Below are 112,476 nucleotides of genomic sequence, written 5' to 3' on the forward strand. Positions count from 1 at the left end.
CGCCGCACCGACGAGATCTGGGCCAGGTTCTCCGGGCCGCCCCGGTACATCTGGCCCGACGGGCCGAACACAAAGAACATGCTTTTCTCCTGTGTGCAGAACCGCCGGACGGTTGGGGTTGGAACTGCTTTGCCCATGTTATCGGCAGTTGTGGGGCGCACGTGCAGTCCACGTTGTGTCTGCATGTTGCGGGCAGCCCCTACACTGCCCCTTCTTTTGACACCACCTGCCATCCGGAGCCCCTGCATGATCGACCGCGCCGCCATTGCCGCTGCCCGCCGCCAACTGGCCACCCAGCCCGACTTTTTGCGCACCACGCCGCTGATGCGCCTGTCCGGCAAGTCCTTGGGCGTGGACTGTGCCGAGGTCTGGCTCAAGCTGGAGCATCTGCAGGTGGGCGGCAGCTTCAAGGCGCGCGGCATGCTGTATCGCCTGCTGGCCAACCCCGTACCTGAGAGCGGCGTGATCATCGCCTCGGGCGGAAACGCTGGCATTGCGGTGGCGGCGGCCGCCCAGGCCCTGGGCGTGCGCTGCGAGGTCTTTGTGCCCGAGGTCTCTCCCGAGGCCAAGCGCGCCCGCCTGCGCGCCCTGGGGGCGGAGGTGGTCGTCACCGGCGCCGCGTATTCCGAAGCCTTTGAAGCCTGCGTGGCCCGCCAGAAGACCACTGGGGCCTTGCAGGCCCATGCCTACGACCAGCCTGAAGTGGTGGCGGGCGCGGGCACCCTGGCGCTGGAGATGGAAGAACAGGGCGGCCGCCTGCCCGACACGGTGCTGGTCAGCGTGGGCGGTGGTGGCCTCATCGGCGGTGTGGCCGCATGGGTGGAAAGCCGCGCCCATGTGGTGGCGCTGGAGCCCGAACGCGCGCCCACCCTGCACGCCGCGCGGGCTGCGGGCCAGCCGGTGGATGTGGAGGTGGGCGGCGTGGCTGCTGATTCGCTTGGCGCCCGCCGCATCGGGGCGATCAGCTGGGAGGTGAGCCAGCGCCATGTGCACGACGCGCTGCTGCTGCCGGATGACGCCATCCGCGCTGCCCAGCTGTGGCTGTGGAAGGAGCTGAAACTGGCCGTGGAACCCGCCGCCGCGCTGGGCTTGGCAGCTTTGCAAACCGGCGCCTACAAGCCCCAGCCGCAAGAGACAGTGGCCCTGATTCTCTGCGGCGCCAACTTTGACCCCGCCAGCTTGGCCTGAGCCTGTGCCGACCACCCCCTTAAAATCCTGCAATGCTTGACATTCTTCTCCTCCGCAAAGACCTCGACACCGCCATCGCGCGGCTGGAAACCCGCAAAAAGCCCCAGGCCTTCCTGGACGTCTCCGCTTTCCAGGCCCTGGAGTCCGAGCGCAAGACGCTGCAGACCCGCACCGAAGAGCTGCAGGCCCAGCGCAACCAGCTGTCCAAGCAGGTCGGCATGCTGATGAGCCGGGGTGACAAGGACGGCGCCGAAGCCGTCAAGGCCCAGGTGGCCGCAGGCAAGGTGGAACTGGAGCAATCTGCCACCCGCCTGGAGCAGATCCAATCCGAGCTGCTGGCCATGCTGGTGGCCGTGCCCAACCTGCCGCACGAATCCGTGCCCGTGGGCAGCGACGAAACCGGCAATGTGGAAGTGCGCCGCTGGGGCACCCCTCCCAGTTTCGGCTTCGAGGTGAAAGACCATGTGGACTTGGGCACCCCGCTGGGCCTGGATTTCGATATGGGCGCCAAGCTCTCGGGCTCGCGTTTCACCGTGATGAAGGGCCCCATCGCCCGACTGCACCGTGCACTCGCTCAGTTCATGCTGGATGTTCAGACCCAGGAACACGGCTACACCGAGTGCTATGTGCCTTACGCCGTGAACGCCGATTCGCTCAAGGGCACCGGCCAGTTGCCCAAGTTTGAAGGCGACCTGTTTGCTGCCAAGAAGGGCGGCCAGGACGGCGAGCCCGTGCCTGATAACACCGCGCTGTACCTCATCCCCACCAGCGAAGTGCCCCTGACCAACTTTGTGCGCGACGTGGTCACGCCAGAGACCGACCTGCCCATCAAGCTCACGGCCCACACACCGTGCTTCCGCTCCGAAGCCGGGAGCGGCGGGCGTGACATTCGTGGCTTGATCCGCCAGCACCAGTTCGACAAGGTCGAAATGGTGCAGATCGTGCACCCCGACAAGAGCTACGAGGCGCTGGAAGAAATGACCCGCCACGCCGAAGCCGTGCTGCAGAAGCTGGGCCTGCCTTACCGGGTGATGAGCCTGTGCACGGGCGACATGGGCTTTGGCGCCGCCAAAACCTACGACCTGGAAGTGTGGCTGCCCGCGCAGAACACCTACCGCGAAATCAGCTCGGTGAGCAACTGCGAAGCCTTCCAGGCGCGCCGCCTGCAAGCCCGCTTCAAGAACGCCCAAGGCAAGAACGAGCTGCTGCACACCCTGAACGGCTCCGGCCTGGCCGTGGGCCGCACGCTGGTGGCGGTGCTGGAAAACTACCAGCAGGCCGATGGCAGCGTGACGGTGCCCGAGGTGCTGCGCCCCTACCTGGGCGGCCAGACTGTGCTTCAGGCCTGAGGCCGCGTGAGAGAACCCGGCAGGTCCGTTCGGGCTTGCCTGATTCATCGACTCCTGCAGCGGGCCCTTGTGGCCCGTTGTGTTTTTCACTTCCCGTTCATGCAGGCGTGGCGCGTATGGGTGCCACGTGAAAGACCCTGGGTAAAGCCTTGTGCGGGTGCTCAGGCCGCCAGGGCGGGCGGAGCTGAAAAATCCACCTGCGCCTGGGCCAGGCGCAACATGGCTGCCACCAGCGCCCGCGTATCGCCCCGCCGCCATTGGTATGCGTAGTGCAGCGGGGCCAGTGGCGTGCGTCCGCCCACCGCATGCAGGCCCAGGGTGCGGACCCAGCCAGTAGGCAAGAACCCAACCCCCACACCGGCGCGCAGCATCCCGGCCACGGCTCCCCAGCTGTTGCACAGGATGCGCTCGTGCACCGTGACGCGGTGCGCCAGCAGCCAGTCGTCGAGCAGCCGCGTAGTCCCCGCCCCGGCTGGCAGGGTGACCAGTGCATGGCGCTGCAACAGGGCCCCGGCGCCCATCCGGCCTGCACCGGGCAGGCCCGGTGCGGCAGCCCAGGCGAAGTGGGCAGCGCCTACCGGCTGCGACAGCAGGCTGCTGCGGGATGAGCGCCCGGCGATCACGGCGAAGTCCAGTTCGCCATCGTCCAGGCGGCGTTCCAGCACACTGCCTACGTCCACCACAGGTTCCAGAACGAGGCGGGGGTGCGCGTGCCGGGCCGCTGCCACCAGCGCGGGCAGCCAGGTGAGCGCCGAGAGATCGCCCACACCAAAACGGCAGCGGCCGGTGAGCGCCGCGCGTGCATCCGCCGCCTGGCTCAGTGCCGTCATGGCCTGGAGCACGTCAAGTGCTGCGGGCAGCAGGCGTTCTCCGGCTTCGGTGAGCACGGCGCGGTGGCCGCTGCGGTCAAACAGTGGCTGGCCCAGCACCGACTCCAGCTCGGCGATGCGCTTGGACAGCGACGACACCGATACATGCACACGTTCTGCCGCGGTGCTGAAGTTGGCGCAGGTGGCGGCCCACCAAAAGGCTTCGAGCTGCTTGATGGAAGGGGTGGACATGGGTTGTGAGCGAAAAAGCGAACAACTTCATTCTAGATATTTCGCTTTTATGCGCATTCCATGCTGCCTAGAGTGGCGGCTTGCATGAACCCGTTCTGAACCTGTTCTGACCGTTTTTACCGGCGCCCCCACCATGATTGCTGCCCCTGATTCCTTGTCCCCCGTGGCATCGCCCGCACTGGGTGCTGTGCCGCGCTCCCCGGCCGTGCTGCGCCGCATGCTGTCGCTGCACGACTTTGAGGACGCCGCGCGTCGGCGCCTGCCCCGGCCTATCTTTGGCTACATTGCGGGCGCAGCCGAGGACAATGCCTCGCTGCGCGACAACCGCGAGGTGTTTGGCGAATACGCCTTCACAACGCGTGTGCTGCGCGACGTCTCGCTGCGCTCCCAGTCTGTGGGGCTGTTCGGCGAGCGCTACAGCAGCCCCTTCGGTATTGCGCCCATGGGCATCAATGCTTTGTCCACCTACCGGGGCGACCTGGTGCTGGCGCGTGCGGCGCAGCGTGCAGGCATCGTGTCGGTCATGAGTGGCACCTCGCTGATCCCGCTGGAGGAGGTGGCGCGCCAGAGCCCGGGCACCTGGTTCCAGGCCTACCTGCCCGGAGACCAGGCGCGCATCGATGCGCTCATCGACCGCGTGGAGCGCGCGGGTTTCCGCACGCTGGTGGTCACGGTGGACATTCCCATCTCGGCCAACCGCGAGAACAACATCCGCACGGGCTTTTCGACACCGCTCAGGCCCGGCCTGCGCCTGGCCTGGGATGGCCTGGTGCGGCCGCGCTGGGTGGCGGGCACCTTCTTGCGCACGCTGCTGTGCCATGGCATGCCGCACTTCGAGAACTCGTTTGCCACGCGGGGTGCTCCCATCGTGTCGTCCTCGGTGCTGCGCGATTTCTCGGCACGCGACCACCTCAGCTGGAACCATCTGGAGGCCATCCGGCGCCGCTGGAAGGGCACGCTGGTCGTCAAGGGGGTGCTCAGCGTGGAAGATGCGCTGCAGGCCCGGAACCTGGGGGCGGACGGTGTGGTGCTGTCCAACCACGGAGGTCGCCAGCTCGATGGTGCCGTGTCCGCCCTGCGGGTGCTGGAGTCCGTGGTGACGGCTGTGGGACCGGCCTTCCCGGTGCTCATTGATGGAGGTTTCCGGCGTGGCTCTGATGTGCTCAAAGCCATTGCGCTGGGCGCACGCATGGTGCTGGTGGGGCGCCCTTTCAACTACGCGGCCGCTGTGGCCGGAGAGGCCGGGGTGTTGCACGCCATCGGGCTGCTGCGCGACGAGGTAGACCGCAACCTCGCCATGCTGGGCGCCAGGGCATGCACGGACCTGGGGCCCGGGCACATCGTTCGCCGACGCGGCTGAGGCCGGCGGAACATGCCGGAGCACCCGGTCTGGACGCTGGAAAAACCTTGCTATAATCGCAGCTTCGACTCACAGGAGAGGTGGCAGAGTGGTCGAATGTACCTGACTCGAAATCAGGCGTAGTGGCAACACTACCGTGGGTTCGAATCCCACCCTCTCCGCCAGTATTCAAAGGGTTTGCTGCTATGAAGATAGAAGCAAACCCTTTCTGGTTTCTGGGCCCTCGTGCGCTCCCTCTCTTTCCCTCCCTACATCTTCCTGGCTGCTCGTTGTCAGCCAGCCCGAACCTGGTTGCGGCCCTGTGCCTTGGCTTCGTAAAGGGCCGTATCGGCGCGGGCGACCAAGGCATCGACCGTGGGGTCACCCGCCTGTACCGTGGTCACTCCGATGCTGACGGTGCAGTGCGGCAGGTCTGCGGTGCCGGGTGTTGCATCCAAGCCTGCGCGCATGCGTTCTGCCACGGCCTGGGCGGCGGCGCTGTCGGTTTCTGGCAGCAGCACCATGAATTCCTCGCCTCCATAGCGCCCGAGCCGGTCGGCCGACCGCAGGTGCGACTGGACAAGCTGCACAAAGCGTTTGAGGACCTGGTCACCTGCAAGGTGTCCGTGTGCGTCGTTGACGCGCTTGAAGTGGTCGATGTCCAGGATCAGCAGTGAAAAAGTGCTGCCGTAGCGGCTCCAGCGGGTCAGTTCTTCTGCACAGGCCGCCAGCACGGACCGGCGGGTGTGTGCCCCGGTCAGGGAGTCGTGGGTGGCGAGGTATTCAAACTCCGCGCGCACGCGTTCACCGGCCATCAGCAGGACCCCGATGCTGACCAGCAGCACCGAGAAGCTGAAGGCGGCAATGTAGAGGGTCTGGACGAAGGACTGTGTGAAGCGATGGGTGTCCGCCTGGTCCAGCCACAGCGTTGATATGGCGCGGCAGACCAGCACCGCTGCCTGCCCCCACAGCACCATGGCTGTGAAGCGGGGGGCAAAACCCCGGTTGCCATGGCGGCCGAGCAGGCGTGCATGTTTGGCCACGATGGCTGCCAGGGTGCCGCTGAAGACCAGGACCCGGATGCGGTAGTCCGGGTACACAAACATGAAAAAAGTGATGGCCAACAAGGCCCCCATGATCACCGTGGCCCAGTGGCGCCATGAGGAAGGCCGGCTGTACAACCGCTCCGAGCCCAGCAGGAACAGCGTGACCCCTGTCAGCAGCAGGGCATTGCCTACCAACGCCACCAGCGGCGCGGGCAGCACGCCGTCCAGGCCGTAGAAAAGGGTGGAACTGGCGCACAGCAGCGGCGCTGTTCCCCACAGCCGCATCCCACGGATCGAAGGGGGATAGCTGCGCCGCAGACCCAGCAGGACCAGTCCCATCACGATGCCTATCATGCCGGCCATGATGGTCAGGGAGCGAAGGTCAAGGCTGAGCATGAAGTGGTGGAGGCGTAGTGGACGTGGCCCGACTGTGGCGGGTGGATGGAGGCACCGGACCCAGGGGATTAAGGTTTTTTGCACCGGTTTGGTGCAATTCTAGAGGGCGCCTGGGGCAGGACTATGTCGGGCTCGATATACCGTCCAGCCGTTTTGGTGGATCGTGTGCGAATGGGGGAATCTGGACGAACCGGGGGCGGGTTGCGTCTGGCGTGTTGAGGGCAGCGGCCCGCGAAGCCAGAATAGGGGGCTGCGCGGCTTGCGCACCATGCCCAGAAAGATCCCTGCATGTCCCTACAGTTGCCCGCGACCCATCCCATTCGCCTGACCCAGTACAGCCACGGCGCCGGCTGCGGCTGCAAGATCAGCCCCAAGGTGCTGGACGTGATCCTGGCGGGCAGCGGGGCGCAGAACCTGGACCCTCGGCTATGGGTGGGCAACACCTCGCGCGACGATGCTGCTGTGTATGCCCTCGACGATGAGCGTGGGGTGGTGTCCACCACCGACTTCTTTATGCCCATCGTGGACGACCCCTTCGACTTTGGCCGCATCGCCGCCACCAATGCCATCAGCGACATCTACGCCATGGGGGCCGACCCGCTGATGGCGATTGCCATCCTGGGCTGGCCCGTGAATGTCCTGCCCCCCAAGGTCGCGCGCGAGGTGGTGCGCGGCGGGCGGGCGGTGTGCGATGCAGCGGGTATTCCGCTGGCGGGCGGGCATTCCATCGATGCGCCGGAGCCCATCTTTGGCCTGGCTGTGACTGGAGTGGTGGAGAAGCGCCACCTCAAGCGCAACGACACCGCCACGGCGGGCTGCCGCCTGTACCTGACCAAGCCGCTGGGCATTGGCATCCTGACCACGGCCGAGAAGAAAGCACGGCTGCGCCCGCAGGACGTGGGTGTTGCGCGTGACCTGATGTGCATGCTCAACAAACCCGGCAGCCGGTTTGGCCGACTGGCGGGGGTGAAGGCGATGACCGACGTGACGGGTTTTGGTCTGCTGGGGCACCTGGTGGAGATGGCCGAAGGTAGTGGCCTGAGCGCCGAGATCGACTATGCGGCCGTGCCCCGCCTGGCAGGCGTGGCGCATTACATGGACCAGGGCTGTGTGCCCGGCGGGACGCTGCGCAATTTCGACAGCTATGGCGCCAAGATCGTGCCACTCACCGAAGAGCAGAAACACCTGTTGTGCGACCCACAGACCAGCGGCGGGTTGCTGGTGGCGGTGAGCCCCGACGGCGAGGACGAGTTCCTGGCGGTGGCAAGCGGACTGGGCCTGGCACTGGCGCCCATTGGCCAGATGACGGAGCGGTGCGCCCTGGCCGTGGTGTTGCGCTGATGCTGACCACTCTGTCGGACTACCGGCACCTGTTACTGAGCGGTGTGCCCATGATGGACGTGCGTGCGCCGGTGGAGTTTGCGCAGGGCGCGTTCCCCAGCGTGGTCAATCTTCCGCTGATGGACGATGGCGAACGCCAGCAAGTGGGCACCTGCTACAAGCACAAGGGGCAGGAGGCGGCGATCGCGCTGGGGCACCAGCTGGTGTCCGGGGCCACCAAGCAAGCCCGCATTACGGCCTGGGCACAGTTCGCGCAGGACCATCCGGGTGGCGTGCTGTACTGCTTTCGGGGCGGCCTGCGGTCGCAGATCGCCCAGCAGTGGCTCCAAAGTGAAACGGGCATCGACTACCCCCGCGTGCAAGGTGGCTACAAGGCCCTGCGCGGTTTTCTCATCGACACCCTGGAGTCGGCCTCGGCGCAGTGCGGTTTTGTGCTGCTGGGCGGCCTCACCGGCACGGGCAAGACCGAGGTGATCGCGCAACTTGCCCATGGCCTGGACCTGGAGGGGTTTGCCAACCACCGGGGCTCCAGCTTTGGCCACCGCGTGAGCAGCCAGCCCTCGCAGATTGACTTTGAGAACCGGCTGGCCGTGGATGTTCTCCAGAAGCGCGACCGGGGTTATGGGGCGTTTGTGGTTGAAGACGAAGGGCGGCATGTGGGCAGCTGCTCCGTGCCGCTGGCGTTGCGGCAGCGGCTGGAGCAGGCGCCCATCGTGTGCCTGGATGATGGCTTTGATGCCCGGGTCGAACGCATCCTGCAGGACTACGTGGTGCAGCAACGCGCTGATTTTGTGGCGGCCCATGGCGAGGCAGTGGGTGCCGATCTGTTTGCAGCCCGCTTGCTCGAAAGCCTGGACAAACTCGCCAAGCGCCTGGGCGGCGACCGGCACCGGGCACTGCGCGTGACCATGCTGGCGGCGCTGGCGCGACAAAGGGAGCACGCAGACCCCACACTCCACCGGGGCTGGATCGCCCCTTTGGTGCGCGACTACTACGACCCGATGTATGTCTACCAGCAGCGCCAGCGGGCGGGCCGCATTGTGTTCCAGGGGGACCGGCAGGCGGTGCTGGACTATCTGCGTGCGTCTGTCCGCACGGCAGGTGCTGCGGACAGCAAAGGGGCTTAGTCGGCGCCGTTGCCCTCGCTGTCCTCTGTCGCACCTTCACCTCGGGGTAGCACCAGCCGGAACTCCGCGCCACGCCCCGTGTCACTGTCCACCTCCAGGCTGCCACCGTGGCGCTGCACCACGGTAGACACCAGCGCCAGGCCCAGGCCAACACCTTGCACGGCAGGGTGACTGCGGTCGTGCAGCCTTTGGTAGGGCGTGAACAGCTTGTGCTGGAGTTCCGAGGCGATGCCGGGGCCCTGGTCACGCACCGACACCACCCAGTGCGGGCCACGTTCTGCGATGGCGCACTGCACCACACCGCCTTGCGGGCTGAACTTGATGGCGTTGTTGATCACGTTGGCCAGTGCACGGCGCAGCAGTGCGCGGTCACCCTCGCACGGGGCGGTTTCGGGGGCGGAAGTGACGCGCACATCCACCTGTTTGTCGCGGGCCAGGGCCCAGAGGTCGTCGGTGGTTTCTGCCAGCAGGGCGACCAGGTCCAGCGGCGCCACGTGGTACTCCTGTGCCTGTGCGCTGGCCAGCTGCACGAAGTTTTCCGCCATGCCCAGGGACGCCTGCGCGTAGCGCTCGATGCGCAGCAGCAGTTCATCGTCCGCCATGCGGCTGGGGTAGGCGCGCTGCATCTCCAGCAGCGTGAGGATGGACGCATTGGGCGCGCGGATGTCGTGCGAGATGAAGTGCATCGCCTGGTCGCGCTGTTGCAAGGCACGGCGCATCTCGGTCAGGTCCACCAGCGTCAGCAGCCATCCCGCATTGGCCAGGTCGGTGAAGGGCTTGCATTGCACCAGCAGGCTGCGGCCTTGAGCATCAATGCCTTCACTGTGCTCGGGCATGGATCGGTGGTGCAGATGCTCCAGGGTGATGAGCGGCTGGCGGCTGCCCGCTTGCACCAGGTCGGCCAGCAACGCTACCACCGACTGGCCTTGCAGCGGGGCCTCTGCGCTGCCGCCCAGGTGCTCGCGGGCAGCCCGGTTGGCCAGCAGGATCCGGCCCTGCGGGTCGCAGACCAGGCTGGGCGAAGGCAGTTGCTGCAGGCTTTCGCTCACGAAGTGGTGCAGGTCACGCAGCTGGCGTGAGGCGCGCTCGACCGCGTTGATGCGCCGTTCCAGAAAATCGGCCGAGTCTCCGGGCCGTTTGCGCAGCCGCATCGACAGGCCCTGCTGCTGCAGGTTCTCCATCTCCAGCCGCAGAAAGTGTGCTGCAGCGCTCAGTCGCCGCCAGCTCCACAGCGGGTAGGCCAGCACCAGCCCCAGCAGGGCCGCCGCCGGGGCAAACTGCAGGCCCGCCCACCAGGGCAGGCACACGCTCAGCACCAGGGTGCCCAGTGCCAGCGCCGCGCTGGTCAGCAGTGCGGCCAAGGGGCCGATCAGCAGCAGGGCCAACAGGGCGGCCGCCACCGGCACCAGGTTGAACAAGGTATTGAGCGTGCGCGAGGCGGGCACGATCTGCTCGCCCGACAGGCGCGCATCCAGCACGTGGGCCACCACCTCCACCCCCGGCATCAAGCGCGACTGCTGGCTTACCGGGGTGGCAAACATATCGCCCAGGCCCGATGCGGCGGCGCCCACCAGCACGTACTTGCCCCGGAAAGCCTCGGCTGGCACCGCGCCGCGCAGCACGTCGATGTAGGAGTAGGTGGTGAAGCTGGAGGGGCCACCCGCGTAGGCGATCAGCGTGTGTTCGGTGCGCTCCCAGGGGCTGGCATCGGCGGCTGGGGCCGCGGTGTTGGGGCAGGGGTTGCCGCCGGGTTGCCGGGCCTGCGCCACACATTGCAGGGCCATGCTGAAGTGGTGCCAGGGTGCGGCGGCCGGGCCTTCGTACAGGTACAGGCTCCGCACCACCCCGTCCCCGTCGGGCGCCACATGCACATGCCCAAGGTTGGCGGCGGCCTGGGCAAATGCGGGCCAGGGCAGGTCGGTGGCGTTGCCGGTGGTGCCGTAGCCGCGCCGCAGCACGGGCAGCACCACCCGCCCGCTGCGGCGGATGGCGTCGGTGAGCAGCAGGTCGTCTTCTGGGTAGTCCAGGTCGGCCTCGTTGAACAGCACGTCCATTCCGATCACATGCGGCTTTTGCGCCGAGATGCGCGCGATCAGTTCAGCATGTAGGGCGCGGCGCCAAGGCCAGCGGCCAATGGCGGCAATGCTGGGGTCGTCGATGGCCACGAGCACGATGTCTGGGTGTGGGGCGCGGGAGACCAGGCGCAGCCCGGCGTCCTGCACCAGATGGTTGACCCGGCCCAGGCTGTCGGGCGTGCTGAGCCAGGTCACCAGACCCAGCAGTACCGTGGCCAGCACCGACCATTCCAGGCGGCGCCTGCGGCGGCGGCTGTGGGCAATGCTTAGCATGGGGCGGCGTCAGTACCCGGGCGGGGTGCTACGACGGGGGCTAAGCCCTCCATGCCCGCCGGTGAGCAGGGCCCGAAGCGGAGGGTGGGCGCGCTCAAGGGCGCCCCACCGGCGCTCCGCTGGAGGTGGACACCGGCAGCCCGGCGCCGGTGCGGATGCCCGTGCCCACGCGGATCTTGCGGGGGGGCGAGAACTCGCTTTCCAGGCCGCTGGGGTCCAGTATCTGGATGCGCACCAGGTACTCGCCAGCGGGCAGGTTGCTGCCGGTCCAGGTGGGGGTGTCCAGCACGGTGTCCTGGACGGGTTGTGCAAAAACCGCATCGGAGGCGGCGGCCAGCTGCAGCCGGAAGCGCTGGCCCGGTTGGGCAGGCCAGTGCAGGCGCACCGTGGGTTCGCCGTCGTCGGCTTGCAGGGCCTGCAGCGACAGCGTGGCCGGGCGCTCGGCCACGGTGAAGGGCTGCGGAGGCGCGAACGGGCCCTGGTCGGCCAGGCCGCCCGGCAATTGCTGAATGCTGGCCATGCGCCAGAAGTAGTTGCCCACGGGCAGGGCGCCAAGGAGCAGGCGGCATTCGTCCAGGCGCTGTTCGTCGCGCAGGGGCGCGGTGAACTTCGCATCGGCTGCCACCTGCACGCGGTACCAGCGCACACCGGGCACCTCGGTGCAGCGCAGTTCGGCCGAGCCGCTGGGCACCACGGCGCCGGGGGCGGGAGACTGGTGCAGTGGTGCTACGGGCCGGGTCTTGATGGTGAAGGGCTGCACGGCGGGCTGGCCTGAAATCCCGGCCTCGTCCACGGCCCGCACGGCCAGGTAGTAATGGCCATCCTCCAGCGCCTTCCACCGCAGATGCCCGTCGGCAAAACTGCCATGGCGCAGCACCTGGGTGAGTCCTCCGTCTTGTGCCACCTGGGCCAGGTAGCGTGTGGCGCCCGGGGCAGTGGGCAGGTCGATGGCGAGCAGTCCGGCATCACTCAGCACGGCGGGCACGCCCGAGGTGTCGGGTGGGGGCAGCAGGGGGCGGGCTGCACCCACGGTGCCATCGGTGGCCACGGCCAGGCCTTGGCCCAGCGCCAGCAGGGCTGTGGGGGCGGTCAGCGACGCGCCAGGGTGGCTGTCGGTGTCGCGCCGGGACTGCACGGCTACCGAGCCATTGAGCACCGAGGCGGTGGTCTGGCCCGAGTCCGCCATGGCCACACTGAAGTGGGTGCCGCGCACGCTGGTCACTGCCAGCGGGGTGCGGATTTCGAACCGGCGCAGGGGCTCGGTGCTGGGGGGCACGGTCGATTCGACGCCACCCTTGTGCATCTCCAGCACCGACTGCACGCTGCCAGCGCGGCCGCGCCGGCGCAGTTGCCGAAGCTGCAGCTCGGACTGCGCCTGCACCCGGACCACGGTGCCATCAGCCAGCTTGACGGCCACAAAGGACTCGGGGCCGACCTGCAGCGCCGTGCCTTCCTCCAGCCTGCCACCGGGGCTGACAGGGGCTGGCACATCGCCAGCCCGCGCCTGCGCCGTGACGGCGCCCTGCACGAACTGCACCGTGGCCGACTCGCTGGGCTGCAGCCGCACAGGGATCCAGATCACCGAGCCCGGCTGCAGGCGCCGGGGGTCGGCCACCTTGTTGCGGGTCTGCAGTTGCTGCCACTGCCGGGGCGCGGCCAGGTAGTCACGGGCCAGCCCTTCCAGGGTGTCGCCCTCCTTGACGGTGTGGGCAATTTCATCCCCTTGGGGGAGGGCCGGGCTGGCTTGCGCCACCCGGCCTGCAAGGCCCGCGAGGGCCACCAGGGCCAGCGCAGCGGCAGTGCAGGGGGTCCAGCGGATGTGGGGGATGGCGGGGGTCAACTCATGTCTCCTTCGTGCGGTCCGGCACGGGCGGCGCCGCTTGTGGCGGAGCCTGTCCGGGGTCTTGTGCGCCTTCGTCAGTCCTTGCGGGGGGCCTCGACGGCTTCAAAGCGGTAGCCCACGCCGTACACCGCCGAGACGATGAATCCATTGGCCGGGCGCAGGTCCAGCAGGGTCCGCAGGCGCGAGATGTGGGTGTCCAGCGAACGCGACATGACATCGGCCACCTGGCCCCAGACGATTTCCTTGAGGTGGTCGCGCGACAGCAGTCGGCCCATGTTCTGGAAAAGGAACAGCGCGAGGTCGTATTCGCGGTTCTTGAGTTCCACGGGCACGCCGTCCATTTCGATGGCCCGGGTCTCGGGCAGAAAGCGGTAGCGGCCAAATTCCAGCACGCTGGCTGCGTTGTCGGGGTAGGCGCGGCGCAGCAGCGCGGCCACACGGGCATTGAGTTCGCCGATGCGCACAGGCTTGACCATGAAGTCATCGGCACCGCTGGCCAGGCCTTCGACGATGTCGCGTTCTTCCTGCCGGTTGGTCACGAACAGGATGGGCAACTGCGCGGCCACGTTCTTGCGCACCCAGCGCACCACCTCGGGCCCCGTGGTGTCGGGCAGGTGCCAGTCCACGATCAGCAGGTCAAAGGTCTCGCGGCGCAGCGTGCGCAGCAAGTCGGCACCGGTCAAATGGGTGTGGCAGACATGGCCCATCGCCTCCGTGGCCTGCTTGATCAGATCCAGCTGAAGCGCATCGTCGTCCAGAGCGGCTATGCGCATGGTTTCCCCCGTCGAAATGGAAGCCGGGAATTATTCGCGATATCCCGCTGCAGGCCTAGCGGCTTGCAGCAGGTGAGCAGGTGATTTGACATTTGTTAACCCTCTGTGGTTCGGGGCAGACGCATGGGCGGGACTATCGCTGCGATGCTGCCTGGGAGGCCGCCAGTGGTGCGATCTCGCGCACCAGCCGCATGCCGACCAGCGGATAGCGGGTCTGCGGCGTGTTCCAGTTGCGAAAGCCGCAGCGTGCATAGAACGACCAGGTGTGCCACGAGCCACCCCGGCGCACGCGCACGCCACCGTCTGCCGGGCCTTGCGGGCTGTCCGGTGGCGAATTGGCGTAGTAATGGTCGTCGTGCCAGTCTGCCACCCATTCCCATGCGTTGCCCAGCATATCGTGCAGGCCAAATTGATTGGGGGCATAGCTGCCCACGGGGGCCGTGAAGGGATGGCCGTCGCTGCCCGCCAGTGCATGCTGGCGCCAGCGGGGCCACAGGGGGGCGGCTTCCTGGTCGAAGGTGTTGGCCACCCGCACCAGGCCCTCGGGGTTGTCGCCATGGGGGTAGAGGGTGCGGGTGCCAGCGCGGCAGGCGTATTCCCACTCTGCCTCGGTGGGCAGGCGGTAGGCGTGTCCCTCTGTGCGGCTCAGCCAGCGGGCCAGGGCCTGGGCGTCGTTCCAGGTGATGTTGACGACGGGGTGGTCGGGGCCCTGCGCAAACCCGGGATTGCGCCACGAGTAACGGGGGGATCGCCCCTCGAACGCGTCGCCGCGCTGGGTGGTGGCCGGGTCGTACTGGGGGTTGTAGCCATAGCCGCCCGTGCCATCGGCCTCGGACTCAGGCTGGTAGCCCGAGGCTTCGACAAACCGCTGGAACTGCCCCACCGTGACCTCATGCTGGCCCAGGTAGAACGTCTGGCGGATATGCACTTCGTGGGCGGGCGCTTCGTCGATCAGGTCGGTGAAGCGCTTGTTCTCCAGCTGTGGGTACGTCTGGGCCAGCATCTCCACGGGTGGCAACCCCCCCATCCAGAAACGGCCCGCAGGCACCTGCACAAACACCATGCCCAGGCTGTTGATCCAGGTGGGAGTTGCCGGGGGCTCCTGGCGAGGCGCGTGCTGGCACCCCGCCAGCAGCGCGGCCAGGGCCAGCAGGGCCCCGCCGATGCCCGTGGGGCGCGTTGGTGCAAGGCAGGCAGGGGGCATCAAGGTTTGTCGGGCAGTTCGCTCACACACTCAAAAACCAGGCGCGATCCATCGTTGCGCAGCAGCTTGGCGTGCAACGCCAGGCGCTGGCATTCGCGGTTGGCGGCTGCATAGGCCTGGGAGGTGTCCGGCCCGTACACCGGCACGCTGAAGGTGCGGTCACGTCCCGAGGCCATGGGGCCCGAGGGGTGGTGGGGCTGGGTGGCATTGCAGCCAGCCAGCACGGCCAGTGCAGAGACCGAGGCAAACAGCAGTTTCATGGGGTTCTCCAGATCAGTCCAAGCACCCAGTTTAAGGGCCCCTTTGGCGGCGGTGCCAGTGCCCGGCGCCTGACCCAACGCGGACCCCTGTGTTTTCCGCGTATCCCCGCTGTGCACGGGGCAGGGGACGCACTACAGTGGGCGGGCAGGGCTGCATCGTTGTGGGCGCCAGTCAAAAAAGGGGGCGGGATGGCAGGCACGCAAGCACCGGTCACACAAGACGCCTGGCGCGCCTGGGCGCTGCGGCTGCTGTGGGCGCTGGGTTTGCTCGCCTTGCTGCAGGCACTGCCGGTCTGGGCGCCACTGCAGCGGCTGGAGTACGACCTGCTGGCCAGCCTCACGGCCCCGGTGCGGCCCGACGTGGGGGTGCTGGTGGTGGGGCTCGACGAGCCCAGCCTGGCCGCGCTGAACATGAGCCCGCCCCTGCCGCGCCGCCTGCATGCCCAGCTGATAGACGCCGTATCGGCCGCAGGCGCCGCCGCGCTGGGCATCGACATGCTGTTTGCCGCACCCCAGTCGCCCGAGGACGACGCGGCCCTGGCCAAGGCACTGCAGGGGCGTTTGCCCGTGGTGCTGGCCACAGCCGAGGTGGTGGTGCCCAGCTCGCAGGTGGCGCAATACCGGCAGACGGTGCCCTCCGTCTTCCCCACCGCCCGCCAGGGCAGTGTGGCCATGGAGCCAGACGGCGATGGTGTGCTGCGCCGCGCCCCGGTGCACGACACTGCGCTGTGGCGCGTGCTGGCCCAGGCCGCAGGGCGTGTGGTCACCCCGCCGCCCGAGGGCGCGCTGCTGCGCTACTACGCCCCCGAGCTGCCCCTGCCCTACGCCCACTACACCCAGGCGCTGGAGCCCGCGCGCATGCTGGCTCCGGGCGCCCTGCAAGGCCGGGTGCTGCTGCTGGGGCAGAACACGCCGGTGGATGGCGTGGACCAGTTTGCCACCCCTTTGCAGGTGCTGGGGGCGGGCACCCAGTCGGGCGTGCTGGTGCATGCCACGGCGCTGATCAACGGCTTGGCGAGCGACTGGATCCGGCCCGCGCACCCCCTGGGGCCGTTCTTGCAGGCCGCGCTGGCGGTGGGCGCGGTGGCAGCGTTCACGCGCCGCTGGCGGGGCGCGCGCGCCGCGTGGCTCAGCGCGGTGCTGGCGCTGCTGGCCGTGGCGGGCGGATGGTGGGCGCTGGTGGCGGGCCTGTGGTGGAGCGCACTGCCCACGCTGGCAGGCCTGGCGCTACATTTCAACGTGGGCGCGGCCGACAGCTACTGGCGCGAACACCGCCGCCGCGAGCAGCTGCGCGCAGACTTTGCACGCTATGTGCCGCCCGCCGTGGTCGATGCGCTGGTGGCCGAAGGCGCTGCCCCGGCCCTGCAGGGCGAGCGCCGGGTGCTGACCCTGCTGTTCTCCGACCTGGCCGGTTTCACGGCCGCCAGCGAGCGCCTGCCGCCCGAGGCCGTGGCCCAGGCACTCAACGCCTATTTCTCGCGCATGACCCATACCGTGCACCAGCATGGCGGCACGCTCGACAAATTCATTGGCGATGCCGTCATGGCCTTCTGGAATGCGCCCATGCCCGAGCCCGCCCACGCAGCGCGTGCGCTGGCGTGCGCCCAGGCCATGCAGTCCGAGATGGTGGCCCTGCGCGCGCAGTGGGCAGGCACACCGTTTGCGCAGGTGCAGCTGCGCATCGGCCTGCACACGGGCGAGGCCGCGGTGGGCCACTTGGGATCGCACGAGCGCTTCACCTACACCGCCGTGGGCGATGCGGTGAACACTGCCGCGCGGCTCGAAGGGGCCAACAAGGCCTTTGGCACCGGCATCCTGCTCTCCGGCGCCACGCGCGCGGCCCTGCCCGCCGGGGCCCCGGAGCACGCGCACTTGCTCTGGCTCGATACCGTGGTGCTGGCTGGGCGCAGCGCGGGGCTGGACGTGTACACGCCCTGCGACGACACCACGCTGGTGGCCACCAGCCAGGCACTGCACCGCTACCTGCAGGCTGCCAATTGGGCGGCAGCCCTGGCCTGCTGCGCCGAATGGCAGACCCGCGCACAGCACCATGCGCCGCAGTGGGCGCTGCACGCCGATCAGCTCCAAGCCCGGGTGTTGGCCGGGGCCCGCACTGCAGCGCAGGCCCCGGCCGAGCCGCCGTCCTTTGGCGCCCGTGCCCTCGACAAATAGACCCGACCCCCGATGAAAGGCCACCCCATGCCATCCCATCGCCGCTTCCTCTTCTGGTGGACCCCTTTGGGCCTGGCGCTTGGCGCGGCAGGCAGCACCAGCGCCTGGGCGCAGTGCGCGGGCGCCCCGTTGGATTCCGGTGCGTCTGCCGCACAGATCGTGGCGCTGGCGGGCCAGGGCCAGACCCGCGCGCTCGGGGCGGAGCCCTGGTCGCCCGCCGCGCTGGCACAGCAGCTGGGGGCCGGGGCCGACATGCGCACGCTGGCGCTGTCGTCCGCCGCCCTGTTGCTGGCCGACCGCACGCAGATCCGCATGTCGGCCAACGCCCAGGTGCGGCTGTGCGAATCGCAGCCCCAGCGCACCCTGCTGGAGCTGGCCGCCGGGCGCCTGTGGGCCCGTACCAAGAAGACCCCGGCCACCCTCCAGCTGCAAACCCCCGCCGCCCTGGCCGTGGTGCGTGGCACCGACTGGGATGTGGAGGTGGACGCGGCCGGGCGCACCACGCTCACCGTGCTCTCGGGGCTGGTGGAGCTGTCCAACGCCCAGGGCAGCGTGCAACTGGGCCCGGCCGAGCAGGGCTTTGTGGAGCCGGGGCGGGCGCCTGTGAAGCGTGTTCTGGTCAACCCCCGCGAGCGTGTGCAGTGGGTGGCGGCCTATCCTACGGATACCGCGCGCTGGGCCGAATTCCAGCGCTCCGACATCGCACCCGCGCTGGCCGACGTGCGCGCAGCGCTGCAGGCGGGCCAATGGAGCGCCGCGCAGGCCCGGCTGCAGCAGATGGTGGCAGGGGGCGACACCAGCGCCGTGGTGGCCCTGGTGCTGGCCGACCTCGACCTGCGGGACGGCCAGATGGACGCGGCCCAGGCCCGCCTGGCCGCCGCCTGGCCGCGCACGCCAGACCCCCGCATCGCCGCACGCCGCGCTGAGTTGCTGATGGCGCTGGACCGCAACGCCGAAGCCCGTGCCTGGCTGGACACCACCCGCGCCGCCGCACCCACGGCACCCGAGCTGCTGCTGGCCGATGCCGACTGGCACCGCCTGGAGGGCCGGGGCGACGCCGCCCTGGCCCTGTACCGCCAGGCGGCCAACGCTGCGCCCGCAGGCACGGCGCAGCAGGCGGCCGCGTTGTGGGGCCTGGGCCGGGCGCTGCAGGAGCGGGGCGACCTGCCTGCCGCCCGCGCCACCCTGGCGCGCGCCGTGGCGCTGGCGCCCGACCACCCCACCTACCGGGCCGAGCTGGCCACGGCCGACACCGAGGCGCTGCGGCTGGCCGAGGCGCGCACCGGGTTGGATGCCGCGCTGGCGCTGGCGGGCGACGACTACAACAGCCTGGCCGGTGCGGGCCTGCTGGCGTTGCAGCAGGGCGATGCCGAGGGCGCGCGCACGCAGCTGCTCAAGGCGCTGGTGATCGAGCCCCGCTACGCACGCGCCCAGGTGTGGCTGGCCGTGGCCGAATACCGGCTGGGCGAGCTGGCGGCCGCCTTCGACTCGCTGGACCGCGCCCGCCTGGCCGACCCCAACGACCCGCTGCCCTGGCAGATCGAAGCCATCCTGCGCAACGACAGCGGCCAGCCCGAGGCCGCGATGGCCGCCGCCCGTCAGGCGCTGCTGCGGCTGCCCTACCTCAAGTCGCTCAACCCGCTGGTGTCCGACAGCCAGGGCTCGGCCAACCTGGGCAAGGCGCTGGGCGACTTCGGGCTGGAGCACTGGGCGCGCGCCTATGCGCAGCAGTCGTACTACCCGCTCTGGGCAGGCAGCCATTTCTTCATGGCCAACCGGTACGAGAGCGACTACAGCCGCAATTCCGAGCTGTACCAGGGCTACCTGGCCGACCCGCTGGCGCTGGGCGTGGGCGAGCGCCAGGTGCCCTTGCTGCCCACCGAGGGCCGTGAAACGGTGTGGTCTGCGAGTGCGGAGCGCAACCCCGTGCATTCGGCCCTGGTGGGCGCGGTGACCTTGCGCGGGCTGGATGCCAGCGCGGTGCCCATGGCCTGGCTGGCCCGCGCCAATGGGCTGCGCATGTGGCCCCGGGGCGGCTCAGGGTCGTACTGGATGACTGCGCCCATGGCCACGCTGGGCTGGGGCGCGCGGCCTACGGACCAGCTGGGCCTGTTTGTGGTGCACGACCAGGGCTGGGACCGCGTGGGCTACCCGGGCGGGCTGGACCTGGGGCCCGCGCGTTTTGATGGCGTGGCGCGCACCCACGCCGCGCGCACCGATGCCGGTGGTGCCTGGCGCTGGTCGGCCGACGCGCAGACCTGGCTCAAGGTGCACCATGTACGCAGCACCAACACCCGCGTGCTTGACTTCGACGCCTGGGGCCCGCAGAACTCGCGGGTGCAGGAGGGTATGGATGGCGTGATGCTGCGGCATGTGGTTCAGCTGCCGGGGCAGCGGCTCAGTGCCGGGTGGGAAAACTCTCGCGCCCAGGCCCGCTCGGGGCTGTACGACCCGGGCGTGCCCTGGGAGGCGTCGGACGGCACCACCACCGCACGTTTTGACATGCCCTGGATCACCTCCGAATGGCAGCATGGCGCCTGGGCGTGGGAGGTGGGGGCCGCCTGGCCGCGCCTGCGCGCCCGCTACGTGAGCCGTTATTTCAGCCAGATCACCAACGAAGATTTCTTTGCGCCCGACATCACCGAGGGCGGCCACACCCGGCGCCTCCAGCCCCGGGCGGGGTTGTCCTATCGCATCGGGCCGGGTCGGGCGCTGCACGCGGCCTACATCGAAAGCATGCACGCGCCTGCGACTCACACCCTGGCGCCCGTGGCCGTGGGCGCCATCGCCATCGATCACCAGTACCAGCGCCTGGGCAGCCTGGCGCGCAAACGTGCGGTGCAGCTCGATTGGGAGATCGACGCGCGCACCTTTGCCTGGGCGGTGCTCAGCAGCCAGTCCATCGCCAACCCGGTTTTTGCCGATGGCCGATTGCTCGTACCCAACCTGGGCAGTTCGGTGTCAGACCGGGCGGGCGTGCTGGCCCCCGTGGGTGCATCCGGCCAGGTGGTGATCGATGCCTACAACGGCACGCCTTATTTCAGCCAGGGCCGCCTGCACCAGGCGGGCGCCGCGCTGAACCGGGTGCTCACCCCGCACTGGAGCGTGCTCGGCAGCTACACCTGGGCCCAGTCGCGAAACACCGGCGTGCAACACGCGGGCAACCTGCTGCCGGGTGTGCCGCAGCACACGGGGGTGCTGGCCAATGTCTGGCGGCACGGGGCGCGCGACCTGACGCTGGCCTCGCTGGTCTACCGGGGTTCGCGGTTTGCTGACGAGGCCAACACCCAGCCCCAGGGCGCGGGCTGGAGCTTCAACCTTGTGCTGTTCCGCGAATCGGCGGACCGCCGCTGGGCGTGGACGGGCACGCTGCAGGCACCGCTGCACGGCACGGTGCGCCCCACGCTGTGGACCAGCCTGCGTTACCGCATGGATTGAGCGCAGTTTCAAGGGCTTTTTAGGCCTTCTCCGCGCAACTGTATAGCGTTTTAAGCTATCAAATAAATAGCATTCGCGTGTGTCGAATGCTCAGGCTGCAGCCTCTGCATGTGCGGCCAGCGCAGCCAGTGCAGCAGCCACATCGGCCTCTGCCACACCATCCACAGGCGCCAGCTGCCCAGCCAGTGCGGCCAGCCCTTCGCGCTGCAGACGGGCGATGGCCTGGCCTGCGTCCTTGGGCGCGTCGAAACCCGTGCTTTGCAGCAGCAGGCGGCCATCGGCGTCCACCAGCTTGAAGTAGAACTTGCCGTCGGCCTCGCGGTACTGCTTGAACGAGGGCAGGGCGGCCTTGGCGGCCTTCGCTGGCTTGGCGGCCGTGCTCGCCTGCGCCAGGCTGCGCAGGCCCACGGCCGAACGCAGTTCGCGGATGAACGGGGTGGCCAACGCGCGGGCGCGCTCGGCACCGGCCAGCAGCGTGGTTTCGATGCGGGCGGGGTTGTTCATCAGGTCTTCGTACTTGGCGCGCATGGGCGCAATCACCTGGTCCACGCGCTCGAACAGCACCTGCTTGGCATCGCCCCAGGCAATGCCGTCGGCGTAGGCCTTGCGCAGTGCTTCTGTTTCGTCGGCCGTGGCAAAGGCCTGGTAGATCTGGAACAGCGCCGAGCCCTCGACCTCCTTGGCCTCGCCGGGGGCGCGCGAGTCGGTGAGGATGGATCCGATCAGCTTCTTGAGCTGCTCGCGCGAGCTGAACAGCGGGATGGTGTTGTCGTAGCTCTTGCTCATCTTGCGGCCGTCCAGGCCAGGCAGCGTGGCCACGTGGTCGTCGATGGCGGCTTCGGGCAGCACAAAGTGCTCGCCATACAGGTGGTTGAAGCTGGCCGCCATGTCGCGCGCCATCTCGATGTGCTGGATCTGGTCGCGGCCCACGGGCACCTTGTGCGCCTTGAACATCAGGATGTCGGCGCCCATGAGCACGGGGTACATGAACAGGCCCGCCGTCACGCCGTCGTCCTGCTCGCGCCCTGCTGCCGTGTTCTTGTCCACGCTGGCCTTGTAGGCGTGCGCGCGGTTGAGCACGCCCTTGCCCGTCACGCAGGTCAGCAGCCAGGTCAGTTCGGGGATCTCGGGGATGTCGGACTGGCGGTAGAAGGTGACCTTCTCGGGGTCCAGGCCCGCTGCCAGCCAGCTGGCCGCGATCTCCAGCGTGGAGCGCTGGATGCGCACCGGGTCTTCGCACTTGATGAGCGCGTGGTAGTCGGCCAGGAAGTAGAAGCTCTGCACGTTGGGCGACAGGCTGGCCGCCACCGAGGGGCGGATCGAGCCGACAAAGTTGCCCAGGTGGGGCGTGCCCGTGGTGGTGATGCCGGTGAGAAAACGCGTGGTGCTCATGGGAACAAAATCAGCTGGAAAAAAGAAGAAAAAAGGAAGTTCAGCGCAGCAGGGCCGTCAGTGGTGTGAGCAGCAGGTTGATGGTGCTGTAGCCCAGCGCCATCAGCGGGCGCAGCCACAGGGCCCCCACCACGCCTGCAATCACCAGGCCCATCACGATGAAAAAGCCCCAGGGCTCGATGCGCGAGACCATGTGGGCCTGCTTCCAGGGCAGCAGGCCCACCAGGATGCGCCCGCCATCGAGCGGCGGCAGTGGAAACAGGTTGAAGGCCCACATCACCAGATTGACCATCACACCCGCACGGGCCATTTCGATGAAAAAGCGCTCCTCCACGCCAGAGCCCACCAGCGCCACCAGCAGCACGGCCCAGCCAATGGCCTGGATGAAGTTGGACGCGGGCCCCGCCAGCGCCACCCAGACCATGTGCTGCTTGGGCTTGCGCAGGTTGCCGAAGTTGACCGGCACCGGCTTGGCATAGCCGAACAGGAACGCCCCGGAGGTGGCGAAATACAGCAGCAGCGGCATCAGGATGGTGCCCACCGGGTCGATGTGCTTGATGGGGTTGAGCGTGATGCGCCCCATCATGTACGCGGTGTTGTCGCCAAAGTGGCGCGCCGCGTAGCCATGGGCCGCCTCGTGCACGGTGATGGCAAACAGCACCGGCAGGGCGTAGATCAGAACGGTTTGGATGAGATTGGAGGTGTCCACCCGGGGGATTGTCTCAGACCGCCTGCCGCCCGGCGGTCCCGCAGGCGGCGGGTTGGGCGATTGTGGGTTATACGTACACCGCAAACAGGCCCGGCTGGGCGATCATTGGCAGCTGCGGGCGCCCGCTGGTGGCACACCCTCAAAATCACTACAACAGTTCTGGAGAGACGACGCACATGTTCAACCATCTGAAGATCGGAACGCGCCTGACGCTGGCGTTTGGCGGCATTTGCCTCTTAGTGCTGTTGCTGATGGCCATGGTGCTGGCAGGCGTTGGCGGGGCCGAGCAGGCCCTGCAGGGCGGCGCGGTGGGGGCGCAGCAGGTACAGGCGGCGCAGGCCCATCTGGGCAGCGTGCGCTCATGGGCCATCGGGTGCAGCGTGCTGGTGTTCGTGCTGGCGCTGCTGGCGGTGTTCAGCCTGCGGGCGGGCATCGTGGCGCCGCTGAACCAGGCCATCCTGATTGCCGAAACCGTGGCTTCGGGCGACCTGAGCCAGGAGTTCAGCTCCGAGCTGCAGGGCGATTTTGGCCGCCTGCTGGGCGCGCTGGGCACCATGGAAGACACGCTGACCGACCTGGTGTCGCGCATCAAGCAGGATGCCGACGCGATCAGTGCCTCGGCCACCGACATCGACCACGGCAACACTGACCTCTCGCGCCGTGCCGAAGACCAGGTGTCGTCCCTCACCCAGACGGCCGCCAGCATGGAGCAGCTCACGGCCACGGTGCGCCAGAACGCCGAGCGCGCCCATTCGGCCAGCGGCCTGGCCGTCAAGGCCTCGGCCATTGCCGAGCAGGGGGGCGCCGTGGTGGGCGAGGTGGTGCAGACCATGCAGGCCATCAGTGGCAGCTCGCGCAAAATCGTGGACATCATCCAGGTCATCGAAGGCATCGCCTTCCAGACCAACATCCTGGCGCTGAACGCGGCGGTGGAAGCTGCCCGCGCCGGTGAGCAGGGCCGTGGTTTTGCCGTGGTGGCCAGCGAGGTGCGCAACCTGGCCCAGCGCAGCGCCGTGGCCGCGCGCGAAATCAAGGCGCTGATCAGCGCGTCGGTCGAGCAGGTGGAAAGCGGCGCGGGCCAGGTGGGCCAGGCCGGCAAGACCATGGAAGAGATCGTTGGCGCCGTGGGCCAGGTGAGCGCCTTGCTGGGCGAGATCTCCATCGCCCTGCGCGAGCAGAGCGAGGCCATCAGCCATGTGAACCAGGCCGTGTCGCACATGGACGGCACCACCCAGGACACGGCAGCGCTGGTGCAAAGCGCCGTGGCTACCGCCTCTTCATTGACTGCTCAGGCGCGTGATCTGGAGCAGGCCGTAGGCGCGTTCAAGCTCTGATCCCCAACATGCGCGCCGGGACTGCCTGGGCGCGCATCCTGGGCTACAACCCCAGCGCCTGCAGACTGCCACGCCCTTCGCGCACCACCTCGGGGTCGCCACCGGCGCCCATGGGGGTTAGGTCCACCACCGTGGTGGGCTCCAGCGGGCAGGCACCTGCGTCCACGATGGCGTCCAGCAGCTTTTCGTAGCGCTCGCGGATCTCCTGCGGATCGTTCAGCGGCTCCGTCTCGCCCGCCGGGATCAGCGTGGTGGCCAGCAGCGGCGCGCCGTGCAGCTCCAGCAGCAGCTGCAGTCCCTTGCGGTCGGGCACGCGCAGGCCAATGGTCTTGCGCGAGGGATGGCTCACGCGGCGCGGCACTTCCTTGGTGGCTTCGAGGATGAAGGTGTAAGGGCCGGGCGTGCCCAGCTTGAGCAGGCGGTACTGCCGGTTGTCCACCCGCGCATAGTTGGCCAGCTCCGACAGGTCGCGGCAGAGCAGTGTGAGGTGGTGTTTCTCGTCCACCTGGCGTATGCGGCGCAGGCGGTCCACCGCGTCCTTGTCGTCCAGGTGGCAGACCAGCGCATAGCTGGAGTCGGTGGGCACGGCCAGGATGCCGCCCTTTTGCAGCAGCATCGCCCCTTGCTTGAGCAGGCGCGGCTGGGGGTTGTCGGGGTGGACTTCGAAATACTGGGCCATGGGCGTTATGGGGGCGCTATTGGGGCGTTTTTGCGGGCTGCTTTGGGGCGCCGGGGTCAGGCGGCTGGGTGCTGGATGCGGTCCGCCAGCAGCTCCCACACGGGCGTGAGCTGGCCCGGCAGCAGGGGCAGTGTGCCCAGGTCGGTGTGGGATTCGTCGGGGCTGTGGAAGTCGCTGCCGCGCGAAGCGGCCAGGCCAAACTCCTGGGCCATGGCGGCGTAGGTCACGTATTCGGCGGCGCTGTGGCTGCCGGTCACCACCTCCACGCCGCGCCCGCCATGCTGCTTGAACTCGGAGAACAGTGCGTACTCCTCGTTGGCTGTGAACTTGTAGCGCGCCGGGTGGGCAATCACGGCCATGCCGCCGGCCCCGGTGATCCAGCGCACGGCATCGCCCAGGCTGGCCCAGCGGTGGGGCACATAGCCGGGTTTGCCTTCGATGAGGTACCTGCGGAAGACTTCGGAAGTGTCCTTGCACACGCCGGTTTCGACCAGAAACCGGGCAAAGTGGGTGCGCGAGATCAGGTCGGGGTTGCCCACAAAACGCAGCGCGCCTTCATACGCGCCCGGGATGCCTGCCCGGGCCAGTTGCTCGGCCATCTCCTGCGCGCGCTCGCTGCGCCCGCCGCGCGTGGCGGCCAGGCCCCGGGCCAGCTGGGCATCGTCGGGGTCGAAGCCCAGGCCCACGATGTGCACGGTGGTGTTGGCAAAGGTGACCGAGATTTCGGTGCCGGTGAGGTAGGCCATGCCCTGGGCGCGGGCGGCGGCGGCTGCGCGGTGCTGGCCGCCGATTTCGTCATGGTCCGTCAACGCCCACAGCTCGACCCCATTGGCCTGGGCCCGCGCGGCCAGGTCTTCGGGTGTCAGGGTTCCGTCGGAGACGACGGAGTGGCAGTGCAGGTCGGCGTTGAGTATGGGGGTCACCAAGTCATTTTAGGGCTTGTACTGATAACGCGGCTGGCCGAACCCAGCAACACTGCAGCGGGGCCGGTGCTGGCGGCAGCGCGGCAATGGATGGCGTGTTCTGAGGAGCAAGCATGAAATTCAATGACCTGCGGGTGGCCCACAAGATGTGGAGCGTGATCCTCGGTTTGCTGGCCCTGATGCTGGTGACCGCCATCGGGACCCAGTGGTACGGGCGGCAGGTCACTGCCGCCACCGAAGATTCGGTGAGCAAGTACGAGGCCGCCATCACCAACGCCGTGAGCTGGCGCGGGCTGGCCGAGGTGGCCGTCACCATGTCGATGGCCAGCTTTGTGACCACCGACCAGGCGCTCAAGGCCGACTTTGACACCCGGGTGGCCGCCCTCACGGCGCGCATCACCCCGGTGCAGGAAAAGATCAACAAGGCGGCGGTGTCCGCCGACGACAAGGCTGCGCTGACCGCCGTGGCGGCCACACGGGCCGATGTGCGGGGCCAGGCTGACAAACTCAAGGAGCTGACCGACGCAGGCGATGCCGCCGCCAAGCAGGCCTACCTGGCCGACGTATACCGCCCCAAAGTCTTGGCCTACCTGGAGTCGATCGATAAATTTGTGGCTGTGCAGGAGCGCCAGCGTGAGTCAGCGGTGCAGGCCGCCAGTGCCACGCGTGGCAGCCTGGTGCTGATCGGGTCGGCCGCTGCCGTTGCCGTGGTGGCGCTGGGCATGCTGCTGGCGGCCTTGCTGGTGCGCTCCATCACCCGCCCGCTGGACCGGGCCGTGGCGCTGGCCGAAGCCATTTCGGGCGGTGATCTCACGCAAAACATCCATGATGACCGCAAGGACGAGCTGGGCGTGCTCACGCGGGCCTTGTCGGGCATGGCCACACGGCTGCGCACAGTGGTGAGCGAGGTGCGCCACGGGGTGGACTCGGTGTCCTCTGCGTCGGTGGAGATCGCCAACGGCAACCACGACCTGTCGGCCCGCACCGAGCAGACCGCTTCGAACCTGGAAGAAACCGCCGCCAGCATGGAACAGCTCACAGCCACCGTGAGCCAATCCGCCGACACGGCCCGCCAGGCCAACCAGCTCGCAGGCACCGCAGCCCAGGCAGCGGCCCGGGGCGGCGAAGTGGTGGGCCAGGTGGTCACCAGCATGCAGCAGATCACCGACAGCAGCAAAAAGATCAGCGACATCATCGGCACCATCGACGGCATCGCGTTCCAGACCAACATCCTGGCGCTCAATGCAGCCGTGGAAGCCGCCCGAGCCGGTGAACAAGGCCGGGGCTTTGCGGTGGTGGCCAGCGAAGTGCGCAACCTGGCCCAGCGCAGTGCAGAAGCGGCCAAAGAAATCAAGACCCTGATCAGCGCCAGCGTGCAGAACGTGGAATCGGGCTCGGCCCAGGTGGCCCAGGCCGGTCAAAGCATGGAAGAAATTGTGTCCAGCGTGCAGCGCGTGAGCGACCTGATCGGAGAGATCACGGCATCGTCCACCGAACAGCGCGACGGCATCGCCCAGGTCAACCAGGCCGTGACGCACCTGGACCAGATGACCCAGCAGAACGCAGCGCTGGTGGAGGAATCGACAGCGGCAGCGGCCTCGATGCGCGACCAGGCACAGAGGCTGGCGGAAGTGGTGTCGGTGTTCAACGTGGGCGCGGTGGCGGCGCGGGCTCCGGCAGCGGCACCCCGGGCAGCACCAGCGCCTGCGCCCCGCCCTGCGGTGGCCAAGGCTGCGACCAGCGCTCCGCGCGTGGCGTCGGCTGCATCCAAGGCATCTGCGCCAGCGCCTGCGCGCCTGCCTGCTGCCAAGGCGCCCGCTCCCAAGGCAGCACCAGCCGCTTCCGCTTCGTCCGCCCCTGCATCCGCTCCCCGGGCTGCCGCAGGCGGCAACGACGATGAATGGGAGAGCTTCTGACCCGGCCTGCCCGGTAGGTCGTGGGAACTCCTGAATTGATAGCTACCCAGGCAATCTGGTAGCGCGGAAGCAGCCCATTTTTTTTCAAACCCGTGGTGCCAAGACGGGCCCGCCAGACTGGCGCTGCCTGGCGGGAGCCCCGGCGTGGTGTTCGCCGCTTTTTCGTTCGCGCATCTCTGGCGCTTTCTGGATGCGGGTATTTCCCGGTGGGATGCGGGCCCGGCAGCGTGCCGGGCTGGCGTAGGCTATGGCCTGTCGTTGATGTAATCGAATGTTTCCTGCATGCCATGCGCAGAACATGAGAAAGGCATCACCGGTCCACGAGGAAACACCAACCATGCAACTTGACAATATCCGCGTCTCCCGCAAGCTCTGGGGCGCCTTCCTGGGTCTGATGATCGGCATGCTGCTGCTGTCGAGCTTTGCCCAGAACCGGGGCAACAATTCGATGGCGGCCGCGATGGACGGCATCCTCGAGATCGAGGAGCGCATCTCCTCGGCCGTGCGCTGGCGGGGCGCCACCGAAACCGCCGTCACCATGGTCATGGGTGGCGCCGTGACCACCGATGCCGTGCTCGCCGAGCAGTACGGCGCCAAGGTCAAGGAGATCATTGGCAACATCAACAAGGTGCAGGAAAAGATCGTCGCGTCTGCCACCGCGCCGGAGGAAAAAGCGGCGCTCGACAAGGTGCTGGAGGCCCGCAAGGCCGTGCTGGCCGCCACCGCCAAGACCTGGGAGCTGAAAGGCGCGGGCGATGCCGTGGCCACGCAGCGTTATGCCGACGACGAGTTCGCCCCCCTGGTCACCAAGTACCTCAAGTCCCAGGACGACTTTGTGGCCGCGTTGGAAAAGCGCCGCGACGCCATCCGCGCCGATGCCACGAGTCGCCGCATTGAGAACGCCATCTCGGGGATCATCCTTTCCATGGTGCTGCTGGCCGTGGGCATTTTCCTGGCCTGGCGCCTGGTGCATTCCATCACCGTGCCGCTGGACCAGGCCGTCGAAACCATCGACGCGATTGCCGCTGGGGATCTGACCAAGGAATTGCAGTCCACCCGCAAGGACGAGTTTGGCCACATGCTGCGCTCGCTGTCGGGCATGGCCACACGGCTGCGCACAGTGGTGAGCGAGGTGCGCCACGGGGTGGACTCGGTGTCCTCGGCGTCGGTGGAGATCGCCAACGGCAACCACGACCTGTCGGCGCGCACCGAGCAGACCGCGTCGAACCTGGAAGAAACTGCCGCCAGCATGGAACAGCTCACAGCCACCGTGAGCCAATCCGCCGACACGGCCCGCCAGGCCAACCAACTCGCAGGCACCGCAGCCCAGGCAGCGGCCCGGGGCGGTGAAGTGGTGGGCCAAGTGGTCACCAGCATGCAGCAGATCACCGACAGCAGCAAAAAGATCAGCGACATCATCGGCACCATCGACGGCATCGCGTTCCAGACCAACATCCTGGCGCTCAATGCAGCCGTGGAAGCCGCCCGAGCAGGCGAACAAGGCCGGGGCTTTGCCGTGGTGGCCAGCGAAGTGCGCAACCTGGCCCAGCGCAGCGCAGAAGCAGCCAAAGAAATCAAGACCCTGATCAGCGCCAGCGTGCAGAACGTGGAATCGGGCTCGGCCCAGGTGGCCCAGGCCGGTCAAAGCATGGAAGAAATTGTGTCCAGCGTGCAGCGCGTGAGCGACCTGATCGGAGAGATCACGGCATCGTCCACCGAACAGCGCGACGGCATCGCCCAGGTCAACCAGGCCGTGACGCACCTGGACCAGATGACCCAGCAGAACGCAGCGCTGGTGGAGGAATCGACAGCGGCAGCGGCCTCGATGCGCGACCAGGCACAGCGGCTGGCGGAAGTGGTGTCGGTGTTCAACGTGGGCGCGGTGGCGGCGCGGGCTCCGGCAGCGGCACCCCGGGCAGCACCAGCGCCTGCGCCCCGCCCTGCGGTGGCCAAGGCTGCGACCAGCGCTCCGCGCGTGGCGTCAGCTGCATCCAAGGCATCTGCGCCGGCGCCTGCGCGCCTGCCTGCTGCCAAGGCACCGGCCCCTGCGCCCGCCAGCAAGGCTGCGGCGCAGGGAGGTGATGACGATTGGGAAAGTTTCTGAAGAGAAGGCTGGCAGCGCTTGGCGGGTCAGCGCTGGAGGCGGCTCTTTTACAGACCCGCCGCGCAGCGGGCTAGAGCTGCGCACCCTCCACCAGAAACTGCACCTTGCGCTCGCCCTTCCATTCGTTCACATCGAGGCGGAAGGCCAGCAGCACGCGCGCAGGCAGCTGCTCGGTGTGGCCGAACCAGATCGCGTCCACGGGGCTGCCCTGGTGCATGAGCTTGAGCGACAGGTGGTTTTTGGCCTCGCCCACCAGCCGCTGGCTCAGCACCTGCACTTCTTCGCTGAAGGTGGGGGGCGCAAAGCCCTGGCCCCAGACCTCGCGGTGCAGGGTGTCCACCATGTCGGCGCGGCAGTATTCGGGGGCCAGCGGGCCATCGGTCTCGATGCGGCGGGTGAGGGTGGAGGCGTCCAGCCACTCTTGTGCCACCTGGGCCAGGGCGCGCTCAAACACCTCGAACGCTTCTTCGGCCACCGTGCAGCCTGCCGCCATGGCATGGCCGCCAAATTTCAGCAAGACGCCGGGGTGGCGCTTGGCCACCAGGTCCAGCGCGTCGCGCAGGTGAAAACCGGGGATGGAGCGGCCCGAGCCTTTGAGTTCATGCTCCTTGCCCGGCGCACTGCTGGCCGCAAACACAAAGGTGGGGCGGTGCAGCTTGTCCTTGATGCGGCTGGCCACGATGCCGACCACGCCTTCGTGGAAGTCGGGGTCGAACACGCTGATCGCGGGGGGCGGTTCTTCGTCTTCCTGGAACAGGCTCTCGGCCATCAGCATGGCCTGGTCGCGCATGCCGCCTTCGATCTCGCGGCGCTCGCGGTTGATGCCGTCCAGCATGGCGGCCAGCTCGGCGGCGCGGCCCGCGTCGTCCGTCAGCAAGCATTCGATGCCCAGCGTCATGTCGGCCAGTCGGCCAGCGGCGTTGATGCGCGGGCCCAGGGCAAAGCCAAAGTCGAACGTGGTGGCAGCGGGCGCCTTGCGGCCTGCGGCGGTGAACAGGGCTGCAACGCCGGTCGGCATCTGGCCCGCGCGGATGCGCTTCAAGCCCTGCGCGACCAGGCGACGGTTGTTGGCATCGAGCCGGACCACGTCGGCCACGGTGCCCAGCGCCACCAGGGTGAGCAGCGGGTCGAGCTTGGGCTGCAAGGGCTTGTGCGCCCCCACGCTCCCCACTGCGTGTGGTTCGCTGCCCCCCAAGGGGGCGCTCGCGCCTTGGGGCGGCCCGGCGGCGCTCGGCACATCGAATACACCGCGCGCGCGCAGCTCGGCCCGCAGCGCCAGCAGTACGTAGAACATCACGCCCACACCGGCGATGGACTTGCTCTCGAAGGTGCAGCCAGGCTGGTTGGGGTTGACGATGGCATCGGCCGCCGGCAGCGCGGGGCCGGGCAGGTGGTGGTCGGTGACGACGACCTGCAGGCCCAGCGCCTTGGCTTCTGCCACGCCTTCCACGCTGGCGATGCCGTTGTCCACGGTGATGAGCACATCGGCCCCGCGCTCGGCCACGCGGCGGGCGATGGGGGGCGTGAGGCCGTAGCCGTCCGTCACCCGGTCGGGCACCAGGTAGTCCACGTTGTGCGCGCCCAGCAGGCGCAGGCCACGCACGCCCACGGCGCAGGCGGTGGCGCCGTCGCAGTCGTAGTCGGCGACGATGATCAGGCGCTTGTTCTGCGCCATGGCATCGGCCAGCAGGCGGGCGGCGTCGTCGATGCCTTTCAAGCCCGACGGGGGCAGCAGGCGGCCCAGGCCGTCGTCCAGCTCCTCATGGGCGCGCACGCCGCGTGCTGCGTACAGGCGCGCCAGCAGCGGGTGCACACCGGCCTGCTCCAGCGCCCAGGCGGCGCGGGGGGGAATGTCTCTTGCTACTATTTTCATAGCTTTGGGAGTAGGTCAGCCGCGCGCAGAGGCCTGAAAAAGCTTTGGAAACGCTGGGCCAGCGAGCGGGGTGCGCTGTGGAAGGCCATTGCATTGCGATCGCCACACAGCGTGAGCGCTACGGGGGCGCCTGCCTCGGCCCGGCGCAGCAGGTTGGCCACGGGGCCCGCGTCCAGCGCCGCCCAGGCCTGGGCCCAGGCGCGCCAGTCTTCGCGCAGGGCGGCATCGCGCAGCGGGGTGGGCATGGTGGGGGCGGCAGAAGGGCCGGGCACCGGCTGGGGCAGCGTGCCCGCGCCATGTACCCAGAAGGAGTTGACCACCGGCAGCCCCCGCGCCGCGCGCTCGTCGTTGAAGGCGTGGGTGTAGAGCAGCATCTGCATCTCGCTGTGCAGGCGGTGCAGGGTGCGGGCCTGTTTGGCATCGGGCATCCAGGCGCGCACGTCGCGCAGCAGCACACGCTCCAGCGAGGCGGTGGCCAGGTTGGCAAACAGCGGGCCACTGGCCAGCCAGCGCGTGGGCTGCTCGTAGTGCAGGATGATGCCGTCTTCGGCAAACCAGGGCGAGACGATGGCGAGCAGCGCCCGCGATGCGGCTTCATCCAGGCCCAGCTGCTCCGGGTCGCGCAGGGTGACGTGGTCGGTGCTGACCTGCCATTGGCAAGGGGTGACAAAGGCCCAGGCGTCGCTGCTGGCAGGCAAGCCTTGCTGGTGGCGGTGCCAGGCGGCCCAGGGGATGTGGCCGTCCTCGGCAGGCAGCCCCAGGGCGCGGGCCAGGGCGCGTTCGTGCGGGGGGGAGAAGCTGGTTTCCTCGGCGCTGTCGCTCTGCGCAGCGTGGGGGCTGAGCCGGGCCAGAAGCCGGTCCAGGTGGGGCAGGGCGAGGCCCTGTTGGACTTGCTGGCATCCCTCGGCGGTACTGCCCGCGCTGGGGATGAGCAAAAAGGTGGTGTCTGACATGGGGCGTATTGTCCGGGATGCCACAATCTGCCCCGGCCCGGGCCCGGCATTCCGCTGGAGCGCAAGGCCTTCTTTCCTCACCCATGAAAATCCCCTACGAACTGGCCCTGGGCTGGCGCTACACGCGCGCAGGCCGCGCCACGCGGCGCAATGGCTTTATCTCGTTCATCTCGGGCGTGTCCATGCTGGGCATTGCGCTGGGGGTGGCGGCGCTGATCATCGTGCTCAGCGTGATGAACGGCTTTCAGAAGGAAGTGCGCGACCGCATGCTCAGCGTGGTCTCGCACATCGAAATTTTTGCGCCCCAGGGCGCTGCGCTGCCCGACCCGGCGCGTACGCTGGCCGAGGCCAAACAAAACCCCAACGTGATCGGCGCCGCGCCCTTTGTGGCCGCGCAGGCCCTGCTGGCGCGGGGCGAGGACATGAAGGGTGCGCTGGTGCGCGGCATCGACCCCGCGCTCGAAGGCGCGGTGACCGACCTGGCCGCCACCAACGAAAAAACGCTCAACCTGCTGGTGCCCGGCGAGTTCCGCGTGGTGCTGGGGGGTGAACTGGCCCGTGCCCTGGGCGTGCGCGCGGGCGACGTGGTCACGGTGATCGCGCCCGCAGGCCAGGTCACCCCGGCGGGCGTGGTGCCACGCCTCAAGCAGATGACGGTGGCGGGCACGTTTGACTCGGGCCACTACGAATACGACTCGGCCCTGGTGCTGCTGCACCATGAGGACGCGCAGCGCATTTTCCGCCTGGAGGGCCCCACGGGTGTGCGCCTCAAGCTCAAGGACCTGCACCAGGCCCGTGAGGTGGCACAGCAGCTGGCGGGGAGCCTGAGCGGCATGCTGCTGATCCGTGACTGGACGCAGCAGAACCGCACCTGGTTTGCCGCCGTGCAGCTCGAAAAACGCATGATGTTCATCATCCTCACGCTCATCGTGGCGGTGGCGGCGTTCAATCTGGTCAGCACGCTGGTGATGACGGTGACCGACAAGCGCGCCGACATCGCCATCCTGCGCACGCTGGGCGCGAGCCCGAAAAGCATCATGGGCATCTTTGTGGTGCAGGGCGCCATGGTGGGCGTGATCGGCACGGCCGTGGGCCTGCTGCTGGGCCTGGGGATCGCGTTCAACATCGACGTGATCGTGCCCGCCATCGAAAAAGCGCTGAACGCCAGCTTCTTGCCCAAGGACATCTACCTCATCAGCAAGATGCCCAGCGAGCCACAAAGCAGCGACATCGTGCCTATCGGCTTGATCTCGCTCGTACTGGCCTTCGTGGCCACGCTCTACCCCAGCTGGCGCGCCAGCCGTGTGAACCCTGCCGAAGCTCTCCGCTATGAATGAGAAACACCCACCTGAGACGCTTCGCGTCTTCCCCCCGCTCTCGCATTGCTGCGCAACGCGGGCAGGGGGACGCAGCCAGCGCGGCGGGGCGGCCCTTGCGCGGCTGCCCTCGCCTGAGCTGCGCCAGTTGCATGCCATGGATAACTGAGATGAACGCTGAAAAAAACACTGTCGTGCTGGAAGCCCGGGGCCTGACCAAGCGTTTTACCGAGGGCCGGCTGGACGTGACCGTGCTGCAGGGCGTGGACCTGCAGGTGCACGCGGGCGAAACCCTGGCCATCGTCGGTGCCTCGGGCTCGGGCAAGAGCACCTTGCTGCACCTGCTGGGCGGGCTGGATGCGCCCACGGCCGGGTCGGTGCGGCTTAAGGGGGCGGCGCTGTCGGCGCTGTCGCCCCAGGCGCAGGGCCAGTTGCGCAACCAGCACCTGGGTTTTATCTACCAGTTTCACCACCTGCTGCCCGAGTTCAGCGCGCTGGACAACGTGGCCATGCCGCTGCGCATCCGCCGCATGCCTGCTGAGCAGGCCCACCAGGCGGCCGAGCAGGTGCTGGCGGCCGTGGGCCTGAAGGCGCGCGTGCACCACCGCCCGGCCGAGCTGTCAGGCGGCGAGCGCCAGCGTGTGGCGATTGCGCGCGCGCTGGTCACGCAGCCGGCCTGCGTGCTGGCTGACGAACCCACCGGCAACCTGGATCGGGGCACGGCCGATGGCGTGTTCGAGCTGATGCTTCAGCTTGCGCGCGACCACGGTACGGCTTTTGTGATGGTGACGCACGATGAATCCCTGGCCGCGCGTTGCGGCCGTGTGGTGCGGATTGCCGAAGGAAAGCTGCAGGCACCACGCGCCTGATCGCCCCTCATCCCCCGCCGGATGGGGGCGCCGTTTCACATCTGTTCAGATCCCGAGGATCTTCTTGGCCTCGGCCAGGGCCTTCATCGAGTCGTCGTGTTTGCCCGCCTTGTGGTGGGCTTCGCCGTCGGCGCGCAGTTGTTTGACCTTGGCGGCGTTGTCGGCCGACAGGCCGGGGTTGGTGGCCAGCTTGGCGTCGATGGCCTTCATCTCGTTGGGGCAGTTGTGGGCCAGCGCCATGCCTGCGGCGGTGGCCAGCAGGGCCGCCAGGGCCGTGGTGCGGATCAGGGAACGCATGGGGTCTCCTTTTGTGGTGCAGAGCCGGGCTTGTGGTGCGGGCAGGGGCGGGGCCCGGTGCCCGCCGTCCGTCATCCTTTTCTTGTGTGCTCGCGGGTGTCGGGCCGCGAGCCTGGCTACATCACCCGCCCGTACCACCACACCGACAGCGCAGCAGCCAGCAGGGCCAGCACAGCGCCCGCCAGTGCGAGCAGGGCGGAAACTTCGGTTTCGCGCTTTTCCACCGTCAGGCGCGTGCTGAGGGTCTGGTAGACCTTCTTGAGGTCGGCCGCCGTGGCGGCATGGAAGTATTCGGCGTTGGTGCGCGCGGCCACGGCCTTCAGGGTTTCTTCGTCCAGCCGCACGCGCATGGACCAGCCCTCAAAGCCAATGGTTTCGCCCTGCACCGTGCCCACGCCCACGGTGTACACGCGCACGCCTCGGTCGGCTGCCCATTTGGCGGCTTCGAGTGGGTCCACGCCTGTGGTGCGCTGGCCGTCGGTGAGCATGATGATGGCGGCCGAGTTGTAGGAGCCCGGCGCCACCGGGGTGAAGGGCTTGGCCGGGTCCTGCTTGCTGATTTCGTCAATGGGCTTGGGGCGCATGGCCTGGCGGCCCCCCAGTGCGGCGATGTCGATGCCCGCATCGGGAAAGATGGTGGCCAGCGACAGCATGATGCCGTTGCCCGTGGCTGTGCCGCGCTGCAGCTGGAAGCTGTCGATAGCCTTGACCAAGTCTTCGCGGCTTTGCGTGGGCAGCTGCGCCAGCTGGGCGCTGCCCGCAAAGGCCACGATGCCCACGCGCACATGGCGGGGCAGTTCGGCAATGAAGGCCTTGGCGGCGTTCTGGGCGGCGGTGATGCGGTCGGGCTCCACATCGGCGGCGCGCATGCTGCCCGACACGTCCATGGCCAGCATGATGGTCTGGTCCTGCGAGGGCAGGGTGATCACGGCGAGGGGGCGCGCTGCGGCCAGCAGCAGGGCGATGAGGGCCAGCAGGAAGAGGGCGGGCGGGATGTGGCGGCGCAGGCGCTGGCCGGGGCCCAGGGCTTCGCGCACCAGCGCCAGGCTGGAGTAGGCGAGCGCAGTCTTCTTGCGGCGGTGCAGCAGCCACCAGTACAGCAGCACCAGGAGGGGCGCAACCAGCAGCAGCCAGAGCAGGGAGGGCCAGAGAAAAACCATGGTGCGGGTCCTCAGGTGGCGTAGTGGGGTTGGGGCGGGGTGGTGCCCGCAGTGGCGCGGGGCGCCCGCACGCGGCGCTGGCGCAGGTCCATGAAGCGCAGCAGCGCATCCACCAGGTCGTCGTCGGTGCACAGCTCCAGCGTGTCGGCCCCGGCATGCGCCAGGCCGTCGCGTAGTGTCGCCTCGCGCTCGGCCGCCAGGCGGGCGAAGCGGCGGCGGAAGGCAGCGTCGTGGGTGTCTACCTGCAGCTGCTCGCCGCTTTCGGCATCGCGCAGCGTGATGAGGCCCAGGTCGGGGAGCTCCAACTCCAGCGGGTCGAGCAGGCGCACGGCCACCACGTCATGGCGCTGCGCAAGCTGGGCCAGGGGCTTTTCCCAGCCAGGGGCGCTGATGAAGTCGGACACCACGAACACGGTGGCGCGGCGGCGCAGGTTGGCCATGGCAGACTGCAGCAGCCGGTGCAGCTCGGTCGCCGCGTCGCCGCCTGGGGGCTGTGGCGCCAGCAGACGGTGCACCAGGTGCAGCACATGGGCACGGCTGCTGCGGGGTGGCAGTACGGCATCCACCGCATGGTCGGCCTGGTGGCTGGCGCCGCCGTAGAGCATGGCGCCCACGCGGTTGCCGTGGCGCGTGAGCAGGCGCGAGAGCACGGCCACAAAGCCGGTGAGGATGTCGCGCTTGGCGCGCCCCTCGGGGCCGAAGCTGATGGAGGGGCTCAGGTCCAGCAGGAACCAGGCGGTCATCTCGCGGTCTTCGGTAAATACGCGCACGTGGGGCTGGTTCAGGCGCGCGGTCACGTTCCAGTCGATGTGGCGCACGTCGTCGTGCGGCTGGTATTCGCGCAGGTCAGCCAGGTCCAGTCCGCTGCCGCGCATGAGGGTGCGGTAGTCGCCCTGCAGCAGGCCGTCGAGCCGGCGGATGACCTTCCACTCCAGCTCGCGCAGCAGCCGGTCTGCCTGCCCGGGCAGGGTCGGCAGCGTGTGGACCGTGGCAGAAGGGTTGTCAGGCGACTTTGTGCTCATGGTGGAGCTCAGGCCACTTTTTGCTCGTGGTGCAAAGGCCGCGCGGGGGCAGGAATCTTGGCCATGATGCGCCCGATGAGTGCGTCGGCATCCAGCCCTTCGGACAGGGCCTCGTACGACAGGGCCACCCGATGGCGCAGCACGTCGGCGGCCAGGTCGGTCATGTCCTCAGGCAGCACATAGTTGCGCCCGCGCAGCATGGCCAGGGCCTGGGCACCCTCGGCCAGGGCAATGGTGGCGCGAGGGCTGGCGCCGCAGGCAATGAAGCCGCCCAGGTCCTTGAGGCCATGGCGTGCCGGCGCGCGCGTGGCGGCCACCAGCTTCACCGCGTACTGCAGCAGGGACGGGTCCACATACACCGTGCGGCATTCGGCCTGCAGCGCCGCCAGCTGGGCGGTGGTGGCCACGGGCAGCACCTGCACGGGCAGGTCCAGCGCGCGCTGCGCAATGACGAATTCTTCTTCCTCGGTCGGGTAGTCGATGAGCACCTTCATCATGAAGCGGTCCACCTGCGCCTCGGGCAGTGCGTAGGTGCCCTCGGTTTCGATGGGGTTCTGCGTGGCCATCACCAAAAAGGGCTCGGGCACCTTGTGGGTCTCGCCCGCAATAGTGACCTGGCGTTCCTGCATCACCTCCAGCAGCGCGCTCTGCACCTTGGCGGGTGCGCGGTTGATCTCGTCTGCCAGCAGCAGGTGGGTGAACACGGGGCCCAGGGTGGTGCTGAATTCGCCCGTTCTCTGGTTGTACAAACGCGTGCCTACCAGGTCGGCGGGTACCAGATCGGGGGTGAACTGGATGCGCTTGAAGCTTCCCTGGATAGTGCTGGCCAGTGTTTTCACCGTGAGTGTCTTGGCCAGGCCCGGCACGCCTTCGACCAGCAGGTGGCCCTGGGCGAGCATGGCGACCATGACGCGCTCCAGAAAGCGGTCCTGGCCCACCACCACGCGTTTGACTTCGTAGAGCACCTGCTCCATCAGGGTGGCGGTGGCGGCGTTGTTCATGGCAGAGGGCGAAGGATGGGTTTCCATGGTGCTCCTTGTCTTGTGGAGTGGCGGGGTCAGAAGGGGGGCATGCCAACGGCCGAGGCCGCGTTCTCTATGGGAACCGCAAACCCGATGCCGATGAAGGTGCGCGCGGGCGTGGGGTTGAGGATGGCGGTGACGATGCCCACCACTTCGCCATCCAGCGTGACCAGCGGACCGCCCGAGTTGCCCGGGTTGGCCGCTGCGTCGAACTGGATCAGGTTGCTGAGCTGGCGCTTGCCCTCGGGCGAGGTGAATTCGCGCTGCAGGCCCGACACCACCCCCGCCGACACGGAGGGGCCGATGCCAAAGGGGAAGCCCACGGCCACCACGTGGTCGCCCGGGCGCAGGTTCTGGGTGGATCGCAGGGTGGCGGCCTCCAAGTCATCGGGCACCTTGTGCGCCTGCAGCACGGCCAGATCGTTCTCTGGCTGCGCGCCGGTGATGCTGGCGGTGGTTTCCAGCCCGTCGTGGAAGGTGATGCCGATGCGGTCGGCGCCCGCCACCACATGCAGGTTGGTCAGGATGACGCCCTTGTCCACGATGACCACGCCCGTGCCGATGCCGCGCTCGACCTCCTCCTTGCCGTTCTTGCTGCGGCTGTAGCCCACTACGCGCACGATGGAGGGGGCGATGCTCTCCACCGCACGTGCGGCGGCCGAGGGCGGGGTGGTGGTCTCCAGCGTGCGCAGCACGGCAGCGTCGATGTCGTCCTGGGTGATCTTGCGGGGGGTGCCGCGGCTGTTGTGCCAGGCGCTGGCTACCAGCAAGGCAGCCAGCAGCACCACGATGGTCCACAGGGCCCACAGCTGGCGCCGGACGGCCGGAGTGTGTGGGGCGGTGGTCGGGGTGGCACCCTGCGGCGAGGGCGGCGCATCGGCCGAGCGCAGGGCAGCGGTTTCAGGCGCTGCGGGTGCGTCCACCGGGTCGGGGGCACGGCTGCGGGCGGGGCGAGAGCTGCTATAGAGGGCGGGCCGGGGCATCCTGTCACCTTTGCTCTGGGAGCCTGCGGGGTGGTCTCGGGACGTCCCCGGAAACGCGTTCGCAGGTTCAATCGCGCCGAGGGCTGGCGCATGCAAATGACGGTAGCACGGTTTGACCGCAAATGCACACGCAGGGCTACCGACCCCGGTGTTGGGCTGGTTCCATCGGGCATCATCGGCACATGACCGCCTGGATTGACACCCACTGCCACCTGGATGCGCCCGAGTTCGATGCCGACCGCAACGCGGTGCGCCGCGAGGCGATGGTGCAGGGGGTGGGCCATTGCGTGATCCCGGCGGTAGAGCGCAGCAACTGGGACACAGTCCGCCTGCTGGCGCACCAGCATGGGGACAGCTACGCGCTGGGGATCCACCCGCTTTACACCGGGCGGGCGGGTGACGGGGATGTGGCGCTTCTGGAACAGGTGCTCGCGCAGCACCACGCCGACCCGCGCCTGGTGGCGATCGGCGAGATCGGTCTGGATTATTTCGTGCCGGGGCTGGACCCTGTGCGGCAGGAGCGGTTTTACCGGGCCCAGCTGCAGCTGGCCCGCCGGTTTGACCTGCCGGTGATCCTGCATGTGCGCCGGTCGGCTGACAAGCTGCTCAAGGGCCTGCGGGACCTGCCGGTGCGCGGCGGCATTGCGCATGCCTTCAACGGCAGCCTGCAGCAGGCCCAGGCCTTCATCGGCCTGGGCTTCAAGCTCGGGTTTGGTGGCGCCGTGACTTACGACCGCGCCCTGCAGCTGCGCCGCCTGGCGGCCGAGCTGCCCGAGGATGCGCTGGTTCTGGAAACCGATGCGCCTGACATTCCGCCCCACTGGCTTTACACGACGGCCGCGCAGCGGGCCGAGGGCCGACCCCAGGGGCGCAATGCCCCGGCTGAGCTGCCGCGCATTGCCGAGGTGCTGGCTGAGCTGCGTGGGCTACCGCTGGCGGCGCTGGCCCGGGCCACCACCGCCAATGCCTGCGCAGCATTGCCCCGGCTGGCGCCCTTGCTGGCGTTGCGGGGCGCGAAGGGCGTTGATGCTGTCCAGAACGAAATTGAGGAGTAATTTGGGAGCTTTGGGCCGTGTGGTGAACGGTTTACAGCTATCTTTTTTTGCTGCCGCCCAAAAGCGCCTGCACGGTTTCGGTCCAGAATCGGTCCATGTCCGACCTCCGTACCCTCGGCTTCGCGCCTGTTCCTGCTCCCGTTCGGTGGCAAGGCTTGCCGCCGGTGGCGTCCGCAGAGACTGTGGTGCTGGTGCTGGGCAGTTTTCCGGGCGCGGCCTCTTTGCGGGCGCGGCAGTACTATGCCCACCCCCAAAACCACTTCTGGAAGATCCTGCAAGCGCTCTGGCCACAACATCCTTTGCCTGCTGCCGGGCCGGAACACTACACACAGCGCTGTGACTGGCTGCTGGCACGGGGGCTGGGGCTCTGGGACGTCTATGCCAGCTGCGAGCGCGAAGGCAGCCTGGACACCAGCATCCGCAATCCCCAGGTCAATGACTTTGCCCGCTTGCTCGGGCGCTGCCCACGGCTCGCGGCCGTGGCCCACAACGGGGCCGAGAGCTTTCGCCACGCCCCTGCAGTGCTGGCCAGTCTGGGGTCGCGGCACAGGCTGCAACTGCAGGCCGCGCGGCTGCCATCGACCAGCCCGGCCAATGCGTCCTGGAGTTTTGACCGTAAATTGGCGGCCTGGGCGGAACTGCTATCGGCCCACCACCTGCTTTGAACGTTTTGAATGACCCGCAAAAAAGAAAAACTGCAAGAGTTGCCCGAAGTCAGCGTGTCGGACGACGGCGAGGTGCGACACCTGCACCTGGGTACGCCCTGGATCCAGGGTTCCATGCGCGTTGCCGACCCGTTTGTGCTGGAGCTGGAGTACGTGCAGCGCATGATGGCCTGGCTGCTGTTTGCCGACCTGGCGCAGGTCTCCAAGGGCCATGCCATGCAGCTGGGCCTGGGGGCGGGCGCGATCACCAAGTTCTGCCACAAGAAGCTGCGCATCTGCAGCACGGCGATCGAGCTGAACCCCCAGGTGCTGGCGGTGTGCCGCCAGTGGTTCAAGCTGCCGCCCGATGGCCCCAAGCTGCGCGTGGTGCTGGCCGATGCGGCGCAGGAGATCCGCAATCCCATGTGGCTGGGCACGGTCGATGCGCTGGCCGTGGACCTGTATGACCATGAGGCCGCCGCGCCAGTTCTGGACAGCCCGGATTTTTATGCCGACTGCCGGGCGTTGCTGACCGAGACGGGCTGCATGACGGTCAACCTGTTCGGCCGGGCGTCGAGTTTTGACCGCAGCCTCCAAAGCATGGCCCAGGCGTTTGGCAACGAGGCGCTCTGGGCCTTCAAGCCCACGCGCGAGGGTAATACGGTGGTGCTGGCACAGCGCACTCCTTCCCGCCCCAAACGCACGGAGCTGGCTGAACGGGCCGAGGCGATCCAGGCGCGCTGGGGTCTGCCCACCACCAAATGGCTGCGGGCGTTCAAGCCGGTGGCTCCCTGAAAGGTTTGTGACATGACTGCTTCTGTGAACATCCCGGGCCGCCTCAAAGCCGCTACATACATGGGGCCGGTAGACTGGCGCCGCATGGTGCAGTGGCTCAGCGATGACCACGTCATTTCGCCCGAGGAGGCGCAGCGCACCATTGCCCGCTGCTCGCAGGCCGAAAGCTCCCAGCACGCGCTGGTGCGGCTGGCCAGTGTGGCCATGGAGCGCGCGAGCGACGGCAAACCGCTCGATATCGAGGCATTGTCCGAGTACCTGGCCACGCGTGCCGGGTTGGCCTATCTGCGCATTGACCCTCTCAAGGTCGATGTGGGCCGCGTGGCCGACAGCATGAGCGCCACCTACGCCGAGCGCCACAAGGTGCTGCCGGTGCAGGTGACGGCCAAGGAAGTGGTGGTGGCCACGGCCGAGCCCTTCATCGACGACTGGGTGGCCGAGGTGGAGCGCCAGTCACGCCGCACGGTGCGCCGGGTGGTGGCCAATCCGCAGGACATCCATCGATTCACTGCCGAGTTTTTTGCGCTCGCCAAATCTGTTCGTGCTGCGCAGAAGGCGGGGGGGAACTCGGGGGGCAGCAGCTTCGAGCAGCTGGTGGAGCTGGGTAAAAGCAATAAGCAGCTTGATGCCAACGACCAGGGCGTGGTCAAGGTGGTGGACTGGCTCTGGCAGTATGCTTTTGACCAGCGCGCGAGCGACATTCACCTGGAGCCGCGCCGCGAGCAGGGCGTGATCCGCTTCCGCATCGACGGGGTGCTGCACCCGGTGTACCAGATGCCCATGGGGGTGCACAACGCCATGGTGTCGCGCATCAAGCTGCTGGGCCGCATCGACGTGGTGGAAAAACGCCGCCCGCAGGACGGCCGCATCAAGACGCGCAACCAGCGGGGGGACGAGGTGGAAATGCGCTTGTCCACGCTGCCGACCGCATTTGGCGAAAAAATGGTCATGCGCATTTTTGACCCGGACAACGCGGTCAAGGACCTGGATGCGTTGGGTTTTGCGCAGCACGATGCGCAGCGCTGGGAGGCTCTGGTCAAGCGCCCGCACGGCATCATCCTCGTGACTGGGCCCACGGGCTCGGGCAAGACCACCACGCTGTACTCCACGCTCAAGCGTGTGGCCACCGAAGAGGTCAACGTGAGCACGGTAGAAGATCCGATCGAAATGATCGAGCCCAGCTTCAACCAGACCCAGGTGCAGCCGCAGCTCGACTTCAACTTCGCAGAAGGCTTGCGCGCGCTGATGCGCCAGGACCCGGACATCATCATGGTGGGCGAAATCCGGGATCTGGAGACTGCCGAAATGGCCATTCAGGCCGCGCTGACGGGCCACCTGGTGTTTTCGACGCTCCACACCAACGATGCTCCCAGCGCCATCACCCGCATGATGGAGCTGGGTGTGCCCCCCTACTTGCTCAATGCCACCCTGCTGGGCGTGCTGGCCCAGCGATTGGTGCGCACGCTGTGCAAACAGTGCAAGCAGCCCGACGAGACAGCCTCGCGCGAGGCTTTGGCCGAGGTCGTCAAGCCCTGGAAGATCAATGGCGCCTACCAGCCCTACAAACCCGTGGGATGCGTGGACTGCCGCATGGGGGGCTTTCGTGGTCGCATGGGGCTCTATGAATTGCTCACGGTGAGCGAGGCACTCAAGGACAGGATTACCCAGGCCCCATCCATCGACACCCTGCGCCGCCAGGCCGTGCAGGACGGCATGCGCCCCCTGCGCCTGGCGGGGGCGCTGCGTGTGGCAGAGGGCTTGACCACCATGGATGAGGTGATTGCGGCCACACCGCCCCTGGAGTAGTTGGCGCTGCGCCACCTGGCGTTCTCTTGGGCGTTGCATTGGCATTGCACGGGTTGTCCACAAGGCGTTTCTTGCGCTGAAGGGGGACTGAGGCGTTACCGGATGTAGGTGGAATCCACATTCGCGCGGGCCCTGCTTGCACTCACAATCGCGCAGTCAAGATTTCCGCCTAGGAGACAATTCGTGAAAATCAAGAGTCAAAAAGACTTTTTTTCCGGCCTCATGTTCATGGGGGTCGGGGTGGCGTTTGCGTGGGGTGCAACCACGTACAACGTTGGTAACGGCGCCCGCATGGGCCCGGGCTACTTCCCTCTGTTGCTGGGTATTTTGCTGGCCCTGATCGGGGCAGCCATTACCTTCAAAGCCAGCACCGTGGAAACACAGGACGGCGACAAGATCGGCAAGTGGGCCTGGAAGCCGCTGTTCTTCATCCTGGCGGCGAACTTCGCTTTCGGCGTCCTGCTCGGCGGCCTGCCCAGCCTGGGCATTCCGGCGATGGGTCTTATCGTGGGCATCTACGCACTGACCTTCATCTCCAGCCTGGCTGGCAATGAGTTCAACGCTAAAGCAGTGTTCGTGCTGGCCACTGTGCTTGCCATCGGCAGCTATGTGGCATTCGTCTGGGCGCTCAAGCTGCAGTTCCCTGTGTGGCCAAGTTTCATCACGGGTTGAGCAGGAGCACCGACCATGGATTTGATTAACAACCTCTCGCTGGGTTTTGGCGTGGCCTTCACGTTCCAGAACCTGATCTACTGCTTTATCGGCTGCCTGTTGGGCACCCTGATCGGCGTGCTGCCCGGCATCGGCCCTGTGGCCACCATCGCCATGCTGCTGCCCGCCACCTACGCACTGCCCCCCGTGGCGGCGCTGATCATGCTGGCCGGTATCTACTACGGTGCGCAATACGGCGGCTCCACCACCGCCATCCTGGTGAACCTGCCAGGTGAATCGTCGTCGGTGGTGACCGTGATCGACGGCTACCAGATGGCCCGAAAAGGCCGAGCGGGCCCGGCGCTGGCGGCAGCCGGCCTCGGTTCGTTCTTCGCTGGTTGCGTGGGCACGCTGATCCTGGCTGCCTTTGCGCCTCCGCTGACCGAAGTGGCCTTCAAGTTCGGCCCTGCCGAGTACTTCTCGTTGATGGTGTTGGGCCTGATTGGTGCGGTGGTACTGGCTTCGGGTTCTCTGCTCAAGGCGGTGGGCATGATCGTGCTGGGCCTGCTGATGGGTCTGGTGGGCACCGACGTGAACTCGGGTGTGGCCCGCTTCAGCTTCGACATTCCTGAACTGACCGACGGCATTGGCTTTGTGACCATCGCCATGGGCGTGTTCGGCTACGGAGAAATCATCGCCAACCTCTCGCGTCCCGATGACGAACGCGAAGTGTTCACTGCCAAGGTCGAGGGCCTGTTCCCGACCAAGGAAGACTTCAAGCGCATGATTCCTGCCGTGCTGCGTGGAACGGCCCTGGGCGCTGCCCTCGGTATCCTGCCGGGTGGCGGGGCTCTGTTGGCTGCCTTTGCTGCCTACACGCTCGAAAAGAAGACCAAGCTCAAACCCGGCGAAGTCCCTTTCGGCCAAGGCAACATCCGTGGCGTTGCATCGCCTGAGTCTGCCAACAATGCCGGTTCGCAGACCTCGTTCATCCCGCTGCTGACACTGGGTATCCCTCCCAACGCCGTGATGGCGCTGATGGTGGGTGCCATGACCATCCACAACATCCAGCCTGGTCCCCAGGTGATGACCAGCAACCCCGAACTGTTCTGGGGCCTGATCGCTTCGATGTGGATCGGCAATGCCATGCTGATCATCCTGAACCTGCCGCTGATCGGCATCTGGATCAAGCTGCTCACGGTGCCGTACCGCTGGCTGTTCCCTTCGATCGTGTTGTTCTGCGCCGTGGGTGTGTACTCCACCAACAACAACACCTTCGACATCTGGATGGTGGGTATTTTTGGCCTGATCGGCTACATCTTCCACAAGCTGGGAACCGAACCCGCGCCTTTGCTGCTCGGCTTCATCCTGGGCCCGATGATGGAAGAAAACCTGCGCCGCGCGCTGCTGCTCTCGCGTGGTGACTGGAGCGTGTTCGTAACGCGTCCGCTGTCTGCCGGTTTGCTGGCGGCCGCAGCCTTGCTGCTCGTCATCGTGCTGCTGCCTGCCGTGAAGAACAAGCGCGAAGAAGCTTTCGTGGAAGATTGACAGCCCCCGGGCTTCCCGCTTTCCCCGACTGAACAACGGCACCCTCGGGTGCCGTTGTTTTTTTGGGCAGAGGCATCCGCTGCTTGCGGCTTCTGCCGGTACACAATCGTGGGCAGAGGTCCGCATGTCCACTCCATTCCATCCCGCGCAGCATCCCCACCGGGCCATGCTGCACAACGAAATCCACGCCCGCCCTCCGGAGGCGATGAACGCTCCCCTGGCCATCGCACACATCGTGATGCTGGCCGATGCTGCCGGGCGTGAGGCGAGCCGGGCCCATGTGGCTGCGCTTTTGCGCGATCACCACATGGCGCTGCCCGATGCCCACACCACCCACCTGCGGATGGATCTGGGCGCCTTTCGCATGCGCTGGGAACTGCACACCGAGTTTGTCACCTGGACCTTCATGGTGCCAGCCCCGGTGGAGGCTTTCGGCGAACGCGAGCCCGCCAGTGCCATCGACGCCGTGCCCCGCGACTGGCTGGCCGCCTTGCCAGGCCAGTGCCTGTGCAGCCTGAACCTGTGGGTGCTGCCCACGCACACCTTTGGCTCGGGGTCTCTGGTCAAGCATGTGCTGCACGAGGACACGCTGGTGGCATCCACCGTGGCCGATGGCCATGGTGAGGTCTACACCGACTTTGCGATCCATGCAGATGGCTTCTCGCGCATGGTGCTGCTGGCGGGTGGCATGACCCCACGGCGCCTGGGGCGCCTTGTGCAGCGCCTGCTGGAGATCGAAACCTACCGCATGGCTGCGCTGCTGGGGCTGCCTGCGGCCCGTGAAGCGGCTAGCGTACTGGCCTTTGCCGAGCGTGAATTGGCCGAACTGGCCAACGCGATCCGCACGGCCAACCGCGACGATGAGCCCGCGCTGCTGGATCGCCTGACCCGGTTGGCCGGGCAAGTGGAGAGCCAGTACGCAGCCTCGCATTCGCGGTTCTCGGCAAGCAGCGCCTATTTCGAGCTGCTGGACAAGCGCATTGAAGACATCGCCGAGTCGCGCCTGGCGGGCATGCAGACCATCCGGGAGTTCATGGACCGGCGCCTGACCCCCGCACGCAGCACCTGCGAGTGGGCGGCGCGCCGCCAGGACGCACTCTCGCAGCGCGTTTCGCGCATGAGCAACCTGCTGCGCACGCGCGTGGAGATCGAGCAGCAGCAAAGCAGCCAGGCGCTGCTGACCACCATGAACCACCGGCAAGACCTGCAGCTCAAGATGCAGTCCACCGTGGAGGGCTTGTCGGTAGCCGCGATCACCTACTACATCGTGGGCCTGGTGAGCTACCTGGCCAAGGGGGCACAAAAATTGGGCTGGCCTCTGTCGGCCGAGACCACGGCGGCCATTGCCATCCCCATGGTGGCTGTGGGTGTGTGGTGGTCGCTGCGGCGCCTGCATCACCGGGTGTTTCACAAGCAGGGCTGAGCGGGCTCGTCTTCACCTTAGTGTTCGCCTTCGGGGGCGGCTGATGCGGACTTCAGGCATCTCCCCCGCCATCGCTGATGAAGGGGGCGCCCGCGCGCAGCTTCGATGGCGCGGGTGGTGTATGCCTGTCACACTCGTTGGCTTGCGGGCTCGGCAGGTGCTGCATGCTGAGCCAGACTGTGTTCTGAAAAACGAGGCCCTGTGTCTTCAGCCCCTTCCCCATCCTCACAGAGGCCCACCCCCGTGCCTGCAGCCAGGGCACACATGGCATCCGGCCTTCTGCTGGCGCTGTTGGGTTCCATCGCATTCAGTGGCAAGGCCATCATCGTCAAGCTGGCGTACCGCCATGGGGTGGACGCGGTCACGCTCATCATGTACCGCATGCTGTTTGCGCTGCCCATCTTTGCCGTGATGGCTTGGTGGGCCAGCCGGGGCAAGCCACCCCTGAGCCGCAAGGACTGGCTGGGCGTGCTGGGCCTGGGGGTCACGGGCTACTACCTAGCCAGCTTTCTGGACTTTGCCGGGCTGGCCTACATCAGCGCCAGCCTGGAGCGGCTCATCCTGTACCTCAACCCCACCCTCGTTGTGCTGCTGGGCTGGCTGCTGTATGGCCGGGGCATCCGCTGGGCCCAGGCCGCAGGCATGCTGGTCAGCTACTGCGGCGTGGTGCTGGTGTTTGGCCACGAGGCCAACCTGCAGGGCACCAACGTGGCCTGGGGGGCGCTGCTGGTGTTTCTGAGTGCGGTGAGCTATGCCATCTATCTGGTCTACAGCGGAGAGCTGGTGCAGCGCCTGGGGGCGTTGCGCCTGGTGGGGCTGGCGACCACGGTGGCCTGCCTGTGTTGCTTGGCGCAGTTTGCAGTGCTGAGGCCCCTGAGCGCCGCTGTGGTGGCGCCGGAGGTGATCTGGCTGTCCGTGCTCAATGCCACGCTGTGCACGGCCGCGCCGGTGTTGATGGTCATGATGGCCATCGAGCGCATTGGCGCGGGCATGGCCGCCCAGGCAGGGATGGTGGGGCCGTTGTCCACCATCCTCATGGGGGTGTGGATTCTGGGCGAGCCTTTCACCGTCTGGGTGGCGGCTGGCACGGCGCTGGTAGTGGTCGGCATTTTTGTGTTCACCCGCCTGGCGCGCCGCCCGGGGGCTTGACGCAGGGCCCTCTGGCCCTGGCACCCGGGGAGCGGTAGTGCCTTACCCCGCCTTTTTTGCTGCGGGCGTCGGCCGGTTGGCAGGCGCTGGGGCCGTGGGTGCGCTACCGCCTCCCAGGCGCTGCGCAATCGTCGCCCGGGAGCCGCCCAGCCCGTCAAGCTGCCGGCCCATGGACTGCTCCAGGTAGTCTAGGCGGGCCTGGGCGGCGGGGTGGGTGGACATGGTCAGCGTGAACATCGGGTTGTCTGGCGTCACGCTGCGCAGCTGCTGCAGCACCGACACCAGCCCGTAGGGGTCGAACCCGGCCTTGGTGGCCATCGCCACGCCGCTACGGTCAGCTTCAAACTCATCGGACTGGCTCAGCCCTTTGGTGTAGACCGTGCGGAACAGCGACAGCAGCTGGTCCTTGACGAGCTGGCCTGCCACGTTGCCCGTGCGGATCTGCGAGGCCAGCAGCTGGGTGCCCACACCGGCCATGGCGCTTTGCCGGATGGCCTGCAGGTGGTGCTTGGCGGTCACGTGCGTGATCTCGTGGGCCAGGATGCCTGCCAGTTCGGACTCGTCGGCGCAGCGGTCGATCAGCCCCTTGGTCACAAACACATAGCCGCCGGGTGCGGCAAAGGCGTTGTAGCCCGCGTCGTCCAGCACCACAAAGGTCCAGGGCAATCCAGGGCGGGGCGACTGCAGGCTGATCCACCGGCCCAGGCGGTTCACGTAGCGCTGCAGGGCCATGTCGGGGTGGGCCGGTTTGGCGCCCAGCAGCAGGGCGGCCAGCTGGCGACCGATCTCGATCTCTTTGGGCTCGTCGATGTTCTCCATCGACTGGGTCAGCAGGCTGATGAGGTCGTCACCTTGTGCCGCCGGCGCGGCCTTGCCGCCCGTGATGGCCGAACCCAGGCCACCGCCCAGGGAGTTCAGCAGGTTGTTCATGACGTTTTGGCTCTGGGCGGCCAGGGGGGCCGCCGCCATTGCCGCGAACAGGGCGACCGCCCCGGCGCAGCGCTTCCAGCTGGAATTCCGATGCATGGTCATTTCCTCAGTTCGGGCTGTAGTTGGGGTCGGACGGATTGCCCGAGCTGCCGCCGGAGCGGTTGCCCGCACCCGAGCCGCCCGAAGGCAGCGCAGGCTGGGCCATGGCCGGAACATCCCGCGCATGCAGCGAGGCCGAGCTGGCAAATTGGCGTGCCTGGTCGGCGTTCACCCGCATGCCTTCAACCCTGCCCACGGCGGCCGGGTTGGGTTGGGCCTTGGCGATGTCTTCAGCGTCCAGCCCGCGAATGCCCACGGTGGAGGTCGCCGTGGTGGTGGACCCGCTGTTGCCGCCAAACAACCCCCCCAGGCCCCGCAAGCCACCGGCAGCGGAGTTGTTGCTGTTCGCTGCCGCACCCGATTGGGGCCCCAGGTCGAACATGTGCACCCAGCCCGTGGCCCCCTGCGGGGTGCTCACTTTGGTCCAGGGGCCCTTGCGCTCGCTGCTGCGTGTGACGACCGTGTTGGCCTCCAGGGGCGCCAGGCTGGCACCGTTGTCTGCCGGGCTGTCGCGCAATTGTGTGGCGCGTTTGACCACGGCGGCTTCCTGGGCATGCGAAGCGCCTGCCACCAGGGCCAGTGCGGCCCCAGCCAGCCAGGCGGCCAGGGCGTCACGGTGCAGCCATTTCATCTTGCAACTCTCCACTTATGATTTGACAGGGCTGCAGGGTGCAGCACCAGAACCGGAGATTGTTATGGATTTGGGTATCGCAGGCAAATGGGCGCTGGTGTGCGGCGCGAGCAAGGGGCTGGGCTATGGCTGTGCGCAGGCGCTGGTGCGCGAGGGCGTCAACGTCGTCATCAACGCCCGCAATGCCGATGCGCTCGATCAGGCTGCTACCCGTTTGATAGCTGAATGCGCAAGCCAGTCGCGCGCAAAGGGCCAAAAAGATGCTGAAATCTCTGCACCCCAGGTGCTGGCCGTGGCGGCAGACATCACCACCCCTGCCGGGCGCGAGGCCGTGTTCTCCGTGGCGGGTGGGCCGGGTCGGGATTTCGACATCGTGGTGACGAACGCGGGCGGGCCTCCCACGGGGGATTTCCGCGACTGGGATCGCGATGCCTGGATCAAGGCCGTGGACGCCAACATGCTCACGCCCATCGAACTCATCCGGGCCACGGTGGATGGCATGGCGGCGCGGGGTTTTGGCCGCATCGTCAACATCACATCGAGTGCTGTGAAGGCGCCCATCGACATCCTGGGCCTGTCCAACGGCGCGCGCAGCGGCCTCACGGGTTTTGTGGCGGGGGTGTCGCGCAGCAAGATCGCGGCGCGGGGCGTGACGATCAACAACCTGCTGCCCGGCAAGTTCGACACCGACCGCCTCGCGGCCACCGTGACGGCCGCTGCTGGCAAGGCGGGCAAAAGCGTCGATGAGGTGCGCGCCACCCAGCAGTCGCAGATCCCGGCGGGCCGCTATGGCACGGCCGACGAGTTTGGTGCCATCTGCGCCTTTTTGTGCAGCCAGCAGGCGGGCTACATGACCGGCCAGAATGTGCTGGCCGACGGTGGCGCCTACCCCGGCACCTTCTGACGGCCTGGTGGCAGGGCGCGCATGGTGGCAAGGGTGGCAAGGAACGGCATGCCAGCAGCCTCGGGCGCTGCGGCGGGGGCGTTTCATTGGCAGATGCCACGCACCAGTTCTCTCGAAGGCTCACGCGTGGCGTTTTGCCGACAATGTGCCTTTGGAGCTGAAAAATTGGTGGAATACTTCTCGCCATTGTTTGCCATGCTCACCACCCCCCGCACCTTGAATTTTTCCCACTGGCGCCATGCCCTGCTTTTTTGTGTGGCGCTGGCTGCATGGGGCGGGGTGCATGGGGCAGACCCTGCGGGCAGCAAGGCCGCCGCGCCCTACAAGCTGCGTGTGGTGGGCGGGCTGGCCGGGGTGAACCAATACACGCGCCAGGAAGAGCCGTTCTGGAACAAGGAGCTGGCCCGCCTGAGTGGCGGCAAGTTCCAGGCAGAGATCGTCCCCTTTGACCGGGCCGGGGTGCCTGGCAATGAAATGCTGCGCCTGCTGCAGCTGGGCGTGGTGCCGTTCGGCACCACGCTGATGAGTTCGTTCACCTCGCAATACCCCGAATACACCGCGCCCGATCTGGCGGGCCTGAACCCCGACATCGCCACGCTCAAGACCACCCTCACCGCGTTTCGCCCCTACCTCGAAAAAGCCCTGCGCGAACAGCATGGCGTGGAGGCGCTGGCGATCTATGTGTACCCGGCCCAGGTGGTCTTTTGCAAGAAGCCGCTGCGCGCGCTGTCTGACCTGTCGGGGCGCCGCGTCCGCGTGTCGTCGTCCACCCAGGCCGACTTTGTCGGGGCCCTGGGCGGCGTGCCGGTGCTGACCAGTTTTTCCCAGATCGTGCCCAGCCTGACGGCGGGCAACACCGAATGTGCGATCACGGGCACCATGTCGGGCAATTTGCTGGGCCTGCCCACACTCACCTCCCATGTGCACACCCTGCCTGTGACCTGGGGACTGGCCATTTTTGGCGCCAACCAGGCGGCCTGGGCGGGCCTGCCTGCCGACCTGCGCGAGCTGCTCAAGCGCGAGCTGCCCCGGCTGGAGTCCGCCATCTGGGCCGAGTCCGAACGCGAGACTGCCGAGGGCCTGGCCTGCAACCGGGGCGCGCCCACCTGCACCGGGGGCACCAAGGGCGCCATGGTGGTCGTGCCTGCATCGCCGCAGGACGAGCGCAGCCGCCAGGAGATACTGGCCTCCACCGTGCTGCCGCGTTGGGTGCAGCGCTGTGGCGCGCGCTGCGCCCAGGCCTGGAACCAGACGATCGGCCCCGCACGTGGCCTGTTGGCCGCACCCGCAAAATAAATGAGAGAGCCCACGACCCCGTTGCGCATCAAGGCCTTTGTCGGGGCCGGGGTTGTGGTGTTTGTGGTGGCAGTGGCCATCGTGGCGGCTGCCGTGGCCTGGAACGCCCGCAAGGTGGCGCTGAACGACAGCGAGGCCCAGGCCACCCGTTTTGTGGCGGGTGCCGAGGCGGCGCTCAACCGCTCGCTGCTGACGGTGGACGTGCTGCTGGCCAGCATGGACGAGCTGCTGAACCTGTCGAACATGACGGCGCCCTGGATCGACGCGGAATCGGCCAGCCAGCGCCTGCGCGGCTCCACCCGGCAGAACCTGATGGTGCGCTACGTGGCGCTGCTGGACGACTCTGGCAAAACCATGGCGTCTTCCGACCCGGCTGGCGGCGCGCTGGCCGTGCAATTGCCAGCGGGCTTTCTGGAGTCCGTGCTGGAGCAGCCGGTGTCCACCCTCATGGTCAGCGCGCCGGTGGTGAGTTTTGCCAGTTCCGAGCGGGTTCTGTATTTCGCGCGCCACCTGCGCCTGGCCGACAGCACACGTGTGGCGGCGGTGGCCGAGCTGCCCGTGGGCGCCCTGGGCGCGGTGCTGCTTCAGGGCGTGGACATCAGCGGCCTGCAGGTGACGCTGGAGCGGGCCGGCGGGCAATTGCTGCTGGGCGTGCCTGGCCGCGAGGAAGTCATTGCTCCCACGCTGGCGCCGCCGCTGGCCGAGCTGGCCGACCTGGGCCTGGAGTGGAGGGCTCCGGCACGCCTCACCGGGGCGCCCGCCCTGGTGGTGTTTCGTCCCATCCTGTACCAGGACCTGCGGATTTCCGCGAGCATCCCGCTGCACGAGGCGTTGAGCAGCTGGCGCGACCAGCGTGACGCCATCGGCCTGACTGCGCTGGTGTTTGTGGCCATGATCCTGGCGGCGGGGGGGCTGGCGTTTCGTTATCTGGACCGCCTCTCGCAGGCCCGCGTGGCCATAGCCCAATCCAAGGCCACGCTCGACCAGGCGCTGGAGTCCATGGTCAGCGGCTTTTTGCTGCTCGACAAGAACAACTGCGTGGTGCAGTGGAACAGTCAGTTCGAGGTGATCTTCCCGTGGCTCAAGGGCATCGTCGCCCCCCGGCTGCCGTTTCGCACGGTGATCGAGGAAACCGTCAAGCACCACCATCCCCGCCTGGCCGACGACGAGCACGCGCGCTGGGTGGACCAGCGGCTGCTGCGGCAACAGCAGCCCCAGCACGAACCGCATGAACAGGTCTACTCCAACGGCCGCACCATCCAGATCACGGAGCGCACCACGCCCGACGGTGGCCTGGTCATCAGCTACCACGATGTCACGGCCCTGCGGCGCGCGAGCGCCGAGATCGAGAACCTCGCTTTCTACGACCCGCTGACCAACCTGCCCAACCGCCGCCTGCTCATGGACCGCATGCAGCAGGCCATCGCTTCCAGTGCGCGCAGCGGCCAGTACGGCGCCCTGCTGTTCCTCGACCTGGACCACTTCAAGACCCTGAACGACACCCGGGGCCACGAGGTGGGCGACATGCTGCTGCGCCAGGTGGCCCAGCGCCTGAAGACCTGCGTGCGGCGCGAAGACACGGTGGCGCGGCTGGGCGGCGACGAGTTTGTGGTCATGCTGGGCGACCTGTCGGCCAGCAGCGAAGAGGCGGGCGCCTATGTCCGCCGTGTGGGCGAAAAAATCCTGCGCAAGCTCAACGTGCCCTACACCCTGGGGGGTCATGCCCACCACAGCACGCCCAGCATTGGCGCCACGCTGATGGGCGGCGCGATCCAGTCGTCGGTGGATTTGCTCAAGCAGGCCGACATCGCCATGTACCAGGTCAAGTCGCAGGGGCGCAATGCGCTGTGCTTTTTTGACCCGCAGATGCAGATCGCGATCAGCCTGCGCGCGCAGCTCGAAGCCGATTTGCAGGCAGCGCTCACGGCGCGCCAGTTTGTGCTGCATTACCAGCCGCAGTTCCACCTGGATGGGCGCATGGTGGGCGCTGAGGCGCTGATCCGCTGGCAACATCCCGAACGCGGCCTGGTGGCGCCAGGGGCCTTCATCGGCGTGGCAGAAGAAAGCGAACTCATCGTGCCCATGGGCCACTGGGTGCTGCGCACCGCCTGCGAGCAGCTCGCCGCCTGGCAGGGCAACCCGCGCATGCAGCACCTGCAGCTCTCGGTCAACGTGAGCGCGCGGCAGTTTCGCCAGCGCGACTTTGTGGCGCGCGTGGTCGAGGTGCTGCGCGAAACCGGTGCGCGGCCGCACCTGCTCAAGCTCGAACTCACCGAATCCCTGGTGCTGGACAACGTGGAAGACACCATCGCCAAGATCGGCACGCTCAAGACCAAGGGCGTGCGTTTTTCGGTGGACGACTTCGGCACCGGCTACTCCTCGCTCGCCTACCTCACGCGGCTACCGCTGGACCAGCTCAAGATCGACCAGTCCTTCGTGCACAACCTGGGCATGCGGCACACCGACGACGTGATCGTGCAGACCATCCTGGGCATGGCGCGCAACCTGGAGCTGGACGTGATCGCCGAAGGCGTGGAAACCGAGGCACAAAAGAAGCTGCTGGCCCAGTACGGCTGCACCTACTTCCAGGGCTACCTGATGGGGCGGCCTGTCCCCGTGGCAGAGCTGGAGGCGCTGCTGGAGCCGGTCACCACCACCGCCGAAGACCTCGATTTGCCCGGCTGAGGGCCACAAGGCGGGCGGGGCTCTCCAGCCCGGCAGGCCCCACATCCGCCACATACTGCCGTCCGCCCTTGCTGTCCATACCCCTGGTGGCGGCGCCAGGGGTTGCAGGAATAATTGCTATATTTTTAATAGCTTTAAAGGCATGATGGACGCGCGGCAAGGCCGATTTTTATTCAAATCCTGCAGCCCTCAGCGCCGCGACGACACCACAATCCCGCCCACGATCAGTGCAAACGCCACGCCGTGGAACGCCTGGGGCGTTTCGCCCAGAAACGCGGCCGACAACAAACCCGCAAACAGCGGCGTGAGGTTGACAAAAAAGCCCGCCACCGCAGGCCCCGCCCGCTGCACGCCCACACCCCAGCAGCGGTAGGCCAGCACGGCAGGGCCCACGGCGATGAAGGCCAGCGCTGCTACCAGCGGCCAGCCCCAGGTGGTATGCGCGTGGCCGGTGGCCCATTCGGCCCCGGCAAAGCTGCCTGACCAGGCCAGGCCAAACACCATCTGTGCCATGAGGAAAGCGGCCCAGTCGCTCCGGATGCTGCCCGGCTCGCTGGTACGCGCCAGCAGCCAGCTGTAGAACGCCCACGAGATCGTGGCCAGCAGCATGAACAAATCGCCCGGCACCAGGCGGAACGCCAGCAGCTGCGACCATTCGCCCCGGCTCAGCACCAGCAGCACGCCACACACCGACAGCAGCGCGCCCATCACCTGGCGCCGTGTCACGGCCGCCCCGAAGAACAGCGCGCCCACGGCCAGCATCCACACCGGCATGCTGGAGCCCACCAGCGTTGCATTGATGGGCGTGGAAGTCTGCAGCGCCATGTACTGCAGCGCGTTGTACAGGCCAATGCCCAGCAGCCCCAGCAGCGCATAGCGGCGCCAGTGGGGCCACAGCGGGCTGTCCTTGCGCAGCACACCGTGGGCCAGCGGCAGCAGGATGGCAAAGGCCAGCACCCAGCGGATGAAATTGAGGGCAGCGGGGGAAATCAGGTCATGCACCAGCCGCCCCGTGACGGCGTTGCCAGCCCACAGCAGGGGCGGAATCACCAGCAGCACGGCCGTGCCGGGTGTGAGTTTTTGAGTCATGGGGCTGCACTGTAACGGTGCGCGCGCTGCGCTGCAGCATGCGTTGGTAACGCCCTTGAAACGTGCCGGGCAGCCGCGCTAGGTAGCGGGCACGGCCCGCCGTTTCATGGCAGGATGACCGCCGTTTTGGTCGGTACCGGCCTTGCCCGTACTTTGATCCCATTTGTCGTTCGCAACAGGAGCCACCCATGACCCTCGCCGTTCAGATCCGCCAGCACGGCGGCCCCGAAGAACTCCACCTCGTCGATGTGCCCGTGGGCAACCCCGGCCCTGGCGAAATCCGCATTCGCCACCACGCCATTGGCCTGAACTTCATCGACGTGTACCACCGCACCGGCCTGTACCCGCTCACCATGCCCGCCACCATCGGCATGGAAGGCGCAGGCGTGGTCGAGGCCGTGGGCGAGGGTGTCACGCACCTGAAGGTGGGCGACCGCGCCGCCTATGCCAGCAACCCGCCGGGTGCCTACTGCGAAGTGCGCGTGATGCCCTCCAAGTGTGTGTGCAAGCTGCCCGACGCCATCAGCTTCGAGACCGGCGCGGCCATGATGCTCAAGGGGCTGACAGCGCAGTACCTGCTCAAAAAGACGTGCCCTGTGGAAGGGCTGGAGCCCGGCGATTTCGTGCTGTTCCACGCGGCGGCTGGTGGGGTGGGCCTGATCGCCAGCCAGTGGGCCAAGGCGCTGGGCCTGCAGCTCATCGGCACGGCGGGCTCGGATGCCAAGTGCCAGCTGGCCTTGGCCAACGGCGCGGCGCACGCGATCAACTATCAGCAAGAGGACTTCGCCGCCCGCGTGAAGGAGATCACCGGCGGCAAGGGCGTGAAGGTGGTGTACGACTCGGTGGGCAAGGACACTTGGGACAAGTCGCTCGAATGCCTGCGCCCCTTCGGCCTGATGGCCAGCTTCGGTAACGCCTCGGGCCCCGTGCCGCCGTTTGCGCCGGGCAGCCTGGGGGCCAAGGGCTCGCTCTACGTCACACGCCAGACGCTGTTCACCCACATCGCCACGCGCGAAGCCACCCAGGCCATGGCCGACGACCTGTTTGCCGTGGTGGCCAGCGGGCAGGTGAAGATCCACATCGACCAGCGTTACCCGCTGGCCGAGGTGCAGCAGGCCCACCGGGACCTGGAAGCGCGCAAGACCACGGGCTGCACCATCCTCACGCTGTGAACACCGGCGTGCAGAACCCTGCGTTCGACCACTGGCTGGCGGGCGCGCGCGCGTCGGCCCAGTTGCCCCCGGCCCAGCCGCGCCAGCCGCTGGTGGTGGGCGGGCAGGTGGTGGGGTCGGTGGCGGATGGCTTTTTGAGCCAAATTGGCCTCTACCGCCTGCTGGATAAGCGCTATAAGCTATCAAATGGTGAGCATTCTGGTGCGCCCGCCTGGCACCTGGATGTGCCCGCCGAGGCGCCTGCAGACGCCATCACCGACGCGCTCAACACCCTGGCTGAGGCCTTGCGCGAGGCGGGCCTGTGTGGCCCCTGGCGCAACGAGCAACTGGCGGTGACCAACCCCCAGGGCGAAGTGGTGGCCACCGTGGAGCGCGGCGCCGTGCGCGTGCTGGGCATTGCCACGCGCGCCGTGCACCTGGTGGGCCTGGCGCCCGATGGCCGCATGTGGGTGCAAAAGCGCTCGATGACCAAACCCAACAACCCCGGCCTGTGGGACACGCTCATGGGCGGCATGGTCTCGGCCGCCGATTCGCTGCCCCAGGCCCTGGCGCGCGAAACCTGGGAAGAAGCCGGCCTGCACGTCGAGGCCTTGCAGGGCCTGCGGCACGGCGGCCATGTGGACTTCAGCCGCCCGAGCCGCGAGGGCGGCGGCGCGGGCTATATGCGCGAGCGCATCGACTGGTTCTGCGCCCAGGTGCCGGGCGGCATGGAGCCCAGCAACCAGGATGGCGAGGTCGAGCGTTTTGACCTGCTGCCGCTGGATGGGCTGCGTGCGCAGGTCGCCCAGGGCCTGTTCACGCTGGAAGCTGGCCTGGTGATCGCGGGCTACCTGGGGCAGTGAGCTCGGCTGCGGGCAGGCAGCCCAGCCCCTGCAGCGTGGCCTGCACCGCCACATCGAGCGGGGTGTGGGGCTCGGTGCCCAGCACGGCCAGGAGGCGGTCGTTGGCCATGCGCACGGGCTGCTGCCACAGGTAGCGCATCTCGCGCAGCTCGCGCAAGGTGGCCACCAACGGCGATGCCAGCGTGACCAGCCACCACGGAAACGCCTGCACCCGGGGCGCCGCGCCGCCGCTGCGCACCACGGCGCGGCCGATCGCACCGGCCATCTGCGTGCCGTCGGCATCCCAGTGCCCCGCCATGTGGAAGCGCGCAAACGCGGGCAGCTCTGGGCGCCGCTCCAGCAACAACACCATGGTGCGCGCCACATCGGGCAGGTAGGACCACTGGTGGCCCACGCCCGGGCGGCCGGGCTGCTTGACGCTGGCCACCGGTTGCCCAGGCCGCACCAGGCCCTGTGCAAACCAGCTGTTGCCCACCTGGGGGCCAAAGTAGTCACCCGCCCGCACGATGATCACGCGGCAGGTGCCCGGGCCCAGCGGGTGGGGCTGGGTGGCCTGCTGCAGGCGGCGCTCCAGTTCCACGCGTACGGCGCCTTTGCGGGTGCTGGGTTGCTGCGCTGCGTCCTCGCGCAGCACCGGGAAGGCGTCCGGCCCATAGTTGTAGACCGTGCCGGGCAGCACCACCGTGGCCCCGGTGGCGGTGGCCGCCGCAATGGTGTTGTCGATCATCGGCAGCACCAGCTCGCCCCAGCGCCGGTAGCCGGGCGGGTTGACCGCGTGCACGATCACGTCGCAGCCCGCAGCAGCGGCCACCACGTCTTCGCGCCGCATGGCGTCGCCATGGATCCAGGTCATGCCGTCGCGCTGCTCGCGGGCCTGCGCCACGCCCCGGTGCAGCGCGTGCACCTCCCACCCCCGGTCGCGCAACTGGCGTGCCACCTCGCCGCCAATGCCGCCCGTGGCGCCCAGAACCAGAACCTTGTTGCCTTGTGCCATGAAAGTGCTCCTTGTGTGGCCATGGATGTGGCCGTTGCCGTGGTGATGGGCGCCAGTGTGAAGCGGTGCTTGGCAAAAGAAAATTGCTTAAAACAAAGGTGAAGCTATACATTTATGTATGACTCAACCCACTACAGAATCGATTGGCTGGGAGCTGTACCGCTCCTACCTGGGTGTGCTCAGCGAAGGCTCGCTGTCGGGTGCGGCCCGGGCCCTGGGCGTGACCCAGCCCACGGTGGGACGCCACATCGCCGCGCTGGAGCAAGCCCTGGGGCTCACCCTGTTCACCCGCTCGCAGCAGGGCCTGCTGCCCACCGACGCTGCGCGGGAACTGCGCCCCTATGCCGAGGCCATGCAGCATTCGGCGGCGGCCCTGGCGCGGGCGGCCAGCGGTCATGGCGAGGGCGTGCGGGGCACCGTGCGCGTGACGGCCAGCGAGGTGATGGGTGTGGAAGTGTTGCCCCCGCTGCTGGCCCAGCTGCAGGCCCGGCACCCCGGGCTGACCGTGGAGCTGGCGCTGAGCAACCGCGTGCAGGACCTGCTCCACCGCGAGGCCGACATCGCCATCCGCATGACCGAGCCCCGCCAGGAGGCCCTCATCGCCCGCCGCGTGGGCGTGGTGGCGCTGGGCCTGCACGCCCATGCCACCTACCTGCAGGCCCAGGGCACACCCACATCACTGGCAGACCTGGCGCACCACCGGCTGATCGGCTTTGACCAGGAAACCCCGTTCATCCGCGCCGCGCGCAAGCTGCTTCCCCCGTGGCGCCACGAGGACTTTGCCCTGCGCAGCGACAGCGACCTGGCCCAGCTGGCACTGATCCGTGCGGGCGGCGGCATCGGCATATGCCAGGTGGCACTGGCGCGGCGCACACCGCAGCTGGTGCACCTGCTGGCACCGCAGTTCAGTGCCGGGCTGGACACCTGGGTGGTGATGCACGAAGACCTGCGCAACAGTCCGCGCTGCAGGTACACGTTTGATGCCTTGGTGACGGGGCTGCTGCAGTACACGGGGTTGGCTGAGGAGAGGGTGGGCGTGGCGGCCTGACGGTCTGTTCTCTCCGAGGCCGATGCCCCCAGACTCTGTACTTCGCAAGATACGGGAGCCGGGGATACCCGCAGCGGCGCCAAAAGCACCTCAAGTTCGCTCTGGCCTGGCCGAAACAAGGTCAAGCGTTGGTTCTGCCGCGCTCCACACAACAACACGAAAACTCCAGCGAGCGGAATGGGCGGGGAATCCACGTGGCTTCGACAATCAATACCAACGTGCCATCGCTGACGGCCCAGCGCAACCTGGGCATGAGCCAGACCTCGCTGAATAACTCTATCCAACGCCTGTCGTCGGGCCTGCGCATCAACAGCGCCAAGGACGACGCTGCCGGCTTGGCGATTTCCGAGCGTTTCACCAGCCAGATCCGGGGCCTGAACCAGGCTGTTCGCAATGCCAATGACGGTATCTCCTTGGCGCAAACCGCCGAAGGTGCGTTGAAGGCATCCGGCGACATCCTGCAACGTGTGCGTGAGCTGGCAGTGCAGTCGGCCAACGCCTCTAACAGCGCTGGCGACCGGCAGGCCCTGCAACAGGAAGTGGGCCAATTGGTGTCCGAACTGGACCGCATCTCGCAGACCACAGAATTCAACGGCGCCAGGCTGCTGGATGGCACATTCGGCACCCAGCAGTTCCAGGTGGGTGCCAACGCCAATCAGACCATCGTGGCGGCCACGGGTAACCTGCGTACCAACGCATACGGCAACAACCAGGCCGTGGCCATGGGCCCTCCTACGAACCCCAACAACAACTACGCCGGTTTGCTGGCGGGTACTTTGACGGTGAATGGATTCGCTGGCGGCCAGACGGTTGCTGTGGGGTCGGTGGCCACTGCGTCGCAAATTGCCGATTCGATGAATGCTGTCAAGGCAGATACCGGTGTGAGGGCCACAGCACGCACCGAGGTGAGCCTAGCCTTTGGCGCGGCAGGCTCCTACCTGATCGGCGTGTCGACGGACCACACCATGTTGAACATGATCTCCTTCACCCTGTCGTCCAGCAACACGGCCGACGGTTTGGCTGCGGTGGTCACGGCGGTCAACGATCAGTCCGCGAAGACGGGGATTACCGCTGCGTTGAACTCCAATGGCTCCCGCGTATTGCTGACTCAGGCAAAGGGCAATGACATCCTGATATCGGACACCAACACCCCGAACCCCGGGACGGTATCCGTGCAGAAATTGGATGGGGGTGGCGCCAACGTGGGGGCGCCTGTTGTGCTGGCTGTCAACGGCACGGCGGATAACGCGAGAACCATGGGTTATGTCACCCTCGATTCCGAAAAATCGTTCTCCATCACGCCTACGACGACGAACATGGCAAGTGCTGGAGCGTCGTCTCTCCAGACCGTGTCAACTCTGGATGTAACGACTTTTGCAACAGCGACCTCCGCACTCAAAACGGTGGACTCGGCCTTGGCCTTCATCAATGGCGAGCGCGCAAAACTCGGTGCACTGCAATCGCGTTTCGAAACCTCTATCAGCAACCTGCAGGTGACATCCGAAAACCTGTCAGCCTCGCGCAGCCGCATCCTGGATGCTGACTTCGCGGCCGAAACCGCCAACCTGTCACGCTCGCAAATCCTGCAACAGGCGGGCACGGCCATGGTGGCCCAGGCCAACCAGCAAGGCGTGCTGGCCCTGCTGCGCTAGCCCCATCGTGGCCCTGTTTGTCGCAGGGCACGGGCGGGCGCCAGCAGGTGTTCTGCTTCTCTTTTCTCAGCCCTGGTCCACCATCGTCTTGAGCCGGCTGGGCGCCAGTGCGCCGGCCGATTCCAGGATGGGGTAGGCCACCGAGCACAGCAGCGAGTTGATGCGCTTGAGCTCGCTGATCAGGTCGATGTGCAGCGAGCTGGTCTCGATGCTGGGCACCGTGTTGTCCGACAGGCGCGCGAGGTGGGTGGCCGAATAGGCGTGTTCCAGGTCGCGGAAGCGGGCTTTTTCTTCCAGCAGCTTTTGCGCATCGCGCACGCTGCCGTTCAAGAACACACTCATCGCCAGGCGCAGGTTGTCGATCAGGCGGGCGTGCAACTCGTTGATCTCTTCCATGCCGGCTTCCGAGAACTGGCGGCCCTTCTTGATCTTCTTGTCCTCGATGTCGATGAGCACGCGCTCGATGATGTCGCCGATCTGCTCCATGTTGATGGTGAAGCTGATGATGTCCGCCCAGCGGCGGCCCTCGCGCTCGTCCAGCGCCTCGCGCGAGATCTTGGTCATGTAGTACTTGATGGCCGAGTACAGGCCGTCCACCTCGTCATCGAGCTTGCGCAGGTCCTCAGCCAGCTGCAGGTCGTCCGTCTGAATCACCTTTTGCAGGCCCAGCAGCATGGACTCGACCACGTCCGCCTGGTGCAGCGCTTCGCGTGCGGCGCAGGAGATGGCCAGGGACGGCGTGGCCAGGGCAGACGGATCCAGATGCTGGGGCCGGGTGCCTGCGGCGGCCGGGGCTTTTTCGGTGGGCAGCAGCCGCTGCACGGTGCGGGCCACGGTGCCGGTGAGGCCGATGCAGACAATGCCCACGACCACGTTGAACGCCAGGTGGAACAGCACCACCAGCGCGGCGGTCTCGGGCACATAGGGCCGCACATGCTGCAGCCACAGCCCGGTGAGCGGCGTCATGATGACCACGCCAATGATTTTGAAGAACATGTTGCCCAGCGGCACCTGGCGCGTTTGCACATTGGCTTTCATGGTGGTCAGCACCGCCAGCACGCCGCTGCCCAGGTTAGCACCCAGCACCAGGCCCAGCGCCACGTCGGCCGGAATACCGCCCGAGCCCGCCAATGCTGCCGTGAGCAGCACCGTGGCCAAGCTCGAATACGCCACGATGGCCAGCACGGCGCCGGTAAAAATCTCCAGCAGCAGGTCGCTGGTGAGCGCGCCCAGCAGCGTGCGCACGGTGGGGGACTGGGTGAGCACCGTGGTCGATTCGGTGATGAGCCGCAGCGCCAGCAGCATCAGCCCCAGGCCGATGAGCACGCGGCCCACGCGGCCCACGGCGGTGTCCTTGCGCGAGATGAACAGCACAACGCCTACAAAGATGAACAGCGGCGAGAGCCATGACAGGTCCATCGAGAACACCACGGCCATCACGCTGGTGCCCACGTCGGCCCCCAGCATCACGGCCAGCGCGGCGGGCAGGCCCACCAGGCCCTGGCCCACAAAGGACGACACGATGAGCGCGGTGGCGGTGCTCGACTGCACCACGGCCGTCACCCCGATGCCCGAGAGCACGGCGGTGAACCGGCTGCTGACGCTGTGCGCTATGAGCTGGCGCAGATTGGCGCCGAAGACCCGCAGGATGCCGGTGCGCACCAGGTGGGTGCCCCAGATCAGCAGCGCCACGGCTGCCAGGAGGTTGAGGAGATGCTTCATGAATACCCGTTGTTTCTTCTTCTTGTGATCTGCGCAAGATTCCGACCAGCCCCATCGGGGCTGGCACTGCGTTCATGACCCCATTGTGCGGCGCCTTGCCGGGGGAGTGTTGCCTGCTGTGCATCGGCCGCATGTGTGGCACATGCCCGCGCCGCGTGTGGCCCCACCCGCAACGGCTGCTGCAAAAAACAACCGCAACCCTGGTTTGTCATAAAACTGACATATAAGCATACTCCTGAATCGATAGCGTCTGTGCAGATGCCCTTGCCATCGCAAGGGGCCTGTGCATCTGGTGCGGTTGGGGTGGGGCGTTGCTCCTGCCAGTGCCCAAAGCACAACGGCCCGCGTTCTGCGGGCCGTTGGTGGATGGGGGTGTGGCGCGGCTCGCAGGCCGGTTGTGCCGCCTCAGCGTTCGCGCCGCATTCTCAGCAACTCATCCAGGATCAGGCAGGCGGCCCCGATGCTGATGGCCATGTCCGCCAGGTTGAAGGCTGGGAAATGGCCACCGTGGAAAAGGCCCGAGAGGAAATCCCAGTGGAAGTCCAGAAAATCCACCACGTAGCCGTGCATCAGGCGGTCCACCACATTGCCCACGGCGCCGCCCAGGATGCTGGCCAGCGAGAAGCAGAACAGCTTTTGCCCCGGGTGCGCGCGCAGTTGCCACACGATGAAAATCGTGGCCACCGCGCCAATGCCCGTGAACAGCCAACGCTGCCAGCCCCCGGCATTGGCCAGGAACGAAAACGCCGCCCCGGTGTTGTGCGCCCGCACGATGTTGAAGAAGCTGGTGATGACCGTGGAGTCGCCCAGCTGGTAGTGGCTCAGGATCAGCGTCTTGGTGATCTGGTCGGCCACCATCAGGAGCGCGGCCCAGGCCAGCCAGACCCAGATGCGCGGGCCGTTGCGTGCGGTGGCGCTCGCCATCACGCGTGGGCCCGGCTCTCGCCGCTGCCGAACAGGTTGGCGGTGCAGCGGCCGCAGATGGTGGGGTGTGCGGCATCGCTGCCCACGTCACTGCGGTAGTGCCAGCAGCGCTCACATTTGGCATCAGAACTGGGGTTTACGCGGATCTGTAGATCGTTTCCAGCTATCAGTTCGATAGCGGATGTGATGAACACAAATTTCAGATCGTCGCCCAGGCTGGCCAGCAGCGCATGGTCTTCGGGGGCTGCCGTCAGCGCGACGGTGGCCTGCAGGGACGAGCCCACCTTGCCGTCGGCACGCAGCGCTTCGATCTCCTTGTTCAACGCGTCGCGGATCTCGCGGATGCGCGACCATTTGGCCAGCAGGCCTTCGTCGGCGCCAGCGATGGATCCGTAGGTTTCCAGGAAGATGGAGTCGGAGCTGCCGAACACCTTCCAGGCTTCTTCGGCCGTGAAGGACAGGAACGGCGCCATCCAGCGCAGCATGGCGTGCGTGATCTGGTAGAGCGCGGTCTGCGCGCTGCGGCGTGCCAGGCTCTTGGGCGCCGTGGTGTACAGGCGGTCCTTGAGCACGTCCAGGTAGAAGCCGCCCAGGTCTTCCGAGCAGTACAGCTGCAGCTTGGCCACCACGGGGTGGAATTCGTAGACCTTGTAGTGCGCGAGCACGGTGGCCTGGAATTCGGCTGCGCGCGTGAGGGCGTAGCGGTCGATCTCCAGCATCTGGTCAAACGGAACGGCATCCTTGGCGGGATCGAAGTCGCTCACATTGGCCAGCAGGAAGCGCAGCGTGTTACGGATGCGGCGGTAGGCGTCCACCACACGCGCGAGGATCTTCTCGTCGCCCGCGATGTCGCCGGAGTAGTCGCTGGCGGCCACCCACAGGCGGATGATTTCGGCGCCCAGCTTCTTGTTGATTTCCTGCGGGTCAATGCCGTTGCCCAGCGACTTGCTCATCTTGCGGCCCTGGCTGTCCACGGTGAAGCCGTGGGTCAGCAGGCCACGGTACGGCGCACGGCCTTCCAGCGCGGAGGCCAGCAGCAGCGAGCTGTGGAACCAGCCCCGGTGCTGGTCATGGCCTTCGAGGTACAGGTCGGCCTCAGGACCCGTGTCGTGGTGCACCTCGGGGTGCGTGCCGCGCAGCACGTGGCTGAAGGTGGAGCCGGAGTCGAACCACACTTCCAGGATGTCGGTGCTCTTGGTGTAGTGGGGTGCGTCGGCAGCACCCAGGATTTCTTCAGTGGTCACGCGGCTCCAGGCCTCGATGCCGCCCTTTTCGACGATGTCGGCCGCCTGGTCCATGATTTCCATGGTGCGTGGGTGCAGTTCACCCGAATCCTTGTGCAGGAAGAACGGGATAGGCACGCCCCAACTGCGCTGGCGCGAGATGCACCAGTCCGGTCGCCCGGCGATCATGTCGTGCAGGCGGGCCTTGCCGTTTTCGGGGTAGAAGCTGGTGTGCTCGATGGCGTCGAGCGCGATCTGGCGCAGCGTCTTGGCGGGCTTTTCACCGGCCTTGGTGAACACGCCTTCGCCTTCGTCCATGCGCACGAACCACTGGGCAGCGGCGCGGTAGATCACCGGGGTCTTGTGGCGCCAGCAGTGGGGGTAGCTGTGCGTGATGTCCTTGGTGGTCATCAGCCGACCCGCGTTGCGCAGCGCTTCAATGATGACGGGCACAGCCTTCCAGATGTGCTGGCCGCCGAACAGCGGGAAATCGGCCGCATAGGTGCCGTTGCCCTGCACGGGGTTCAGGATCTCGTCGAGCGCCATGCCATGCGCGCGGCAGGAGTTGAAGTCTTCCAGGCCGTAGGCGGGCGACGAGTGCACGATACCTGTGCCGTCGTCGGCCGTGGCGTAGTCGGCCAGGTACACAGGCGACAGGCGGCGGTAGCCAAAGCTGCCGTCTTCGCTGGCCACGTCGTACAGCGGGTGCTCAAATTCCAGGCCGCCCAGGTTCTTGCCCAGGGTGGTGGCCAGCACGCTGCCGGTGAGGCCGTAGCGCTCCAGGCACGAGGCCACCAGCGGCTCGGCCACGAGAAGGATGCGCTCGCCCGCATCCACCAGCGCGTAGGTGATTTCGGGGTTTAGGTTCAGCGCCTGGTTGGCGGGGATGGTCCAGGCGGTGGTGGTCCAGATGACCACGAAGGCGTCTTTGGCCAGCGTTGGCAGGCCAAAGGCGGCAGCCAGCTTGGCGGGATCGTGCGATTTGAAGGCCACGTCCAGTGTGGTGCTCTTCTTGTCCTGGTACTCGATCTCGAACTCGGCCAGTGACGAGCCGCAGTCAAAACACCAGTACACGGGCTTGAGGCCCCGGTACACAAAGCCACGCTCCATCACGCGCTTGAAGGCGCGGATCTCGCCCGCTTCATTGGCGGGGTTCATGGTCTTGTAGGGGTTGTCCCATTCGCCCAGCACGCCCAGGCGCTTGAAGTCCACCATCTGCTGCGCGATCTGCTCGGTGGCAAACGCGCGGCTCTTGGCCTGCATGTCGTCGCGGCTCAGGTTGCGGCCGTGTTTCTTCTCGATGGCGTTTTCGATCGGCAGGCCGTGGCAGTCCCAGCCCGGCACATACAGCGCGTCAAAGCCTTCGAGCTGGCGCGCCTTGGTGATCATGTCCTTCAGGATCTTGTTGACCGCATGGCCCATGTGGATCTGGCCGTTGGCGTAAGGCGGGCCATCGTGCAGGATGAACTTTGGCGCGCCCCGGCGTGCGTCGCGCAGGCGCTTGTAGGTACCCTGGTCTTCCCATTCCTTCACCCAGCCTGGCTCGCGCTTTGGCAGGTCGCCACGCATGGGGAAGGGGGTGTCGGGCAGGTTCAGCGTGCTGCGGTAATCCGTGGAGGGAGTGCTGGCGTTGTCGTCGGACATGAGGGAGCCTTAAAAACGGGGCAATCCGGGGCAAGGCCCGGAGCAAGAACGGGGTTGGAGCGCTAAAGATGACGGGCCCGTCAGGCGGGCGCTGCGCGAAGCAGCTCCCTCAAATTCGATCGCGGGTGGTCTGGCGCCGGGTTTCGGTGTGGTTGTGTGCCTGGGCCGAGGCAAAGTAGGCACGCGCGTCGGCGCAGTCTTTGGCGATACCCTTCGTCAGGGCGTCCAGACCGTCGTATTTCAGCTCGTCGTGCAGTTTGTGTAGCAGTTCCACGCGCACGATTTTACCGTACGCCCCCTCAGGGCCCAGATCGGCAGGCCAGTGCAGGCAGTGGGTTTCGAGCAGCACGCGGCCACCGTTCACGTCGTTCGGGTCCAGCGAGGGGCGCACGCCCAGGTTGGCCACCCCCGGCAGCGGGGCATCGGCCAGGCCATGCACCAGCACCGCAAAAATGCCGCTGGCGGCGGGCTTCCAGTGCGCAAACCGCAGGTTGAGCGTACGAAAACCGTCGCCCGCGCCTTCTGTCGTAGCGCCCAGCTCGCGCCCGAGCTTGCGGCCGTGCACCACGTGGCCACTGATGGTGTAGGGCCGCCCCAGCAGGCGTGCAGCCGCCTCCATGTCACCCGCTGCCAGCGCCTGGCGCACTGCCGAACTGGACACGCGCAGCCCATGCACCTCGTAGCTGTTCATGCGCGCCACGTCAAAGCCCTTGGTTTGCCCCGACGCATCCAGCATCGCGTAATCACCCGCCCGCTGGCGGCCGAAGCGGAAATCGTCGCCCACCAGCACATAGCGGGCCCCCAGGCCACGCACCAGAACTTCATCGATGAAAGCGTCGGGCGACTGGCTGGCCAGCCGCGCGTCAAAAGGCAGCACCACCGTCTGCTGCACACCGCAGCGGGCCAATTCGGTGAGCTTGTCGCGCAAGGTGCCGATGCGGGCAGGGGCCAGTTCCGGCTTGTTATGGGCCCCGGCAAAGTAGTCACGCGGGTGGGGCTCGAAGGTGAGCACGCAGCTTTCTACGCCCCGGTGTGCCGCCTCGCTGTTCAGCAGGGCCAGCATGGCCTGATGCCCCCGGTGCACACCATCGAAGTTGCCGATGGTCAGCGCACAGGCATTGGCAATGCCCGGGTGGTGGAATCCGCGAAAGATCTTCATCGGTTTGTTATCTTTTTGATAGCAGCATGCGCAAGTCCATCAAGCGCAGGACGCCAATTCGTCACAAAAAGAGTATATTGTGACCCACGGCTGGCCCCGCGCAGGGCTGCCCGCGAGACATCTGTGTTCAGAATCCTTTGGGACTTGCGCAAATCGGGATGCAATAAACGCCTGTTCCCTCGGGCGAACCACTTGCCAGAGTCCTGTTGTGCGTCAGTCATGTCCTTGTGTACTTTGTGTTCCAGGAGGCGTGTTTTGAAGGTCTTGAAGCTGTCGGCCCAAGGGCTGCCCCAATCGTGGATTTCGCTCGAACAGGCGGTGATTCATTACGCCGCCGGGGAGGTGCGCTGGGAGTCTGGCGGCCAGATCGCCCGGTTCCGGGGCGGACACAACGCCATCACGGGCGAGCAATCGGTGATCGCCATCAACAGCATCATCGGCACCAAGGGGGTGCCCAGCATCAACCCGTTCGACCTCAAGCCCAGCCTCACCAACAGCAAACTCTTTGCCCGCGACCGCAATGTGTGCGCCTATTGCGGTGGCCACTTCCACGAGGAACACCTGACACGCGAGCACATCGTGCCTTTTGCGCGCAACGGGCAGGACCACTGGATGAACGTGGTGACGGCCTGCCGCCCCTGCAACCACCGCAAGGGCCCGCGTACGCCCGAACAGGCGCACATGCCGCTGCTGTATGCGCCCTATGTGCCCAGCCTGTGGGAAGACTTCATTCTGCGCAACCGGCGCATCCTGGCCGACCAGATGGACTTTCTGATCGCGCATGTGCCCAAGTCATCGCGCCTGCTGGCGTGATGCGTTTTCTGGCCCTGCCGGGCCGATGGGCGGCAACCGGCCTATCTTGCCGGTGCCGCATCTTTCTTTTCAGTAGGACAGCTCCAGCATCACCACACGCCCCTGCGCCGCAGGCCAGGTCTGGCCCGTCACTTTCTCCCCATTGAACTCCGCCGCGATGGGGCGTTGCCCGCCGGTGGTTTTGACCTTGGCAGATGCCACGCCCGCGCCTGTGGGCACGCCGGCAGGCGCGGCGCCGTCCAGCAGCATCTTGTCGCGCGCCGGGTCCAGGTATCCGCGGGGGCGGGTCAGTGTCACGATGGATTCCGCCCCTTTGTCTGCGTCTGCCATGCGCTCAGCGCGCAGGTGGACCAGGCCGCTGCTGCGCGGGAAGCCGCTGCGGTAGATGTGGGTGGTGGCATAGCCCGGCGCCGAGATGACAAACTCGACAGGCGACCCGGTGGGCACCGTCAGCGGTCCCCATTGGCCGTCGGCTCCCACGGTTTTGCGCAGCAAGGCGTTGCCAGTGCGGGCGCCGGTGGCGGCATCGGTGGCATACACCTCCAACTGTGCACCCACCAGCGGCAGGTTGTTGCTGAAGTTGCCGGTTTTCGGGTCGGCCGGGTCCACGCCCAGGCCGGTGACCTTGCCGTTCAGCACCACCTGCTTTTCTGCTGCGATGGTGGTGGCCTGCGGAGCCTTGCCGGTGATGAAGCGGTAGGTGGCTTCAAACGCTGCGGGCGAGTACGAGGTTTCGCGGTGGTCGATGCGCGGGATCACCACATTGGTGGCTCCCTTGAGTTCGGGTCCAGCCGCCGTGACGTTGGTGGCCGTGCCTTTCTGGCCGATCCAGACGCCGTCGGGCTGGGCGAACTTGTCGTTGTTGTCCGAGCGGATGGTCATCCATCGCACCGGGCCGCTCACCTCGTCGCCTGCGGCGTTCTTGGGGGCGTTCAGGCCCTTGAGGAAGGGGCCGGTGCCCGAGAACTCGTTGCCTTCACGAAAGCCGGGGATGGCCCACACGCCGTGGTTGGGGGTGCCGCCCAGCACAGCGTGGCTCACGGTGGTGGCGCCGCCGCCGTTGTAGATGTAGTTGCGGATAGCGTTGCCGCCGCGCGAGTTGCCCACCAGCACGACCTTGCTGGCGCCGGTGGCCTTGAGTACCTTGTCCACCTCGGCCTTCAGGTAGGTCATGTGTTCTGCGGTGGAGGTGCGGCCGGGCTGGGGCTTGGCGTCTTCATCGCGCGAGAGCGGGTAGGGCAGGTCGATGGCGTGCAGGCGCTCGCGCGGCCAGCCGTTGGATTCGAAGCGCCACACCGTGGTCTGCCACAGCGCCGCGGTGTCGCCGTTGCCGTGCACGAACACGATGGACGGGGCCTCGGCCAGGCCGGGGCTCTGGGTGGCACAACCGGCCAGGGCCAGGGTGGCTGCGGCAGCAGCGGTGGCGAGGACGAGGGATCGGCGTTGCAGCCACAGCGTATTCATCGGAAGGTCTCCTGAAAGAAAAAATGCCCGTGGACCGGTCAGCCCACGAGCATTGCACAAGTGCGTGACAGCCCTGTTTTACGCGAACACGCCAGCCGTGTCCTGCATGCGGGCCGACACCTCGCCCAGGTGGTGCAGGGTGTCGCCGAAGGTCATTTCGAGTTGCGTGAGCTTCTTGAAATAGTGGCTGCCGATGTATTCATCGGTCACGCCGATGCCGCCGTGCAGTTGCACCGACTGCTGGCCTACAAAACGCATGGACTGGCCCAGTTGCACCTTGGCGCGGGCCATGGCGGCGCGGCGTTCGGCAGCGGGGGCGCCCAGTTTCAGGCTGGCGTAGTAGCTCATCGAGCGGGCCAGCTCCAGCTGCATCTTCATGTCGGCCACGCGGTGGCGCAGCGCCTGGAAGCTGGCGATGAACACGCCGAACTGCTTGCGCTGGTTCATGTACTCGACGGTGAGCGACACCGTCTTGTCCATCACGCCCACGGCCTCGGCGCAGGTGGCGGCGATGCCGGTGTCCACGGCCAGCTCCAGCGCGGCCAGGCCGTCGGTGGTGATGAGCGTGGCGGGGGCGTTGGCCAGTTGCACTTCGGCGGCGCGGCTGCCGTCTTGCGTGACGTAGCCGCGTGTGGTCACGCCCGCTGCGGAGCGTTCCACGAGGAAGAGGGCAATCTTGCCGTCCAGCTGTGCAGGCACGATGAAGGCATCGGCCTGGTCACCCGCAGTTACTACGTTTTTTGTAGCTGTTACGGCATATCCAGCAGGCGCAGAGGCCGCTTTTGCCTCACAAACGTCCAGGCGGTAGCGCGCCTTGCGCTCCTGATAGGCCAGCACCACCAGCGCTTCGCCACTGGCCACGCGCGGCAGCCAGGCGCCTTGCACGTCGGCCGGTGCGTAGTGCGACAGCACGCTGCTGGCGATGAAGGCCTGGGCGATGGGCTCCAGCACCATGCCACGGCCCAGCTCCTCGGCCACCACCATGGCGTCGATGGCGCCCTGGCCCATGCCGTCGTGCGCCTCGGGCACGGTCAGCGCGGTCAGACCCAACTCGGCCAGTTCGCCCCAGGCGGCGCGGTCAAAACCGCCGGCGGCCACGGCGGCGCGGCGGCGCTCAAACGTGTAGCCCTTGTCCACCCACTTGCGCACGGCGTCGCGCAGTTGTTCCTGGTCATCAGAAAAATCGAAATCCATGTTCTTGTCTCCTGGAACTTGGGATCAGCCGAGGACGGTCTGAGCCACGATGTTGCGCTGCACTTCGTTGGAGCCACCGTAGATGGTGGTCTTGCGCAGGTTGAAGTAGGTGGATGCCAGCGGCGCGTTGGCGGTGACGCCGCCCGGGAAGTTGCCCTGCCAGCCAGCCTCCATGGCCTCTTCGATGAAGGGCAGGCTGAACGGACCGGCGGCCAGCATCATCAGCTCGGCATAGCGCTGCTGGATCTCGCTGCCCTTGATCTTGAGCAGACCGGCGATGTCGAGCGAGTTCTTGCCGCTCTTCTCGGCCGACAGCACGCGCAGCACCAGCATTTCCAGCGCCACGATGTCCACTTCGAGCAGGGCGATCTGGTCGCGGAAACGCTGGTCGTCCCACATGCCTTCGGTTTTGGCGATGCGCTTCAAGCGTTCCAGCTCGCGCTTGCTGCGGTTCACGTCGGCGATGTTGGTGCGCTCGTGGGAGAGCAGGTGCTTGGCGTAGGTCCAGCCCTTGTTCTCTTCGCCGATCAGGTTCTCGGCGGGCACTTCGACGTTGTCGAAGAACACCTCATTCACTTCGCACTCGCCGTCCAGCAGCTTGATGGGGCGCACCGTGACGCCCTTGGACTTCATGTCCAGCAGCAGGAAGGAGATGCCGGTCTGGGGCTTGCCTTCGTTGCTGGTGCGCACGAGGTTGAACATCCAGTCGCCGTGCTGGCCCAGGGTGGTCCAGGTCTTCTGGCCGTTGACGATGTACTTGTCGCCCACGCGCTCGGCGCGGGTCTTGACGCTGGCCAGGTCCGAGCCTGAACCGGGTTCGCTGTAGCCCTGGCTCCACCAGACTTCGCCGCTGGCGATGCCGGGCAAAAAGCGCTTTTGCTGCTCGGCATTGCCAAACGCCATGATCACCGGGGCCACCATCACGGGGCCGAAGGGGATGATGCGGGGCGCACCGGCGAGGGCGCACTCTTCTTCAAAAAGGTGTTTTTGCACGGCCGTCCAGCCGGGGCCACCAAACTCTTTGGGCCAGCCAAAACCCAGCCAGCCCTTCTTGCCCAGGATCTTGGCCCAGCCCTGCATATCGGCCCGGGTCAGGCGCAGTGCGTTGTGCACCTTGTGCGAAATGTCCTGCGGGAGGTTGGCGTGAACCCATGCGCGAACTTCTTCGCGGAAGGCCTGTTCTTCGGGGGTGAATGCGAGATCCATCGGTTTGTCTCCAAATGAACCGCATTTGTAGCACGGTCGTTCGTTTTAAGCCTGTCCGGGTGGCGACATTCCGACGGCCATGCCCAGGAATCTGCGCGGCAGAAGAAGCAGGGGCTGCAACGCGCGATCCTCGGTTCTCGCGCATTTCGGCGTTTCGCTTCGATGCCTTCTGCTGCTCAGACTCCCAGCTCGGCACAAAGCCGCTGCACTGTGGCCTGCAGGGCTGCGACCTGGCTTTCGAGCATTTCCACACGGGCCTGCAGCGCGGCCGAGGCGTTGCCGCCCCCGGCGCTGCTGCCCGGCGCGGGTGCGCTGGCGGTGGTGTCCACCGGCCCGCACATCAGGTGGGCCCAGCGCTGCTCACGGGCGCCGGGCGCGCGGGGCAGCTGCGCCACCAGCGGGCCGCCTTTTTCGGCGCTGCGCTCCTGCAGTTCGTCCAGAAACGCCTCGACCGAGGAAATGTCGGCAAACCGGTACCAGCGCTCGGCGCTGATGCGCAGCTCGCCCGCCGTCTGCGGGCCGCGCAGCATGAGCAGGCCCAGCAGCACGGCCGATTGCTCGGGCACGCCCACGCCACGCTGAAAGTTGTGCTCCCAGCGCGTGGTGCGGTTGCCGCTGCTCTCGAATGCCAGGGTCAGCAGCTTGAGCGAATCCAGCGCTTCCTGCGCCTCAGCGTCGCTGAGGTTCATCACCGGGTCGCGGCTGGTTTTCTGGTTGCAGCCGGTGACCAGGCCGTTGAGCGACATGGGGTAGCTGTCGGGCACGGTGCGCGCCTTTTCCATCAGAGTGGCAAGCACGCGGGCTTCGTGGGGCGTGAGGGGGCGGGTGACGGGGTCGAAGGGCATGGCTGGGATAATCCGGGGCAATTTATGAAGAACATCGTCATTCTGATCTCTGGCGGCGGCTCCAACATGGCCACCATCGTCCGCACCGCCCAGCAGGAGAACTGGGCGCAGCGCTACCGCGCCCGCGTCGCCGCCGTCATCAGCAACAAACCCGACGCCGCCGGGCTGGCCTTTGCGCGGGAGCAGGGCATCGCCGCCGAGGCGCTGGACCACAAGGCCTTTGCCAGCCGCGAGGCGTTTGACGCCGAGCTGGCCGCCACCATCGACCGCCACCAGCCCGCGCTGGTGGTGCTGGCCGGCTTCATGCGCATCCTGACGCCCGGATTTGTGGCGCACTACGCCGGGCGGCTCATCAACATTCACCCCTCGCTGCTGCCTGCCTTTACCGGGCTGCACACGCACCAGCGCGCCATCGATGCAGGCTGCAAGTTTGCGGGCGTGACGGTGCACCAGGTGACGGCCGAGCTGGACGTGGGCCCCATCCTGGACCAGGCCGTGGTGCCGGTGCTGCCGGGCGACACGGCCGAGACGCTGGCCGCGCGGGTGCTGACGCAGGAGCATGTGATCTACCCCCGCGCCGTGCGGGCGTTGGTGCAGGCGCTGTAGGTCGTCACCCGGTTGCCTGGGTCCCTGCCACCTGCAGGGAGTTGATTGCTATTTAATTGATAGCTATTAGGGCAATATGGTCGCGCGCAGAGGCCATTTTTAATGGGTTTTCTGGCGCACGCAGCTCGTCAACTGACGGGCGAATCGCACTGCGTGCCCCGGGGGGGCGGTTGCACTCCCCCCCCCGGCCTCCCTTCTCCTTCTTGCCGTGCCTGCTGGGGCCGCGTCAGGCCACTGCGTTCAGGCTGCTGGCGTTGGAGGACGAGGCGGTGCTCCAGCCATTGGCGGCCAGCGCGTACTGCTGCCGGGCAAAGTCGGCCAGCCGCGCCAGGTCGTTGCGGCCGCTGGACTCGCTGCTTGCGGTGGCTGACTGCGCCTGGCGGGTCAGCTGGTCGATGAATGCCTGGGACTCGGTGGTGCTGATGCTGGCGTCGCCATCGGTGTCGATGGCGTTGAACAGCGCCGTGATCGCATCTTGCTCCACGCTGCTGGTGCCACCGGCCAGGCGCTCGGCGGCCGAGACCACGCCGTCCTCGTTGGTGTCCAGCGGGTCGTAGCTGGTGGCCTGGCTGCTGCCCGATGCACCTGCCGCGCCGCCAGCACCGCCCGGCCCACCCGGCCCCCCAGGAGGCGGTGGCATGCCGCCCATGGCCTGCATGCCACCCGCTGCGTCGCCGGGGCCCGAGGGGCGGCCTGCGTCGAACTCGGCTTCGCTCAGGCTGCCGTCGCCGTCCGCATCCAGCTGGCTGAACACCTCGTCGCTGCTCACGCCCATTTGGCTGGCCGTGCCGCCGGACATGGCCTCCAGCAGCGCCTGCAATTCGGTCTTGCTCACGCTGCCGTCGCCATCGCTGTCCACCTTGTCAAACAGATCGTCGCCCCCCTGGCCGGTGCCGCTGCTGCTATCGCCACTGCGTGACTGGGCAAAGGCCATAGTGGAGGGGGGCGGGGGCAGCACGCTTTGCATGGTCTGGCCCAGCTCGTCGGCGTTGAGGCTGCCGTCGCCGTTCGCGTCGTACTGCTTCACCAGGTCGGCTGCGCTGGTCTGGCTGCTCACGCCGGTCTTTTTGGCTACATCGTCCAGCAGGCCCTGCAGTTCGGTGTCGCTCACGCCGCCGCTGCCGTCGGCATCGATTTTGGACAGCAGCCGCTCCGGCGACGGCGCCGGGCGCGATGCCCGCTGCACGCTCGCACTGGACCAGGCACTGCTGACGCTACTGATGGTCGTCATCGTCGTTCCTTTCGTTCCAAGGGAGGGCCCTGCCAGGCCCTCCACAGCGGAAGCCATCGGCCATGGCCCAAGCCCATTCTTTGGGGGGCGTGTCTCTGGGGTTTGTCCGCTTTGTACCAAGGCCGATACAAAGGGTGCCTGCAAGGCGCGAACAGGGGTGCAAATCCCCGCCAGATCGGGCCGAGGGCGGTGGGGTGGCTCCCTAAACTTGGAGCGTTCTTCTTGGGGCGTTTTTTTGCGCCCGTGCCTGCCCATGCAACACATCCTGGTGGTGGACGACGATGTCGAGATCACCACGCTGCTCACCGAATACCTCACCCGCTTTGGGTATGCCGCCCACGCGGCCTGCGACGCAGCGGCGATGCGCGCGCAGATGCTGGCGCACCCCATCGGCCTGGTGGTGCTGGACGTGATGCTGCCCGGCACCGATGGCATCACGCTGGCCCGCGAGCTGCGCGAGCGCTCCCGGGTGCCCATCATCATGCTCACTGCCCGTGCCAACCCCTATGACTGTGTGCTGGGGCTGGAGATGGGGGCTGACGACTACATGGGCAAACCCTTCGAGCCGCGCGAGCTGGTGGCGCGCATCCAGACGGTGCTGCGCCGCACCGGCAGTGAGGGCGCACCAGCCCGCCAGGGGCCCGACGAGGTGGTGCGTTTTGACGGCTGGACGCTGCACAGCATCGAGCGGCACCTGGTCTCCCCGCAGGGCATGGTCGTGCCGCTGTCCAACGCCGAATTCCGCCTGCTCTGCACCTTCTTGCGCATGCCGCGCCGCATCTTCAGCCGCGACCAGCTCATGGAGCAGGCCCGGGGCCGGGCCATGGACGCGTTCGAGCGCAGCATCGACCTGCTGGTCTCGCGCCTGCGCAGCAAGCTCGCGGACGACCCGCGCTCACCCTCGATGATCCGCACCGTGCGGGGCGCCGGTTACCTGTTTCACGTGCAGTCGCTGCAGGGGCAGGTGGGGTGGCCGCATTGAGAGCGGGGCGCCTGGGCGCCGTGGCCCGGCGCGGGCTGCCGGACACCCTATTCGGGCGGCTCGCGCTGCTGCTCATCGTGGCGGTGATCGCAAGCCATGTGCTGGCCCTCACGCTGATGTTTGAACTGCGCCCGGCCCACCCGGAGCACCCTCCGGGCCCGCCTGGCCTGCCGTCCCCTGCGATGGCGGCCGCTGGGCGGCCCCCGCCACCGCCCGGCCCGGGGCCCCGCGGCGAGCGGCCCGGCTTCTGGAACGCGCCGCCCGCGCTGCAACTGGGCCTGCTGCTGGACATCAGCGTGCGCCTGGCCGCGCTGGTGGCCGTGGCCTGGTGGGCAGCGCGCTGGCTGTCGCGCCCCATGCACCGGCTGGCCACCGCCGCGCAGGAGCTGGGGCGCAACATCCACCGCCCCCCACTGCCCGAGGACGGCACGCTGGAGTGCCGCGACGCCAGCCGGGTGTTCAACCGGATGCAGGCGCATATCCGCCAGCAACTGGCCGAGCGCGACCGGTTTGTGGCGGCCGTGTCGCACGACCTGCGCACACCCCTGACGCGGCTTCGCCTGCGCACCGAAAGTCTAGACGACGCCCGCGCGCAGCAGCTGTTTCGCCGCGACATTGCAGAGATGGACGCCATGATCGCCTCCACGCTGGACTACCTGCGCGGCGCGGCGGGCGCCGAGGCCTGGGTGTTGCTCGACGTGCAGGCGCTGGCCGAAAGCATGGCTGACGACCAGGTCGCCATGGGCCACCGGATCACGGTGGCCGGGCAGGCGGCGCCCCTGCGTGTGCAGGCCGTGGCGCTGCGGCGCTGTCTGGACAACCTGGTGGGCAATGCCGTGCGCTACGGCGGCAGCGCCGAGGTCACGCTGCACGATGCGGCCGACGCGTTGACCATCGAGGTGCGCGACCACGGCCCGGGCCTGCCGCCGGAGGAGCTGGAGCGGGTCCTGGAGCCCTTCTATCGCGTCGAGGCCTCGCGCAACCGCCAGAGCGGCGGGGCAGGGCTGGGGCTCACCATCGCCAGCGACATCGTGCGCCGCCATGGGGGCCAGCTGGTGCTGCGCAACGCCGCAGGCGGCGGGCTGGTGGCGGCCGCCCGGTTGCCGCGCACTGCGGCGTGACCCCGGCGGTCAACCAGCATTCAACTGGCGGGCGGTTGCTCCGCGCATTTTGCGAAGCGGGGCTGCAGCACTCCGTTGATGAGTACCTGCTCTTCAAACATGGCGGCCGGGCGCACCCACAGCCCCCGCTGGCCGTACAGCGCGCGGTACAGCGTCATGGGCTCCAGGGTTTCGCTGTGGCGCACGGTGTCGATCACCTCGTAGAGCATGCCTTTGTAGTGGCGGTACAGCCCTGGGGGCGTGCGGATCAGGGCGGGCAGGTCGTCGTCGGTCATGGTGGCTGTGGGGTTGCTGTGAATGGTTAGGATGGCGGCTTATAAAAATCTAGCAAGAGTGAGGGACGTCCGTGGATCAGGCAGATTTTGTGCACCTGGTGCGCATGAGCGAGCATGCCAGTGCCGATAACAGCCGAGCGTACCGCCGCAGCGTGGCGGCGTTTGCGGCGCTGGGCTATGCGTGGGTGCTGGGGTGCTTTGCGCTGGCCGTGGGTATTTTGATGTGGGTGGTGCCGCAGTTGCTGCACGGCCGTTTTCGTCTGGCCCTGGTGTGGGCCTTGTTGGGGGCTGGTGGCCTGCTCTGGGTCAGCCTGCGCGCACTGTGGGTGCGGTTCGATGCGCCCGGCGGGGTGGAGATCACGGCGCTGGATGCCCCCGACCTGTTCGAAGCCCTGGCGCGCATTCGCCGCAAGATCAAGGGGCCGCCCATCCACAAGATCACGCTGAATGACGAGTTCAACGCCAGCATCCAGCAACTACCGCGTTTTGGCCTGCTGGGCGGCGCCGTCAACCACCTGAGCATCGGTCTGCCCCTGCTGATGGCGCTGGACAGGCCGCGTTTTCTGGCTGTGCTGGCCCATGAATACGGGCACCTGCGCGGCGACCATGGCCGGTTTGCTGCCTGGATCTACCGCACGCGCCTGTCGTGGATGCGCCTGAACCACAGCCTGGCCGACGACGAAGGCCCGGTGGCCGCGGCCACGCAGGCTTTCATGCGCTGGTACTTCCCGCGCTTTTCGGCCAAGACCTTTGCGCTGGCCCGCCAGGACGAGTACGAGGCCGACCGCATTGCGGGCAAGCTGCTGGGCCGCGACGTGACGGCCGCTGCGCTGGCCGAAATCGAAATCCGGGGCGCCTGGCTGCAGGCCGAGTTCTGGGGCAACCACTGGTGTGTGGCGGCCGACAATCCGCTGCCCGTGGGTCCGTACCGCAGCATGCGCCGCCAACTGGCCAAGGCCCCGGACGCCGTGTTTGCCAACGATGCACTGCGACAGGCCCTCAAGCGCCTGAGCAGCGTGGACGACACCCATCCCGGCCTGCGCGATCGCATCGAGGCGCTGGACGTGGCCCCCACCGTGCCGGACTGGTCGCGCGGCAATGCCTTGGCCCTGCTGGGGCCGGATGCCAAACGCTGGGTGGCGCATTTCGACAAACAATGGTGCCGTGACAACGCCACCGAGTGGAAGCAGCACCATGCCTGGCTGGGCCGCGTGCGCGCCCGCGCCGAGGCCCTGGGCGCCTCTACCGCACAGAGCAGTGCCGCCGAACTGGTGGAGCTGGCGCGCCTCAAGCGGCATCTCGACCCGCATGCCGAAGTGCGGGCACTCTACGAGCTGGCGCTGGAGCGCAGCCCGGACTACCCGGCGGCGCTGCGCGGGCTGGTGCCCTGCCTGCCCGAAGGCGACCGCGAAGCCAAGCTGCAGTTGCTGAATCGGGTGTGGGAGGCGGGCAGCAGCGACCGCTACTGGGCCGCACGCACCGCGCTGGCCGAACTGGAGACCCCGCGCCTGGGTCTGGACCATGACGCTGCCGCTTTCAAGCAATGGCGCAAGCGGCTGGAGCGCGCCCAGGAGTCCGAAGAGCGCGCCTGGGAGGAGTTGTCGGGTACCTCTTTCTTCAGCCAGACCACGCGCAACGACCTGAGCGCCTTCGAGCTGGCCGAACTGCAGTCCGAACTGGCCCGCTGCGCCCCCCTGGCCCGCTGCTGGCTGGTGCGCAAGAACCTGCGCGAGCACCCGCAGCGCAGGGCGTATCTGGTGTTTGTGGAACTGCCGGGCCTGGACGACGAAAGCCGCTACCACCTGTGCCGCGCGTTGGAACGCAACCTGAGCCTGCCCGGCCCCGCGCTGGTGCTGTGGGCGGGCGAATCGCCCACGCTGCAGGAGATCCAGCGCTCGGCGTTCGAGCCCATCTATACCCGATGACATGACGAGCCGCAGCCAAAGCGGCTGCGTGGTGCCCCTTCCTCCCATGCACCGCGAGGAGGGGGATGCAGCCTGCGCTGCGGGGAATGGGACAATTGGGGGATGCATCCCAAAGTTCTTCTCGACGCCTGCGCCGAACTGGTCAGGCTCACCCTCACGTTTGAACACCCCGCCGACGCGGTGGTGTCACGATTTTTCCGCGACAACCGGGGCCTGGGGCCGCGCGAGCGTGCCACGCTGGCCGAAACGGTCTACACCGTGCTGCGCAAGAAACTGCTGTTCGACCACATGGCACCCTCGGGCTCGGGCCCCAAGGAACGCCGCCTGGCCATCCTGGGCTTCTATGGCCCCCGTGATTTCCTCAAAGGTGCACTGACGGACCAGGAAAAGAACTGGCTGGACCAGTGCGATGCCGTCACGGTGGACGACCTGATGGAGCGCCATCGCCACAACCTGCCCGAATGGCTGGTCAAGCCCCTCAAGGACCAGCTGGGCGATGGTTTCTGGCCCTTGGTCGGCAGCCTGGCCCAGAGTGCGCCGCTGGATCTGCGTGTCAACGCCCTCAAGGACAAGCGCGCCGATGTGCAGAAAGAACTGGCCAAAGCGGGCATCAAGGCCCTGCCCACGCCGTATTCGCCCTGGGGGCTGCGCATTGATGACAAGCCCGCACTGACCAAGCTGGATGCCTTCACCCGTGGTGCCATCGAGGTGCAGGACGAGGGCTCGCAACTGCTGGCCCTGCTGCTGGATGCCAAGCGTGGCGAGATGGTGGTGGATTTTTGCGCCGGTGCGGGTGGCAAGACGCTGGCCATTGGCGCCAGCATGCGCAACACGGGTCGGCTGTATGCGTTTGACGTGTCGGGCCACCGGCTGGATGCGCTCAAGCCCCGCCTGGCGCGCAGTGGTTTGTCGAATGTGCACCCGGCCGCGATTGCGCACGAGCGCGACGAGCGCGTCAAGCGCCTGGCGGGCAAGATCGACCGCGTGCTGGTGGATGCGCCATGTTCCGGCCTGGGCACGCTGCGCCGCAACCCCGATCTCAAGTGGCGCCAGACGCCCAAGGCGGTCGAGGAACTGACGGCCAAGCAGGCCTCCATCCTGGCCAGTGCGGCGCGCCTGCTCAAGCCCGGCGGTCGGCTGGTGTATGCCACCTGCAGCATCCTGCCCGAGGAGAACGAAGCGATTGCCGAAGCCTTCAGCGCCGCGCACCCGGATTTCGAACTGCTGGATGCGGGCGAACTGCTGGCTCAGCTCAAGGTCGAGGGTGCTACGGGGCTGTGCAGCGGGGGTGCATCGGGCAGTGGTTATCTGCGCCTGTGGCCCCACCTGCACCAGACGGATGGTTTTTTTGCTGCGGTCTGGACCCGCAAGCGCTGAAGGTTAGGGATCCTCTGCGCCAACTTGGGGATATGACCTGTTGGCGACAGATGGGCTGAGAACACGCTCTAAATCAGCGTAAATCCCATGGATACCCCCTGTTTTTCAAGGGGGCGTCACTTTAAAATTGGAGACCTGCTTCGCTGGTGAGCGGGTTCTTTGTAGTAAGGCTTTTGTTGAATATGCTGTTACCCGATTGGGCTGTGCTGAACGCTGCCATTGACTGGTTGGGCCATGGGTTGTGGAACCTGGCCTGGTGGCAGATCGTGCTCTACACCCTGGCAACGACCCACATCACCATCGCGGCGGTCACGATCTTCCTGCACCGCGCCCAGGCCCACCGTGCGCTGGACCTGCATGCCATTCCCTCGCATTTCTTCCGTTTCTGGCTCTGGGTCGGCACGGGCATGGTCACCAAGGAATGGGTGGCTATCCACCGCAAGCACCACGCCAAGTGCGAAACCGTGGACGACCCGCACAGCCCCCAGACGCGTGGGCTGGACACTGTGATGTGGCGCGGCGCCGAGCTGTACCGCGCCGAGTCCAAGAACATGGAAACCATGAAAAAATTCGGCCATGGCACGCCGGACGACTGGATAGAGCGCAACGTCTACACCCGGTTTGGCTGGCAAGGTGTGGGCCTGATGCTGGTGCTCGACCTGGCCTTGTTCGGCGCCTTGGGCGCTGCTGTGTGGGCCGTGCAGATGCTCTGGATTCCGTTCTGGGCCGCTGGCGTGGTCAATGGCGTGGGCCACTACTGGGGCTACCGCAATTTCGAGGCGCAGGATGCCAGTACCAACCTGTCGCCCTGGGGCATCATCATTGGTGGCGAAGAGCTGCACAACAACCACCACACCTACCCCACGTCGGCCAAGTTCTCGGTCAAGCCGTATGAATTTGACATTGGCTGGGTGTACATCAGCCTGATGAAAAAGGTGGGTTGGGCCACAGTGAAGAAGGTGCCGCCCAAGCTGCAACTGGGCGATGTGAAGCCGGTGGCCGACGAGAAAACGCTGGAGGCCCTGATCGCCAATCGCTACGAAGTCATGGCCGGTTATGCCCGTGGTGTGCGCCAGGCCTGCAAGGAAGAAATCGCTGCGCTCAAGGCCCGCCAGGCGGATGTCTCGGTGCTCCAGGCTGCCAAGCGCTGGCTGCCCCGTGATGCCGAGAAGGTGCCAGCCATCGCATTGCCGCAATTGGCCCAGGCGCGTGCTGCTCACCCCGCGCTCGACAAGATGGTCACCATGCGCGAGGAGCTGCGCCAGCTGTGGCTGAACACCTCCCAATCGCGCGAGCAGCTCACGGCCGACCTGCAGGCCTGGTGCCGCCGTGCGGAAGAAAGCGGGATTTCTGCATTGCGCGAGTTTTCGCTGCGGCTGCGGGCTGCGCAGGCCTGAGGCGGCGGCGCTCCGCACCGGATAAAAAAAGGCCTTGCCGCTTGGCAAGGCCTTTTTCTTTGGGGTCCATGCTCACCGCGCGGTGTGCCATGCGCCGTGATGCCCGGGGTTCTTCGCCGCTTTTTCAGGATGCCTGAGGGCCGCGCGCAGTCTCTGCAGGATTGTTGTCAGCCGCCCTGGTGCCTCGGATGTTGCTTCCACCAGCTGGAGGTGGGCGGGATGGTGCGAGGGGTTGTGCAGCTGGACCCAGGTGGCCTGTGTCCGTGCGTTCCATGGCAGGTGTTCGCCTGCCGTCAGCCGCGTGTGCGGCGGGTTGTACAAGGCCCCACCGCAGTCTGCCGGGGCCCAGTGCACGGCCACTTCCCCTTGAGATGCGTGCAGCGCGCTGCCAGGCGGCAAGCAGAGCCAGAGGCTCTGGCCAGGGCCCAGGGCAATTGGTGGCGGGGGTGTGGTGGGCGTGCGGGATGAAAACATGGTGCGGGGCTCCAGGAAAAAAGAGGGCTGCGAGGAAGCCCAAGCGTAGAAAAAGCAGCCCGGGTGCAACAGGTACACACACCAGAACAGAGATGTAGAACAGCGTCGATTGCTGGGGTGCTGTTATGGTTGTGTGCGTGCTTTTCTGTATCTGTACCCGTCAGCGGCATTGGGGCACCATGTGCTGATCTGCCGCCGCGCCCGCGCTGTTGTGCGGCACCCATCCCCTCCACCCCATGTCACAACATTCTTCCGATGCCCGGGACGCCCCGCTGTACCGCCGACTGGCGGCCTTGTACGAGCAGGCGATCGCTGCTGGCAGTCTCATGCCCGGCATGCGCATGCCGTCGGTGCGCGAGCTGTGCCAGCGGCACCAGGTCAGCCTGACGACGGCGCTGCAGGTGCTGCGCCAGCTGGAATCTCAGGGCTGTGTGGAGGCGCGCGAGCGGGTGGGCTACTTTGTGCGCGAGCCGGGTGGCGTGGCGCTGCCCGGCGCCCGCGAGCCTGAGTTGCACGAACCTCTGGCCCACGACCCACATGTGTTTGCAGGCATCAACGAGCGCATTTCCGGCTTTCTCGACAAGGCCCGCCGCGCTGGCCCCCTGCCGCTGGACCTGGGCAGCGCCATGCCTGCCCCCAGTCTGTTTGACGCGGCCGCGCTCAACCGCCTCGCCCACGGCCTGCTGCGCGAGCAGCCGGACATCCTGGTGTACGGCCCCTCGGCGCCCACCACCCACCCCGCGTTCCAGCAGGCCATGGCACGGCATGCGCTCACCTTCGGCGTGTGTGTGGCGCCTGCCGACATTGGCGCGACCCATGGCAATTCGGAGGCGGTGAACCTGGCGCTTGATGCCATTGCCGAGCCGGGCGACGTGATCGCGGTTGAATCGCCTACGTTCTTCGGCATCTTGCAGGCCATCGAGGTGCGCGGGCTGCGTGCGCTGGAAATTCCGAGCAGCCCGCACACCGGCATCTCGCTGGAGGCGCTGGAATTGGCCGCGCGCAACGAGCCGCGGCTCAAGGGCGTGGTGGTGGTGCCCCATCTGCAGATGCCTCTGGGCAGCGTGATGCCCGATACCCACAAGGAGCGCCTGGTGGCGCTGTGTGTGGAGCATGGACTGGCACTGATCGAGGACGACATCTATCGGGAGTTTGTGGAGTCCCCGCATGTGCTGCGGCCCGCCAAGGCCTGGGATCGCCAGGGCGATGCGGGCCAGGTCATCTACTGCGCATCGCTCAGCAAGAGCTTTGCGCCGGGCCTGCGCCAGGGCTGGATGAGTGCGGGCCGCTGGCAGGCCCGTGTACAAATGATCAAGTTCGCCCGCACGCGCAACATGCAGACCTGGTCGCAGCTGCTGGCGGCGCGCAGTGTGGATTCACCGGCCTACGAACGCCATATGCGCCGCATGCGGGCGCAGCTGCGCATCCAGCGTGAGCAGGCGGCGCGGGCGGTGTCGCGCTACTTTCCGGCAGGCACGCGCCTGAGCCTGCCGCCGGGTGGTCTGAGTCTGTGGCTGGAGCTGCCGGTCGGCATCTCTTCCACGCGCCTGTACGACGAAGCGCTGCAAAACGGCATCCGCGTGGCGCCAGGCCCCATGTTCTCCAACACGGGGCGGTATGAGCACTTTTTGCGCCTGAGCTGCGGCATGCCATTCACGGCCGAGGTGGAGGCGGGCTACCGCACGCTGGGCGCCCTGCTGGCGGTGCAGATGGCGGAGCTGCCCGTGCCGCGCAAGGCGGCCTGAGCATGTCTCATCGGAAGGTGGCCCTGCATTGCGTGCAGCGGGCATAAAAAAACCGCCCTGGAGGACGGTTTTTTTGAAGGCAACGGGCCGAATTACTTCAGCTTCATTTCCTTGTACTCGACGTGCTTGCGAGCCTTGGGATCAAATTTCATGATCAGCATCTTCTCGGGCATCGTCTTCTTGTTCTTGGTCGTCGTGTAGAAGTGGCCGGTACCCGCAGTGGATTCCAGCTTGATCTTGTCGCGTCCGCCTTTGCTTGCCATGGTGCTACTCCTTAAGCCTGGCCACGGGCACGCAGGTCTGCGAGCACCGAGTCGATACCGTTCTTGTCGATCAAACGCAGGGCAGCGCTCGAAACACGCAGGCGCACCCAGCGGTTTTCGCTCTCGACCCAGAAACGGCGGTATTGCAGGTTCGGCAGGAACCGGCGCTTGGTTTTGTTGTTGGCGTGGGAAACATTGTTCCCAGTCATGGGCTTCTTGCCCGTTACGTCGCAGACGCGTGCCATGAGGACACTCCGATACTGATTAACGGCCGTTCGCTGGGCCCTGGGCGGTTGATTTGCCCAGGTTGGCTTGCGGCCTCACCTCGCCAGAAAGGGTGGCGGTAACCCGATTTGCTTGGTTTCAGGCGCCGCAAAAAACGGGCTGAATTCAGCAAAGCCGCAAATTATAGCCTGCAGCTTATTTTTTCATCAAGCTTCTTGTTCGAGGAAGCGCTGCGCGTCCAGGGCGGCCATGCAGCCCGTGCCCGCGCTGGTGATGGCCTGGCGGTACACATGGTCCTGCACGTCGCCTGCTGCAAACACACCTGGCACGCTGGTCTGGGTGGCAAAACCCTTGAGCCCGCCCTGGGTGATGATGTAGCCGTTTTCCATCTCCAGCTGGCCCTGGAAGATTTCGGTGTTGGGCGCATGGCCGATGGCGATGAAGCAACCCTGCAGCTTGATGTCTTCCGTGCTGCCGTCCTTGGTGCTCTTGATACGGATGCCCGTCACGCCCGTGTTGTCGCCCAGCACTTCATCGAGTGTGTTGAACAGCTTGAGTTCGATCTTGCCTGCGGCAACCTTTTCGTGGAGCTTGTCCACCAGGATGGGCTCGGCCTTGAACTTGTCGCGGCGGTGCACCAGTGTGACCTTGCGGGCGATGTTGGACAGGTACAGCGCTTCTTCCACGGCCGTGTTGCCGCCACCGACCACGCAGACATCCTGCTCGCGGTAGAAGAAACCATCGCAGGTGGCGCAGCCGGACACGCCCTTGCCCATGAAGGCCTCTTCGGAGGGCAGGCCCAGGTACTTGGCCGATGCGCCGGTGGCCAGAATCAGCGCGTCGCAGGTGTAGGTGCCGCTGTCGCCGGTCAGGGTGAAGGGGCGCTTGCTGAAATCGACCTTGTTGATGTGGTCGAAGATGATCTGGGTCTTGAAGCGCTCCGCGTGCTCCAGAAAGCGCTGCATCAGGTCCGGGCCTTGCACGCCGTGCACGTCGGCGGGCCAGTTGTCCACCTCGGTCGTGGTCATCAGCTGGCCACCCTGGGCCATGCCGGTGATGAGCACCGGGTTCAGGTTGGCGCGGGCGGCGTACACCGCTGCGGTGTAGCCAGCGGGGCCAGAGCCCAGGATCAGAACTTTCGCGTGTTGGGTGGTGGACATGGTAAAAGCCTGTGTTTTGCGCCCGCTACATGGGGCGCTGTTGGGGAAAGCTGGGGGCTGAGCCGCCGAGTATCAACCGGCGGATGCGGCTGCTCGCGGCCCCTTTTTCAATCACGGCGATTGTAAGAAGCGATTGATAACCCGTTGCGGCGCCGGTTGGGCCGCGCCCCTGAAAGGAGATGTCTGCATGTCCACGATGTTGTCCAACCTGGACCTGTTGCGCCGGGTGCCTTTGTTCTCGCTGCTGACGGTGGCGCAGGCCGAGGTGATCAGCGGCGCGGTGATCAAGCGCCGCTTCAAGCGCGGCGAGGCCCTGGTGGAGCAGGGGCAGAAGTCGAATGCCCTGTTCATCTTGCTCACGGGCCGGGCCCGGGTCATGACCTCGGACAGCCGGGGGCGCGAGGTGATCCTGGCCACCCTGGCCCAGGGCGACTACCTGGGCGAGATGAGCATCATTGACAACGAACCCCATTCGGCCACGGTGCGGGCCGAGGTGCAGACCGACGTGCTCATGCTGGGCCGCACCGAGTTTGCGCGCTGCCTGACCGAGAACGCCTCCATGTCGCTGGTGGTGATGCGCGGGCTGGTCAAGCGGCTGCGCCATGCCGATCGCAAGATTGAGTCACTTGCGTTACTGGATGTGTATGGGCGTGTCGCCCACGCGCTGCTGGACTTTGCGGTCTCCGACGCGCAGGGCCAGCTGGTGATCAAGGACAAAATCTCCCGGCAGGACCTGGCCAAGATGGTGGGCGCTTCCCGCGAGATGGTCAGCCGGGTCATGAAAGACCTGGAGGAGCGTGGCTTCATCGAGGGGCTGCCCAGCGGCGCCACCTTGCTCAAGGACCGGCTGAACGCGCTGGGCTGACAGCGGGGCGGGGCACCCGCGCCGGGCGCCTCGCCCGGCGCAATGCATGCGGTAAGCTCACCCCGCACGCTTATGACCTATTCCCTCAATACCCTGAATGCATCGGCAGCGGCCAAGTCGCCGCCGCGCACGGGCGCTGCCCGTTTTGGCCATGAGATTGGCCTTTTGGTGGGCTTGCTGGCCCTGGTTTTCTGGCTGCTGGCGCTGGTCAGCTATTCGGCCCAGGATGCGGCCTGGTCCACGTCGGGTGCGCAGGGCGCCCGTGGTGTGACCAACTGGGCGGGGCGCTTGGGGGCCTGGCTGGCAGATGGCAGCTATTTCGCGCTGGGCTTCTCGGTGTGGTGGTGCGTGGCGGCCGGCGTGTGTGCCTGGTTGTCCTCGCTGGCGCGCTGGATGCGGGGTGGCGAGTTAGTGGCGGGGGCGGCCAGCCCTCTGGTGCGTCGGGCCACTTTCTGGCTGGGCCTGGCGATGCTGATGGGGGCCAGCACTGCACTGGAGTGGTCGCGCCTGTACCGTTTTGAATCCTTCCTGCCCGGCCATGCCGGTGGGGTGCTGGGGTATCTGGTGGGGCCTGCCAGTGTGAAGTGGCTGGGTTTCACGGGGTCGGGCCTTCTGGCGATCGTGCTGGCGGTGGCCGGGGCGGCGCTGGTGTTCCGCTTCTCCTGGGGCCATGTGGCGGAGTTGCTGGGCGGCCGCATCGATGCCTTGGTGCAATCGCGCCTGGCCCAACGTGAAGTGGCCAAGGACGTGGCCGTGGGCCGCAAGGCCGCGCGTGAGCGCGAGGTGGTGGTGCTGGAAGAACGCACCGAGAGCGAGGTGCACCACCCCGAGCCCATCCAGATCATCGAGCCGGTGCTGGTGGACGTGCCCCAGAGCACCCGCGTGGTGAAGGAGCGCCAAAAGCCCTTGTTCACCGACATGCCCGACAGCAAGCTGCCCTTGGTGGATCTGCTCGACAGCGCGCAGCAGCGCCAGGAGACCGTGGCGCCCGAGACGCTGGAGATGACCAGCCGCCTCATCGAGAAAAAGCTCAAGGACTTTGGCGTGGAAGTGCGCGTGGTCGCGGCCATGCCCGGCCCGGTGATCACGCGCTACGAGATCGAGCCCGCCACCGGCGTCAAGGGCTCGCAGATCGTGGGCCTGGCCAAGGACCTGGCCCGCTCACTCAGCTTGGTGTCGATCCGCGTGATCGAGACCATTCCGGGCAAGAACTACATGGCGCTGGAGCTGCCCAACGCCAAGCGCCAGAGCATCAAGCTGTCGGAAATCCTCGGCTCGCAGGTCTATCACGAGGCCAAGAGCATGCTCACCATGGGCCTGGGCAAGGACATCGTGGGCAACCCGGTGGTGGCCGACCTGGCCAAGATGCCGCACGTGCTGGTGGCCGGTACCACGGGCTCGGGCAAGTCGGTGGGTATCAACGCGATGATCCTGTCGCTCTTGTACAAGGCCGAGGCGCGCGACGTGCGCCTGCTGATGATCGACCCCAAGATGCTGGAAATGTCGGTCTACGAAGGCATCCCGCACCTGCTGGCACCCGTGGTCACCGACATGAAGCAGGCGGCGCACGGCCTGAACTGGTGCGTGGCCGAGATGGAGCGCCGCTACAAGCTCATGTCCAAGCTGGGCGTGCGCAACCTCGCGGGCTACAACGTCAAGATCGACGAGGCCAAGGCGCGCGAGGAGTTCATCTACAACCCCTTCAGCCTGACGCCCGAAGAGCCCGAGCCGCTGCAGCGCCTGCCGCACATCGTGGTCATCATCGACGAGCTGGCCGACCTGATGATGGTGGTGGGCAAGAAGATCGAGGAGCTGATCGCCCGCCTGGCGCAGAAGGCGCGGGCGGCCGGCATTCACCTGATCCTGGCCACCCAGCGCCCCAGCGTGGACGTGATCACCGGCCTGATCAAGGCCAACATTCCCACCCGCATCGCGTTCTCGGTGGGCTCCAAGATCGACAGCCGCACCATCCTCGACCAGATGGGCGCCGAAGCGCTGCTGGGCATGGGCGACATGCTCTACATGGCCAGCGGCACGGGCCTGCCGATCCGGGTGCACGGCGCCTTTGTGTCGGACGAGGAAGTACACCGTGTCGTCAGCTACCTCAAGCAACAAGGGGAGCCGGACTACATCGAGGGCGTGCTCGAAGGCGGAACTGTGGATGGCGACGGTGATCTGTCAGGGGACGGCGCTGGCGGCGAAGGGGGCGAGAAGGACCCCATGTACGACCAGGCCGTCGAGGTGGTGCTCAAGGACCGCAAGGCGAGCATCTCGTACGTGCAACGCAAGCTGCGCATTGGCTACAACCGCTCGGCGCGCCTGCTCGAAGACATGGAAAAGGCAGGCCTGGTCAGCGGCCTCACCGCCAGCGGCCAGCGCGAAGTGCTGGTGCCTAACCGCAGCGAATGACCGGCCGGGCCGCTGGATCCCCGGGTCGGCCGCACCCCACAGGAGTTTCTGTTGAAAAAGATCGCTACTGCAATTTTGATAGCTGTTGCCGCAGGCACAGCAAGCGCTGACGGCCTGAAAAGCCTGGAATCTTTCATGAAGGGCACGCAGACGGGCAAGGCCGACTTCACGCAGACCGTGACCTCGCCGCCGAAGGAAGGCCAGACCGCGCGCTCCAAGCAGTCGAGCGGCAGCTTTGAATTCCAGCGCCCCGGGCGTTTCAAGTTCGTCTACAAGAAGCCATTCGAGCAGACCATCGTGGCCGACGGGCAGACGCTGTGGCTGTACGACGTGGACCTGAACCAGGTCACGCAGCGCTCGCAGTCGCAGGCGCTGGGCAGCACGCCTGCTGCATTGCTGGCGTCGGCGCCCGACCTGTCGGCGCTCAAGGCTGAATTCACGCTCGAAGCGGCCCCCGACGCCGACGGCCTGCAGTGGGTGCTGGCCAGCCCCAAGGCCAAGGACGGCCAGCTCAAGAGTGTGCGCGTGGGTTTTTCGGGCGAGCAACTGGCCGCGCTCGACATCCTGGACAGCTTTGGCCAGCGGTCGCTGATCCGTTTCTCGGGCATGCAGGCCAATGCGGCGCTGCCCGCCAGCAGCTTCCAGTTCAAGCCTCCGGCAGGGGCGGATGTGGTGAAGCAGTGATTTGCTATAGATAATATAGCTACCAGCACATGCTGGTCAGGCGCAAAGGGCACTTTTGCTTGAAAAGCGTGATGTAGACAGGACCAACCCACCATGGCCACACGCAGTGCCTTCAGCCCCCCAGTGGCGCATGCCTCCACCCACCAACCCCTGGCCGAGCGTCTGCGGCCCCGCACGCTGGGTGAGGTGATTGGCCAGCAGCATGTGCTGGGCCCGGGCATGCCGCTGCGGCTGGCGTTTGAGTCCGGCAGGCCGCACAGCTGCATCCTCTGGGGCCCGCCGGGCGTGGGCAAGACCACCATTGCGCGGCTCATGGCCGACGCGTTCGATGCCCAGTTCATCAGCATCAGCGCCGTGCTGGGCGGGGTGAAGGACATCCGCGAGGCGGTAGAGAAGGCCCAGGCCGCGCGCGACGGGCTCATGCAACAACGCACCATCGTGTTCGTGGATGAAGTGCACCGCTTCAACAAAAGCCAGCAAGACGCCTTCCTGCCGCATGTGGAATCGGGCCTGTTCACCTTCATCGGCGCCACCACCGAGAACCCGTCGTTCGAAGTCAACTCCGCGCTGCTGTCGCGTGCTGCCGTGTATGTGCTGCAGCCGCTGTCCGAAGAGGATTTGAAGAAAATTGTGGCCCTTGCGCGCGATGAGCAAGCCATTCCAGCTATCGAAAGCGTAGCAAGCGACCGCCTGGTGGCCTATGCCGATGGCGACGCGCGCCGCCTGCTCAACACGCTGGAAACGCTGGCCATGGCGGCCGCGCAGGAAAAGCTCACCGAGATCACCGACGTGTGGCTGCTGCGTGTGCTGGGCGAGCGCATGCGCCGCTACGACAAGGGTGGCGAGCAGTTCTACGACACCATCAGCGCGCTGCACAAGTCCGTGCGGGGCTCCGACCCCGACGCCGCGCTGTACTGGCTGGTGCGCATGCTGGATGGCGGCGCCGACCCGCGCTACATGGCGCGCCGCCTGGTGCGCATGGCCAGCGAGGACATCGGCCTGGCCGACCCGCGCGCGCTGCGCCTGGCGCTGGACGCGAGCGAGGTCTACGAGCGTCTGGGTAGTCCCGAGGGCGAGCTGGCGCTGGCCGAGTGCGTGGTGTACCTGGCGGTGGCGCCCAAGTCCAACGCCGTCTACAAGGCCTACAACGCTGCCCGCGCCTGGGTGAAGCAGGACGGCACACGCCCGGTGCCCATGCACCTGCGCAATGCGCCCACCAAGTTGATGAAAGAGCTCGACTACGGCAAGGGCTACCGCTACGCGCACGACGAGGAGGGTGGGTTTGCGGCGGGCGAAAACTACCTGCCTGAGGGCATGCCGGAGCCCGGTTTCTATCAGCCGGTGGAGCGCGGGCTCGAAATCAAGATTGCACAGAAGTTGCGCGAGTTGCGTGTACGCAATGCAGCGGCTGGCGACGGCACGGACCCTGGCGACGGGGGGTGACGCCGGGGGCTCTGGAAGAGCAGATGCCCGGTTTTTTTGCTGCGTCATGCTGATTTTGCATGAATGCAGTAATAAGTTTGCACATCAATGATCCTGCGTGGATCATTTTTACTTATGAAGTGCGTTGCGCGCTGATGGGACGAAAACCCGAGGGAAAACCCCGCCCGGCGCGGATAGGGGCAGAGAAGACTACTCGCTACAATCCGGTCCACAAACCCGCACAGTTGAATGCCTGGCGGGTTTTTTGCTAGATGGCAGTCGGGCCCACAAGGCTGTACCGATTCCGGTGCCTGAGCGGTGGGTGCGTCACAAACGAAGGACTTCTCTTATGGACATTTTGCTGCAACAGATCATCAACGGTCTGGTTCTCGGCAGCATGTACGCCTTGATAGCCTTGGGCTACACGATGGTGTACGGCATTATTCAACTCATCAATTTTGCCCACGGCGAGGTGCTCATGATCGGCGCCCTGACCAGTTGGAGTTGTATAGGAATGATGCAGGGCGCAATGCCCGGCGCCCCCGGCTGGGTCATCCTTCTGCTCGCGACCATCATTGCCTGCGTGGTCGCAGCCACCCTCAACTTCGTGATCGAAAAGGTGGCTTACCGCCCTCTGCGCAGCAGTCCACGCCTGGCGCCCCTGATCACGGCCATCGGCATGTCGATCCTGCTGCAGACGCTGGCCATGATCATCTGGAAGCCTAACTACAAACCATATCCGACGATGTTGCCCAGCTCGCCCTTCGAGATCGGCGGCGCGTTCATCACCCCCACCCAGATCCTGATCCTGGGCGTGACCGCCGTGGCCCTGGCCTCGCTGGTGTACCTGGTCAACCACACCAACCTGGGCCGCGCCATGCGTGCCACGGCAGAGAACCCCCGCGTGGCGTCTCTGATGGGTGTGAAGCCCGACATGGTGATCTCGGCCACCTTCATCATCGGCGCCGTGCTGGCGGCCATCGCCGGCATCATGTATGCGTCCAACTACGGCACGGCGCAGCACACCATGGGCTTCCTGCCCGGGCTCAAGGCCTTCACGGCGGCCGTGTTCGGCGGCATCGGCAACCTGGCTGGTGCGGTGGTCGGCGGCATCCTGCTGGGCCTCATCGAAGCCATCGGCTCGGGCTACATCGGCACGCTCACGGGAGGCCTGCTGGGCAGCCACTACACCGACATCTTTGCGTTCATCGTGCTCATCATCATCCTGACGCTGCGCCCCTCGGGCCTGCTGGGTGAACGTGTGGCGGATCGCGCCTGAGGAGCCTCACACCATGAAGAACACCAAAACCAACTGGATCATCGGCGCCGTGGCGCTGCTGGTGCTGCCGCTGATCCTGCAATCCTTCGGCAACGCCTGGGTGCGTATTGCCGACCTGGCCCTGCTGTATGTGCTGCTGGCCCTGGGCCTGAACATCGTGGTGGGCTACGCCGGCCTGCTGGACTTGGGCTACGTGGCGTTCTACGCCGTGGGCGCCTACCTGTTCGCCTTGATGGCTTCGCCGCACCTTGCGGACAACTTTGCGGCCTTTGCCGCCATGTTCCCCAACGGGTTGCACACCTCGCTGTGGATCGTGATACCGGTAGCGGCGTTGTTAGCGGCGTTCTTTGGCGCAATGCTGGGGGCGCCCACGCTCAAACTGCGTGGTGACTACTTGGCCATCGTCACGCTCGGCTTCGGCGAAATCATCCGCATCTTCCTGAACAACCTGGACCACCCCGTCAACCTGACCAACGGCCCCAAGGGCCTGGGCCAGATCGACTCGGTCAAGATCTTCGGCCTGGACCTGGGCAAGCGCTTGGAGGTGTTCGGCTTCGACATCAATTCCGTCACGCTGTACTACTACCTGTTCCTGGTGCTGGTCGTGGTCTCCGTGATCATCTGCTACCGCCTGCAGGATTCGCGCATCGGCCGCGCCTGGATGGCCATCCGCGAGGACGAAATCGCCGCCAAGGCCATGGGCATCAACACCCGCAACATGAAGCTGCTGGCCTTCGGTATGGGCGCTTCGTTCGGTGGTGTGTCGGGTGCGATGTTCGGTGCCTTCCAGGGCTTCGTGTCGCCCGAGTCCTTCAGCCTGATGGAGTCGGTCATGATCGTTGCCATGGTGGTGCTGGGTGGTATCGGCCACATTCCTGGCGTGATCCTGGGTGCCGTGCTGCTGTCGGCCCTGCCCGAAGTGCTGCGCTATGTGGCGGGCCCGCTGCAGGCCATGACGGATGGCCGCCTCGACTCCGCCATCCTGCGCCAGCTGCTGATCGCCCTGGCCATGATCATCATCATGCTGCTGCGCCCCCGTGGCCTGTGGCCGTCGCCTGAGCATGGCAAGAGCCTGACGCAGAAGACCTGAAGAAGAACACCACCGAAAGTTAGCAATGACAGAGAAATCCAATGAAGTGGTGCTGAAGGTCGCCGGTATCTCCAAGCGCTTCGGCGGCCTGCAGGCCCTGTCCGACGTGGGCATCACCATCCAGCGTGGCCAGGTCTATGGCCTGATCGGCCCCAACGGCGCCGGCAAGACCACGTTCTTCAACGTGATCACTGGCCTGTACACCCCCGATGCCGGTACGTTCGAGCTGGCGGGCAAGCCCTACGAGCCCACGGCTGTGCACGAAGTGGCCAAGGCCGGTATTGCGCGCACCTTCCAGAACATCCGCCTGTTTGCCGAAATGACGGCGCTCGAAAACGTGATGGTCGGTCGCCACATCCGTACGGGCTCCGGCCTGTTTGGCGCGGTGTTCCGCACCAAGGGCTTCAAGGAAGAAGAAGCCGCCATCGCCAAGCGCGCGCAAGAGCTGCTCGACTATGTGGGCATTGGCAAGTTTGCCGACTACAAGGCGCGCACGCTGTCGTATGGCGACCAGCGTCGCCTCGAAATCGCCCGCGCCCTGGCCACCGACCCGCAGCTCATCGCGCTGGACGAGCCAGCCGCCGGCATGAATGCCACCGAGAAGGTGCAGCTGCGTGAGCTGATCGACCGCATCCGCAACGACAACCGCACCATCCTGCTCATCGAGCACGATGTGAAGCTGGTGATGGGCCTGTGCGACCGCGTGACGGTGCTTGACTACGGCAAGCAGATCGCCGAAGGCAACCCTGCCGAAGTGCAGAAGAACGAAAAAGTGATTGAGGCCTATCTGGGCACCGGAGGACATTGAGAATGGCCGAAAAATCCAACAAGGTACTGCTGCAGGTCAAGGGCCTGAAGGTGGCCTACGGCGGTATCCAGGCCGTCAAGGGCGTGGACTTCGAAGTGCGCGAAGGCGAGCTGGTCTCGCTGATCGGCTCCAACGGTGCCGGCAAGACCACCACCATGAAGGCCATCACCGGCACCCTGGGCATGAACGATGGCGACATCGAGTACCTAGGCAAGAGCATCAAGGGCAAGGGCGCCTGGGACCTGGTCAAGGAAGGCCTCGTGATGGTGCCGGAAGGCCGTGGCGTGTTCGCCCGCATGACCATCACCGAGAACCTGCAGATGGGCGCCTACATCCGCAAGGACAAGGCGGGCATCCTGGCCGACATCGAGAAGATGTTCACCATCTTCCCGCGCCTGCGCGAGCGCAAGGACCAGCTGGCCGGCACCATGTCCGGCGGCGAACAGCAGATGCTGGCCATGGGCCGCGCGCTGATGAGCCAGCCCAAGGTGCTGTTGCTGGACGAACCCTCCATGGGCCTGTCGCCCATCATGGTGGACAAGATCTTCGAAGTGGTGCGCGACGTGTACGCCCTGGGCGTGACCATCGTGCTGGTGGAGCAGAACGCGAGCCGTGCGCTGGCGATTGCCGACCGTGGCTACGTGATGGAATCGGGCCTGATCACCATGACCGGCCCCGGCCAGCAACTGCTGAACGACCCCAAGGTGCGCGCCGCCTACCTGGGCGAGTAACCTGCGCCGCAGGGCCCCGGCTGCTGCCCGATCCAAGGCGCAGGGCCTGGTGAGACAACAAGGCACTGTCCCCTCGGGCAGTGCCTTTTTTTTGGTCCATGCAGGCGGGTAAGCCGGTGTTTGCTATCGTACTTGTAGCTTGAAGTGCTTGCCTGCCGCGCGCAGAGTGCCATTTTTGTTCATAATCCAGCCCTTGTTCAGTCCCTCCTGACCAAGGCCGTTGATGTCCACTCTTCAATCCCTGCCCGTTTCGCTCCAGACCGTGTTGCTGCTCATTGCCAGCAACGTCTTCATGACCTTTGCGTGGTACGGGCACCTCAAGAGCCTGGCGTCCTCACCCTGGTACACGGCAGCCCTGGTGAGCTGGGGCATTGCGCTGTTCGAGTACCTGCTGCAGGTGCCTGCCAACCGCATCGGCTACACGCAGTTCAACGTGGGGCAGCTCAAGATCATGCAAGAGGTGATCACGCTGGGGGTGTTTGTGCCGTTTGCCGTGTTCTACATGGGCCAGCCGCTCAAGTGGGACTACCTCTGGGCGGGGCTGTGCCTGGTGGGGGCGGTGTATTTCATCTTCCGCAGTGCCTGAGCTGTTGGTGCGGGTCCAGTGGCGGCGCATGACCGCATGCTGCGCAGGCATCGGCCCGCCGGGGGCGCACGGTTAAACTCCCCGGGTCACGAAAAAGTCATGGTTTTGTCATGGCTTTGCCCTTTTTCCAAAATTCGATCCCGTTCCAGGAGCCTCCCCCATGCTGTTTGCCAAGCTGTTGCCACGCGAAGGCAATTTTTTCGAAATGTTCAACCAGCATGCGGACCGCATCGTGGAGGCGGCCCGGGCTTTCTCGCAACTGGTGGCGAACTACAACGATCCGCACCTGCGCGACAAGTACAACCAGGACGTGGACAACGCCGAGCGCGCTGCCGACCGCGTGACGCACGAGGTGAACAAGGCCATCCACAAGACCTTCATCACCCCCATCGACCGTGAGCAGATCCACACGCTCATCAACACGATGGACGATGTGGCCGACCTGATCCAGGACTCGGCCGAGACCATGGCGCTGTACGACGTGCGCCACATGACCGAAGAAATTACCCGCCTCACAGACCTGAGCCTCAAGTGCTGCGAGCGCCTGCGTGACGCTGTGAAGCTGCTCGACAAGATTGCCGACCCCGCTGTGGCCGAAGCGGCACTCAAGACCTGCGAGGAAATCGACCGGCTCGAATCCGACGCCGACCGCGTGATGCGCAGCGCCATGAGCAAGCTGTTCCGCGAAGAGCCCGATGTGCGCGAGGTGATCAAGCTCAAGGCCATCTACGAGCTGCTGGAGACGATCACCGACAAGTGCGAAGACGTGGCCAACTGCATCGAGGGCATCGTCCTCGAAAACTCCTGAACCCCGCAGGCTGACCAGTATGGAAACCGTACAGACGGCCCTCTGGGTTGTGGTTCTGCTTGTGGCCCTGGCAATCCTGTTCGACTTCATGAACGGGTTCCACGATGCGGCCAATTCGATCGCCACGGTGGTCTCCACCGGCGTGCTCAAGCCCGCGCAGGCGGTGCTGTTCGCCGCGTTCTTCAACTTTGTCGCGATCTTCGTCTTTCACCTGAGCGTGGCGGCGACGGTGGGCAAGGGCATCGTGCAGCCGGGCATCGTGGACACGCACGTGGTGTTCGGCGCCCTAGTGGGCGCCATCACCTGGAATGTGATCACCTGGTACTACGGCATTCCCAGCAGCTCCTCGCATGCGCTCATCGGCGGCATTGTGGGCGCGGTGATTGCCAAGGCCGGCGCGGGCGCGCTCATCTCCGCCGGCATCCTCAAGACCGTGGCGTTCATCTTCGTCTCGCCACTGCTGGGCTTTGCGCTTGGCTCGCTGATGATGGTGGGCGTGGCCTGGATCTTCCGGCGCACGCGGCCGAGCAAGGTGGACAAGTGGTTCCGTCGCCTGCAGCTGGTGTCTGCCGGGGCCTACAGCCTGGGCCACGGCGGCAATGATGCGCAAAAGACCATCGGCATCATCTGGCTGCTGCTGATCGCCACCGGGTACTCGTCGGCCACCGATGCATCGCCGCCCACCTGGACCATCGTGAGCTGCTACGTGGCCATCGGCCTCGGCACCATGTTTGGCGGCTGGCGCATCGTGAAAACCATGGGCCAGAAGATCACCAAGCTTAAGCCCGTGGGCGGTTTCTGCGCCGAAACGGGTGGGGCGCTCACGCTGTTTCTGGCGACCACGCTGGGTATTCCGGTGTCCACCACCCACACCATCACCGGCGCCATCGTCGGTGTGGGCTCCACGCAGCGTGCCAGTGCGGTGCGCTGGGGCGTGGCGGGCAACATCGTGTGGGCGTGGATTCTGACCATCCCGGCCAGCGCGTTTGTGGCTGCCGTGGCCTACTGGATCAGCCTGCAGATATTCTGAAGGCCCGCCACCAACCGCTGGTTGCCAGTGGTTGGTGGATTGCTATATTTTTTATAACTTCTTGCGCTTGCCCATCAGGCGCAAAGCCCCGATTTCATTGGGAAATCTTGCGGGCTTCCTCGATCTGGTGCTCGAAGTAGCGCTGGAAGCTGAACGCAATGCTGGCCATTAGCACAGCCGTTCCAATCATCAGCGACGCCACGATGGCGGCAATGGTGATCCAGCCTGTGCGGCCGGGGGCGGCATCGGGTGCTGCTGCTGGGTTGTAGCGCGCGTTCCAGGCTTCGGGTGTCTTCAGCGCAAACAGGATCGCCTGCAGCGCACAGCCCGCGATGGTGAAGCCCAGCAGCGGGATCAGCATCCAGCTGGTGTGGTCGTCCTGGCCAAACTGCTGCACGCGCTGGATGCCGTAGACGCCCAGCGCTGTGGGCAAGGGCAGCAGCCAGCCGATCAGGTCCCACATGCCGTGCAGGTAAAAGCGGTGCAGGCCCAGCGGCCCGCCCAGAAAGGCGAGCCAGGCCGCCAGGGTCTTGTTCTTCATGCGGGTCATCGTGTCATTCGGGGGAGGTGGTATCGCCCGCGCCCAAGGTCTTCTCCATGAGCACGATGTCGCGCCAGGCGCCAAACTTCCAGCCCACCGAGCGCATGATGCCTACGTCCGTAAAGCCCAGCGCCCGGTGCACGCCGATGGAGCCTGCGTTGGCGGAGTCGCCGATCACCGCCAGCAGCTTGCGCACACCCACGGCCTCGGCCTGCACGGCCAGCTCGGCCAGCAGCTTGCGGCCCAGGCCCATGCCACGGGCGCTGTCGGCCACGTAGATCGAATCCTCGGCCGAAAAGCGGTATGCCGGGCGGGGCTTGAACCAGTTGGCATAGGCAAAACCCAGCACCTGCCCGTCCTGCTCGGCCACCAGCCAGGGCAGGCCACGCGCCAGCACGTCGGCCCGGCGGCCCGCCATGTCGGCTTCGGAGGGAGGATCTATTTCGAAGGTGCCCGTGCCGTGGAGCACATGGTGTTGGTAAATGGCCGTGATGGCGGGAATATCGCTGTCGGTGCTGGGGCGGATAGAGGGCATTTTGGGGAAATGGATATAATCGCAGGCTTTGCAGCGTGTCGCTGGCCGGGTGGCCATGTCGCGTGTCTCAAGCGTTGCGAATATGGTTGCGAACACAGTGGCTTTCGGCAAATGTTGCCGGAGTTCACCACCCGAAGGATAAATCATGGTCGTCATTCGACTCTCCCGCGGCGGCTCCAAGGGCCGTCCTTTCTTCAACATCGTCGTTGCTGACAAGCGCGTGCGCCGTGACGGCCGCTTCATCGAGCGCATCGGCTTCTACAACCCCACCGCCAAGGAAACAGAAGAAGGCCTGCGCATCGTGCAAGACCGTCTGGCTTACTGGGTGGGCGTTGGTGCCCAGTCCTCCCCCACGGTGGACCGCCTGATCAAGCAAGCCGCCAAGAAGGCTGCTTAAAGCTCCCTGAAAAGGGCGGGTTCCGTCGGCTTGTCTGGCGGAACCCGCCCTTTTCCTATTCTGGAATCACTCCCCGCCATGGCCATCACCCCCCTGACCCTCGAACCCGCAGAACTGCCGCCCGATGCCGTTGAATTGGGGCGCATTGCCGATGCCTGGGGCGTCAAGGGCTGGTTCAAGGTGCTGTCTCACAGCAGCAACCCTGAGGCGCTGTCGGCGTCCAAGCGCTGGTACCTGCAGCCCTCCGAGCGGGGCGCCAAGGCGTTTACTGGCACGGTGCTGCTGACCATCCGCCAGGCCAAAGACCATTCGGACACCCTGGTGGCCTGGGCGCAGGGCATTGACGACCGCAATGCGGCCGAGGCGCTGCGCGGTGCGCGCATCTTTGTGCCCCGGTCAAGTTTTCCCTCCACGTCGGAAGACGAGTTCTACTGGGTCGATCTGATTGGCCTCTCGGTCATCAACCGCGAAGGTGTGCTGCTGGGGCAGGTGCAAGAGCTGATGTCCACCGGCCCCCAGACGGTGCTGGTGCTGGCATATGAAGAAGATGGAAAGGTCCGCGAGCGCATGATCCCGTTCGTCTCCGCTTTTGTGGACAAGGTGGATCTGCCTGAAAAGCGCATCACCGTCGATTGGCAGCCCGACTACTGACCGGATTCCCCCCCGCTGCGCCAGCCACCATGCGCTTTGACATCATTACCCTGTTTCCTGAGCTGTTCGCGCCCTTCCTGGCGAGCGGCGTAACCCGTCGCGCCTACACCAGCGGCCAGGTGGATGTGCGCCTGTGGAATCCGCGCGACCATGCCGAAGGCAACTACCGCCGCGTGGACGACCGGCCCTTTGGCGGCGGCCCTGGCATGGTGATGATGGCCGAGCCGCTGCACAGGTGCCTTGCGGCAATCCGCACGGAACGCGCGGAATCCGAGGGCAGCCAGGCGCCGCTGGTTCTTTTTTCTCCGATCGGGGCACCGCTCAACCACACTGCTGTGGAGCGCTGGTCCGCCAGCGCGGGGGCGGTGCTGCTGTGTGGGCGTTACGAGGGCATCGACCAGCGCTTTATTGACGCGCATGTCGATCTGCAGATGAGCCTGGGTGATTTTGTGCTGTCGGGCGGTGAGATTGCCGCGATGGCCCTGCTGGATGCCGTGGCCCGCCTGCAGCCCGGTGTGCTCAACGACGAGGGCAGCCACCAGCTCGACAGCTTCAACCCCGCGCTCGACGGTCTGCTGGACTGCCCGCACTACACGCGGCCGGAGGAATGGGCCGGGCAGCAGGTGCCTGCGCCGCTGATGTCCGGGCACCACGCGCAGATCGAGCGCTGGCGGCGCGACCAGCGGCTGGCCATCACGGCCCGGCACCGTCCCGATCTCATCGATGCGGCGCGCCAGGCGGGGCGTCTGGCGCCCGCAGACGAAGCGGTATTGGCCAAGCTCTCCTGAATTGTTATAATCAAAGGCTTTTCGATCCTCTGGCCGGCCGTTTTGACAGGGATTCCTCCCGCAAAACACTGAACCGTCAATCCCGACGCAGCCATTTTTGGCGCGGACAAGATCGTTGGACATCAAACATGAACCTGATCCAGACCCTGGAAGCGGAAGAAATTGCCCGCTTGAACAAGACCATCCCCGAATTCGCCCCTGGTGACACCGTCATCGTGAGCGTGAACGTGGTGGAAGGTACCCGCAAGCGCGTGCAGGCTTACGAAGGCGTGGTGATTGCCAAGCGCAATCGCGGCCTGAACAGCGGCTTCACCGTGCGCAAGATCTCCAGCGGCGAAGGCGTGGAACGCACGTTCCAGACCTACAGCCCGCTGATCGCCGGCATCGAAGTCAAGCGCCGTGGTGACGTGCGCCGTGCCAAGCTGTACTACCTGCGTGACCGCAGCGGCAAGTCGGCACGTATCAAGGAAAAGCTGCCACAACGCGTCAAGGTTGCTGCCGCCACCGCCGCTTAATCCAAGCAAGGCGAGGGCCTGCCCTGACAAGCCGCTACAGCATCTGCCTGTAGCGGCTTTTTGTTTTTTGGCTTGTTGAATCCGAATCTGTACCCGAACCCGAACCGAAATTTTTGAGTGAACGCCTCTTCTCCCACCCCCGCCGTTTCGTCCGTCGTTGCGCCGCTGTCCAGCCTGCCTGATTTCGACCCCCGCCTGGTTCCGGTGGTGGGCGTGGACACGCACCTGCCCGCTGTGCCTTTGGCGGCGCAGACGCCCGAGGCGTTGCGCGCGCGGTTTGCGCATCCGCCGCTCTGGGAGCCCGAGGTGCTGCTGGAGAAGAAGTTCATGAACCGGGAGCCAGCCCACGCATCCGTGCTGCTGGCGATCATGCTGCGCGAGCAGCCCACGGTGCTGCTGACCGAGCGCACGGCCCACCTGTCCACCCACTCGGGGCAGGTGGCTTTCCCCGGGGGGCGCGCCGACCCTGGCGACGCCACGCCCGCCGACACGGCATTGCGGGAAGCGCAGGAAGAGGTGGGGCTGGCGCCCGAATTCGTCGAGGTGCTGGGCACCTTGCCAACCTATGTCACTGGCTCGTCCTTCATCATCACCCCGGTGGTGGCGCTGGTGCGACCGGACTGTGTGCTGCAGCCCAATCCCTACGAGGTGGCGGACCTGTTCGAGGTGCCGCTGGCGTTTCTGCTGGACCCTGCCAACCACCGGCGCCATGTGTTCGACCTGGATGGTGTGCACCGCGAGTGGTTCTCCATGCCGTACCAGGACACCCGCAAGAACCATTTCATCTGGGGCGCGACGGCAGGCATGCTGCGCAATTTCTACCGTTTCATGCAGGCCTGATCCTGCCTGCACATAAAGGGTGCATGGGGGCGAAGCCCCAGTATCATTGCCCCCCATGAGTTTCTTCGCCATCCTGTTCGCTCTGCTGATCGAGCAGGCCCGTCCCCTGGCACGCAGCAACCCCATCCATGCGGGTCTGCGGGCATGGGCACTGTCCGTGAGCCGCAACTTCGACGCGGGCAAGCCCCACCATGGCTGGGTCGCCTGGAGCCTCGCCGTGCTGGTCCCGGCCTTGATCACCCTGGCCATTCATTGGGCGCTGCTGTGGGGCTTGGGCTGGCCGTTTGCAGTGCTCTGGAGCGTGGCGGTGCTGTATGTCACGCTGGGCTTTCGGCAGTTCAGCCACCATTTCACGGGCATCCGCGATGCGCTCGAAGAGGGCGACGAAGATGCGGCCCGCGAGCGCCTCGCGCACTGGCAGCAGGTGGATGTGGGGGCCTTGCCGCGCAGCGAGATCGTGCGCCATGTGATCGAGTATTCGGTGCTGGCCGCGCATCGCCATGTGTTTGGGGTGCTGGCCTGGTTCTCGGTGTTGGCGGCTCTGGGGCTGGGGCCCACGGGGGCCGTGCTGTACCGCCTGGCCGAATTTGTCTCGCGCTACTGGCACTACAAGCAGCGGGCAGGCACGCAGCCTGCCAGCGCCTCCCTGCAGCAGGCCTGTGCCCAGGCGTGGACCGTGGTGGACTGGCTGCCAGCGCGGCTCACGGCACTCAGTTTTGCTGTGGTCGGGAGTTTCGAAGAAGCGATCGAAGGCTGGCGCTTTCATGCGCAGCGGTTCCCCAACGACAACGATGGCGTGGTGTTGGCCGCTACGGCCGGGGCGATCAATGTCCGCCTGGGGGGCGAAGCCCTGAAATCACGCACTGAAACGCAGCCCCCCCAGGGGCTGGAGATTGACGCCGACATGGGCGACAGCGATTCCACCCCCGGCCGTGAGCCCGAAGTGGGCCACTTGCGCAGCGTGGTCGGGCTGGTGTGGCGCTCTGTGGTGGTCTGGATGCTGCTGCTGGCGCTGCTGACGCTGGCCCGTCTGCTGGGGTGAGGCTCCGCGCCCGCCAGCGCCGCGCTCAGTAGCGCGTGTGGCTCAGCTCGTCAAATAAATCACTATAAATTTTATAGCGCGTCGGGCTTATCCCGTGCGCGGAGGGGCCGTTTTTTACCGCATCCAGCACACCACAACCAGGCTCATGCAGGTGGGTGCAGTTGTAGAACTTGCAGTCGGTGGCGTGTTCTGCGATGTCGGGCATGCAGGCCGCGAGCTGCATGGGCGCCACATGGTGCAGGCCGAATTCCTGGAACCCAGGTGAGTCGATGAGCGCCGTGGTGCGCTCCGCATCCATCCAGTACCAGTGCGTGCTGGTGGTCGTGTGTTTGCCGGAGTTGAGCGCCTGTGAGATCTCGCCGGTCTGTACGGCAGCGCCTGGCACCAACAGGTTGATCAGCGTGCTTTTGCCCGAGCCCGAGGGGCCCAGCACCAGCGTGGTCTTGCCCCGCAGGTGCTCCATCAGCAGCGCCCGGTCCACATCGCTGGAAAGCGCCAGCGACAAGGGCAGCACGCCATAGTGGGTGCCCGCCCCCATGTGGCGGTAGGGCAGCAGACGCTCCCAGGCGCGGGCGAAAGGCTCTACCAGATCGCTCTTGTTGAGGCCGATCAGCGGCTTGATGCCTTCGGCTTCGGCTGCGATCAGGGCGCGCGCGAGCTGGCTCTCGGAGAACACGGGCTCTGCCGCGATCAGGATCAGCACCTGGTCCAGGTTGGCTGCAAACGACTTGGTGCGGATTTCGTCCTGGCGGTAGAACAGGTTGCGCCGCTCCAGCACCTTCTCGATCGTGCCTTCGTCGCCCTGGCCTGGCGGGGGCGCCTGCCACAGCACCCGGTCACCCACCACGGCCTGGCTCTTCTTGCCGCGCGGGTGGCAGATGCGGCGTTCGCCGTCAGCGGTTTCAACCATGCAGTGGCGCCCATGGCTGGCCACCACGGTGCCTTCCATGAGGGCGCTGCGTTCAGCCATGGTGTGTTTGTTGGTTCACGGGATCACGCCACGAGGGCATCGAATGCGGTCGCACACTCGAAGTCTGTCGAGGAGATGCCGTTCACATCGTGGGTGTTCAGGCGCACCACGCAGCGGTTGTAGTGCACCGAGAGGTCGGGGTGGTGGTCCTGCGCATTGGCAATGAAGGCCAGCGCATTCACGAAAGAGATGGTTTCGTAGTAGTTGGCGAAGTGGTAGGTCTTCTCGATGGCGACGTTGGCGCCATCGCCGCTCAGGCTCCAGCCTTCGAGCTTGGCCAGATTTGCTACAACTTCAGTAGCGGTCAGCGCACGACGGGTAAGCGCAGACCAGTCTTTTTTCTTCAACATGGTGGTGGTCATGGGTGGGCAGAGGTGGGGTGCATGCGCGCCAGCCGCTCGGTGGCGGGCGGGTGCGAGTAGTAGAACTTCACGTACACCGGGTCGGGTGTGAGCGTGGAGGCATTGTCTTCATACAGCTTGAGCAGGGCCGATGCCAGATCGGCGCCGCTGGCCTGGGCCACGGCATAGGCGTCGGCCTGGAACTCATGGCGGCGCGACTGCTGCGAAAACAGCGGCGAGATGAAGAAGGTGAACACAGGCACTACCAGCATGAACAGCAGCAGCGCCAGGGCATCGTTGGGCGCGGCCGCCATGGTCGGGTCCAGCGAGATATTGGGGCGCACGCCCAGGCCGGTATAGAACCACACTTGGTTCGAGAGCCAGCCCAGCAGCGCAAAGCCGGCCAGGCTCAGCGCAAATAGGGTGACGATGCGCTGGATGATGTGGCGGTGCTTGAAGTGGCCCAGCTCATGCGCCAGCACGGCCTCGACCTCGCCCGGGGCCAACTGCTTCAGCAGGGTGTCGTAGAACACCACGCGCTTGGCCGCGCCAAAGCCTGTGAAGTAGGCGTTGGCATGGGCGCTGCGGCGGCTGCCATCCATCACGAACAGGCCCTTGGCCGAGAAGCCGCAGCGCTGCATCAGGGCTGTGACGCGGGCCTTGAGCGATTCGTCTTCGAGCGGCTGGAACTTGTTGAACAGCGGGGCGATGAAGGTGGGGTAGACCACCATCAAGAGCAGGTTGAAGCCCATCCAGAAGCACCAGGCCCAAAGCCACCACAGCGGGCCAGCCGCGCCCATGAGCCACAGGATGAGCGCAGCAATCGGCAGACCAATGACCGCTCCCACCAGCAGTCCCTTGATGGCGTCTGCCAGCCACAGCTGCCAGGTCATCTTGTTGAAGCCAAAGCGCTCTTCGATCACGAAGGTCTGGTACAGCGACAACGGCAGGTCGATCAGGCCGCTTATGGCGGCAAAAGCCACCAGCAGCGCCATCTGTTGCGCCATGCCCGGCCCCATGGCGTCCAGCAGGGCGCGGTTCAGCACATCCAGGCCGCCCAGCAGCGTCCAGCCCAGCAGCACCACGCAGCCCAGGGCCATCTCCAGCAACCCCAGGCGGGCCTTGGTGATGGTGTAGTCGGCGGCCTTCTGGTGGGCGGCCAGGGAGATGCGCTCGGCGAAGGGCGCGGGCACAGCCGCGCGGTGGCGGGCCACATGCCGCACTTGGCGGGTGGCCAACCAGAACTTGAGCGCAAGGCCCAGGACCAGCGCCGCCGCAAAGGCCAGTGTGAGCAGCATGGAAGGGGAGAAGTCGTCAGGGGTGGGCATGTGCGGCGAGTTTAGGCCATCGGCGACAATGCGCGCCATGTCAGAAGCCAACAACCCCACCCCTGCCACGCTTGCCAAATCCGACCAGAACCTGGTCTGGCTCGATTGCGAAATGACCGGCCTGGAGCCCGATACGGACCGTCTTCTGGAAATCGCCGTGGTCGTGACCGGCCCGAGCCTGGAGCCCCGCGTCGAAGGCCCGGTGTTTGCCATCCACCAGTCGGACGAATTGCTGAACAAGATGGATGCCTGGAACAAGGGAACCCATGGTCGCAGCGGCCTGATCGACAAGGTGAAGGCCTCGACGGTGACCGAAGCGGAGGCCGAGCAGCAGATCATTGCCTTCCTGGGCAAATATGTGCCCAAGGGCACCGCCCCCATGTGTGGCAACAGCATCGGGCAGGACCGTCGTTTTCTGGTGCGCTACATGCCCAAGCTGGAGAAGTTTTTCCACTACCGCAATGTGGACGTGAGCACCCTGAAGGAGCTGGCCAAACGCTGGAAGCCGGAGGCCTACACCAGTTTCAAAAAGGCCCAGAAGCACACCGCCCTGGCCGACGTGCACGAGTCCATCGACGAACTGGCGCACTACCGTCAACACCTGTTGTCCGTGGAAGTGAAAACCCCCTGACTCGCTTTGCGCCCTCGTGCGCCTGCTCGAAGCAGCCGCGCTTTGGGTTGCCGTCAAAACCAGCTTTAACAGGTCTGCTTTCTCTGCAATCGGCCTCTGGAAGGGAAGATGCACTCGGTGTGGGGCGCTGCGCCGGCGGAGACCTGGGTTGTGCGGGTGCCATTGCCAGCACAAGCGCTGCACCTTGGCCGGGTTTTGAGGGGTATTGCGGGGAAACCCTTAACCGTGCGATAATCGCTGGCTGCGCAGGGATACCACCTCGCAGTTTGTGCATCTCCCCTCACACACCGGGCTTGCCAGCCCACTGCCAAATGCAACCCGGCAGTGCAGGACTGGCGAATAACAGCCCACCCGCATCGGCCTGATCCTCCAGAGCCAGCGCAGGTTTCGTTTGATGGTTGATGTTTTTTAACCATTTGACGAAGCCAATCGTGGGCTGCGCCCGCGACCGTCTTCGTGAGAGAAAAATCATGACCGACACCTCTTTGGTGCAGGGCGAATTCGCGCCTGCCGATACTTCCTTTGCTGCCGACATTTCCGTGCAGTCTTCTCCTCTGGATGCCGTCGTGGCCGCTGCTGCTGAAGGCGATGCCGCTGTGACCGCAGAGCCCAACGGCTTTGTCGAACTGGGCTTGGCCCCTGAACTCGTGCAAGCCGTGGCTGACCTGGGCTACACCCAGCCCACCAGCGTGCAGCGCAAGGCCATTCCCCTGGCCATGGGCAGCGATGCCTCCAAGTTCATCGACCTGATGGTCTCCAGCCAGACCGGCAGCGGCAAGACCGCCGCCTTCCTGCTGCCCGTGCTGCATACATTGATTCAGCAGCAGGCTGTGGCGGAGGCCGAAGAGCGCGCTGCTTTCGAGCGCGCTGTGGCCGAGGCGGCCGCCCGTGGTGAGCCCGCTCCCAAGCGCGCCAAGCGCAAGGATCCCACCAGCTCGCGCAATTTCAAGGCAGCCACTCCCGGTGCCCTGATCCTGTGCCCCACACGTGAACTGGCCCAACAGGTGGCACATGACGCCATCGATCTGGTCAAGCACTGCCGTGGCCTGCGCGTGGCCAACGTGGTGGGCGGCATGCCTTACCAGCTGCAGATCGCCAAGCTGCAGAACGCCGACCTCGTGGTGGCCACGCCCGGCCGCCTGCTGGATCTGCAGCGCTCGATGCAGATCAAGCTCGACAAGGTGCAGTTCCTGGTGGTGGACGAAGCCGACCGCATGCTCGACCTGGGCTTCTCGGACGACCTGGCCGAGCTGAACCAGCTGACCAGCCAGCGCAAGCAGACCATGATGTTCAGCGCCACCTTCGCGCCCCGCATCCAGCAACTGGCCATGCGCGTGATGCACGACGGTGGTTCGTCCGTGCAGAAGGTGACCATCGATTCCCCGCAAGAGAAGCACTCCAACATCAAGCAGGTGCTTTACTGGGCCGACAACGCCCAGCACAAGCGCAAGCTGCTGGACCACTGGCTGCGTGACACCACGATCAACCAAGCCATCGTATTCGCCAGCACCCAGGTGGAGTGCGACGGCCTTGCCAACGACCTGCAGCAAGATGGTTTCTCGGCCGTGGCCCTGCACGGTGCCCTGAGCCAGGGCCTGCGCAACCGCCGCCTGATGGCGCTGCGCAGTGGCCAGGTGCAGATCTTGGTGGCGACCGATGTGGCCGCACGGGGCATCGACGTGCCCACGATCACCCACGTGTTCAACTTCGGCCTGCCCATGAAGGCCGAGGACTACACCCACCGCATCGGCCGCACCGGCCGTGCCGGCCGCGACGGCTTGGCCGTCACCTTCGCCGAGTTCCGCGACCGCCGCAAGATCTACGACATTGAGTCGTACAGCCGCCAGCAGTTCAAGGCCGAAGTGGTGCCTGGTATGGAGCCTACCCAGCGCGCACCCCAGGCGCCCCGTGGCGGTGACTTTGGTGGCCGTGGCCGCTCGGGTGGCTATGACCGCGACAGCCGTGGTGATCGCAAGTTTGGTGGTCCCGCCCGTGGCGGCAATGACCGCGGGGGCTTCGGCGGTGGTTTTGGTGGCGGTTTTGCAGGCCGTGGCGCCCCCGCCCGTGGTGAAGGCGGCGGTTTCGGCGGTCGTGACCGCGACGACCGTGGCGGTGACCGTGGTTTTGCGCCTCGCCGCGATGGTGAAGGTTATGGCCGCAAGCCTGGTTTTGGCGATGCAGGCCGTGGTGGCTTTGCCCCCCGTGGTGATGCGGGTGCACCGCGTGGCGACTTTGCGCCACGCAAACCAGCTTTCTCCAAGCCTGCTGGTGGCGGCGGCGGCAAGCCTTTTGTGGCCCATGATGCGCGCAAGCGTCCCGCACGTCCTGCACGCTGATTGTTGAGCCGAGACGGAGCGTGCTGTTGACGCTCTGACCGATCAAGGGCTGGTACCGCAAGGTGCCAGCCCTTTTTTGTGCCAGGAGCGCGCGCAGCCTGCTTTTTGCGGGTTGCGTCGTCAATAATTGCCCACGGAGGAATTTGTTGTGGTGTCTTCTCTCTCCTCGGGGGCTGATTACGAACACATGTTCGAGTTGGCGCCTGTGTCGCTCTGGCTGGAGGATTTCAGCGAACTCAAGCGCTTGTTTGATGGCTGGCGTGCGCAAGGGGTCACCGACATACGCTCCCACCTGGCCGCAGATCCAGACCGGTTACGCCAGTGCAGCGCATCACTGCGCGTGCTGCAGGTCAACCGCCGCACGCTGGAGCTGTTCTCGGCCGACAGCCAGCAGCATCTGGAAGCCAACCTCGACAAGGTTTTTCGGGACGACCGGCACGATACCGCAGCGCACGAACTGGCACAGCTGTGGGATGGGCAGATGGAGTTCTCCAACCAGACGGTGAACTATGCGCTGGATGGTCGGCGCTTGGACGTGCTGGTCCGAGCGCGCATCCTGCCGGGGCACGAGGCGGACTGGAGCCGTGTGCTTGTCTCTCTTGAGGACAACACCCAGCAGCTGGAGGCGGCGCGCCGCCTGCGGCGCAGCGAGCAGTACGCACGCGACCTGTTTGAGCATTCTCCGGTTTCGCTCTGGGTCGAGGATTTCAGCGTGGTCAAGAGCCTGCTCGATGGCGTGCGGGCCCAGGGCATCGGCGACTTCAAGACCTTTCTCAAGGTGCACCCGGATTTTGTGGCCCGCTGCATGCAGGAGATTCGCGTCATCGACGTGAACCAGCAGACGCTGCGCATGTTTGGTGCTGCCAGCAAAGACATGCTGCTCAACAACATCGGCCGTGTGTTCCGTGGCGAGATGCATGAATCCTTTGCTGAGCAGCTGCAAGACCTGTGGGAGGGCAAAACCTTTCAGCAGCGTGAGGTGGTCAACTACTCGCTCGCAGGCGATGCCGTGAACATCCACATGCAGTTCTCGGTACTCGATAGCCACCTGCATGATTGGGGCCTGGTGCTTTTGTCCCTGGTGGACATCTCAGCCCGCAAGAAGGCCGAGGCCTATCTTGAGTACCTGGGCAAACATGATGTGCTCACGCAGTTGCGCAACCGGGCCTTCTACGCCGAAGAACTGAACCGGCTCACGCGCAAAGGGCCCTGGCCTTTGTCTGTCATCGCCATCGATCTGAACGGGCTGAAAGTGGTCAATGACGAGCAAGGCCACGCAGCTGGCGACTCGATGCTGCGCCGGGTGGGCGAGGTGCTCGCCAAGGCAGTGGATGCACCGGCCTGCGCTGCGCGCATTGGGGGTGATGAATTCACCGTCTTGCTGCCCGGCACGGAAGAGCGTGGTGCCTATGCGTTGCAGGAGCGCATCATCTCCATGCTGGAGCTGAACAACCAGTTCTATCCCGGCCAGCACCTGAGCCTGGCCATGGGCATCGCCAGTTGCAACTCTGGCGATGGGGTAGAGGCGGCGATCAATCGCGCCGACCAGGCCATGTATGCTGAGAAAAACCGGTACTACCAGCAGAAGAACATGGACCGTCGGCAGCCACACGACTCCTGAGACAGGAGTACGTGCAGAGCCCGTTCCGTATGGGTGCCGCCTGTTGCAGTGCTGCCGCAGGGGCAAATCTGCGGGAGAGCATCCGCAGGTTTTCAGAGCTGGACGGGTGTGCGCCCGATGTCTGGCCAGCGGCGGTGCAGATAAATCCAGGCCACCAGGCCAATGCCCATCATCAGCAGCGAGGCCAGCGCCAGCAGCACGGTGGAATGCATGACCATGGGGGCGATCAGGCCAGCCACCAGACCATTGGCGCTGGAGCCCACAAAGGCTTGCATGGACGAGGCCATGCCCCGGCGCTCGGGGTGGAGGTCCAGCACAAGTAGCGTGACCACCGGCACCATCAGCGCCCAGCCAAACGAGAAAATGGCAATGGGCAGCAATGCCCAGCCAGCATGGGGCGGAAACAGCAGGTTGGCTGCGAGGTTGAGCACGGCCACGGTGAACATGATCAGAAAGCCGTGGCGGATCTGCCGCTTGGGTGGAATTCGTCCCGCCAAGCGTCCGCTGAGCCAGGCGCCGCCCATGATGCCTGAAATGGTCAGGATGAAGAACCAGAAGAACTGCGTTGGCGCCAGGCCCAGGTGGTCGCCCAGGAAGGCGGGCGCCGACAGCACGTACAAGAACATGCCATTGAAGGGCACACCACTGGCCAGGGCTAGCAACACAAACCGCGCACTCGACCCGAGTTGCACATAGCCGCGCATCAGGTGACGCACGTTGAACGGTTGCCGGTGCTCTTGGTGCAGGGTTTCGGGCAACAAGCGGTAGTTGGCTGTCCAGAGTGCCATTCCCACCAAAGTCAGGAACCAGAAGATGCTGTGCCAACCCAGGTGCACGAACAGCCACCCGCCCACGATGGGAGCGATGGCCGGGGCCACTCCGAAGTAGATGGTGACCTGACTCATCACCTTCTGCGCCTGGGCGGGCGGAAACATGTCGCGGATCACCGCGCGCGAGACCACGATGCCAGCGCCTGTGGACAGACCTTGCAATGCCCGGAAGAACACCAATTGCCCGATGGTCTGCGATAGCGCACAGCCCGCTGATGCCAGCGTGAACACCGCAATGCCCCACAGGATCACCGGCCTGCGTCCGAAGCTGTCGGCCAATGCACCATGGAACAGGCTCATGAATGCAAAGCCGAACAGGTAGGCAGACAGTGTCTGCTGCATCTGCACCGGTGTAGCGCCCAGTGCAGTGGCAATGCCAGAGAACGCAGGGATGTAGGTGTCGATGGAGAACGGCCCCAGCATCCCCAGCACCGCCAGCAACACCGCCAAAGCCCAGCGGGGCGCTTTCCAGAGCAGATGGGCTTGTGGGTTCATTCGGATACTGGGAGTCGGAGGATTGCGCCGCAGGTGGGCGGGGAGGCGTCTGGCGCACGGCCAACTGTGGCGCATTAT

Annotated in this window: 98 protein-coding genes and 1 tRNA gene (1 of these 99 running past the window's edge); 56 read left to right on the forward strand and 43 right to left on the reverse strand. The window is 66.3% G+C overall.

Annotated elements, in window-relative coordinates:
• On the reverse strand, positions 1-80 hold the start of the coding sequence (locus tag ACSQ3O_RS06240; protein WP_436138233.1) for a CBS domain-containing protein. It extends 634 nt beyond the left edge of the window; only the first 80 of its 714 coding nucleotides appear in the window; its start codon is at positions 78-80; its stop codon lies off the left edge, out of view.
• Between the two features lie 166 nt (positions 81-246).
• On the opposite strand from ACSQ3O_RS06240, the gene ACSQ3O_RS06245 reads away from it, so the two are divergent.
• The gene (locus ACSQ3O_RS06245) at positions 247-1,188 is read left to right on the forward strand and encodes a threonine/serine dehydratase (protein ID WP_209817314.1); all 942 of its coding nucleotides are present in this window, start codon (positions 247-249) and stop codon (positions 1,186-1,188) included.
• A gap of 32 nt (positions 1,189-1,220) precedes the next feature.
• Positions 1,221-2,537: a serine--tRNA ligase gene (gene serS / locus ACSQ3O_RS06250; RefSeq protein WP_436138234.1), complete on the forward strand. Its 1,317-nt coding sequence runs from the start codon at positions 1,221-1,223 to the stop codon at positions 2,535-2,537.
• Between the two features lie 161 nt (positions 2,538-2,698).
• On the opposite strand, the gene ACSQ3O_RS06255 is transcribed toward serS, so the two are convergent.
• Positions 2,699-3,598, reverse strand: a complete 900-nt coding sequence (locus ACSQ3O_RS06255; protein ID WP_137749145.1) for a LysR family transcriptional regulator — start codon at positions 3,596-3,598, stop codon at positions 2,699-2,701.
• A gap of 133 nt (positions 3,599-3,731) precedes the next feature.
• On the opposite strand from ACSQ3O_RS06255, the gene ACSQ3O_RS06260 reads away from it, so the two are divergent.
• A complete protein-coding gene (locus ACSQ3O_RS06260) occupies positions 3,732-4,958 on the forward strand; it encodes an alpha-hydroxy acid oxidase (protein WP_436138235.1) in 1,227 nt (408 codons plus the stop codon).
• Between the two features lie 74 nt (positions 4,959-5,032).
• A tRNA-Ser gene (locus ACSQ3O_RS06265) sits at positions 5,033-5,122 on the forward strand.
• 108 nt (positions 5,123-5,230) lie between these two features.
• Here ACSQ3O_RS06265 and ACSQ3O_RS06270 read toward each other — a convergent pair.
• Positions 5,231-6,346: a GGDEF domain-containing protein gene (locus ACSQ3O_RS06270; protein ID WP_436138236.1), complete on the reverse strand. Its 1,116-nt coding sequence runs from the start codon at positions 6,344-6,346 to the stop codon at positions 5,231-5,233.
• Between the two features lie 321 nt (positions 6,347-6,667).
• Between ACSQ3O_RS06270 and selD the strand changes: the two genes are divergently transcribed.
• Together selD and mnmH are read left to right on the forward strand one after the other, a co-directional pair.
• Positions 6,668-7,720 (forward strand): selenide, water dikinase SelD, encoded by a 1,053-nt coding sequence (selD, locus tag ACSQ3O_RS06275; protein WP_436138237.1) that lies wholly within the window; start codon positions 6,668-6,670, stop codon positions 7,718-7,720.
• Positions 7,720-8,847 carry a tRNA 2-selenouridine(34) synthase MnmH gene (gene mnmH, locus ACSQ3O_RS06280; protein ID WP_436138238.1) on the forward strand — a complete coding sequence of 376 codons (1,128 nt, stop codon included), beginning with the start codon at positions 7,720-7,722 and terminating at the stop codon, positions 8,845-8,847. Before selD ends, mnmH begins: the two co-directional genes overlap by 1 nt.
• On the opposite strand, the gene ACSQ3O_RS06285 is transcribed toward mnmH, so the two are convergent.
• The 5 genes from ACSQ3O_RS06285 to ACSQ3O_RS06305 form a co-directional block, all read right to left on the reverse strand.
• Positions 8,844-11,195, reverse strand: a complete 2,352-nt coding sequence (locus tag ACSQ3O_RS06285) for a CHASE2 domain-containing protein (RefSeq protein WP_436138239.1) — start codon at positions 11,193-11,195, stop codon at positions 8,844-8,846. The genes mnmH and ACSQ3O_RS06285 overlap by 4 nt on opposite strands.
• 94 nt (positions 11,196-11,289) lie before the next feature.
• A complete protein-coding gene (locus tag ACSQ3O_RS06290; RefSeq protein ID WP_436138240.1) occupies positions 11,290-13,035 on the reverse strand; it encodes a FecR domain-containing protein in 1,746 nt (581 codons plus the stop codon).
• Positions 13,036-13,112: 77 nt separating this feature from the next.
• On the reverse strand, positions 13,113-13,811 hold the full coding sequence (locus ACSQ3O_RS06295) for a response regulator transcription factor (protein ID WP_298449144.1): 699 nt from the start codon (positions 13,809-13,811) through the stop codon (positions 13,113-13,115).
• A 133-nt stretch (positions 13,812-13,944) separates the two neighbouring features.
• Positions 13,945-15,015: a formylglycine-generating enzyme family protein gene (locus ACSQ3O_RS06300; protein WP_436138241.1), complete on the reverse strand. Its 1,071-nt coding sequence runs from the start codon at positions 15,013-15,015 to the stop codon at positions 13,945-13,947.
• Complete coding sequence (locus tag ACSQ3O_RS06305; protein WP_137749153.1) at positions 15,015-15,275, reverse strand: hypothetical protein; 261 nt, start codon at positions 15,273-15,275, stop codon at positions 15,015-15,017. Before ACSQ3O_RS06305 ends, ACSQ3O_RS06300 begins: the two co-directional genes overlap by 1 nt.
• A 189-nt stretch (positions 15,276-15,464) precedes the next feature.
• Between ACSQ3O_RS06305 and ACSQ3O_RS06310 the strand changes: the two genes are divergently transcribed.
• Positions 15,465-17,447: a CHASE2 domain-containing protein gene (locus ACSQ3O_RS06310; RefSeq protein ID WP_436138242.1), complete on the forward strand. Its 1,983-nt coding sequence runs from the start codon at positions 15,465-15,467 to the stop codon at positions 17,445-17,447.
• A gap of 27 nt (positions 17,448-17,474) precedes the next feature.
• Positions 17,475-20,885: a tetratricopeptide repeat protein gene (locus tag ACSQ3O_RS06315; RefSeq protein ID WP_436138243.1), complete on the forward strand. Its 3,411-nt coding sequence runs from the start codon at positions 17,475-17,477 to the stop codon at positions 20,883-20,885.
• Positions 20,886-20,975: 90 nt separating this feature from the next.
• Here the strand turns inward: ACSQ3O_RS06315 and ACSQ3O_RS06320 are convergent, their stop codons facing one another.
• The gene (locus tag ACSQ3O_RS06320; RefSeq protein WP_436138244.1) at positions 20,976-22,277 is read right to left on the reverse strand and encodes a tryptophan--tRNA ligase; all 1,302 of its coding nucleotides are present in this window, start codon (positions 22,275-22,277) and stop codon (positions 20,976-20,978) included.
• 40 nt (positions 22,278-22,317) lie between these two features.
• Positions 22,318-22,986, reverse strand: coding sequence for a site-2 protease family protein (locus ACSQ3O_RS06325; protein ID WP_137749157.1), 669 nt, complete (start codon positions 22,984-22,986; stop codon positions 22,318-22,320).
• Positions 22,987-23,162: 176 nt separating this feature from the next.
• On the opposite strand from ACSQ3O_RS06325, the gene ACSQ3O_RS06330 reads away from it, so the two are divergent.
• Entirely contained in the window at positions 23,163-24,320 is a 1,158-nt protein-coding gene (locus ACSQ3O_RS06330; RefSeq protein ID WP_436138245.1) for a methyl-accepting chemotaxis protein, read from the forward strand.
• A gap of 43 nt (positions 24,321-24,363) precedes the next feature.
• On the opposite strand, the gene ACSQ3O_RS06335 is transcribed toward ACSQ3O_RS06330, so the two are convergent.
• Together ACSQ3O_RS06335 and ACSQ3O_RS06340 are read right to left on the reverse strand one after the other, a co-directional pair.
• Positions 24,364-24,999, reverse strand: coding sequence for an L-threonylcarbamoyladenylate synthase (locus ACSQ3O_RS06335; RefSeq protein ID WP_094291956.1), 636 nt, complete (start codon positions 24,997-24,999; stop codon positions 24,364-24,366).
• 56 nt (positions 25,000-25,055) lie between these two features.
• Positions 25,056-25,922, reverse strand: a complete 867-nt coding sequence (locus ACSQ3O_RS06340) for a 3',5'-nucleoside bisphosphate phosphatase (protein ID WP_137749159.1) — start codon at positions 25,920-25,922, stop codon at positions 25,056-25,058.
• A 113-nt stretch (positions 25,923-26,035) separates the two neighbouring features.
• Here ACSQ3O_RS06340 and ACSQ3O_RS06345 point away from each other — a divergent pair, with 113 nt between their 5' ends.
• The gene (locus tag ACSQ3O_RS06345) at positions 26,036-27,838 is read left to right on the forward strand and encodes a methyl-accepting chemotaxis protein (RefSeq protein WP_436138246.1); all 1,803 of its coding nucleotides are present in this window, start codon (positions 26,036-26,038) and stop codon (positions 27,836-27,838) included.
• A 337-nt stretch (positions 27,839-28,175) separates the two neighbouring features.
• Entirely contained in the window at positions 28,176-29,942 is a 1,767-nt protein-coding gene (locus ACSQ3O_RS06350; protein WP_436138247.1) for a methyl-accepting chemotaxis protein, read from the forward strand.
• 70 nt (positions 29,943-30,012) lie between these two features.
• Here the strand turns inward: ACSQ3O_RS06350 and recJ are convergent, their stop codons facing one another.
• Complete coding sequence (gene recJ / locus ACSQ3O_RS06355) at positions 30,013-31,815, reverse strand: single-stranded-DNA-specific exonuclease RecJ (protein WP_436138248.1); 1,803 nt, start codon at positions 31,813-31,815, stop codon at positions 30,013-30,015.
• Positions 31,812-32,768 (reverse strand): phosphoglycerate mutase, encoded by a 957-nt coding sequence (locus tag ACSQ3O_RS06360; protein WP_436138249.1) that lies wholly within the window; start codon positions 32,766-32,768, stop codon positions 31,812-31,814. Before ACSQ3O_RS06360 ends, recJ begins: the two co-directional genes overlap by 4 nt.
• An 83-nt stretch (positions 32,769-32,851) precedes the next feature.
• On the opposite strand from ACSQ3O_RS06360, the gene ACSQ3O_RS06365 reads away from it, so the two are divergent.
• Positions 32,852-34,105: a lipoprotein-releasing ABC transporter permease subunit gene (locus ACSQ3O_RS06365; protein ID WP_094285343.1), complete on the forward strand. Its 1,254-nt coding sequence runs from the start codon at positions 32,852-32,854 to the stop codon at positions 34,103-34,105.
• Positions 34,106-34,254: 149 nt separating this feature from the next.
• The gene (lolD, locus tag ACSQ3O_RS06370) at positions 34,255-34,953 is read left to right on the forward strand and encodes a lipoprotein-releasing ABC transporter ATP-binding protein LolD (RefSeq protein WP_436138250.1); all 699 of its coding nucleotides are present in this window, start codon (positions 34,255-34,257) and stop codon (positions 34,951-34,953) included.
• A 45-nt stretch (positions 34,954-34,998) separates the two neighbouring features.
• Here the strand turns inward: lolD and ACSQ3O_RS06375 are convergent, their stop codons facing one another.
• From ACSQ3O_RS06375 to ACSQ3O_RS06395, 5 genes are all read right to left on the reverse strand, one after another.
• Complete coding sequence (locus ACSQ3O_RS06375) at positions 34,999-35,250, reverse strand: hypothetical protein (protein ID WP_436138251.1); 252 nt, start codon at positions 35,248-35,250, stop codon at positions 34,999-35,001.
• A 116-nt stretch (positions 35,251-35,366) separates the two neighbouring features.
• Positions 35,367-36,410, reverse strand: a complete 1,044-nt coding sequence (locus tag ACSQ3O_RS06380) for a VWA domain-containing protein (protein WP_298449116.1) — start codon at positions 36,408-36,410, stop codon at positions 35,367-35,369.
• 11 nt (positions 36,411-36,421) lie between these two features.
• Positions 36,422-37,432 (reverse strand): DUF58 domain-containing protein, encoded by a 1,011-nt coding sequence (locus ACSQ3O_RS06385; RefSeq protein WP_137746023.1) that lies wholly within the window; start codon positions 37,430-37,432, stop codon positions 36,422-36,424.
• Between the two features lie 8 nt (positions 37,433-37,440).
• Entirely contained in the window at positions 37,441-38,460 is a 1,020-nt protein-coding gene (locus tag ACSQ3O_RS06390) for an AAA family ATPase (protein WP_137746024.1), read from the reverse strand.
• Between the two features lie 29 nt (positions 38,461-38,489).
• Entirely contained in the window at positions 38,490-39,437 is a 948-nt protein-coding gene (locus ACSQ3O_RS06395) for a S1C family serine protease (RefSeq protein WP_298449110.1), read from the reverse strand.
• Between the two features lie 182 nt (positions 39,438-39,619).
• Between ACSQ3O_RS06395 and ACSQ3O_RS06400 the strand changes: the two genes are divergently transcribed.
• The 8 genes from ACSQ3O_RS06400 to ACSQ3O_RS06435 all read left to right on the forward strand — a co-directional run bounded on the left by ACSQ3O_RS06400 (position 39,620) and on the right by ACSQ3O_RS06435 (position 48,508).
• On the forward strand, positions 39,620-40,492 hold the full coding sequence (locus ACSQ3O_RS06400; protein ID WP_436138252.1) for a TatD family hydrolase: 873 nt from the start codon (positions 39,620-39,622) through the stop codon (positions 40,490-40,492).
• A 95-nt stretch (positions 40,493-40,587) separates the two neighbouring features.
• On the forward strand, positions 40,588-41,157 hold the full coding sequence (locus ACSQ3O_RS06405) for a DNA-deoxyinosine glycosylase (protein WP_436138253.1): 570 nt from the start codon (positions 40,588-40,590) through the stop codon (positions 41,155-41,157).
• A 9-nt stretch (positions 41,158-41,166) separates the two neighbouring features.
• Positions 41,167-41,931 carry a spermidine synthase gene (locus ACSQ3O_RS06410; protein WP_436138254.1) on the forward strand — a complete coding sequence of 255 codons (765 nt, stop codon included), beginning with the start codon at positions 41,167-41,169 and terminating at the stop codon, positions 41,929-41,931.
• Between the two features lie 12 nt (positions 41,932-41,943).
• Complete coding sequence (locus ACSQ3O_RS06415; RefSeq protein WP_137746029.1) at positions 41,944-43,737, forward strand: GspE/PulE family protein; 1,794 nt, start codon at positions 41,944-41,946, stop codon at positions 43,735-43,737.
• Between the two features lie 183 nt (positions 43,738-43,920).
• On the forward strand, positions 43,921-44,409 hold the full coding sequence (locus ACSQ3O_RS06420) for a tripartite tricarboxylate transporter TctB family protein (protein WP_137746341.1): 489 nt from the start codon (positions 43,921-43,923) through the stop codon (positions 44,407-44,409).
• Between the two features lie 15 nt (positions 44,410-44,424).
• Positions 44,425-45,936 carry a tripartite tricarboxylate transporter permease gene (locus tag ACSQ3O_RS06425; RefSeq protein WP_436138255.1) on the forward strand — a complete coding sequence of 504 codons (1,512 nt, stop codon included), beginning with the start codon at positions 44,425-44,427 and terminating at the stop codon, positions 45,934-45,936.
• Between the two features lie 166 nt (positions 45,937-46,102).
• Positions 46,103-47,359, forward strand: a complete 1,257-nt coding sequence (locus ACSQ3O_RS06430) for a DUF3422 family protein (RefSeq protein WP_249367973.1) — start codon at positions 46,103-46,105, stop codon at positions 47,357-47,359.
• Between the two features lie 264 nt (positions 47,360-47,623).
• A complete protein-coding gene (locus ACSQ3O_RS06435) occupies positions 47,624-48,508 on the forward strand; it encodes a DMT family transporter (protein WP_436138256.1) in 885 nt (294 codons plus the stop codon).
• Positions 48,509-48,550: 42 nt separating this feature from the next.
• On the opposite strand, the gene ACSQ3O_RS06440 is transcribed toward ACSQ3O_RS06435, so the two are convergent.
• Together ACSQ3O_RS06440 and ACSQ3O_RS06445 are read right to left on the reverse strand one after the other, a co-directional pair.
• The gene (locus ACSQ3O_RS06440) at positions 48,551-49,534 is read right to left on the reverse strand and encodes a M48 family metallopeptidase (protein ID WP_436138257.1); all 984 of its coding nucleotides are present in this window, start codon (positions 49,532-49,534) and stop codon (positions 48,551-48,553) included.
• A gap of 10 nt (positions 49,535-49,544) precedes the next feature.
• A complete protein-coding gene (locus ACSQ3O_RS06445) occupies positions 49,545-50,168 on the reverse strand; it encodes an SH3 domain-containing protein (RefSeq protein ID WP_137746034.1) in 624 nt (207 codons plus the stop codon).
• A 64-nt stretch (positions 50,169-50,232) separates the two neighbouring features.
• Between ACSQ3O_RS06445 and ACSQ3O_RS06450 the strand changes: the two genes are divergently transcribed.
• The 3 genes from ACSQ3O_RS06450 (at position 50,233) to ACSQ3O_RS06460 (ending at position 55,053) form a co-directional block, all read left to right on the forward strand.
• Entirely contained in the window at positions 50,233-51,072 is an 840-nt protein-coding gene (locus ACSQ3O_RS06450) for an SDR family oxidoreductase (RefSeq protein WP_436138258.1), read from the forward strand.
• A 195-nt stretch (positions 51,073-51,267) separates the two neighbouring features.
• Positions 51,268-52,368, forward strand: coding sequence for a TRAP transporter substrate-binding protein (locus tag ACSQ3O_RS06455; RefSeq protein ID WP_137746036.1), 1,101 nt, complete (start codon positions 51,268-51,270; stop codon positions 52,366-52,368).
• On the forward strand, positions 52,369-55,053 hold the full coding sequence (locus ACSQ3O_RS06460) for a bifunctional diguanylate cyclase/phosphodiesterase (protein WP_436138259.1): 2,685 nt from the start codon (positions 52,369-52,371) through the stop codon (positions 55,051-55,053).
• Positions 55,054-55,242: 189 nt separating this feature from the next.
• On the opposite strand, the gene ACSQ3O_RS06465 is transcribed toward ACSQ3O_RS06460, so the two are convergent.
• A complete protein-coding gene (locus tag ACSQ3O_RS06465; protein WP_137746038.1) occupies positions 55,243-56,142 on the reverse strand; it encodes a DMT family transporter in 900 nt (299 codons plus the stop codon).
• Between the two features lie 188 nt (positions 56,143-56,330).
• On the opposite strand from ACSQ3O_RS06465, the gene ACSQ3O_RS06470 reads away from it, so the two are divergent.
• Complete coding sequence (locus ACSQ3O_RS06470) at positions 56,331-57,314, forward strand: quinone oxidoreductase family protein (protein WP_436138260.1); 984 nt, start codon at positions 56,331-56,333, stop codon at positions 57,312-57,314.
• Complete coding sequence (locus tag ACSQ3O_RS06475; RefSeq protein WP_436138261.1) at positions 57,311-58,156, forward strand: NUDIX hydrolase; 846 nt, start codon at positions 57,311-57,313, stop codon at positions 58,154-58,156. Before ACSQ3O_RS06470 ends, ACSQ3O_RS06475 begins: the two co-directional genes overlap by 4 nt.
• Here ACSQ3O_RS06475 and ACSQ3O_RS06480 read toward each other — a convergent pair.
• The gene (locus ACSQ3O_RS06480; protein ID WP_436138262.1) at positions 58,110-59,150 is read right to left on the reverse strand and encodes an NAD(P)H-binding protein; all 1,041 of its coding nucleotides are present in this window, start codon (positions 59,148-59,150) and stop codon (positions 58,110-58,112) included. The genes ACSQ3O_RS06475 and ACSQ3O_RS06480 overlap by 47 nt on opposite strands.
• 118 nt (positions 59,151-59,268) lie before the next feature.
• Between ACSQ3O_RS06480 and ACSQ3O_RS06485 the strand changes: the two genes are divergently transcribed.
• The gene (locus tag ACSQ3O_RS06485) at positions 59,269-60,198 is read left to right on the forward strand and encodes a LysR family transcriptional regulator (protein WP_436138263.1); all 930 of its coding nucleotides are present in this window, start codon (positions 59,269-59,271) and stop codon (positions 60,196-60,198) included.
• 194 nt (positions 60,199-60,392) lie between these two features.
• Positions 60,393-61,850 carry a flagellin gene (locus ACSQ3O_RS06490; protein WP_436138264.1) on the forward strand — a complete coding sequence of 486 codons (1,458 nt, stop codon included), beginning with the start codon at positions 60,393-60,395 and terminating at the stop codon, positions 61,848-61,850.
• Positions 61,851-61,916: 66 nt separating this feature from the next.
• Here the strand turns inward: ACSQ3O_RS06490 and ACSQ3O_RS06495 are convergent, their stop codons facing one another.
• From ACSQ3O_RS06495 to ACSQ3O_RS06510, 4 genes are all read right to left on the reverse strand, one after another.
• Complete coding sequence (locus tag ACSQ3O_RS06495) at positions 61,917-63,572, reverse strand: Na/Pi cotransporter family protein (RefSeq protein ID WP_436138265.1); 1,656 nt, start codon at positions 63,570-63,572, stop codon at positions 61,917-61,919.
• A gap of 405 nt (positions 63,573-63,977) precedes the next feature.
• On the reverse strand, positions 63,978-64,496 hold the full coding sequence (lspA, locus tag ACSQ3O_RS06500; protein WP_436138266.1) for a signal peptidase II: 519 nt from the start codon (positions 64,494-64,496) through the stop codon (positions 63,978-63,980).
• On the reverse strand, positions 64,496-67,363 hold the full coding sequence (gene ileS, locus ACSQ3O_RS06505) for an isoleucine--tRNA ligase (protein WP_436138267.1): 2,868 nt from the start codon (positions 67,361-67,363) through the stop codon (positions 64,496-64,498). Before ileS ends, lspA begins: the two co-directional genes overlap by 1 nt.
• A gap of 109 nt (positions 67,364-67,472) precedes the next feature.
• Positions 67,473-68,522 (reverse strand): bifunctional riboflavin kinase/FAD synthetase, encoded by a 1,050-nt coding sequence (locus ACSQ3O_RS06510; protein ID WP_436138268.1) that lies wholly within the window; start codon positions 68,520-68,522, stop codon positions 67,473-67,475.
• Positions 68,523-68,777: 255 nt separating this feature from the next.
• On the opposite strand from ACSQ3O_RS06510, the gene ACSQ3O_RS06515 reads away from it, so the two are divergent.
• A complete protein-coding gene (locus tag ACSQ3O_RS06515; RefSeq protein WP_137746048.1) occupies positions 68,778-69,335 on the forward strand; it encodes an HNH endonuclease in 558 nt (185 codons plus the stop codon).
• 69 nt (positions 69,336-69,404) lie between these two features.
• Here ACSQ3O_RS06515 and ACSQ3O_RS06520 read toward each other — a convergent pair whose 3' ends face one another.
• The 4 genes from ACSQ3O_RS06520 to ACSQ3O_RS06535 form a co-directional block, all read right to left on the reverse strand.
• The gene (locus tag ACSQ3O_RS06520; protein ID WP_436138269.1) at positions 69,405-70,799 is read right to left on the reverse strand and encodes an alpha/beta fold hydrolase; all 1,395 of its coding nucleotides are present in this window, start codon (positions 70,797-70,799) and stop codon (positions 69,405-69,407) included.
• A 78-nt stretch (positions 70,800-70,877) separates the two neighbouring features.
• Entirely contained in the window at positions 70,878-71,993 is a 1,116-nt protein-coding gene (locus ACSQ3O_RS06525; protein WP_436138270.1) for an acyl-CoA dehydrogenase family protein, read from the reverse strand.
• Between the two features lie 24 nt (positions 71,994-72,017).
• Positions 72,018-73,199 carry an acyl-CoA dehydrogenase family protein gene (locus ACSQ3O_RS06530; protein ID WP_137746056.1) on the reverse strand — a complete coding sequence of 394 codons (1,182 nt, stop codon included), beginning with the start codon at positions 73,197-73,199 and terminating at the stop codon, positions 72,018-72,020.
• 176 nt (positions 73,200-73,375) lie between these two features.
• Positions 73,376-74,044: a YceH family protein gene (locus ACSQ3O_RS06535; protein WP_436138271.1), complete on the reverse strand. Its 669-nt coding sequence runs from the start codon at positions 74,042-74,044 to the stop codon at positions 73,376-73,378.
• Positions 74,045-74,068: 24 nt separating this feature from the next.
• Here ACSQ3O_RS06535 and purN point away from each other — a divergent pair, with 24 nt between their 5' ends.
• Entirely contained in the window at positions 74,069-74,650 is a 582-nt protein-coding gene (purN, locus tag ACSQ3O_RS06540; RefSeq protein WP_436138272.1) for a phosphoribosylglycinamide formyltransferase, read from the forward strand.
• Between the two features lie 226 nt (positions 74,651-74,876).
• On the opposite strand, the gene xopAW is transcribed toward purN, so the two are convergent.
• Positions 74,877-75,881 (reverse strand): XopAW family type III secretion system calcium-binding effector, encoded by a 1,005-nt coding sequence (gene xopAW / locus ACSQ3O_RS06545; RefSeq protein WP_436138273.1) that lies wholly within the window; start codon positions 75,879-75,881, stop codon positions 74,877-74,879.
• A gap of 253 nt (positions 75,882-76,134) precedes the next feature.
• Between xopAW and ACSQ3O_RS06550 the strand changes: the two genes are divergently transcribed.
• Together ACSQ3O_RS06550 and ACSQ3O_RS06555 are read left to right on the forward strand one after the other, a co-directional pair.
• Positions 76,135-76,863, forward strand: coding sequence for a response regulator (locus ACSQ3O_RS06550; RefSeq protein WP_436138274.1), 729 nt, complete (start codon positions 76,135-76,137; stop codon positions 76,861-76,863).
• On the forward strand, positions 76,851-77,984 hold the full coding sequence (locus ACSQ3O_RS06555) for an ATP-binding protein (protein WP_436138275.1): 1,134 nt from the start codon (positions 76,851-76,853) through the stop codon (positions 77,982-77,984). The genes ACSQ3O_RS06550 and ACSQ3O_RS06555 overlap by 13 nt, the downstream gene beginning before the upstream one ends.
• Positions 77,985-78,004: 20 nt before the next feature.
• On the opposite strand, the gene ACSQ3O_RS06560 is transcribed toward ACSQ3O_RS06555, so the two are convergent.
• Complete coding sequence (locus ACSQ3O_RS06560) at positions 78,005-78,259, reverse strand: DUF1653 domain-containing protein (protein WP_137746062.1); 255 nt, start codon at positions 78,257-78,259, stop codon at positions 78,005-78,007.
• Between the two features lie 71 nt (positions 78,260-78,330).
• On the opposite strand from ACSQ3O_RS06560, the gene ACSQ3O_RS06565 reads away from it, so the two are divergent.
• The 4 genes from ACSQ3O_RS06565 to ACSQ3O_RS06580 all read left to right on the forward strand — a co-directional run bounded on the left by ACSQ3O_RS06565 (position 78,331) and on the right by ACSQ3O_RS06580 (position 85,177).
• A complete protein-coding gene (locus ACSQ3O_RS06565; protein WP_137746063.1) occupies positions 78,331-80,184 on the forward strand; it encodes a M48 family metallopeptidase in 1,854 nt (617 codons plus the stop codon).
• A 102-nt stretch (positions 80,185-80,286) separates the two neighbouring features.
• A complete protein-coding gene (locus tag ACSQ3O_RS06570) occupies positions 80,287-81,561 on the forward strand; it encodes an RsmB/NOP family class I SAM-dependent RNA methyltransferase (protein WP_298449049.1) in 1,275 nt (424 codons plus the stop codon).
• Positions 81,562-81,743: 182 nt separating this feature from the next.
• A complete protein-coding gene (locus tag ACSQ3O_RS06575; protein ID WP_436138276.1) occupies positions 81,744-82,958 on the forward strand; it encodes a DesA family fatty acid desaturase in 1,215 nt (404 codons plus the stop codon).
• Positions 82,959-83,668: 710 nt separating this feature from the next.
• On the forward strand, positions 83,669-85,177 hold the full coding sequence (locus tag ACSQ3O_RS06580; RefSeq protein WP_436138277.1) for a PLP-dependent aminotransferase family protein: 1,509 nt from the start codon (positions 83,669-83,671) through the stop codon (positions 85,175-85,177).
• A 92-nt stretch (positions 85,178-85,269) separates the two neighbouring features.
• On the opposite strand, the gene rpmG is transcribed toward ACSQ3O_RS06580, so the two are convergent.
• The 3 genes from rpmG to trxB all read right to left on the reverse strand — a co-directional run bounded on the left by rpmG (position 85,270) and on the right by trxB (position 86,825).
• Positions 85,270-85,440, reverse strand: a complete 171-nt coding sequence (gene rpmG / locus ACSQ3O_RS06585; RefSeq protein ID WP_008904999.1) for a 50S ribosomal protein L33 — start codon at positions 85,438-85,440, stop codon at positions 85,270-85,272.
• Between the two features lie 11 nt (positions 85,441-85,451).
• The gene (rpmB, locus tag ACSQ3O_RS06590; protein WP_015013086.1) at positions 85,452-85,685 is read right to left on the reverse strand and encodes a 50S ribosomal protein L28; all 234 of its coding nucleotides are present in this window, start codon (positions 85,683-85,685) and stop codon (positions 85,452-85,454) included.
• 186 nt (positions 85,686-85,871) lie between these two features.
• Positions 85,872-86,825, reverse strand: a complete 954-nt coding sequence (gene trxB, locus ACSQ3O_RS06595; protein WP_063461313.1) for a thioredoxin-disulfide reductase — start codon at positions 86,823-86,825, stop codon at positions 85,872-85,874.
• A gap of 187 nt (positions 86,826-87,012) precedes the next feature.
• On the opposite strand from trxB, the gene ACSQ3O_RS06600 reads away from it, so the two are divergent.
• From ACSQ3O_RS06600 to ACSQ3O_RS06650, 11 genes are all read left to right on the forward strand, one after another.
• Complete coding sequence (locus ACSQ3O_RS06600) at positions 87,013-87,690, forward strand: Crp/Fnr family transcriptional regulator (RefSeq protein WP_436138278.1); 678 nt, start codon at positions 87,013-87,015, stop codon at positions 87,688-87,690.
• A 72-nt stretch (positions 87,691-87,762) separates the two neighbouring features.
• The gene (locus tag ACSQ3O_RS06605) at positions 87,763-90,099 is read left to right on the forward strand and encodes a DNA translocase FtsK (RefSeq protein WP_436138279.1); all 2,337 of its coding nucleotides are present in this window, start codon (positions 87,763-87,765) and stop codon (positions 90,097-90,099) included.
• Between the two features lie 51 nt (positions 90,100-90,150).
• Complete coding sequence (lolA, locus tag ACSQ3O_RS06610; protein WP_137746070.1) at positions 90,151-90,783, forward strand: outer membrane lipoprotein chaperone LolA; 633 nt, start codon at positions 90,151-90,153, stop codon at positions 90,781-90,783.
• 93 nt (positions 90,784-90,876) lie between these two features.
• Positions 90,877-92,226 (forward strand): replication-associated recombination protein A, encoded by a 1,350-nt coding sequence (locus tag ACSQ3O_RS06615; RefSeq protein WP_436138280.1) that lies wholly within the window; start codon positions 90,877-90,879, stop codon positions 92,224-92,226.
• 328 nt (positions 92,227-92,554) lie between these two features.
• Positions 92,555-93,484 (forward strand): branched-chain amino acid ABC transporter permease, encoded by a 930-nt coding sequence (locus ACSQ3O_RS06620; RefSeq protein ID WP_063461309.1) that lies wholly within the window; start codon positions 92,555-92,557, stop codon positions 93,482-93,484.
• A gap of 13 nt (positions 93,485-93,497) precedes the next feature.
• Positions 93,498-94,574, forward strand: a complete 1,077-nt coding sequence (locus ACSQ3O_RS06625; RefSeq protein WP_137746072.1) for an ABC transporter permease subunit — start codon at positions 93,498-93,500, stop codon at positions 94,572-94,574.
• A 25-nt stretch (positions 94,575-94,599) separates the two neighbouring features.
• Entirely contained in the window at positions 94,600-95,382 is a 783-nt protein-coding gene (locus ACSQ3O_RS06630) for an ABC transporter ATP-binding protein (RefSeq protein WP_137746073.1), read from the forward strand.
• Positions 95,383-95,384: 2 nt separating this feature from the next.
• Positions 95,385-96,113: an ABC transporter ATP-binding protein gene (locus ACSQ3O_RS06635; protein ID WP_094285393.1), complete on the forward strand. Its 729-nt coding sequence runs from the start codon at positions 95,385-95,387 to the stop codon at positions 96,111-96,113.
• A gap of 223 nt (positions 96,114-96,336) precedes the next feature.
• Positions 96,337-96,699, forward strand: a complete 363-nt coding sequence (locus ACSQ3O_RS06640) for a DMT family protein (RefSeq protein WP_063461306.1) — start codon at positions 96,337-96,339, stop codon at positions 96,697-96,699.
• Between the two features lie 160 nt (positions 96,700-96,859).
• Positions 96,860-97,507: a DUF47 domain-containing protein gene (locus ACSQ3O_RS06645; protein ID WP_137746074.1), complete on the forward strand. Its 648-nt coding sequence runs from the start codon at positions 96,860-96,862 to the stop codon at positions 97,505-97,507.
• 19 nt (positions 97,508-97,526) lie between these two features.
• The gene (locus ACSQ3O_RS06650; protein WP_137746075.1) at positions 97,527-98,537 is read left to right on the forward strand and encodes an inorganic phosphate transporter; all 1,011 of its coding nucleotides are present in this window, start codon (positions 97,527-97,529) and stop codon (positions 98,535-98,537) included.
• A gap of 94 nt (positions 98,538-98,631) precedes the next feature.
• Here the strand turns inward: ACSQ3O_RS06650 and ACSQ3O_RS06655 are convergent, their stop codons facing one another.
• Positions 98,632-99,078 carry a TM2 domain-containing protein gene (locus ACSQ3O_RS06655; RefSeq protein WP_137746342.1) on the reverse strand — a complete coding sequence of 149 codons (447 nt, stop codon included), beginning with the start codon at positions 99,076-99,078 and terminating at the stop codon, positions 98,632-98,634.
• A gap of 13 nt (positions 99,079-99,091) precedes the next feature.
• Entirely contained in the window at positions 99,092-99,613 is a 522-nt protein-coding gene (locus tag ACSQ3O_RS06660) for a GNAT family N-acetyltransferase (RefSeq protein ID WP_137746076.1), read from the reverse strand.
• Between the two features lie 145 nt (positions 99,614-99,758).
• On the opposite strand from ACSQ3O_RS06660, the gene rpsP reads away from it, so the two are divergent.
• The 6 genes from rpsP (at position 99,759) to ACSQ3O_RS06690 (ending at position 103,846) form a co-directional block, all read left to right on the forward strand.
• Positions 99,759-100,010: a 30S ribosomal protein S16 gene (gene rpsP, locus ACSQ3O_RS06665; RefSeq protein WP_063461301.1), complete on the forward strand. Its 252-nt coding sequence runs from the start codon at positions 99,759-99,761 to the stop codon at positions 100,008-100,010.
• A 78-nt stretch (positions 100,011-100,088) separates the two neighbouring features.
• Positions 100,089-100,661, forward strand: a complete 573-nt coding sequence (gene rimM, locus ACSQ3O_RS06670; protein WP_436138281.1) for a ribosome maturation factor RimM — start codon at positions 100,089-100,091, stop codon at positions 100,659-100,661.
• Positions 100,662-100,690: 29 nt separating this feature from the next.
• On the forward strand, positions 100,691-101,449 hold the full coding sequence (gene trmD / locus ACSQ3O_RS06675; RefSeq protein WP_298449022.1) for a tRNA (guanosine(37)-N1)-methyltransferase TrmD: 759 nt from the start codon (positions 100,691-100,693) through the stop codon (positions 101,447-101,449).
• Between the two features lie 128 nt (positions 101,450-101,577).
• Complete coding sequence (gene rplS, locus ACSQ3O_RS06680) at positions 101,578-101,964, forward strand: 50S ribosomal protein L19 (RefSeq protein WP_099729610.1); 387 nt, start codon at positions 101,578-101,580, stop codon at positions 101,962-101,964.
• A 117-nt stretch (positions 101,965-102,081) separates the two neighbouring features.
• Positions 102,082-102,804 carry a CoA pyrophosphatase gene (locus ACSQ3O_RS06685; RefSeq protein ID WP_436138282.1) on the forward strand — a complete coding sequence of 241 codons (723 nt, stop codon included), beginning with the start codon at positions 102,082-102,084 and terminating at the stop codon, positions 102,802-102,804.
• Between the two features lie 55 nt (positions 102,805-102,859).
• A complete protein-coding gene (locus ACSQ3O_RS06690; RefSeq protein ID WP_298449017.1) occupies positions 102,860-103,846 on the forward strand; it encodes a CobD/CbiB family protein in 987 nt (328 codons plus the stop codon).
• A 25-nt stretch (positions 103,847-103,871) separates the two neighbouring features.
• Here the strand turns inward: ACSQ3O_RS06690 and rsgA are convergent, their stop codons facing one another.
• From rsgA to ACSQ3O_RS06705, 3 genes are read right to left on the reverse strand one after another with little or no spacing between them, the layout of a single operon-like run.
• A complete protein-coding gene (gene rsgA, locus ACSQ3O_RS06695; RefSeq protein ID WP_137746080.1) occupies positions 103,872-104,816 on the reverse strand; it encodes a ribosome small subunit-dependent GTPase A in 945 nt (314 codons plus the stop codon).
• A gap of 23 nt (positions 104,817-104,839) precedes the next feature.
• Positions 104,840-105,178 carry a 4a-hydroxytetrahydrobiopterin dehydratase gene (locus tag ACSQ3O_RS06700; RefSeq protein WP_137746081.1) on the reverse strand — a complete coding sequence of 113 codons (339 nt, stop codon included), beginning with the start codon at positions 105,176-105,178 and terminating at the stop codon, positions 104,840-104,842.
• The gene (locus ACSQ3O_RS06705; RefSeq protein WP_436138283.1) at positions 105,175-106,485 is read right to left on the reverse strand and encodes a M48 family metallopeptidase; all 1,311 of its coding nucleotides are present in this window, start codon (positions 106,483-106,485) and stop codon (positions 105,175-105,177) included. Before ACSQ3O_RS06705 ends, ACSQ3O_RS06700 begins: the two co-directional genes overlap by 4 nt.
• 37 nt (positions 106,486-106,522) lie before the next feature.
• Between ACSQ3O_RS06705 and orn the strand changes: the two genes are divergently transcribed.
• Entirely contained in the window at positions 106,523-107,116 is a 594-nt protein-coding gene (gene orn / locus ACSQ3O_RS06710; RefSeq protein ID WP_436138284.1) for an oligoribonuclease, read from the forward strand.
• A gap of 280 nt (positions 107,117-107,396) precedes the next feature.
• On the opposite strand, the gene ACSQ3O_RS06715 is transcribed toward orn, so the two are convergent.
• Positions 107,397-107,588 (reverse strand): hypothetical protein, encoded by a 192-nt coding sequence (locus ACSQ3O_RS06715; protein ID WP_137746084.1) that lies wholly within the window; start codon positions 107,586-107,588, stop codon positions 107,397-107,399.
• Between ACSQ3O_RS06715 and ACSQ3O_RS06720 the strand changes: the two genes are divergently transcribed.
• Together ACSQ3O_RS06720 and ACSQ3O_RS06725 are read left to right on the forward strand one after the other, a co-directional pair.
• Positions 107,587-109,452, forward strand: a complete 1,866-nt coding sequence (locus tag ACSQ3O_RS06720) for a DEAD/DEAH box helicase (RefSeq protein ID WP_137746085.1) — start codon at positions 107,587-107,589, stop codon at positions 109,450-109,452. The two genes, ACSQ3O_RS06715 and ACSQ3O_RS06720, sit on opposite strands and share 2 nt — an antisense overlap.
• Positions 109,453-109,600: 148 nt before the next feature.
• Entirely contained in the window at positions 109,601-111,073 is a 1,473-nt protein-coding gene (locus ACSQ3O_RS06725; protein ID WP_298449006.1) for a sensor domain-containing diguanylate cyclase, read from the forward strand.
• A gap of 92 nt (positions 111,074-111,165) precedes the next feature.
• Here the strand turns inward: ACSQ3O_RS06725 and ACSQ3O_RS06730 are convergent, their stop codons facing one another.
• Positions 111,166-112,398, reverse strand: coding sequence for a multidrug effflux MFS transporter (locus ACSQ3O_RS06730; RefSeq protein ID WP_436138285.1), 1,233 nt, complete (start codon positions 112,396-112,398; stop codon positions 111,166-111,168).
• Positions 112,399-112,476: the final 78 nt, after the last annotated feature.

The sequence above is a fragment of the Acidovorax sp. LjRoot74 genome, assembly GCF_964254355.1.
GTDB lineage: Bacteria > Pseudomonadota > Gammaproteobacteria > Burkholderiales > Burkholderiaceae_C > Acidovorax.

Excerpts from the sequence above, each read along its gene's own strand:
- ACSQ3O_RS06245 (WP_209817314.1), top strand. The coding sequence starts at position 247 with ATGATCGACCGCGCCGCCATTGCCGCTGCCCGCCGCCAACTGGCCACC.
- serS (WP_436138234.1), top strand. The coding sequence starts at position 1,221 with ATGCTTGACATTCTTCTCCTCCGCAAAGACCTCGACACCGCCATCGCG.
- ACSQ3O_RS06255 (WP_137749145.1), bottom strand. The coding sequence starts at position 3,598 with ATGTCCACCCCTTCCATCAAGCAGCTCGAAGCCTTTTGGTGGGCCGCC.
- ACSQ3O_RS06260 (WP_436138235.1), top strand. The coding sequence starts at position 3,732 with ATGATTGCTGCCCCTGATTCCTTGTCCCCCGTGGCATCGCCCGCACTG.
- ACSQ3O_RS06270 (WP_436138236.1), bottom strand. The coding sequence starts at position 6,346 with ATGGCCGGCATGATAGGCATCGTGATGGGACTGGTCCTGCTGGGTCTG.
- selD (WP_436138237.1), top strand. The coding sequence starts at position 6,668 with ATGTCCCTACAGTTGCCCGCGACCCATCCCATTCGCCTGACCCAGTAC.
- mnmH (WP_436138238.1), top strand. The coding sequence starts at position 7,720 with ATGCTGACCACTCTGTCGGACTACCGGCACCTGTTACTGAGCGGTGTG.
- ACSQ3O_RS06285 (WP_436138239.1), bottom strand. The coding sequence starts at position 11,195 with ATGCTAAGCATTGCCCACAGCCGCCGCCGCAGGCGCCGCCTGGAATGG.
- ACSQ3O_RS06295 (WP_298449144.1), bottom strand. The coding sequence starts at position 13,811 with ATGCGCATAGCCGCTCTGGACGACGATGCGCTTCAGCTGGATCTGATC.
- ACSQ3O_RS06300 (WP_436138241.1), bottom strand. The coding sequence starts at position 15,015 with ATGCCCCCTGCCTGCCTTGCACCAACGCGCCCCACGGGCATCGGCGGG.
- ACSQ3O_RS06305 (WP_137749153.1), bottom strand. The coding sequence starts at position 15,275 with ATGAAACTGCTGTTTGCCTCGGTCTCTGCACTGGCCGTGCTGGCTGGC.
- ACSQ3O_RS06310 (WP_436138242.1), top strand. The coding sequence starts at position 15,465 with ATGGCAGGCACGCAAGCACCGGTCACACAAGACGCCTGGCGCGCCTGG.
- ACSQ3O_RS06315 (WP_436138243.1), top strand. The coding sequence starts at position 17,475 with ATGCCATCCCATCGCCGCTTCCTCTTCTGGTGGACCCCTTTGGGCCTG.
- ACSQ3O_RS06320 (WP_436138244.1), bottom strand. The coding sequence starts at position 22,277 with ATGAGCACCACGCGTTTTCTCACCGGCATCACCACCACGGGCACGCCC.
- ACSQ3O_RS06330 (WP_436138245.1), top strand. The coding sequence starts at position 23,163 with ATGTTCAACCATCTGAAGATCGGAACGCGCCTGACGCTGGCGTTTGGC.
- ACSQ3O_RS06335 (WP_094291956.1), bottom strand. The coding sequence starts at position 24,999 with ATGGCCCAGTATTTCGAAGTCCACCCCGACAACCCCCAGCCGCGCCTG.
- ACSQ3O_RS06345 (WP_436138246.1), top strand. The coding sequence starts at position 26,036 with ATGAAATTCAATGACCTGCGGGTGGCCCACAAGATGTGGAGCGTGATC.
- ACSQ3O_RS06350 (WP_436138247.1), top strand. The coding sequence starts at position 28,176 with ATGCAACTTGACAATATCCGCGTCTCCCGCAAGCTCTGGGGCGCCTTC.
- recJ (WP_436138248.1), bottom strand. The coding sequence starts at position 31,815 with ATGAAAATAGTAGCAAGAGACATTCCCCCCCGCGCCGCCTGGGCGCTG.
- ACSQ3O_RS06360 (WP_436138249.1), bottom strand. The coding sequence starts at position 32,768 with ATGTCAGACACCACCTTTTTGCTCATCCCCAGCGCGGGCAGTACCGCC.
- ACSQ3O_RS06365 (WP_094285343.1), top strand. The coding sequence starts at position 32,852 with ATGAAAATCCCCTACGAACTGGCCCTGGGCTGGCGCTACACGCGCGCA.
- lolD (WP_436138250.1), top strand. The coding sequence starts at position 34,255 with ATGAACGCTGAAAAAAACACTGTCGTGCTGGAAGCCCGGGGCCTGACC.
- ACSQ3O_RS06375 (WP_436138251.1), bottom strand. The coding sequence starts at position 35,250 with ATGCGTTCCCTGATCCGCACCACGGCCCTGGCGGCCCTGCTGGCCACC.
- ACSQ3O_RS06380 (WP_298449116.1), bottom strand. The coding sequence starts at position 36,410 with ATGGTTTTTCTCTGGCCCTCCCTGCTCTGGCTGCTGCTGGTTGCGCCC.
- ACSQ3O_RS06385 (WP_137746023.1), bottom strand. The coding sequence starts at position 37,432 with ATGAGCACAAAGTCGCCTGACAACCCTTCTGCCACGGTCCACACGCTG.
- ACSQ3O_RS06390 (WP_137746024.1), bottom strand. The coding sequence starts at position 38,460 with ATGGAAACCCATCCTTCGCCCTCTGCCATGAACAACGCCGCCACCGCC.
- ACSQ3O_RS06395 (WP_298449110.1), bottom strand. The coding sequence starts at position 39,437 with ATGCCCCGGCCCGCCCTCTATAGCAGCTCTCGCCCCGCCCGCAGCCGT.
- ACSQ3O_RS06400 (WP_436138252.1), top strand. The coding sequence starts at position 39,620 with ATGACCGCCTGGATTGACACCCACTGCCACCTGGATGCGCCCGAGTTC.
- ACSQ3O_RS06405 (WP_436138253.1), top strand. The coding sequence starts at position 40,588 with ATGTCCGACCTCCGTACCCTCGGCTTCGCGCCTGTTCCTGCTCCCGTT.
- ACSQ3O_RS06410 (WP_436138254.1), top strand. The coding sequence starts at position 41,167 with ATGACCCGCAAAAAAGAAAAACTGCAAGAGTTGCCCGAAGTCAGCGTG.
- ACSQ3O_RS06415 (WP_137746029.1), top strand. The coding sequence starts at position 41,944 with ATGACTGCTTCTGTGAACATCCCGGGCCGCCTCAAAGCCGCTACATAC.
- ACSQ3O_RS06425 (WP_436138255.1), top strand. The coding sequence starts at position 44,425 with ATGGATTTGATTAACAACCTCTCGCTGGGTTTTGGCGTGGCCTTCACG.
- ACSQ3O_RS06430 (WP_249367973.1), top strand. The coding sequence starts at position 46,103 with ATGCTGCACAACGAAATCCACGCCCGCCCTCCGGAGGCGATGAACGCT.
- ACSQ3O_RS06435 (WP_436138256.1), top strand. The coding sequence starts at position 47,624 with ATGGCATCCGGCCTTCTGCTGGCGCTGTTGGGTTCCATCGCATTCAGT.
- ACSQ3O_RS06440 (WP_436138257.1), bottom strand. The coding sequence starts at position 49,534 with ATGCATCGGAATTCCAGCTGGAAGCGCTGCGCCGGGGCGGTCGCCCTG.
- ACSQ3O_RS06445 (WP_137746034.1), bottom strand. The coding sequence starts at position 50,168 with ATGAAATGGCTGCACCGTGACGCCCTGGCCGCCTGGCTGGCTGGGGCC.
- ACSQ3O_RS06450 (WP_436138258.1), top strand. The coding sequence starts at position 50,233 with ATGGATTTGGGTATCGCAGGCAAATGGGCGCTGGTGTGCGGCGCGAGC.
- ACSQ3O_RS06455 (WP_137746036.1), top strand. The coding sequence starts at position 51,268 with ATGCTCACCACCCCCCGCACCTTGAATTTTTCCCACTGGCGCCATGCC.
- ACSQ3O_RS06460 (WP_436138259.1), top strand. The coding sequence starts at position 52,369 with ATGAGAGAGCCCACGACCCCGTTGCGCATCAAGGCCTTTGTCGGGGCC.
- ACSQ3O_RS06465 (WP_137746038.1), bottom strand. The coding sequence starts at position 56,142 with ATGACTCAAAAACTCACACCCGGCACGGCCGTGCTGCTGGTGATTCCG.
- ACSQ3O_RS06470 (WP_436138260.1), top strand. The coding sequence starts at position 56,331 with ATGACCCTCGCCGTTCAGATCCGCCAGCACGGCGGCCCCGAAGAACTC.
- ACSQ3O_RS06480 (WP_436138262.1), bottom strand. The coding sequence starts at position 59,150 with ATGGCACAAGGCAACAAGGTTCTGGTTCTGGGCGCCACGGGCGGCATT.
- ACSQ3O_RS06485 (WP_436138263.1), top strand. The coding sequence starts at position 59,269 with ATGACTCAACCCACTACAGAATCGATTGGCTGGGAGCTGTACCGCTCC.
- ACSQ3O_RS06495 (WP_436138265.1), bottom strand. The coding sequence starts at position 63,572 with ATGAAGCATCTCCTCAACCTCCTGGCAGCCGTGGCGCTGCTGATCTGG.
- lspA (WP_436138266.1), bottom strand. The coding sequence starts at position 64,496 with ATGGCGAGCGCCACCGCACGCAACGGCCCGCGCATCTGGGTCTGGCTG.
- ileS (WP_436138267.1), bottom strand. The coding sequence starts at position 67,363 with ATGTCCGACGACAACGCCAGCACTCCCTCCACGGATTACCGCAGCACG.
- ACSQ3O_RS06510 (WP_436138268.1), bottom strand. The coding sequence starts at position 68,522 with ATGAAGATCTTTCGCGGATTCCACCACCCGGGCATTGCCAATGCCTGT.
- ACSQ3O_RS06520 (WP_436138269.1), bottom strand. The coding sequence starts at position 70,799 with ATGAATACGCTGTGGCTGCAACGCCGATCCCTCGTCCTCGCCACCGCT.
- ACSQ3O_RS06525 (WP_436138270.1), bottom strand. The coding sequence starts at position 71,993 with ATGGATTTCGATTTTTCTGATGACCAGGAACAACTGCGCGACGCCGTG.
- ACSQ3O_RS06530 (WP_137746056.1), bottom strand. The coding sequence starts at position 73,199 with ATGGATCTCGCATTCACCCCCGAAGAACAGGCCTTCCGCGAAGAAGTT.
- ACSQ3O_RS06535 (WP_436138271.1), bottom strand. The coding sequence starts at position 74,044 with ATGCCCTTCGACCCCGTCACCCGCCCCCTCACGCCCCACGAAGCCCGC.
- purN (WP_436138272.1), top strand. The coding sequence starts at position 74,069 with ATGAAGAACATCGTCATTCTGATCTCTGGCGGCGGCTCCAACATGGCC.
- xopAW (WP_436138273.1), bottom strand. The coding sequence starts at position 75,881 with ATGACGACCATCAGTAGCGTCAGCAGTGCCTGGTCCAGTGCGAGCGTG.
- ACSQ3O_RS06550 (WP_436138274.1), top strand. The coding sequence starts at position 76,135 with ATGCAACACATCCTGGTGGTGGACGACGATGTCGAGATCACCACGCTG.
- ACSQ3O_RS06560 (WP_137746062.1), bottom strand. The coding sequence starts at position 78,259 with ATGACCGACGACGACCTGCCCGCCCTGATCCGCACGCCCCCAGGGCTG.
- ACSQ3O_RS06570 (WP_298449049.1), top strand. The coding sequence starts at position 80,287 with ATGCATCCCAAAGTTCTTCTCGACGCCTGCGCCGAACTGGTCAGGCTC.
- ACSQ3O_RS06575 (WP_436138276.1), top strand. The coding sequence starts at position 81,744 with ATGCTGTTACCCGATTGGGCTGTGCTGAACGCTGCCATTGACTGGTTG.
- ACSQ3O_RS06580 (WP_436138277.1), top strand. The coding sequence starts at position 83,669 with ATGTCACAACATTCTTCCGATGCCCGGGACGCCCCGCTGTACCGCCGA.
- rpmG (WP_008904999.1), bottom strand. The coding sequence starts at position 85,440 with ATGGCAAGCAAAGGCGGACGCGACAAGATCAAGCTGGAATCCACTGCG.
- rpmB (WP_015013086.1), bottom strand. The coding sequence starts at position 85,685 with ATGGCACGCGTCTGCGACGTAACGGGCAAGAAGCCCATGACTGGGAAC.
- trxB (WP_063461313.1), bottom strand. The coding sequence starts at position 86,825 with ATGTCCACCACCCAACACGCGAAAGTTCTGATCCTGGGCTCTGGCCCC.
- ACSQ3O_RS06600 (WP_436138278.1), top strand. The coding sequence starts at position 87,013 with ATGTCCACGATGTTGTCCAACCTGGACCTGTTGCGCCGGGTGCCTTTG.
- ACSQ3O_RS06605 (WP_436138279.1), top strand. The coding sequence starts at position 87,763 with ATGACCTATTCCCTCAATACCCTGAATGCATCGGCAGCGGCCAAGTCG.
- ACSQ3O_RS06615 (WP_436138280.1), top strand. The coding sequence starts at position 90,877 with ATGGCCACACGCAGTGCCTTCAGCCCCCCAGTGGCGCATGCCTCCACC.
- ACSQ3O_RS06620 (WP_063461309.1), top strand. The coding sequence starts at position 92,555 with ATGGACATTTTGCTGCAACAGATCATCAACGGTCTGGTTCTCGGCAGC.
- ACSQ3O_RS06625 (WP_137746072.1), top strand. The coding sequence starts at position 93,498 with ATGAAGAACACCAAAACCAACTGGATCATCGGCGCCGTGGCGCTGCTG.
- ACSQ3O_RS06630 (WP_137746073.1), top strand. The coding sequence starts at position 94,600 with ATGACAGAGAAATCCAATGAAGTGGTGCTGAAGGTCGCCGGTATCTCC.
- ACSQ3O_RS06635 (WP_094285393.1), top strand. The coding sequence starts at position 95,385 with ATGGCCGAAAAATCCAACAAGGTACTGCTGCAGGTCAAGGGCCTGAAG.
- ACSQ3O_RS06640 (WP_063461306.1), top strand. The coding sequence starts at position 96,337 with ATGTCCACTCTTCAATCCCTGCCCGTTTCGCTCCAGACCGTGTTGCTG.
- ACSQ3O_RS06645 (WP_137746074.1), top strand. The coding sequence starts at position 96,860 with ATGCTGTTTGCCAAGCTGTTGCCACGCGAAGGCAATTTTTTCGAAATG.
- ACSQ3O_RS06650 (WP_137746075.1), top strand. The coding sequence starts at position 97,527 with ATGGAAACCGTACAGACGGCCCTCTGGGTTGTGGTTCTGCTTGTGGCC.
- ACSQ3O_RS06655 (WP_137746342.1), bottom strand. The coding sequence starts at position 99,078 with ATGAAGAACAAGACCCTGGCGGCCTGGCTCGCCTTTCTGGGCGGGCCG.
- ACSQ3O_RS06660 (WP_137746076.1), bottom strand. The coding sequence starts at position 99,613 with ATGCCCTCTATCCGCCCCAGCACCGACAGCGATATTCCCGCCATCACG.
- rpsP (WP_063461301.1), top strand. The coding sequence starts at position 99,759 with ATGGTCGTCATTCGACTCTCCCGCGGCGGCTCCAAGGGCCGTCCTTTC.
- rimM (WP_436138281.1), top strand. The coding sequence starts at position 100,089 with ATGGCCATCACCCCCCTGACCCTCGAACCCGCAGAACTGCCGCCCGAT.
- trmD (WP_298449022.1), top strand. The coding sequence starts at position 100,691 with ATGCGCTTTGACATCATTACCCTGTTTCCTGAGCTGTTCGCGCCCTTC.
- rplS (WP_099729610.1), top strand. The coding sequence starts at position 101,578 with ATGAACCTGATCCAGACCCTGGAAGCGGAAGAAATTGCCCGCTTGAAC.
- ACSQ3O_RS06690 (WP_298449017.1), top strand. The coding sequence starts at position 102,860 with ATGAGTTTCTTCGCCATCCTGTTCGCTCTGCTGATCGAGCAGGCCCGT.
- rsgA (WP_137746080.1), bottom strand. The coding sequence starts at position 104,816 with ATGGCTGAACGCAGCGCCCTCATGGAAGGCACCGTGGTGGCCAGCCAT.
- ACSQ3O_RS06700 (WP_137746081.1), bottom strand. The coding sequence starts at position 105,178 with ATGACCACCACCATGTTGAAGAAAAAAGACTGGTCTGCGCTTACCCGT.
- ACSQ3O_RS06705 (WP_436138283.1), bottom strand. The coding sequence starts at position 106,485 with ATGCCCACCCCTGACGACTTCTCCCCTTCCATGCTGCTCACACTGGCC.
- orn (WP_436138284.1), top strand. The coding sequence starts at position 106,523 with ATGTCAGAAGCCAACAACCCCACCCCTGCCACGCTTGCCAAATCCGAC.
- ACSQ3O_RS06720 (WP_137746085.1), top strand. The coding sequence starts at position 107,587 with ATGACCGACACCTCTTTGGTGCAGGGCGAATTCGCGCCTGCCGATACT.
- ACSQ3O_RS06715 (WP_137746084.1), bottom strand. The coding sequence starts at position 107,588 with ATGATTTTTCTCTCACGAAGACGGTCGCGGGCGCAGCCCACGATTGGC.
- ACSQ3O_RS06730 (WP_436138285.1), bottom strand. The coding sequence starts at position 112,398 with ATGAACCCACAAGCCCATCTGCTCTGGAAAGCGCCCCGCTGGGCTTTG.